Origin of the sequence: Novosphingobium sp. APW14 (assembly GCF_032337075.1) — a bacterium.
In the GTDB taxonomy this organism is placed as follows: domain Bacteria; phylum Pseudomonadota; class Alphaproteobacteria; order Sphingomonadales; family Sphingomonadaceae; genus Novosphingobium.
The window spans coordinates 54,884-163,284 of the sequence record NZ_JAVYAB010000005.1; the positions used below are offsets into that span (position 1 = coordinate 54,884).

121 protein-coding genes and 1 tRNA gene (2 of these 122 running past the window's edge) are annotated in these 108,401 nt (G+C 63.3%); 54 read left to right on the plus strand and 68 right to left on the minus strand.

Annotated elements, in window-relative coordinates; translation table 11 throughout:
• The 3 genes in view from acpS to pyrE are tightly spaced (at most 23 nt apart) and all read right to left on the minus strand, a layout consistent with a single transcriptional unit that may run on beyond the window.
• Positions 1-268, minus strand: partial view of a holo-ACP synthase gene (acpS, locus tag RQP55_RS07900; RefSeq protein WP_315609643.1) — the 5' portion only. 134 nt of this gene lie to the left of the window's left edge; 268 of the gene's 402 nt are visible here — the first part of the coding sequence; its start codon is at positions 266-268; the stop codon falls past the left edge of the window.
• On the minus strand, positions 265-969 hold the full coding sequence (locus RQP55_RS07905; protein WP_315609644.1) for a pyridoxine 5'-phosphate synthase: 705 nt from the start codon (positions 967-969) through the stop codon (positions 265-267). Before RQP55_RS07905 ends, acpS begins: the two co-directional genes overlap by 4 nt.
• Before the next feature lie 23 nt (positions 970-992).
• Positions 993-1,577 carry an orotate phosphoribosyltransferase gene (gene pyrE / locus RQP55_RS07910; RefSeq protein WP_315609645.1) on the minus strand — a complete coding sequence of 195 codons (585 nt, stop codon included), beginning with the start codon at positions 1,575-1,577 and terminating at the stop codon, positions 993-995.
• A 207-nt stretch (positions 1,578-1,784) separates the two neighbouring features.
• Between pyrE and coxB the strand changes: the two genes are divergently transcribed.
• From coxB to RQP55_RS07990, 16 genes are all read left to right on the plus strand, one after another.
• Complete coding sequence (coxB, locus tag RQP55_RS07915) at positions 1,785-2,927, plus strand: cytochrome c oxidase subunit II (RefSeq protein WP_315609646.1); 1,143 nt, start codon at positions 1,785-1,787, stop codon at positions 2,925-2,927.
• 29 nt (positions 2,928-2,956) lie between these two features.
• Positions 2,957-4,639, plus strand: a complete 1,683-nt coding sequence (gene ctaD / locus RQP55_RS07920) for a cytochrome c oxidase subunit I (RefSeq protein WP_315609647.1) — start codon at positions 2,957-2,959, stop codon at positions 4,637-4,639.
• A 183-nt stretch (positions 4,640-4,822) separates the two neighbouring features.
• Positions 4,823-5,794, plus strand: coding sequence for an alpha/beta hydrolase (locus RQP55_RS07925; protein ID WP_315609648.1), 972 nt, complete (start codon positions 4,823-4,825; stop codon positions 5,792-5,794).
• Between the two features lie 25 nt (positions 5,795-5,819).
• Entirely contained in the window at positions 5,820-6,731 is a 912-nt protein-coding gene (locus RQP55_RS07930; RefSeq protein ID WP_315609649.1) for a heme o synthase, read from the plus strand.
• 5 nt (positions 6,732-6,736) lie between these two features.
• Positions 6,737-6,871, plus strand: coding sequence for a hypothetical protein (locus RQP55_RS07935; protein ID WP_315609650.1), 135 nt, complete (start codon positions 6,737-6,739; stop codon positions 6,869-6,871).
• A 4-nt stretch (positions 6,872-6,875) separates the two neighbouring features.
• A complete protein-coding gene (locus RQP55_RS07940) occupies positions 6,876-7,466 on the plus strand; it encodes a cytochrome c oxidase assembly protein (protein WP_315609651.1) in 591 nt (196 codons plus the stop codon).
• Positions 7,467-7,535: 69 nt separating this feature from the next.
• Positions 7,536-8,357: a cytochrome c oxidase subunit 3 gene (locus RQP55_RS07945; protein ID WP_315609652.1), complete on the plus strand. Its 822-nt coding sequence runs from the start codon at positions 7,536-7,538 to the stop codon at positions 8,355-8,357.
• Complete coding sequence (locus tag RQP55_RS07950; protein ID WP_315609653.1) at positions 8,357-8,755, plus strand: DUF983 domain-containing protein; 399 nt, start codon at positions 8,357-8,359, stop codon at positions 8,753-8,755. Before RQP55_RS07945 ends, RQP55_RS07950 begins: the two co-directional genes overlap by 1 nt.
• On the plus strand, positions 8,752-9,345 hold the full coding sequence (locus RQP55_RS07955; RefSeq protein WP_315609654.1) for an SURF1 family protein: 594 nt from the start codon (positions 8,752-8,754) through the stop codon (positions 9,343-9,345). The genes RQP55_RS07950 and RQP55_RS07955 overlap by 4 nt, the downstream gene beginning before the upstream one ends.
• A 13-nt stretch (positions 9,346-9,358) precedes the next feature.
• Positions 9,359-10,759, plus strand: coding sequence for a threonine synthase (gene thrC / locus RQP55_RS07960; RefSeq protein ID WP_315609655.1), 1,401 nt, complete (start codon positions 9,359-9,361; stop codon positions 10,757-10,759).
• 8 nt (positions 10,760-10,767) lie between these two features.
• A complete protein-coding gene (locus RQP55_RS07965) occupies positions 10,768-11,658 on the plus strand; it encodes a class I SAM-dependent methyltransferase (RefSeq protein WP_315609656.1) in 891 nt (296 codons plus the stop codon).
• A gap of 9 nt (positions 11,659-11,667) precedes the next feature.
• Positions 11,668-12,039, plus strand: a complete 372-nt coding sequence (locus RQP55_RS07970; protein ID WP_315609657.1) for a dihydroneopterin aldolase — start codon at positions 11,668-11,670, stop codon at positions 12,037-12,039.
• 8 nt (positions 12,040-12,047) lie between these two features.
• A complete protein-coding gene (locus RQP55_RS07975) occupies positions 12,048-12,371 on the plus strand; it encodes a Rossmann fold domain-containing protein (RefSeq protein ID WP_410000276.1) in 324 nt (107 codons plus the stop codon).
• The gene (gene moaA, locus RQP55_RS07980) at positions 12,368-13,360 is read left to right on the plus strand and encodes a GTP 3',8-cyclase MoaA (protein WP_315609659.1); all 993 of its coding nucleotides are present in this window, start codon (positions 12,368-12,370) and stop codon (positions 13,358-13,360) included. The genes RQP55_RS07975 and moaA overlap by 4 nt, the downstream gene beginning before the upstream one ends.
• Before the next feature lies 1 nt (position 13,361).
• Positions 13,362-13,598 (plus strand): MoaD/ThiS family protein, encoded by a 237-nt coding sequence (locus RQP55_RS07985; RefSeq protein WP_315609660.1) that lies wholly within the window; start codon positions 13,362-13,364, stop codon positions 13,596-13,598.
• 3 nt (positions 13,599-13,601) lie between these two features.
• Positions 13,602-14,045 carry a molybdenum cofactor biosynthesis protein MoaE gene (locus RQP55_RS07990; RefSeq protein ID WP_315609661.1) on the plus strand — a complete coding sequence of 148 codons (444 nt, stop codon included), beginning with the start codon at positions 13,602-13,604 and terminating at the stop codon, positions 14,043-14,045.
• Here the strand turns inward: RQP55_RS07990 and RQP55_RS07995 are convergent.
• Positions 14,042-14,539 (minus strand): hypothetical protein, encoded by a 498-nt coding sequence (locus RQP55_RS07995; protein ID WP_315609662.1) that lies wholly within the window; start codon positions 14,537-14,539, stop codon positions 14,042-14,044. The two genes, RQP55_RS07990 and RQP55_RS07995, sit on opposite strands and share 4 nt — an antisense overlap.
• A 157-nt stretch (positions 14,540-14,696) precedes the next feature.
• Between RQP55_RS07995 and rplU the strand changes: the two genes are divergently transcribed.
• From rplU to RQP55_RS08010, 3 genes are all read left to right on the plus strand, one after another.
• Entirely contained in the window at positions 14,697-15,059 is a 363-nt protein-coding gene (gene rplU, locus RQP55_RS08000) for a 50S ribosomal protein L21 (RefSeq protein WP_315609663.1), read from the plus strand.
• A gap of 19 nt (positions 15,060-15,078) precedes the next feature.
• Positions 15,079-15,345, plus strand: a complete 267-nt coding sequence (rpmA, locus tag RQP55_RS08005) for a 50S ribosomal protein L27 (RefSeq protein WP_147089055.1) — start codon at positions 15,079-15,081, stop codon at positions 15,343-15,345.
• 202 nt (positions 15,346-15,547) lie between these two features.
• Positions 15,548-16,105, plus strand: coding sequence for a GNAT family N-acetyltransferase (locus RQP55_RS08010; RefSeq protein WP_315609664.1), 558 nt, complete (start codon positions 15,548-15,550; stop codon positions 16,103-16,105).
• Positions 16,106-16,168: 63 nt separating this feature from the next.
• On the opposite strand, the gene RQP55_RS08015 is transcribed toward RQP55_RS08010, so the two are convergent.
• A complete protein-coding gene (locus tag RQP55_RS08015; protein WP_315609665.1) occupies positions 16,169-17,062 on the minus strand; it encodes a metal-dependent hydrolase in 894 nt (297 codons plus the stop codon).
• Between the two features lie 28 nt (positions 17,063-17,090).
• On the opposite strand from RQP55_RS08015, the gene RQP55_RS08020 reads away from it, so the two are divergent.
• A complete protein-coding gene (locus RQP55_RS08020) occupies positions 17,091-17,684 on the plus strand; it encodes a helix-turn-helix domain-containing protein (protein ID WP_315609666.1) in 594 nt (197 codons plus the stop codon).
• Here RQP55_RS08020 and RQP55_RS08025 read toward each other — a convergent pair.
• Positions 17,662-18,381 (minus strand): folate-binding protein, encoded by a 720-nt coding sequence (locus RQP55_RS08025; RefSeq protein ID WP_315609667.1) that lies wholly within the window; start codon positions 18,379-18,381, stop codon positions 17,662-17,664. The two genes, RQP55_RS08020 and RQP55_RS08025, sit on opposite strands and share 23 nt — an antisense overlap.
• Before the next feature lie 151 nt (positions 18,382-18,532).
• Here RQP55_RS08025 and pyrC point away from each other — a divergent pair, with 151 nt between their 5' ends.
• Positions 18,533-19,564 (plus strand): dihydroorotase, encoded by a 1,032-nt coding sequence (gene pyrC / locus RQP55_RS08030; RefSeq protein WP_315609668.1) that lies wholly within the window; start codon positions 18,533-18,535, stop codon positions 19,562-19,564.
• Here the strand turns inward: pyrC and rarD are convergent.
• A complete protein-coding gene (gene rarD, locus RQP55_RS08035; RefSeq protein ID WP_315609669.1) occupies positions 19,561-20,454 on the minus strand; it encodes an EamA family transporter RarD in 894 nt (297 codons plus the stop codon). The two genes, pyrC and rarD, sit on opposite strands and share 4 nt — an antisense overlap.
• 104 nt (positions 20,455-20,558) lie before the next feature.
• Between rarD and RQP55_RS08040 the strand changes: the two genes are divergently transcribed.
• A complete protein-coding gene (locus RQP55_RS08040; protein WP_315609670.1) occupies positions 20,559-21,260 on the plus strand; it encodes a hypothetical protein in 702 nt (233 codons plus the stop codon).
• A 3-nt stretch (positions 21,261-21,263) separates the two neighbouring features.
• On the opposite strand, the gene astD is transcribed toward RQP55_RS08040, so the two are convergent.
• Positions 21,264-22,679: a succinylglutamate-semialdehyde dehydrogenase gene (gene astD, locus RQP55_RS08045; RefSeq protein ID WP_315609671.1), complete on the minus strand. Its 1,416-nt coding sequence runs from the start codon at positions 22,677-22,679 to the stop codon at positions 21,264-21,266.
• A 96-nt stretch (positions 22,680-22,775) separates the two neighbouring features.
• Positions 22,776-24,167 carry a protein adenylyltransferase SelO family protein gene (locus RQP55_RS08050; RefSeq protein WP_315609672.1) on the minus strand — a complete coding sequence of 464 codons (1,392 nt, stop codon included), beginning with the start codon at positions 24,165-24,167 and terminating at the stop codon, positions 22,776-22,778.
• Between the two features lie 82 nt (positions 24,168-24,249).
• On the opposite strand from RQP55_RS08050, the gene RQP55_RS08055 reads away from it, so the two are divergent.
• The 5 genes from RQP55_RS08055 to RQP55_RS08075 all read left to right on the plus strand — a co-directional run bounded on the left by RQP55_RS08055 (position 24,250) and on the right by RQP55_RS08075 (position 29,894).
• Positions 24,250-25,107: an alpha/beta hydrolase gene (locus RQP55_RS08055; RefSeq protein ID WP_315609673.1), complete on the plus strand. Its 858-nt coding sequence runs from the start codon at positions 24,250-24,252 to the stop codon at positions 25,105-25,107.
• A complete protein-coding gene (locus RQP55_RS08060; RefSeq protein ID WP_315609674.1) occupies positions 25,104-26,255 on the plus strand; it encodes a glycosyltransferase family 4 protein in 1,152 nt (383 codons plus the stop codon). Before RQP55_RS08055 ends, RQP55_RS08060 begins: the two co-directional genes overlap by 4 nt.
• Positions 26,256-26,358: 103 nt before the next feature.
• Complete coding sequence (locus RQP55_RS08065) at positions 26,359-27,129, plus strand: tetratricopeptide repeat protein (protein ID WP_315609675.1); 771 nt, start codon at positions 26,359-26,361, stop codon at positions 27,127-27,129.
• Between the two features lie 19 nt (positions 27,130-27,148).
• The gene (locus RQP55_RS08070; protein WP_315609676.1) at positions 27,149-28,507 is read left to right on the plus strand and encodes a PQQ-binding-like beta-propeller repeat protein; all 1,359 of its coding nucleotides are present in this window, start codon (positions 27,149-27,151) and stop codon (positions 28,505-28,507) included.
• A gap of 40 nt (positions 28,508-28,547) precedes the next feature.
• Positions 28,548-29,894 carry a methyltransferase family protein gene (locus RQP55_RS08075; protein WP_315609677.1) on the plus strand — a complete coding sequence of 449 codons (1,347 nt, stop codon included), beginning with the start codon at positions 28,548-28,550 and terminating at the stop codon, positions 29,892-29,894.
• Between the two features lies 1 nt (position 29,895).
• On the opposite strand, the gene RQP55_RS08080 is transcribed toward RQP55_RS08075, so the two are convergent.
• Positions 29,896-31,266, minus strand: coding sequence for a glutamate--cysteine ligase (locus RQP55_RS08080; protein WP_315609678.1), 1,371 nt, complete (start codon positions 31,264-31,266; stop codon positions 29,896-29,898).
• Positions 31,267-31,307: 41 nt separating this feature from the next.
• Positions 31,308-32,063 (minus strand): 16S rRNA (uracil(1498)-N(3))-methyltransferase, encoded by a 756-nt coding sequence (locus RQP55_RS08085; RefSeq protein WP_315609679.1) that lies wholly within the window; start codon positions 32,061-32,063, stop codon positions 31,308-31,310.
• A gap of 136 nt (positions 32,064-32,199) precedes the next feature.
• Between RQP55_RS08085 and ubiA the strand changes: the two genes are divergently transcribed.
• From ubiA to soxR, 3 genes are all read left to right on the plus strand, one after another.
• A complete protein-coding gene (ubiA, locus tag RQP55_RS08090) occupies positions 32,200-33,105 on the plus strand; it encodes a 4-hydroxybenzoate octaprenyltransferase (protein WP_315609680.1) in 906 nt (301 codons plus the stop codon).
• A 12-nt stretch (positions 33,106-33,117) separates the two neighbouring features.
• A complete protein-coding gene (locus RQP55_RS08095) occupies positions 33,118-33,750 on the plus strand; it encodes an SOS response-associated peptidase (RefSeq protein ID WP_315609681.1) in 633 nt (210 codons plus the stop codon).
• 101 nt (positions 33,751-33,851) lie between these two features.
• Entirely contained in the window at positions 33,852-34,292 is a 441-nt protein-coding gene (gene soxR, locus RQP55_RS08100; RefSeq protein WP_315609682.1) for a redox-sensitive transcriptional activator SoxR, read from the plus strand.
• Between the two features lie 62 nt (positions 34,293-34,354).
• Here soxR and RQP55_RS08105 read toward each other — a convergent pair whose 3' ends face one another.
• The 5 genes from RQP55_RS08105 to RQP55_RS08125 all read right to left on the minus strand — a co-directional run bounded on the left by RQP55_RS08105 (position 34,355) and on the right by RQP55_RS08125 (position 40,578).
• Positions 34,355-37,783 (minus strand): chromosome segregation SMC family protein, encoded by a 3,429-nt coding sequence (locus tag RQP55_RS08105; protein ID WP_315609683.1) that lies wholly within the window; start codon positions 37,781-37,783, stop codon positions 34,355-34,357.
• 32 nt (positions 37,784-37,815) lie between these two features.
• A complete protein-coding gene (locus RQP55_RS08110; protein ID WP_315609684.1) occupies positions 37,816-38,577 on the minus strand; it encodes a thioredoxin domain-containing protein in 762 nt (253 codons plus the stop codon).
• Between the two features lie 101 nt (positions 38,578-38,678).
• Positions 38,679-39,371 (minus strand): thioredoxin domain-containing protein, encoded by a 693-nt coding sequence (locus RQP55_RS08115; RefSeq protein WP_315609685.1) that lies wholly within the window; start codon positions 39,369-39,371, stop codon positions 38,679-38,681.
• Entirely contained in the window at positions 39,371-40,048 is a 678-nt protein-coding gene (locus tag RQP55_RS08120) for a DsbA family protein (protein WP_315609686.1), read from the minus strand. Before RQP55_RS08120 ends, RQP55_RS08115 begins: the two co-directional genes overlap by 1 nt.
• A 2-nt stretch (positions 40,049-40,050) precedes the next feature.
• Positions 40,051-40,578 (minus strand): DUF721 domain-containing protein, encoded by a 528-nt coding sequence (locus RQP55_RS08125; RefSeq protein WP_315609687.1) that lies wholly within the window; start codon positions 40,576-40,578, stop codon positions 40,051-40,053.
• A 29-nt stretch (positions 40,579-40,607) separates the two neighbouring features.
• On the opposite strand from RQP55_RS08125, the gene mutY reads away from it, so the two are divergent.
• The 4 genes from mutY to RQP55_RS08145 are packed head-to-tail and all read left to right on the plus strand — an operon-like array spanning position 40,608 to position 44,564.
• Positions 40,608-41,651, plus strand: coding sequence for an A/G-specific adenine glycosylase (gene mutY / locus RQP55_RS08130; RefSeq protein WP_315609688.1), 1,044 nt, complete (start codon positions 40,608-40,610; stop codon positions 41,649-41,651).
• Positions 41,652-41,662: 11 nt separating this feature from the next.
• Positions 41,663-42,991 carry a serine hydrolase domain-containing protein gene (locus RQP55_RS08135; RefSeq protein ID WP_315609689.1) on the plus strand — a complete coding sequence of 443 codons (1,329 nt, stop codon included), beginning with the start codon at positions 41,663-41,665 and terminating at the stop codon, positions 42,989-42,991.
• Positions 42,988-43,866, plus strand: a complete 879-nt coding sequence (gene nudC, locus RQP55_RS08140; RefSeq protein WP_315609690.1) for an NAD(+) diphosphatase — start codon at positions 42,988-42,990, stop codon at positions 43,864-43,866. Before RQP55_RS08135 ends, nudC begins: the two co-directional genes overlap by 4 nt.
• Complete coding sequence (locus RQP55_RS08145; protein WP_315609691.1) at positions 43,863-44,564, plus strand: DsbA family oxidoreductase; 702 nt, start codon at positions 43,863-43,865, stop codon at positions 44,562-44,564. The genes nudC and RQP55_RS08145 overlap by 4 nt, the downstream gene beginning before the upstream one ends.
• Before the next feature lie 3 nt (positions 44,565-44,567).
• On the opposite strand, the gene RQP55_RS08150 is transcribed toward RQP55_RS08145, so the two are convergent.
• The 3 genes from RQP55_RS08150 to mgtE are packed head-to-tail and all read right to left on the minus strand — an operon-like array spanning position 44,568 to position 48,094.
• Positions 44,568-46,235 carry a sulfatase-like hydrolase/transferase gene (locus RQP55_RS08150; RefSeq protein WP_315609692.1) on the minus strand — a complete coding sequence of 556 codons (1,668 nt, stop codon included), beginning with the start codon at positions 46,233-46,235 and terminating at the stop codon, positions 44,568-44,570.
• Between the two features lie 23 nt (positions 46,236-46,258).
• Positions 46,259-46,657 carry a DUF1489 domain-containing protein gene (locus RQP55_RS08155; protein WP_315609693.1) on the minus strand — a complete coding sequence of 133 codons (399 nt, stop codon included), beginning with the start codon at positions 46,655-46,657 and terminating at the stop codon, positions 46,259-46,261.
• Between the two features lie 3 nt (positions 46,658-46,660).
• Positions 46,661-48,094 (minus strand): magnesium transporter, encoded by a 1,434-nt coding sequence (gene mgtE, locus RQP55_RS08160; protein ID WP_315609694.1) that lies wholly within the window; start codon positions 48,092-48,094, stop codon positions 46,661-46,663.
• 112 nt (positions 48,095-48,206) lie between these two features.
• Between mgtE and RQP55_RS08165 the strand changes: the two genes are divergently transcribed.
• Complete coding sequence (locus tag RQP55_RS08165) at positions 48,207-48,653, plus strand: peptidylprolyl isomerase (RefSeq protein ID WP_315609695.1); 447 nt, start codon at positions 48,207-48,209, stop codon at positions 48,651-48,653.
• Here the strand turns inward: RQP55_RS08165 and RQP55_RS08170 are convergent.
• From RQP55_RS08170 to RQP55_RS08240, 15 genes are all read right to left on the minus strand, one after another.
• Positions 48,650-49,336 carry a peptidylprolyl isomerase gene (locus tag RQP55_RS08170; protein WP_315609696.1) on the minus strand — a complete coding sequence of 229 codons (687 nt, stop codon included), beginning with the start codon at positions 49,334-49,336 and terminating at the stop codon, positions 48,650-48,652. The genes RQP55_RS08165 and RQP55_RS08170 overlap by 4 nt on opposite strands.
• A gap of 17 nt (positions 49,337-49,353) precedes the next feature.
• Positions 49,354-50,238 (minus strand): LysR substrate-binding domain-containing protein, encoded by an 885-nt coding sequence (locus RQP55_RS08175; protein WP_315609697.1) that lies wholly within the window; start codon positions 50,236-50,238, stop codon positions 49,354-49,356.
• A gap of 6 nt (positions 50,239-50,244) precedes the next feature.
• Positions 50,245-51,144 carry a hemolysin family protein gene (locus RQP55_RS08180; RefSeq protein ID WP_315609698.1) on the minus strand — a complete coding sequence of 300 codons (900 nt, stop codon included), beginning with the start codon at positions 51,142-51,144 and terminating at the stop codon, positions 50,245-50,247.
• A gap of 8 nt (positions 51,145-51,152) precedes the next feature.
• Positions 51,153-51,671, minus strand: coding sequence for an rRNA maturation RNase YbeY (gene ybeY / locus RQP55_RS08185; RefSeq protein ID WP_315609791.1), 519 nt, complete (start codon positions 51,669-51,671; stop codon positions 51,153-51,155).
• Positions 51,672-51,717: 46 nt separating this feature from the next.
• On the minus strand, positions 51,718-52,746 hold the full coding sequence (locus RQP55_RS08190; protein WP_315609699.1) for a PhoH family protein: 1,029 nt from the start codon (positions 52,744-52,746) through the stop codon (positions 51,718-51,720).
• Positions 52,747-52,854: 108 nt separating this feature from the next.
• A complete protein-coding gene (gene miaB, locus RQP55_RS08195) occupies positions 52,855-54,177 on the minus strand; it encodes a tRNA (N6-isopentenyl adenosine(37)-C2)-methylthiotransferase MiaB (RefSeq protein ID WP_315609700.1) in 1,323 nt (440 codons plus the stop codon).
• 40 nt (positions 54,178-54,217) lie between these two features.
• Positions 54,218-54,979 (minus strand): lysophospholipid acyltransferase family protein, encoded by a 762-nt coding sequence (locus tag RQP55_RS08200; protein WP_315609701.1) that lies wholly within the window; start codon positions 54,977-54,979, stop codon positions 54,218-54,220.
• Positions 54,980-54,985: 6 nt separating this feature from the next.
• Positions 54,986-55,411 (minus strand): Fur family transcriptional regulator, encoded by a 426-nt coding sequence (locus RQP55_RS08205; RefSeq protein WP_315609702.1) that lies wholly within the window; start codon positions 55,409-55,411, stop codon positions 54,986-54,988.
• Between the two features lie 84 nt (positions 55,412-55,495).
• A complete protein-coding gene (locus RQP55_RS08210) occupies positions 55,496-55,942 on the minus strand; it encodes a MucR family transcriptional regulator (protein ID WP_315609703.1) in 447 nt (148 codons plus the stop codon).
• 155 nt (positions 55,943-56,097) lie between these two features.
• Complete coding sequence (gene rimI / locus RQP55_RS08215) at positions 56,098-56,541, minus strand: ribosomal protein S18-alanine N-acetyltransferase (RefSeq protein WP_315609704.1); 444 nt, start codon at positions 56,539-56,541, stop codon at positions 56,098-56,100.
• On the minus strand, positions 56,538-57,152 hold the full coding sequence (tsaB, locus tag RQP55_RS08220; protein WP_315609705.1) for a tRNA (adenosine(37)-N6)-threonylcarbamoyltransferase complex dimerization subunit type 1 TsaB: 615 nt from the start codon (positions 57,150-57,152) through the stop codon (positions 56,538-56,540). The genes rimI and tsaB overlap by 4 nt, the downstream gene beginning before the upstream one ends.
• Before the next feature lie 19 nt (positions 57,153-57,171).
• Positions 57,172-57,765 (minus strand): malonic semialdehyde reductase, encoded by a 594-nt coding sequence (locus tag RQP55_RS08225; protein ID WP_315609706.1) that lies wholly within the window; start codon positions 57,763-57,765, stop codon positions 57,172-57,174.
• Positions 57,766-57,796: 31 nt separating this feature from the next.
• A complete protein-coding gene (locus RQP55_RS08230) occupies positions 57,797-58,375 on the minus strand; it encodes a NifU family protein (RefSeq protein WP_315609707.1) in 579 nt (192 codons plus the stop codon).
• 43 nt (positions 58,376-58,418) lie between these two features.
• Positions 58,419-60,944 carry an ABC transporter permease gene (locus tag RQP55_RS08235; RefSeq protein WP_315609708.1) on the minus strand — a complete coding sequence of 842 codons (2,526 nt, stop codon included), beginning with the start codon at positions 60,942-60,944 and terminating at the stop codon, positions 58,419-58,421.
• A complete protein-coding gene (locus RQP55_RS08240) occupies positions 60,941-61,630 on the minus strand; it encodes an ABC transporter ATP-binding protein (RefSeq protein WP_315609709.1) in 690 nt (229 codons plus the stop codon). Before RQP55_RS08240 ends, RQP55_RS08235 begins: the two co-directional genes overlap by 4 nt.
• A gap of 51 nt (positions 61,631-61,681) precedes the next feature.
• Between RQP55_RS08240 and RQP55_RS08245 the strand changes: the two genes are divergently transcribed.
• Entirely contained in the window at positions 61,682-62,413 is a 732-nt protein-coding gene (locus tag RQP55_RS08245; protein WP_315609710.1) for an arylesterase, read from the plus strand.
• Here the strand turns inward: RQP55_RS08245 and recF are convergent.
• Positions 62,382-63,455, minus strand: a complete 1,074-nt coding sequence (recF, locus tag RQP55_RS08250; RefSeq protein WP_315609792.1) for a DNA replication/repair protein RecF — start codon at positions 63,453-63,455, stop codon at positions 62,382-62,384. The genes RQP55_RS08245 and recF overlap by 32 nt on opposite strands.
• Before the next feature lie 223 nt (positions 63,456-63,678).
• Between recF and RQP55_RS08255 the strand changes: the two genes are divergently transcribed.
• Both RQP55_RS08255 and RQP55_RS08260 read left to right on the plus strand, forming a co-directional pair.
• Complete coding sequence (locus RQP55_RS08255) at positions 63,679-63,822, plus strand: hypothetical protein (protein WP_315609711.1); 144 nt, start codon at positions 63,679-63,681, stop codon at positions 63,820-63,822.
• Positions 63,822-64,037, plus strand: a complete 216-nt coding sequence (locus tag RQP55_RS08260; RefSeq protein WP_315609712.1) for a PspC domain-containing protein — start codon at positions 63,822-63,824, stop codon at positions 64,035-64,037. Before RQP55_RS08255 ends, RQP55_RS08260 begins: the two co-directional genes overlap by 1 nt.
• Before the next feature lie 54 nt (positions 64,038-64,091).
• Here the strand turns inward: RQP55_RS08260 and RQP55_RS08265 are convergent, their stop codons facing one another.
• On the minus strand, positions 64,092-64,814 hold the full coding sequence (locus RQP55_RS08265) for a queuosine precursor transporter (protein ID WP_315609713.1): 723 nt from the start codon (positions 64,812-64,814) through the stop codon (positions 64,092-64,094).
• A 59-nt stretch (positions 64,815-64,873) separates the two neighbouring features.
• On the opposite strand from RQP55_RS08265, the gene RQP55_RS08270 reads away from it, so the two are divergent.
• Together RQP55_RS08270 and RQP55_RS08275 are read left to right on the plus strand one after the other, a co-directional pair.
• Positions 64,874-64,950: transfer RNA gene (locus RQP55_RS08270), tRNA-Arg, on the plus strand.
• Positions 64,951-65,068: 118 nt separating this feature from the next.
• Positions 65,069-68,431 (plus strand): PAS-domain containing protein, encoded by a 3,363-nt coding sequence (locus RQP55_RS08275; protein WP_315609714.1) that lies wholly within the window; start codon positions 65,069-65,071, stop codon positions 68,429-68,431.
• Here RQP55_RS08275 and RQP55_RS08280 read toward each other — a convergent pair.
• Together RQP55_RS08280 and acs are read right to left on the minus strand one after the other, a co-directional pair.
• Entirely contained in the window at positions 68,408-69,043 is a 636-nt protein-coding gene (locus tag RQP55_RS08280; RefSeq protein WP_315609715.1) for a response regulator transcription factor, read from the minus strand. The two genes, RQP55_RS08275 and RQP55_RS08280, sit on opposite strands and share 24 nt — an antisense overlap.
• Before the next feature lie 14 nt (positions 69,044-69,057).
• Positions 69,058-71,001: an acetate--CoA ligase gene (gene acs / locus RQP55_RS08285; protein WP_315609716.1), complete on the minus strand. Its 1,944-nt coding sequence runs from the start codon at positions 70,999-71,001 to the stop codon at positions 69,058-69,060.
• 199 nt (positions 71,002-71,200) lie between these two features.
• Between acs and RQP55_RS08290 the strand changes: the two genes are divergently transcribed.
• The 5 genes from RQP55_RS08290 to RQP55_RS08310 all read left to right on the plus strand — a co-directional run bounded on the left by RQP55_RS08290 (position 71,201) and on the right by RQP55_RS08310 (position 77,944).
• Positions 71,201-72,640, plus strand: a complete 1,440-nt coding sequence (locus tag RQP55_RS08290) for a DcaP family trimeric outer membrane transporter (RefSeq protein ID WP_315609717.1) — start codon at positions 71,201-71,203, stop codon at positions 72,638-72,640.
• A 23-nt stretch (positions 72,641-72,663) separates the two neighbouring features.
• Complete coding sequence (locus tag RQP55_RS08295; protein ID WP_315609718.1) at positions 72,664-74,346, plus strand: MFS transporter; 1,683 nt, start codon at positions 72,664-72,666, stop codon at positions 74,344-74,346.
• Positions 74,347-74,442: 96 nt separating this feature from the next.
• Entirely contained in the window at positions 74,443-74,943 is a 501-nt protein-coding gene (locus RQP55_RS08300) for a GNAT family N-acetyltransferase (protein WP_315609719.1), read from the plus strand.
• Between the two features lie 13 nt (positions 74,944-74,956).
• The gene (locus RQP55_RS08305; RefSeq protein WP_315609720.1) at positions 74,957-76,822 is read left to right on the plus strand and encodes an AMP-binding protein; all 1,866 of its coding nucleotides are present in this window, start codon (positions 74,957-74,959) and stop codon (positions 76,820-76,822) included.
• A gap of 291 nt (positions 76,823-77,113) precedes the next feature.
• Positions 77,114-77,944, plus strand: a complete 831-nt coding sequence (locus RQP55_RS08310; RefSeq protein WP_315609721.1) for a 23S rRNA (adenine(2030)-N(6))-methyltransferase RlmJ — start codon at positions 77,114-77,116, stop codon at positions 77,942-77,944.
• Between the two features lie 78 nt (positions 77,945-78,022).
• On the opposite strand, the gene RQP55_RS08315 is transcribed toward RQP55_RS08310, so the two are convergent.
• From RQP55_RS08315 to RQP55_RS08325, 3 genes are all read right to left on the minus strand, one after another.
• Positions 78,023-78,343 carry a hypothetical protein gene (locus RQP55_RS08315; RefSeq protein ID WP_315609722.1) on the minus strand — a complete coding sequence of 107 codons (321 nt, stop codon included), beginning with the start codon at positions 78,341-78,343 and terminating at the stop codon, positions 78,023-78,025.
• Between the two features lie 184 nt (positions 78,344-78,527).
• Positions 78,528-79,232, minus strand: a complete 705-nt coding sequence (locus tag RQP55_RS08320) for a DsbA family protein (protein ID WP_315609723.1) — start codon at positions 79,230-79,232, stop codon at positions 78,528-78,530.
• 164 nt (positions 79,233-79,396) lie between these two features.
• Positions 79,397-79,927 carry a hypothetical protein gene (locus RQP55_RS08325; RefSeq protein WP_315609724.1) on the minus strand — a complete coding sequence of 177 codons (531 nt, stop codon included), beginning with the start codon at positions 79,925-79,927 and terminating at the stop codon, positions 79,397-79,399.
• Positions 79,928-80,273: 346 nt separating this feature from the next.
• Between RQP55_RS08325 and RQP55_RS08330 the strand changes: the two genes are divergently transcribed.
• Together RQP55_RS08330 and RQP55_RS08335 are read left to right on the plus strand one after the other, a co-directional pair.
• Complete coding sequence (locus tag RQP55_RS08330; protein WP_315609725.1) at positions 80,274-80,978, plus strand: response regulator transcription factor; 705 nt, start codon at positions 80,274-80,276, stop codon at positions 80,976-80,978.
• Entirely contained in the window at positions 80,975-82,375 is a 1,401-nt protein-coding gene (locus RQP55_RS08335; protein WP_315609726.1) for a HAMP domain-containing sensor histidine kinase, read from the plus strand. Before RQP55_RS08330 ends, RQP55_RS08335 begins: the two co-directional genes overlap by 4 nt.
• A 51-nt stretch (positions 82,376-82,426) precedes the next feature.
• Here the strand turns inward: RQP55_RS08335 and mmsB are convergent, their stop codons facing one another.
• From mmsB to RQP55_RS08360, 5 genes are read right to left on the minus strand one after another with little or no spacing between them, the layout of a single operon-like run.
• Complete coding sequence (gene mmsB, locus RQP55_RS08340) at positions 82,427-83,371, minus strand: 3-hydroxyisobutyrate dehydrogenase (RefSeq protein WP_315609793.1); 945 nt, start codon at positions 83,369-83,371, stop codon at positions 82,427-82,429.
• Complete coding sequence (locus RQP55_RS08345; protein ID WP_315609727.1) at positions 83,298-84,080, minus strand: enoyl-CoA hydratase-related protein; 783 nt, start codon at positions 84,078-84,080, stop codon at positions 83,298-83,300. The genes mmsB and RQP55_RS08345 overlap by 74 nt, the downstream gene beginning before the upstream one ends.
• On the minus strand, positions 84,077-85,120 hold the full coding sequence (locus RQP55_RS08350; RefSeq protein WP_315609728.1) for an enoyl-CoA hydratase/isomerase family protein: 1,044 nt from the start codon (positions 85,118-85,120) through the stop codon (positions 84,077-84,079). The genes RQP55_RS08345 and RQP55_RS08350 overlap by 4 nt, the downstream gene beginning before the upstream one ends.
• A complete protein-coding gene (locus tag RQP55_RS08355; protein ID WP_315609729.1) occupies positions 85,117-86,262 on the minus strand; it encodes an acyl-CoA dehydrogenase family protein in 1,146 nt (381 codons plus the stop codon). The genes RQP55_RS08350 and RQP55_RS08355 overlap by 4 nt, the downstream gene beginning before the upstream one ends.
• 3 nt (positions 86,263-86,265) lie before the next feature.
• Complete coding sequence (locus tag RQP55_RS08360) at positions 86,266-87,765, minus strand: CoA-acylating methylmalonate-semialdehyde dehydrogenase (protein ID WP_315609730.1); 1,500 nt, start codon at positions 87,763-87,765, stop codon at positions 86,266-86,268.
• Between the two features lie 89 nt (positions 87,766-87,854).
• On the opposite strand from RQP55_RS08360, the gene RQP55_RS08365 reads away from it, so the two are divergent.
• A complete protein-coding gene (locus RQP55_RS08365) occupies positions 87,855-88,757 on the plus strand; it encodes a LysR family transcriptional regulator (RefSeq protein ID WP_315609731.1) in 903 nt (300 codons plus the stop codon).
• Between the two features lie 26 nt (positions 88,758-88,783).
• On the opposite strand, the gene RQP55_RS08370 is transcribed toward RQP55_RS08365, so the two are convergent.
• The 10 genes from RQP55_RS08370 to leuC form a co-directional block, all read right to left on the minus strand.
• Positions 88,784-90,760, minus strand: coding sequence for an HWE histidine kinase domain-containing protein (locus RQP55_RS08370; RefSeq protein ID WP_315609732.1), 1,977 nt, complete (start codon positions 90,758-90,760; stop codon positions 88,784-88,786).
• Positions 90,761-90,884: 124 nt separating this feature from the next.
• A complete protein-coding gene (locus tag RQP55_RS08375; protein WP_315609733.1) occupies positions 90,885-91,685 on the minus strand; it encodes an NUDIX hydrolase in 801 nt (266 codons plus the stop codon).
• Positions 91,686-91,995: 310 nt separating this feature from the next.
• Entirely contained in the window at positions 91,996-92,340 is a 345-nt protein-coding gene (gene grxD, locus RQP55_RS08380; protein WP_315609734.1) for a Grx4 family monothiol glutaredoxin, read from the minus strand.
• Between the two features lie 22 nt (positions 92,341-92,362).
• Positions 92,363-92,596, minus strand: coding sequence for a BolA family transcriptional regulator (locus RQP55_RS08385; protein ID WP_315609735.1), 234 nt, complete (start codon positions 92,594-92,596; stop codon positions 92,363-92,365).
• A gap of 12 nt (positions 92,597-92,608) precedes the next feature.
• On the minus strand, positions 92,609-92,926 hold the full coding sequence (locus RQP55_RS08390; protein WP_315609736.1) for a DUF1476 domain-containing protein: 318 nt from the start codon (positions 92,924-92,926) through the stop codon (positions 92,609-92,611).
• A 31-nt stretch (positions 92,927-92,957) separates the two neighbouring features.
• Positions 92,958-93,452, minus strand: a complete 495-nt coding sequence (locus tag RQP55_RS08395) for a cytochrome c (protein ID WP_315609737.1) — start codon at positions 93,450-93,452, stop codon at positions 92,958-92,960.
• Positions 93,453-93,487: 35 nt separating this feature from the next.
• The gene (locus tag RQP55_RS08400) at positions 93,488-94,486 is read right to left on the minus strand and encodes an NADPH:quinone oxidoreductase family protein (RefSeq protein WP_315609738.1); all 999 of its coding nucleotides are present in this window, start codon (positions 94,484-94,486) and stop codon (positions 93,488-93,490) included.
• Entirely contained in the window at positions 94,483-95,085 is a 603-nt protein-coding gene (gene leuD, locus RQP55_RS08405; RefSeq protein WP_315609739.1) for a 3-isopropylmalate dehydratase small subunit, read from the minus strand. Before leuD ends, RQP55_RS08400 begins: the two co-directional genes overlap by 4 nt.
• Complete coding sequence (locus tag RQP55_RS08410) at positions 95,085-95,258, minus strand: hypothetical protein (RefSeq protein ID WP_315609740.1); 174 nt, start codon at positions 95,256-95,258, stop codon at positions 95,085-95,087. The genes leuD and RQP55_RS08410 overlap by 1 nt, the downstream gene beginning before the upstream one ends.
• Positions 95,259-95,310: 52 nt before the next feature.
• Positions 95,311-96,741 (minus strand): 3-isopropylmalate dehydratase large subunit, encoded by a 1,431-nt coding sequence (gene leuC / locus RQP55_RS08415; RefSeq protein ID WP_315609741.1) that lies wholly within the window; start codon positions 96,739-96,741, stop codon positions 95,311-95,313.
• Between the two features lie 84 nt (positions 96,742-96,825).
• Between leuC and RQP55_RS08420 the strand changes: the two genes are divergently transcribed.
• Positions 96,826-97,344 (plus strand): sterol desaturase family protein, encoded by a 519-nt coding sequence (locus RQP55_RS08420; RefSeq protein WP_315609742.1) that lies wholly within the window; start codon positions 96,826-96,828, stop codon positions 97,342-97,344.
• 58 nt (positions 97,345-97,402) lie between these two features.
• Here the strand turns inward: RQP55_RS08420 and RQP55_RS08425 are convergent, their stop codons facing one another.
• The 12 genes from RQP55_RS08425 to RQP55_RS08480 form a co-directional block, all read right to left on the minus strand.
• Complete coding sequence (locus tag RQP55_RS08425) at positions 97,403-97,756, minus strand: YbaN family protein (RefSeq protein ID WP_315609743.1); 354 nt, start codon at positions 97,754-97,756, stop codon at positions 97,403-97,405.
• Positions 97,756-98,166, minus strand: coding sequence for a SufE family protein (locus tag RQP55_RS08430; RefSeq protein WP_315609744.1), 411 nt, complete (start codon positions 98,164-98,166; stop codon positions 97,756-97,758). The genes RQP55_RS08425 and RQP55_RS08430 overlap by 1 nt, the downstream gene beginning before the upstream one ends.
• Before the next feature lie 182 nt (positions 98,167-98,348).
• Positions 98,349-98,525, minus strand: a complete 177-nt coding sequence (locus tag RQP55_RS08435) for a hypothetical protein (protein ID WP_315609745.1) — start codon at positions 98,523-98,525, stop codon at positions 98,349-98,351.
• On the minus strand, positions 98,522-98,755 hold the full coding sequence (locus tag RQP55_RS08440) for a hypothetical protein (RefSeq protein ID WP_315609746.1): 234 nt from the start codon (positions 98,753-98,755) through the stop codon (positions 98,522-98,524). The genes RQP55_RS08435 and RQP55_RS08440 overlap by 4 nt, the downstream gene beginning before the upstream one ends.
• A 21-nt stretch (positions 98,756-98,776) precedes the next feature.
• A complete protein-coding gene (locus tag RQP55_RS08445; RefSeq protein ID WP_315609747.1) occupies positions 98,777-99,046 on the minus strand; it encodes a hypothetical protein in 270 nt (89 codons plus the stop codon).
• Positions 99,047-99,069: 23 nt separating this feature from the next.
• On the minus strand, positions 99,070-99,408 hold the full coding sequence (locus tag RQP55_RS08450; protein ID WP_315609748.1) for a hypothetical protein: 339 nt from the start codon (positions 99,406-99,408) through the stop codon (positions 99,070-99,072).
• A complete protein-coding gene (locus tag RQP55_RS08455) occupies positions 99,408-99,737 on the minus strand; it encodes a hypothetical protein (RefSeq protein ID WP_315609749.1) in 330 nt (109 codons plus the stop codon). The genes RQP55_RS08450 and RQP55_RS08455 overlap by 1 nt, the downstream gene beginning before the upstream one ends.
• Positions 99,737-100,021, minus strand: a complete 285-nt coding sequence (locus tag RQP55_RS08460) for a hypothetical protein (protein WP_315609750.1) — start codon at positions 100,019-100,021, stop codon at positions 99,737-99,739. The genes RQP55_RS08455 and RQP55_RS08460 overlap by 1 nt, the downstream gene beginning before the upstream one ends.
• Positions 100,022-100,045: 24 nt before the next feature.
• Positions 100,046-100,426 carry an envelope stress response membrane protein PspC gene (pspC, locus tag RQP55_RS08465; protein WP_315609751.1) on the minus strand — a complete coding sequence of 127 codons (381 nt, stop codon included), beginning with the start codon at positions 100,424-100,426 and terminating at the stop codon, positions 100,046-100,048.
• A complete protein-coding gene (gene pspB / locus RQP55_RS08470) occupies positions 100,423-100,740 on the minus strand; it encodes an envelope stress response membrane protein PspB (RefSeq protein WP_315609752.1) in 318 nt (105 codons plus the stop codon). Before pspB ends, pspC begins: the two co-directional genes overlap by 4 nt.
• Before the next feature lie 3 nt (positions 100,741-100,743).
• On the minus strand, positions 100,744-101,694 hold the full coding sequence (gene pspA, locus RQP55_RS08475) for a phage shock protein PspA (RefSeq protein ID WP_410000277.1): 951 nt from the start codon (positions 101,692-101,694) through the stop codon (positions 100,744-100,746).
• A complete protein-coding gene (locus RQP55_RS08480) occupies positions 101,642-101,803 on the minus strand; it encodes a hypothetical protein (RefSeq protein WP_315609754.1) in 162 nt (53 codons plus the stop codon). The genes pspA and RQP55_RS08480 overlap by 53 nt, the downstream gene beginning before the upstream one ends.
• Positions 101,804-101,953: 150 nt before the next feature.
• On the opposite strand from RQP55_RS08480, the gene pspF reads away from it, so the two are divergent.
• The 5 genes from pspF to infB form a co-directional block, all read left to right on the plus strand.
• A complete protein-coding gene (pspF, locus tag RQP55_RS08485) occupies positions 101,954-102,991 on the plus strand; it encodes a phage shock protein operon transcriptional activator (RefSeq protein ID WP_315609755.1) in 1,038 nt (345 codons plus the stop codon).
• Positions 102,992-103,119: 128 nt separating this feature from the next.
• A complete protein-coding gene (rimP, locus tag RQP55_RS08490) occupies positions 103,120-103,680 on the plus strand; it encodes a ribosome maturation protein RimP (protein WP_315609756.1) in 561 nt (186 codons plus the stop codon).
• 2 nt (positions 103,681-103,682) lie between these two features.
• Positions 103,683-105,305, plus strand: a complete 1,623-nt coding sequence (nusA, locus tag RQP55_RS08495; RefSeq protein WP_315609757.1) for a transcription termination factor NusA — start codon at positions 103,683-103,685, stop codon at positions 105,303-105,305.
• Positions 105,286-106,020: a DUF448 domain-containing protein gene (locus RQP55_RS08500; protein ID WP_315609758.1), complete on the plus strand. Its 735-nt coding sequence runs from the start codon at positions 105,286-105,288 to the stop codon at positions 106,018-106,020. Before nusA ends, RQP55_RS08500 begins: the two co-directional genes overlap by 20 nt.
• Before the next feature lie 21 nt (positions 106,021-106,041).
• Positions 106,042-108,401 carry the 5' portion of a translation initiation factor IF-2 gene (infB, locus tag RQP55_RS08505; protein ID WP_315609759.1) on the plus strand. 160 nt of this gene lie beyond the right edge of the window, so 2,360 of the gene's 2,520 nt are visible here — the first part of the coding sequence; the start codon lies at positions 106,042-106,044; the stop codon falls past the right edge of the window.

Here is a 108,401-nt window from a genome sequence, read left to right on the forward strand (position 1 = left end):
CCAGGGTGGGCGCGCCGGAGCAGGCGTTGACCACGCCGATGTCCTTCATGAACACCCCCCGCTTGAACCCGGTGCCAACTGCCTTCGAAAAAGCCTCTTTTGCGGCAAAGCGCTTGGCCAGGGTGCCGGCCTTGGTGAAGGGGCGGCTGGCAGCCTTGGCCCGTTCGATATCCGTGAACACGCGTTGCTCGAACCGCTCGCCAAAGCGGTTGAGCGAGTTCTGGATCCGCTCGATGTTGCAAAGGTCAGAACCGATGGCGATGATCAACGGGCCGCATCCATCAGTTCGCGCATCCGTCGCACACTCGCCTCAAGGCCAACAAAAACGGCCTCACCGATAAGATAGTGGCCGATGTTGAGTTCTGCGATCTGGGGGATCGCGGCGATGGGCTGGACGTTCTCGTACGTCAGGCCGTGGCCGGCATGCGGCTCGATCCCGTTCTTGGCCGCAAGCGCTGCCATGTCAGCCAGCTTTTTGAGTTCGACCGCGCGAGCTTCGCCTTCGGCACGGGCGTAATCGCCGGTGTGCAGCTCCACGACGGGCGCGCCCAGCTTCATGGCTGCCTCGATCTGGCGCTCGTCCGGGCCAATGAACAGGCTCACCCGGATCCCGGCATCGCGCAGGCGGCTTACAATCGGCACCAGGCGATTGTGTTGTCCGGCGGCGTCAAGACCGCCTTCGGTGGTCCGCTCCTCGCGCCGCTCGGGGACGATGCAGGCGGCATGCGGCTTGTGCTGAAGCGCAATCGCCAGCATCTCGTCCGTGGCGGCCATTTCCAGATTGAGGGGAAGACCAGTCGCATCCTGAACCCGCGCCAGGTCCTCATCATGGATATGGCGGCGGTCTTCGCGCAGGTGAACAGTAATGCCATCACCGCCGCAGGCCGCGACGATCTCTGCTGCGCGGACCGGATCGGGATGCTCACCACCGCGGGCGTTGCGAATGGTCGCAACGTGATCGATGTTCACACCCAGTCGCAAGCGATGCGGTATCACGGCTTTGCGCGGCTCCCCGGCTTGCTCGCGGGGGTGGCTGCCAGTTCGGGCGGCAGTTCTTCCGGCGCGTAGGTGGGGAAGTTGATGGCAATCAACGGGAAAAACGGCACGCCCAGATCGACAGACCCGGCGGAACGGTCGACCAGCGCTGCCGCCGCAATTACTTCACCGCCCGCCTCGCGCACGCAATCCATCGCTTCGCGGCTCGAAAGGCCGGTGGTGACGACGTCTTCAACCAGCAGCACCTTTTCGCCCGGTTCGATGGTAAAGCCGCGACGCACTTCGAAGGTCCCCGTTGGGCGCTCGACAAAGATCGCCTCAACTTCAAGCGCACGGCCCATCTCATGCCCGATGATCACGCCACCCATGGCGGGGGAAACGACTTTGGCGATGTCCTTTCGCAGCTCGCGCGGGATTTTTTGAGCAAGGGCGATTGCCAGCCGCGCGGCGCGCGCCGGGTCCATGAGGACGCGTGCGCATTGCAGGTAATGCGCGCTGTGGCGCCCCGATGACAGCAGGAAATGCCCTTCGAGCAATGCCTTGCTGGCGCGGAATTCTGCCAGAACATCTTCATCCTGCATGAAAAAATAGATCCTTTGCCTGATATTGCCGCGGCGGGCACGGTCGAAGTGCCGGGTTGGCTGAGGGGGTGTTCAAAAATATCCCCTAGAGGCGCTTGAGGTGCCCCGCAAGCGCGCGTATAGGCCCCAGCAAATCTGACTCCCATGGGGGCGGGAGATGGGCTTGGCCCTGCTCTTGCCGCAAAGGAAAGCGAAAGTAGCGCTACGATGATACTGGCTCGAACTGCCCGCGCCGCGGGACATGCGATCAAGGCAATCGGTCTTTCCCTGGCACTGGCCGCGCTGCCGCAAGCGGCGCTGGCTGCTCCGGCTGCCGCTGCTGCACCGGCTGTGGAAGCTGCTGCCGCAACTGCCACTCCGGCGGCCGCACCAGCTGCTGCTGCTCCGGCGGCAACTGCCCCTGCAGTGACTGCCGCTCCGGCGCCGGAAGCGCCGAAGGTTGACCCTAACGATCCCCGCTACCAGGTGGCGCCCGGCGGTTACACGCCAATGGCGCCAACCCCGGGCAAGGGCATGCCGGTGGCCAAGGGTATCCACCTGCAGGACCAGTATTCGCCGACCGGTGAATATGCCCGCTGGATGCACGATGCGTTCTTGCTGCCGGTTATCACCGTCATCTCGCTGTTCGTGCTGGGTCTGCTGCTGTGGGTGATCGCCCGCTACAACAAGCGCGCCAACCCGGTTGCTTCGAAGACCAGCCACAACACTGTGCTTGAAGTGATCTGGACCGGCCTGCCGATCCTGATTCTTGTCGCAATCGCTGTGCCTTCGGTCACGCTGATTGCCAAGCAGTACAAGCCGGCACCGGCCAATGCGGTGACGATCAAGGCAACTGGCAACCAGTGGTTCTGGACCTATAGCTATCCGGATAACGGCGGCTTTGAAGTCATTTCGAACATGCTGCCGGAAGAAGAAGCCAAGAAGCGCGGCGAGCCGGGCCACTTGGCTGCTGACTTCCGCATGGTTGTTCCGGCTGGTGAGCCGATCCGCCTGCAGGTGACTGCGGCTGACGTGATTCACTCGTTTGCCGTGCCGTCGCTGTGGTCGAAGCTTGACGCTGTCCCGGGGCGCATCAACGAGAAGGTGCTCTTCATCAAGGAGCCGGGCGTATATTACGGCCAGTGCTCGGAACTCTGCGGTGCCCGCCACGGCTATATGCCGATCGTGGTCGAAGCTCTGCCGCGTCCCAAGTACAATGCATGGGTCATGACCCAGGCCGGTGGCAAGATCGATGGTCTGCCTGAAGCCCCGGCAGCGCCTGCTGCTCCTGCCGCCGCGCCCGCCGCTGCTCCCGCTGCCGCTGCTGCGCCTGCCGCCGCTCCGGCTGCTTCGCCGGCCCCGGCCGCCTAAGCCAGATCTAGAAGGACAAGGGTTCCATCATGGCTACCACCGCCGAACACTTCCAGGCCCACGACGACGGGGCCCATCACGATCATGACCACAAGCCGGGCTTCTTTGCGCGCTGGTTCATGTCGACCAACCACAAGGACATCGGGACGCTTTACCTGATCTTCGCGATCTTCGCGGGGATCGTGGGCGGAGCCTTCTCGGGCATGATGCGCCTTGAGCTGGCCCAGCCCGGGATCCAGTACCTCGATACCTTTGCCCGCTGGTTCGGTGAAGCCAACCCCAGCTTTGACCAGTCGCTCCACATGTGGAACGTGCTGATCACGGCCCACGGTCTGATCATGGTGTTCTTCATGGTCATGCCGGCGATCATCGGCGGCTTCGGCAACTGGTTCGTGCCGATCATGATCGGGGCGCCGGACATGGCCTTCCCGCGCATGAACAACATCTCGTTCTGGCTGACCGTTGCCGGCTTCTGCTCGCTGTTGATGTCGGCCTTCGTGCCTGGTGGTACGGGGATCGGTGCCGGGATCGGCTGGACCGCCTACGCGCCTCTGTCGACCTATGGTTCGACCGGCCCGTCGGTGGACTTTGCGATCTTCGCGCTGCACCTTGCCGGTGCGGCCTCGATCATGGGCGCGATCAACTTCATCACCACCATTTTCAACATGCGCGCGCCGGGCATGACCCTGCACAAGATGCCGCTGTTCGTCTGGTCGGTGCTGGTTACCGCCTTCCTGCTGCTGCTGGCCCTGCCGGTTCTTGCCGCGGCGATCACCATGCTGATCACCGACCGCAACTTTGGCACGACCTTCTTCGATCCGGCCGGCGGCGGTGACCCGGTGCTTTACCAGCACCTGTTCTGGTTCTTCGGCCACCCCGAAGTGTACATCATGATCCTGCCGGGCTTCGGCATCATCAGCCAGATCGTCTCGACCTTCTCGAAGAAGCCGGTGTTCGGCTACCTCGGCATGGCCTACGCCATGGTCGCGATCGGTGTGGTCGGGTTCGTCGTCTGGGCGCACCACATGTACACCACCGGCATGAGCGTGAACACGAAGCTGTACTTCACCCTCGCCACGATGGTGATCGCGGTGCCGACCGGCATCAAGATCTTCAGCTGGATCGCGACGATGTGGGGCGGCAGCCTTGAGTTCAAGTCGCCGCTGGTCTGGGCGATGGGCTTCATCTTCCTGTTCACCGTTGGCGGCGTGACCGGCGTGGTTCTGGCCAATGGCGGCGTGGACGACGTGCTGCACGATACCTACTATGTGGTGGCGCACTTCCACTACGTGTTGTCGCTGGGTGCGGTGACCGCGCTCTTCGCCGGGTTCTATTACTGGTTCCCGAAGATGAGCGGCCGCATGCACTCGGAGTTCCTGTCGCACCTGCACTTCTGGGTGTTCTTCATTGGCGTGAACACCATCTTCTTCCCCCAGCATTTCCTGGGTCTGCAGGGGATGCCGCGCCGCTATCCGGACTACACCGAAGCCTACGCCTATTGGAACTACATCTCCTCGATCGGCTACGTCATCATGGCGAGCTCGCTGGTGATCTGGTTCGTCAACATCCTCTACGCCTATACGCTGGGCAAGAAGGCTGCTGACAACTACTGGGGCGAAGGTGCCACGACGCTGGAATGGACCCTGTCCAGCCCGCCGCCGTTCCACCAGTTCGAAACCCTGCCGGTCATCGAGGACAAGGGTCACCATTGACGGATCGTCCGCCCTCGAGGGGGCGGACACCGCAAGCTCCCCTCCCGCAAGCGGGAGGGGTTGGGGGGAGGGCATGTTCCTTCCCCTTTTGCTTTTTGGAGGATCGATAACAGACCCTCCCCTTTCCCCTCCCGCTAGCGGGAGGGGAGTATTGGCCGCCTGCTGCGCGGCGGGAGGTTTTTGATGCCTGAATTCCGGATGGTCGACTGCGGTGAAGTTCGCCTGCGCTGCGCGCTGGAAGGACCCGCGCCCGGCACCGCGCCGCTGGCGATCATGGTCCACGGCTTTCCCGAAAGCTGGTATTCGTGGCGTCACCAACTGGGGCCGGTCGCGGCGGCCGGCTACACCGCCTGTGCGATCGATGTGCGCGGCTATGGCGGATCGGACAAGCCGCAGCCGGTTGAGGCCTATACACTCCAGAAGATTGCCGGTGACCTTATCGGCTTGGCCGATGCACTCGCTCCCGATCAGCGCGTCGTGCTGATCGGCCACGACTGGGGCGCACCGATTGTCTGGAACACGGCCTTCACCAATCCGCAGCGAGTTAGCGCCGTGGCAGGTATGTCGGTGCCTTTCGCAGGTGCCCCCCTCCGCCCCTTTACCGAGGTATTCCATGAATACTTCACCAGCCAGGGGCGGTTCTTCTATCAAGAGTTCTTCCAGGAACCCGGCGTGGCCGAGGCAGAAGCGGAGGCGGACCCGCGCGATTTCGTGGCGCGGATGATGTATTCAATCTCGGGCGATGTGCCGCCGGGCAATTACTGGGACAAGCCCTACGGGGCTACCTTCCTGGAGGGGCTGCCTGACCCGCAGCAGGTGCCGTGGCTGAGTGAGGCCGACCTTGATTACTACGAAAGTGAGTTCAAAAGTTCCGGCTTCCGCGGCCCGCTCAACCGCTATCGCAACCACGAGCGTGACTATGAATGGCTGAAGGCCTGGCAAGGCCGGCAGCTGGAACAGCCCTGCCTGTTCATCGGCGGCACCCGTGATCCCGCCACCAGCCTGTTTGGCGCCGTAGCTGATCCGGTGGCCATGATGCGGATGTTCGCGCCCGGGGTTGAAGGGCACGTGCTGGACGGGGTCGGACACTGGACCCAGCAAGAGCGGCCCGAAGAAGTTAACGCGCTGCTCATCGATTGGTTGAAGCGACTCTGAGCCGCGACTATAGGCGCAACCAACCATGACTGCTGCCAGCCCTCCTGCGCCCGCGCTCCCGACCGACTGGCGCGATTTCTTCGCGCTGACCAAGCCGCGCGTGATGAGCCTGGTGATCTTCACCGGCCTGTGCGGCCTGCTGGCTGCCCCCGTTCCGGTGAACCCGGTTCTGGGCTTTACCGCCATTCTCTGCATTGCCGTGGGTGCGGGCGGTTCGGCTGCGCTCAACATGTGGTGGGAAGCAGATATCGATGCGCAGATGAAGCGCACCGCCGGGCGGCCGCTGCCAGCCGGGCGGATGCCGCGCGAATCGGCCCGCGATTTCGGATTGGTGCTGTCGTTCTTTTCGGTGCTGATGATGGCGGTTGGCGTGGGGTACCTCGCGGCTGCGGTCCTGGCCTTCTCGATCTTCTACTACGCGGTGATCTACACCATGTGGCTGAAGCCGCGTACGCCGCAGAACATCGTGATCGGTGGCGGGGCAGGGGCCTTTCCGCCAATGATCGGCTGGATCGCGGCGACGGGTGAGATCACCCTGATGCCGATCCTGCTGTTTGCGATCATCTTCTTCTGGACCCCGCCGCATTTCTGGGCGCTCGCGCTGTTTGTTGAAACGGACTACGCGAAAGCAGGCATCCCGATGATGCCGGTGGTGGCTGGTCAACATTCTACCCGGCGGCAAATCCTCGTCTATGCCGTGCTGTTGCTGCCGCTTGCCATGCTGCCTTTCTGGATCGCCGGGGCAGGCGTGGTCTATGGGGCTTCGGCCCTGCTGCTTTCGGCGATCTTCCTGGTGCTGGCGCTGCGTGTTGCAGTGTTCCGGCAGGGGGTGGGGGAATCCGACATGGGCCCCGAAAAGCGCTTGTTCGCCTTTTCGGTGTTCTACCTTTTTGCGCTGTTCGCCGCCCTGGTGGCGGACCGCTGGATCATGGGATAAACCAAATGCCCCAGTTTCCCGAAGACCCTCAGGCCGAACGCAAGCGGATCATCAAGCAGCGCAACCTGATGCTGGGCGGCCTGCTCGGCGCGATGGTCGTGCTGTTCTATTTCATCAGCATCGCCCGCCTGGGAGGGTGAGGCCATGGCTGTCTTGACCCTGCCCAAGGATCCCAACGCCCGCACCGGCATGCTGGCACTGTTGGGTGCCTGTGCGATGCTGGCGCTGGGCTTCGCTTCGGTCCCACTTTACCGCATCTTTTGCCAGGTGACCGGCTTTGGCGGCACCACCATGCGGGTCAGCGAGGCCCAAGCGGCGACTGTGAGAGCCACTGCGAAGACGATCTCGGTTCGCTTTGATGCGAATGTCGATCGCCAGATGCCCTGGAAGTTCGGGGCCGAGCAGACCACCCAGGACCTGCGGATCGGTGCCCGCAAGATGGCATTTTACCATGCGGAAAACCTTGCCAACCAGCCGGTAACCGGGATCGCCTCGTTTAATGTTGAGCCGGAACTGGCGGGCAAGTACTTCAACAAGATCCAGTGTTTTTGCTTCAACGAGCAAACGCTTCAGCCCGGGCAACGCGTGAACATGCCGGTGATCTACTACGTCGACCCCAAGATCCTGGAGGATCCGGAGACGAAGGACATTGAACAGATCACGCTCAGCTACACTTTCCACCTTGCTGCGGATCAGCCGTCAAAGGCACTGGACCAGTCGTCAGCCGCACGATAAGGGCATCGGCAATTCATGCGTCGCGGGTGGCCCGCGGGCGCCTTAGGGGATCAATTGGGGACCACGGACATGGCCGGAACCAAGAACCACGATTACCACATTCTCGAGCCCGATATCCTGCCGTTCCTCGGCTCGGCTTCGGCTGTCACCGCGACCAGCGGCGGCGTGTTGACGATGCATGACATGGCGGCAGGCAAGTATGTCCTGCTGGTCGGCTTCTTCGGCATCCTCTTCACCATGTTCCAGTGGTGGACCAAGGTTGTTCGTGAAGCGAACGAGGGGCACCATACCCCGGTTGTGCAGCTGCACCTGCGTTATGGCATGATCACCTTCATCGCTTCGGAAGTGATGTTCTTCGTCGGCTGGTTCTGGGCCTTCTTCGACTTCTCGCTGTTCCCCAGCGACCTGGCCGAAGTGGTGGGTGGACAGTGGCCGCCCAAGGCGATCGAAGCTGTGCTTGATCCCTTCGATCTGCCGCTGCTGAACACCATGATCCTGCTGTGCTCGGGCACTACCGTGACCTGGGCGCACCATGCGCTGATCCACGGCGATCGCGATGGCCTGAAGAAGGGCCTATGGGCCACGATCGCCCTGGGCGCTCTGTTCACATGCATTCAGGCCTACGAATATGCGCATGCGCCGTTCGCCTTTGGCGAGAATACCTATGGGTCGGCCTTCTACATGGCCACCGGGTTCCACGGCTTCCACGTGCTGGTCGGCACGATCTTCCTGATCGTCTGCCTCAAGCGCGCCTACAACGGTGATTTCACGCCCAAGCAGCACTTCGGCTTCGAAGCTGCCGCCTGGTATTGGCACTTCGTTGACGTGGTGTGGCTGTTCCTGTTCGTCGCCATCTACGTGTGGGGCGGCTGGGGCCACCCGATCCACTGATGGTGGACGGCTCAAGCCAAGAAACGAAAGGGCAGCCCGGGATCCCCGCGGCTGCCCTTTTCGGTCTCTGCCCGCAATGCGGCGCCCGTTCGCTGTTTGACGGCCCGGCGCGGTTTGCCCGGCGCTGCGGCGCCTGCGGGCTGGACTATTCGCAGTTCAACGTTGGCGATGGTCCGGCGGCGTTCCTAACCATGATTGTTGGCGCGCTGGTCGTCGGTCTGGCGGTCTGGCTGGAATTCGCGGTGCATCCGCCGTTCTGGGTCCACATCGTGCTGTGGGTGCCATTGGTCGCGGGTCTGACGCTGTGGGGTCTGCGCGTCAGCAAGGCCGCGCTGCTCGTCGCGGAGTACCGCCGCAAGGCGATTGAGGCGACCAACAACGACCTGCGCCAGCCGTGATCCGCCGCATCCCGATCTTTTCGACCCTGCTGGTCCTTGCCGCTGTGGGCGTGATGATCGCCCTCGGGTTCTGGCAGCTGGATCGCCGGGCCCAGAAGGAAGCGCTGCTGGCACGCTATGCCGCCGCGCAGACGCTCAGCGCTGAACTGGCCTGGCCCAGCGACCCGGCGCGACAGGAGCTGGCGCTGTTCCGCCGCACGACCATCGATTGCCAGGTCGAGGGCAAGGATGCACCGCTTGCTGGCTATGATCGTCAGGGTGCGGTCGGTTGGGCCCATTCGGTAAGCTGTCTTCTCCCGGACGGGGCCCGCGCCGAGGTTGTGCTCGGTTGGTCCAAGGACCTGGCCGAACGCGATTGGAGCGGCGGCAAGGTGCAGGGTGTGATCGCGCCGGGAGCCGGCCAATCGGTTCGCCTGATTGCCGATCCGCCATTGGCTGGCCTTGCCCAAAGTGCGATCCCCGACCCCAAGACCATTCCCAACAATCATTGGTCCTATGCCATTCAATGGTTCCTGTTTGCCGGCGTGGCGGTGGTGATCTATGCGCTTGCCCTGCGCAAGCGCCTTGCCGCGCGGGACGGCGAGGGCTAACGGCCCGGCTTGTATGGACTACATTTCGACCCGTGGCAGCGCACCCGCGCTGGATTTCGCCGGAGCGACGCTTGCGGGCCTGGCCAATGATGGTGGGCTATATGTGCCCCGCCAGTGGCCCCGCTTCACCGAAGCAGAGATCGCGGCGATGGCCGGTCTGCCCTATGCCGAGCTGGCCGCGCGAGTGATGCAGCCTTTCGTTGGCGATTGCCTTACGCCGGAGCGGCTGCTTGAGCTGACCAGGCAGGCCTATGGCCGCTTCGCGCACAAGGCCGTGACGCCGCTCAAGCAGCTGGACGAGCAGCAATGGCTGCTTGAGCTGTTCCATGGCCCGACCCTGGCCTTTAAGGACGTGGCGCTGCAATTGCTGGGGCTGCTGTTCGAGGAGTTCCTGGGTCGCGGCGGCGATCCGCTGACGATTGTGGGCGCCACTTCTGGTGACACCGGTTCGGCGGCGATCGATGCTGTGGCGGGCCGCGCGCGGGTCGAGATTTTCATGCTCCACCCCAAGGGGCGGGTTAGCGAAGTACAGCGCCGGCAGATGACCACGGTGCTGGCGCCCAACGTCCATAACATCGCGATTGAGGGCACTTTTGACGATGCCCAGGCGATGGTGAAGCGGATGTTCAACGATGCGGCGATGACGGATCGGTTTGCGATCGGCGCCGTCAATTCGATCAACTGGGCACGGTTGATGGCGCAGGTGGTCTATTACTTCGCCGCCGGACTGCAGCTTGGTGCGCCACATCGCAAGGTGGCCTTCTCGGTCCCGACCGGCAATTTCGGCGATGTCTTTGCCGGCTATGTCGCGGCGCAGATGGGCCTGCCGATCGAGCGTTTGATCGTTGCCACCAACGTCAACGACATCCTCCACCGGGCGTTGACCACGGGCGACTATTCGGCCGGAACGGTCACGCCAACGGCCGCCCCGTCGATGGACATCCAGGTTTCTTCCAATTTCGAGCGACTGCTGTTCGATCTTGGCGGCCGGAATGGCGCGGCCATCGCGGCGCAGATGGCCGGGTTCGAATCGACCAAGGCGATGCAGCTGACCAATGCCCAGCGTGAAGGCGCCGCAGCGCTGTTTACCAGTGCCCGCGCCGATGCGGATGATATGGCCCGCGCCCTGCGCTGGGCCTGGGACCAGACCGGCGAACTGCTGGATCCCCACACCGCGATTGGTCTCCATGCCGCGCAGCATGCGGGGATCGATCCGGCCGTGCCCGTCGTGACGCTGGCCACGGCGCACCCGGCCAAGTTCGGCGATGCAGTCGAGCGCGCGACCGGTCAACGGCCGGTTCTGCCGGCGCGGGTTGGTGACCTGTTTGAACGCGAAGAACGTCTTGCCGAGCTGCCGGGCGATTACGCGGCCATTGCCGACTACGTCGCCGCCTGCGCGGTGCCCCGTGGCTGAGCTGCCAAATGGCTGAGTTGATCGAAGCGCCGGTCGTGATGACCGGTGCGGGCTGGCCGGACTATGGCCTGCTCGACAGCGGCCATGGCCGCAAGCTTGAAAGCTATGGCCCCTATCGCTTCATTCGGCCTGAACCGCAGGCGCTGTGGCGCCCGCGGCTGGAACGCTGGGCCTCTGACGGTGAGTTCGTTCCCGCTTCTGATGATGATGGCGGCGGACGGTGGTCCTATGCCAATCCGGTCCCGCGTGAGGGCTGGCCGCTGGCCCGCGGCGATGTCACGTTTACGGCCCAGTGCACCCCATTCCGGCACCTCGGCTTCTTCCCCGATATGGCCCCAGTGTGGGACTGGATGGGAGAACAGTTGGCCGGGCGGACCGATGCGCAGACGATGAACCTGTTCGGTTATACCGGGGTGGGGACGCTCTCGCTCTCGCAATATGGCCCGGTGACCCATGTCGATGCCAGCAAGAAGTCAGTGGCCCAGGCGCGCGAAAATGCGGCGCTGTCAGACATGGCCGAACGTCCGATCCGCTGGATCGTCGACGATGCTGCCAAGTTCAGCGCGCGCGAAGTGCGGCGCGGCAAGCGGTATGACGGGATTATCCTTGATCCGCCGAAGTTCGGACGCGGGCCAGAGGGTGAGGTCTGGCGTCTGGAAGAGCATCTGGCACCGCTGGTTGGCGATTGCCGCCGGCTGCTCGATGCCGACAGCAGCTTTCTGTTCCTGACTGTTTATGCCGTGCGGATGAGCAGCCTGGCGCTGGCTGGCCTGCTGGATGAGGTCTTCGCCGACCTGCCCGGCAAGATCGAACATGGCGACCTGGCCGTGCGCGAGCTTGGCGATGATGGCCGCCTGCTGCCGACCGCGATTTTCGCGCGCTGGTCAAATCCCCGCTAAAGGGCGCCGATGACCGATTCGCTGATCCTGGAAGTGGCCGATTTCGAGCATGATGTCCTGACCGGCATCTATTCCGAAGAAACCGGCAAGCCGCAGCCGCTGCGCTTCACCATTCAGGTGCGGCTGAAAGTGGCAGAGCGTTACGCGCCCGAAACGCCGCTCAGCGCCAGCAAGAATTACATGGACCTGAAGTTTGCGGCATCGGAAGCGTTGCCCCAGGGCGTGCACTTTACCCTGATCGAAGCCGTTGCCGACCATATCTGCGATACCCTGTTCGTGCAGGATGACCGGGTAGAGGCAGTAACGGTGAAGATCGTTAAGCTGGCAATCAGCGAGGCGGGTGAGAAGATCGGCATTACCCTGACCCGCGAGCGGCGCTGATGGAGTGCGTGCGGATCGCAGGCCTGCCGGACGATCCGCTTGAAGCCGCGGCTGAATTCCATGCCCGCCATGTGCCGGAATTGCGCGCCGCCACGGAGGATTTGCTGGTGGCCTTCCCGGCTGCCGATCACACCCATCGCGGTTGGCGCCTTGCGGCCGTCCAGATGATCGCGCGGGCCAAGACGCCGCTGCGGATCAATGCTGTTTCAGGCGGAAGCGAGGAAGCCATTGCCGCGGCAGCCGAATACCTTGCGCGAGCGCCGGGTCTGACTGGGCAATTGATTTCATTGGATGACTTTGGGGCCGGGGCAGTGTTACCGCTGCGCTCATGACGCTTGTCGACCAGTTCCAGCGGCGGATTTCCTATCTGCGCCTTTCGGTGACCGATCGCTGTGACCTGCGCTGTGCCTATTGCATGCCCGAGGCCCAGACCTTCCTGCCCCGCAATGAGGTGCTGAGCCTTGAAGAGCTGTACCGGCTGGCCATCGGGTTCATTGACCGGGGGATCACGCGGCTGCGGCTGACCGGCGGTGAGCCGCTGGTTCGGCGTGACATGATCGAGCTGGTCCGGGCCCTGGGGCGCAAGCTTGGCAATGGGCTGGACGAACTGACCCTGACCACCAATGGCACGCAGCTGGCCCGGTTTGCCGATGACCTGTTCGCGGCCGGGGTGCGGCGGGTGAATGTCTCGCTCGATACCCTGGACCGCGCGGGTTTCGCCCGGCTCGCCCGGCGGGATAGCTTGGCGCAGGTGCTGGAAGGCATCGCGGCAGCGCAAGCGGCCGGCCTGACGGTCAAGCTCAACACCGTGGCGCTGAAGCATGCCAATGCTGATGAGATCCCGGTGCTGATCGAATGGGCCCACAGCCAGGGGCTGGAGCTGACGCTGATCGAAGTCATGCCGTTGGGAGAGGTTGAAGAAGACCGCTTTGACCAGCACCTGCCGCTCAGCGAAGTGCGCACCGCGCTGGAACGGCGCTGGACCTTGACCGCCAGCGAGCACCGCACCGGCGGCCCGGCCCGCTATTTCGATATTGCCGAAACCGGCGGCCGGATCGGCTTTATCACCCCGCTCAGCAACAATTTCTGCGACGGGTGCAACCGCGTGCGGGTTACCGCCACGGGTCAGCTCTTTCCCTGCCTGGGTGGCGGAGAGCAAATCGATCTGCGGGCTGCGCTGCGCTCTGCTTCGGCCGATGTGGCACTGGCCGAAGCGCTGGACCTGGCAATGAAGATCAAGCCGCTGCGCCATAGCTTCCGGATCGATGCGCCCGGGTCTGCCCCGGCCCTGTCCCGGCACATGTCGATGACGGGAGGCTGAGATGGCCAAACTGGTCTTTCTTGGCCGTCTGGCTGACCTGGCTGGCGGGGGCGAGCGCGCCGTCGCGCCGGGGGCGCTCGAATCGGTGTTGGCCGAACTGCCTGCCGGGCTGGCGGTGGCCCTGCTGGATGAGAAGGTGCGCATCGCCCGTAATGGTGAGCTGCTGACCAATCCCGGCAGTGTTATGGTTGCCGCTGGTGATGAGATTGCTTTCCTGCCGCCGGTTAGCGGGGGTTAGGCGATGATCGATGTCCGCCTGCTGGCTGAGCCGTTCGATCCGAACGAAGCGATCGACCGATTCGCCGGGCAGATCGACAACACAGGTGCACTGGCGACTTTTGTCGGCAAAGTCCGTGGCGGCAATGATGTCGAGGCGTTGGAGCTATCACACTATGAGCCGCTTACCCTGCCGGGGATGCGGGGCCTGGCTGAAGCGACGGCACGGCGGTTTGCAGTCCAGGGGCTGCTGATCTTGCACCGGACCGGCCTGCTGCATCCCGGCGAGCCGATTGTCTGCGTTACTGCGGCTGCCGAACACCGCCGGGCCGCGTTCGATGCGGTCGATTTTGCGATGGACCACCTGAAGAGCGATTCGTGGTTCTGGAAGCGCGAGCGGCGCGGCGGGGTCTGGACCTGGATTGAGCCGCGTGACCAGGATCACGCTGACCTCAGGCGCTGGGATTAGAGAACCAGCTGCGCCTGCAAGCCGGCGATGACCTTGTCCTGGGCGGCAACGATGGCGTTCGCAGCCTCGCGTGCGGCCTTGGCCTCGCTGGCCGGTTCGCCTTCGATTCGGCTGGCGGCATAGATCGCGTCGATATCGGCCAGCGCCACCATGCCTTCGCTGCGTGCGGCGTCCAGATCTGCCAGTGCGATCATGGCCACTGACCAGGCCTCGCTTGCCCTGGCGGCGCTGGCTGCCGCGCCAATGATCTGGCGGACCCGGCCTTCGCGGGCCTGAAACTTGGCATCCGCGGCGCGGACCCGGGCCAGCAGCGAATCGATCTGGCGGACTACCGCCGGATCGACCGGAATCGCGGCCGGCTGCGGGGGCGGAGGGGTTAACGTGCCGGTCACCCGCTCAATCGGGCGGCGGGCCAGCGAGGGGTAATCACCCGGCGCCGAAGCGCAGGCACCCAGCAGCATTACGGGGATCAGGCTGACAAGCTGTCGATTCATCGCTATCGCCATAGCACGCCCGGCAAAGCGCGCCAGCGCGCAAGATTCCTTGGCTCACTTGGTTGACAGGGCAGGGTGCTTGGACTAGTGGCGCACCTTCTTGTGGCCCCCCGCACCCGCGGGGCGGTTGCTATGCTTTATATACGGAATAGGTCACATGTTCGCTGTAGTGCGCACTGGCGGCAAGCAATACCGGGTTGCCGCCGGAGACAAGATCGCGGTTGAGAAGCTGGCTGGTGAAGCTGGTGAAACCATCACGCTTGGTGATGTCCTGCTGGCTGGTGACGGCGGCGAAGTGAAGGATGCCAAGGGCGTCGTCGTTTCGGCCGAAATCATCGCCCAGGCGAAGAGCGAAAAGGTGATCGTTTTCAAGAAGCGTCGCCGGCACAACTATCGCCGTAAGAACGGCCACCGCCAGCAGATGACCCTGCTGCGCATCGTGGCTGTCGGTGCTGGTGAAGCCCCGGCGAAGAAGGCTGCCAAGAAGGCCGCCCCCAAGGCCGCTGCGGCCGCTGAATAAGAATTCGGAGTAGTTCGAGATGGCACACAAGAAAGCAGGCGGTTCGTCGCGTAACGGTCGTGATTCGGCCGGCCGTCGCCTTGGCGTGAAGAAGTTCGGCGGTCAGGAAGTGATCGGCGGCAACATCATCATCCGTCAGCGCGGTACCCGTGTGTACCCGGGCGCGAACGTTGGCATGGGCAAGGATCATACCCTGTTCGCGCTGACCGAAGGCCGCGTGCGTTTCCACGATGGCAAACTCGGCCGCAAGTACGTGTCGGTAGACATGGCGATTGCCGCCGAATAATCGGACAGTCGATCACGGGCTGTCCTGACGGGCAGCCCCGCCGAAGCCAGACTTCGGCCGAATGAGGGAGAGGGCCCCGCCCGTCTCCCTCTTTTTGCATCTCCCTCTGCCGCTCCGGAAACATCCTGAGCAGCGTGTAACTAAGGCGTCACGGGACCCGACTAGGGCGAACCGCGTGGGGCCGAAGAGTGGAGATTCTGCAATGTTCATGCGCAGCGAACGGCTGTTCCTGCGGCCGGGTTGGCCGGAGGACTGGGAAGAAGTCCTGGCTCGGATCAGCGACGATAGTGTCGCCCGTAACCTGACCCGTACGCCCTGGCCCTATGCCCCGGATGACGCCCGGGCCTTTGCTGCCAAACCGCAGGATAAGCGGCTGCCGCACTTCCTGATTACTTTGCCGACGCTGGCCGAGCCGGCGCGGGTGATCGGCTGCATCGCACTTGGCCAGCATGAGGACGATGTGGTCTTGGGCTATTGGATTGCCCGTGAGCACTGGGGGCAGGGCTATGCCAGCGAAGCTGGCCGGGCGATCCTGCAGCTGGCCAAGGTGCTTGGTCACCGGCGTATCGTTGCCAATCATTTTGCTGACAACCCGGCCTCGGGGCAAGTGCTGCGCAAGCTTGGTTTCTGCCCGACGGGTCGGATTGCGCCGCGCTACAGCATGGCGCGCGGGGAATTGGCTCAGGCGATCGAATACACGGCCATGCTGGGGGAGCCGTGCGATTGCGACGATGACCCGCCGATGAAGCGAGCGGCCTGAGCCGGATAGCAAAAAGCCTCCCCAAGTCCGGCTTGGGGAGGCTTTTTTGTTCTGCCCGATCGATCAGGCCAGGACTGCGTCTTTGAACTCGCTGTCGTGCTTGCCGATCAGCGCCCGGTCATCGTGGTTCCAGGGGTGGAAGCCGGGCAGAAAATAGCTGAGCCAGGCCGGGAAGATCCGGCGTAGCACGCCCGGAGTGCCCAGCAGGTACCAAGCAAGTTTGGCCTTCATCTTCCAGCCAGTCAGGCCATCCTGCGCCAGCAGATCCAGCGTATCGGTCCAGCGGTGGCGCAGGAAGTTGATCGTGACGATGACCATCATGATGCTCTTCAGCTTCCAGCGACGATAGCGGGTCCAGTCCTTGGTGGCGTGCAGATAGGTGTCATAGGCGACACCCTTGTGCTCGATTTCCTCGATCGCATGCCAGCGCCACATCGCGGCGGTTTCCGGTTCGGCCCCGGCGAAGTGCTTCGGGTTGGCCAGGAATTCCTGCGCCATCATCGCGGTGTAGTGTTCCAGCGCCATGGTAACGGCCAGATTGATGATCGCCGGGCGGTCCTTGGTCAGCTCCAGGTTGGCGGCAACGCGCTGGTCGATGAAGTCCAGGTCATAGCCGGCTTCCACCGCCGCGCGGTTGAAGGCGATATGCTCACGCGTGTGGTTGATCTCTTGGCGAACGAAAGCACGGATCTCCGCCTCCAGCTTGGGGCTGGCGCCTTCGCGGTGCGCTTTCACGGCTTCGATGAAGAATGCCTCGCCGCGCGGGAAAGTGGCCGACAGGGCGTTGTGCCAGGCAGTCGCGACCGGATCATTGTTGAGCCACCAGCGGCCCGGCTTCTTGTCTCGGCCAAAACGCTGGTCGCGGACCGTGATGGTCAGGTCTGCGGGGGTAGGACCGGCCTTGCCGTTCGAGGCTGCGGGTTCTACGTCGAGGGGGAATTTGAGGGGGGCGTTCATGCGCTCTGTATGGGGTTAACTTACACTCATGTCAATAAGGAAGCGCCTGAGCCAAGAAGAGAGCCGCACCGTGGCGCTGGAAGCCGCGCGGGCGCTGCTGATCGAGCTGGGCCCGCAAGCGGTGACGTTGAAGGCCGTGGCCGCGCGAATCGGCCGAACCCATGCCAACCTGCTGCACCATTTCGGTTCGGCCGCCGGGCTGCAAAAGGCGCTGGCTGAGCATCTTGCCATAACCATATGCGCCACGATCGAAGATGCGGTGCTGGCCAGCCGCAAGGGCGAAGGCACCGCGCGTGATGTGGTTGACCTGACTTTTGACGCCTTTGACAAGGAGGGCGGCGGCGCCCTGGCCACTTGGATGCTGATGAGCGGCAACGAAGATGCGCTCGATCCGCTGGTCCAGGCTGTCCATGATCTGATCGACGATCTGGGTGATCACGAATCGGGCCAGATGCATCATGTCACCCACGCTCTGTGCATGATGGCGCTGGGTGATGCGCTGATGGGCGGAGCGCTGGCGCAATCGCTGGGCCTGCCGCGCACGGCCAGCCGCGACATTGCCGAAAAGATGCTGATCGAAGAGGCGGTTTCGGTTGGCCTTACGCTGGGTCCGAAAGGTTGAGCCAGGCCGGCAGGCTGGCCGGGGGAATGTCCTCGGCCCGGCGGTGATCAACCGCCAGCCCCAGGTCCGGATAGGCTGCGCGCTGCCGGGCCGGGTCGCTCTCGCCCAGGGGCGCGACCACCAGGCGGCGATTGACCTTTTGCCGCCAGTTCATCCGCGCCGTGTTTTCCTGGCCGACATAGCAACCCTTGGTGAAGGACACGCCGTTCAACTCTGCGGCATTGCATTCCAGCCAGAGCAGGTCCGCCAGCTCCGCTGCCCCTTCGGTCACGCCCAGCGACAGGCGATGCGCCCGCCATTGCGATGAGGCGTCGTCGCCCGACCGCTCGCCGATCCAGCGTTGACCGAGTTCTGCCAGACGCGGGTCGGATGAAGGGCCATCACCGGCCCGCCAATGGACGCCTAGCCCCGGATCGGTCGCAATCGTGATTTTACGGCGCAACCGATAGATCGACAGGCGCTTGGCGAGCGCTTCAGCCTGTTCGGCTTCGCAATCAAGCAGCAGGTCATCGCCATTGGCCCAGACGATGAAGTCTGCGATCACCTTGCCTTGCGGGGTCAGCAGGGCCGCCCACACCGGCAGGGCGCCGGTGACGTCGTTGGTCACCAGGCCATTGAGGAACCCGCGCAGGTCTTCACCCGGTTCGGTTGCAGTCAGGCGGATTACCGCGCGGTCGGCCAACAGAGTTGCAGTCATGCGTGACAAATAGGGCTTTCCCACCGTCAATCCACCCCCTCAACCCGCTCATGCTGAGCTTGCCGAAGCATCGCACTATTTTGCGGCCCATGTTGCGCAGAAAGGGAAAGCGGCCCTTCGACAAGCTCAGGGCGAGCGGTTATGGGGAGGCATGGTACAGACTCTGACGATCCGCCGCCCTGACGATTGGCACGTTCACCTGCGCGATGGTGCCGTGCTGGACGGGGTGGCAAAGCATACCGCGCACCAGTTCGCACGGGCGATTGTCATGCCCAATCTTTCCCCGCCAATCACCACGGTTGCGGCGGCGGTGGCCTATCGTGATCGGATCATCGCTGCTGCTGGTCCGGGCTTTACCCCGCTGATGACGGCCTATCTGACTGACACCATTTCTGCTGACGAAGTGGCGCGCGGCTTTGCTGAAGGCGCCTTCACCGCGGCCAAGCTCTATCCCGCCCATGCCACCACCGGCTCAGCCCACGGGGTGACCGATATTGCCAATATCCGCCCGGTGCTGGAGCGGATGGAGGCCATCGGCATGCCGCTGCTAATCCACGGCGAAGTCACTGATGCCCATGTCGACATCTTCGATCGCGAGGCCGTGTTCATCGAGCGCACGCTGTCAGGACTGGTCCGCGATCTCCCGGGGCTGAAAGTGGTGTTCGAACATATCACCACCGCTGATGCCGCCGCCTTTGTCGAGAGTGCCGGGCCAAACGTGGCGGCAACGATCACGCCGCAGCACCTGCATATCAACCGCAACGCCATGTTCACCGGCGGGATCCGGCCGCATATGTACTGCTTGCCGGTGGCCAAGCGTGAAGTGCACCGGCTGGCGCTGCGCAAGGCGGCTACATCGGGCAGCGCCAAGTTTTTCCTCGGGACGGACAGCGCACCGCATGCAGTGGGCGCAAAGGAGGCCGCCTGTGGTTGTGCGGGGATCTTCAACGCGCCCTATGCGCTGGAAAGCTATCTGGCCGTGTTCGAAGAAGAAGGCGCGATCGAGCAGTTCGAAGGCTTTGCCAGCGAACACGGGCCGCGCTTCTATGGCCTGCCGCTCAACGAAGGGACGGTGACACTGGAACGCTGTGGCACCCAGGTGCCAGACCTGATCGAGGCCAATGGCACCCCGATCGTGCCGTTCCACGCTGGTGAGGAACTGGCCTGGCGCTATCTGGGCTAGGAACGGCGGGTCCGCGCCAGCAGATCGATAACAAACAGGCCAATCGCGGCCCAGATCAGGGCAAAGCTGGCCAGCTGTGCCGTGCCCAACGGCTTGCCGAAGAAAAACAATCCGATCAGGAATACCAGCGATGGCGATGAAAACTGGATCATCCCCATCGTTGAATAAGGCAGGCGCTGGGCAGCGAGGGTGAACAGCAGAAGCGGTGCCGCTGTGACCACCCCCGAAAAGGCGATCAGGGCCGCATCGTGCGGGCTCCACAGCACAGCGCTGCCCGCCGGCCCCTGTGCGAAATGCCAGGCAATGGCGGTGGCCGGAATGAGCAGCACGAAGACTTCAATCGTCAGGCCGGTCAGCGCCGACACTGGAGCCAGCTTGCGGACCAGCCCATAGGCGGTCCATGACAGGGCAAGCGCCAGACTGATACCCAGCGATGCAAGCGCTTCCCATGCCAGCAGCGTAACGCCAAGCGCTGAAATCCCGACAGCAAGCCACTGCCGGCGGCTTAGGCGTTCTCCCAAAAACAGGGTTCCGGCCAGTACACTGAGCAATGGACTGACATAGTAGCCGATGCTGGCGGCATAGACCTCACCCGATTGGATTGCGGCTACGTAAACCAGCCAGTTGATCGCAATCAGCAGTGATGACGCGAGCAACATCCAGCGGACTTTCGGCACCCGGATAACCGCCACCAACTCACCCAATTGTCCGCGCCAGGCGAGGATCGCAAGGCATAGTGGAAACGAGGAGATCACCCGCCACCCGACGAATTCCAGGGCCGGCACTGTCGCCACCAGCCAAAGATAGAGAGGCAGCAGCCCCCAGATGAGGTGCGCTCCAAGCGCAAGCGGCAATCCGCCGATGCGGTGCGAGGCGGAGGGTCTGTGCATGGCAACGGCGACTAGACCTGCGCGCTTCAAATTAAAATCTGAAACTCGCAATCAGGTCGGTGCTAAAGAGAGCTTAACCATCGCAGGGTAAAGGCATCGGTGCGATGGACCGCTTCTTGCCCTTGCTGAGCCTCATTCTGCTTGCTGCCTGCAGCAAGCCGCCCGCCCCCGAAGCGGATACCATGCGCGATCCCGCGATCATGGGCGCTCTGTCTGAGCCCTTGATGAGCGACCTCGACCTTGGGGGGGGCAGCCGCAATGCAACGATCCTGGCGGGTGCCACCTTACTTGACGGGGGCCTCCCTTTGTTTGGCCCTGATGACAAGGAAGCGGAGCGGGCCCGTGCAGAGGCGGCAGCCATGTTTGAAGGGGCAATTCCCCCTGCACCAGCTCCACAGGGCGGGGACAAGACTTCGCCGCTGGCCGGGGCGCTCACGGCCGCCAGCGTCGCTGCCGCTGTGCCCTTTGCGGCAAAATGCGCCGCAAGCCTGAGCTACTCGTTCAATTGGGCCGCGCACTTGCCAGAGGCGGCTCCGGTCTATCCGCGCGCCCAGGTTCAAGAGGCCGGCGGAAGCGATCAACCGGGTTGCCGGTTGCGCGTGGTTAACTTCCAGACGCCAGTCGCCATCCGCGATGTGATTGATTTTTACTATGCCAGCGCTGCCAGCCTGGACCTGCCGGTTACCCGATTAACCGCGGGTGATGATCAGGTGGTCTCTGGCGGGACAAACGGCCTGGCTTTCACGGTTTATGCCCGGCGTATGGCCAATGGCATGACCGAAGTCGATCTTGTCACCAACGGGTGAGGATCAGCCTTCGCTTAGGCCAACGCCGATCATCGCGCGCGGCTGCTCCATTTCGGTGGAGGCGACCGGATAGGCACAATAGTCTGCCGCGTAGTAGGCGCTGGGGCGATGATTACCAGATAGGCCAACCCCGCCAAATGGCGCGGCCGAACTGGCGCCATTGGTTGGCCGGTTCCAATTGATCACGCCAGCACGGACATTGGCCCAGAACCGGTTATATTCTTGGGGCGTTCCACCAACCAGTGACGCGGATAGACCGAAGCGTGTGTTGTTGGCTTCGGCAATTGCCTCGTCGAGTTCGTCTGCCTGGCTGACCTGAAGCAGCGGCCCGAACAACTCGACATCGGGCTTCTCCTTCACGCCGCTGACATCGATGATCGCGGGTGATAGGAATGGCAGGTCATCACGCGGGCGGATCAGGTGCTTGATTGCTTTGCCGCCGTGGCTCAGCAGGTAAAGAAAGCTCTCGGTCAGGCCGTCGGCTGCATAGTTGTCGATCACCGGGCCCATGAATGGGGTCGGCTCGTCAAATGGGCCGCCCACGATGATCCGGTCTGCCAGCCGCTTCACTTCGGTTATCAGCGGTTCGTACATCGAGCGTTTGACGATGAGCCGCCGGGCGGCCGTGCAGCGCTGGCCGGCTGAGGTAAAGGCGGATTGCACGACGATTGCCGCAGCATCGGTGATCATCGGCGTGTCCCAGACCACAAGCGGGTTATTGCCGCCCATTTCCAGCGCGACGATCTTGTCCGGGCGGGTTGCCAGCTTGCGGTTGATCGCAATGCCGGTGTGAGCGGATCCGGTGAACAGAACGCCGTCGATACCCTCGTGCGCGACCAGTGCCTGGCCCTCAGCCGGCCCACCGATCAGCAACTGGACAACCGCCGCCGAGATACCAGCGCGGTGGAAGCATTTGACCAGAAGTTCGGCTGTGGCCGGGGTCTTCTCGCTTGGTTTGAAGACAATCGCATTGCCGGCGATCAGCGCGGGGACGATGTGGCCGTTGGGCAGATGGGCCGGAAAATTGTATGGCCCCAGCACGGCCATCACACCATGCGGCTTGTGCCGCAGCGAGGCGGTGCCCTGCATGGCATTGTCCAGCTTGCGCTGGGCAGTTCGGTCGGCATAGGCGCGGATCGAAATCTCCACCTTGTTGATCACGCTCTCAACTTCGGTGCGCGCTTCCCACATCGGCTTTCCGGTTTCGCGCGCAATCATGGTCGCCAGCGGTTCGGCATCCTTGCGCACTTCGTTGGCGAAGCGGCGCACCAGTTCCATCCGCGTCGACAGCGGCTGGGCAGCCCAGGCCGGCCAGGCACGTCGCGCACGGGCGACGATCTCGTCCACGTTGCCGTGTTTGCCGCGCCAGAGCTCTGCTCCGGTCGCCGGTTCGTAGGAAATCAGTTCACCCGTACCCATTTCACAACCCCTGCCGGCCCGCGCAACCGGTATGTCGCGGCCTTAGCTGACGACTTGTCCTCTGAAAAGTCTTGCCTTTTGTTTAGGTAACCCAACTTAAATCATAACCGCGGGCGGTGGCCCAAGTGCTTCACCCAACCGCCTGATTGCGGCAATTGTTTCTCCCAGCGGGCCCCAGTCATCACGCTGGTCGATCGCCGACCAGACGGTTTCGACTTGGTCGATCACCAGGCTGGGCGGGGTGGCTTCGTGCCACAGGTCATGGTCGGGGCCTTGCGGTTCAAACTCCTTGAGGGCCGCGGCCAGTTCGCCTTGCGCATTGCGGCCAAAGCGGTGGCGGTGGAAGAACGCATCGGGGCTGGCGCTTGTCGCGCGCATCGCCTGCTCAGCCTGGGCGATCAACGCATAGTCCGCGTCAAAGCCGCGCGATTGCAGGCCCATCCGCCACAGGAGCTGGCGCGCCAGCGCTGCCTGATACAACGGACCGAACCGCTCCAGCGCAGCGATCAGCGGGGGCGCCTCGGCAACCAGCCGCAAGGCAACGGCAAGCTGGCCGCAATTCCAGTGCAGCGCTTCCGGCTGACGGCCAAAGGCGTAAAGCCCGCCGTGGTCGAAATAGGCTGCCGTAAATGTCGGGTCCCATCGCGGTAGCCAGCGCCACGGGCCATAGTCAAAGCTCTCACCCGAGATGTTCATGTTATCGGTATTAAGCACGCCGTGAACAAAGCCGGCTGCCATCCATTCGGCGGCCAGCTGCGCCAGTCGCGCAACCACCTGGTGCAGCAGGATCACGGCGGGCTCGTCTCGACCGGGGGCCTCTGCGGGCGGGGGCGGACCGGGGAACTGGGTCAGGCAATAGTCAATCAGCGCGAGCATTTCCTCGCGCGATTCCAGCAGGGCAAGCCGCTGGAAGGTGCCGATGCGGATATGGCCGTGGCTAAGCCGCACCATCACCGCCGAGCGGGTCGGCGATGGTTCGTCCGATCGATAGAGGTCTTCTCCCGTCTCGATCACCGAGAAGGTCTTGCTGGTATTGACCCCCAGCGCCTCTAGCATTTCGGTTGCCAGGATTTCGCGCACCGCGCCCTTCAGCGTCAGGCGGCCATCGCCCTGGCGGCTCCACGGGGTCTGGCCCGAACCCTTGGTGCCCAGGTCCAGCAGCCGCCCCGCGCCATCGCGCATTTGCGCGAAGAGGAAACCGCGTCCGTCGCCCAGGTCCGGATTGTACACGCGAAACTGGTGGCCGTGATACCGCAGCGCCAGCGGCTGGGGCAGGTTATCCGGCAGCGGGGCAAACCGTCCGAAGTGTTGGACCCATTCGCTATCGGTCAGGCCGGCAAGCCCGATCGCGCCATCCCAGCGATGATTGCGAAACCGCAGGGTGGTCTGCGGAAAGTCAGCCGCATTCACCGGGTCCGCCAGCCACGGGGCCAGTTCGGCAATCGGCGTGTCGGCACGATAGGGGGCGGCTTGCGGTTCTGCGCGCATCCGGCAATAGTGGCCCTTCGCACCGGGCGGCACAAGCACCGCCCGCGATATGAGCAGCAATTACCCGGGGTCCGGCCAGAAAATGAATGACTTTACCGACGGCTACTGGACCAGCCGCGATGGCCTGCAACTCCATTACCGCGACTATCCCGGTCGCAAGGATCGGCCGCCAGTGCTGTGCCTGCCGGGGTTGACCCGCAACGCCCGCGACTTTGAAGAGCTGGCCAAGCGGCTGGCGGGTGAATGGCGGGTAATCTGCGTTGAACTGCGCGGCCGGGGCGACAGTGCCTATGCCAAGGATTCTGCCACCTATAATCCGATGCAATACCTTGAGGACCTGGGTGAGCTGTTCGATCAGACCGGGCTCAAACAGGTTGTTGCGATCGGCACGTCGCTTGGCGGGCTGCTGACGATGTTGCTTGCCGCCACGACGCCTGAGCGTCTGGTTGGAGCAGTGCTCAACGATATCGGCCCGGAAGTGAACCCCGAGGGGATTGAGCGAATCCGCAGCTATGTGGGTCAGGCCCGCAATTTTCCAACCTGGATGCACGCCGCCCGCGCCCTTGCGGAGTCGCAGGGCCCGACTTTCCCGCAGGCGTCGGTCATTGACTGGCTGGCCATGGCCAAGCGCTGCATGGTGGTGGGTAGCAACGGGCGCATTCACTTTGACTATGACATGAAGATTGCGGAGCCTTTCGCTCAGGCCGATGGGGCCAGCAATGTCGATATGTGGCCGGCCTTCCAGGCGCTGGCAGGCCGCCCTGTCGCACTGCTGCGCGGGCAATTGTCCGATGTGCTGACCGCCGCCACCTTCAAGAAAATGGCCAAGCTGCTCCCTGATGCCGAGACGGTGACCGTGGGCAAGGTTGGTCACGCGCCAACCCTGAGCGAGCCGGCCGCAGTGGCTGCAATCGACAATTTGCTGGCCAGGGTGAAATGAATCGCCGCGGTCCGGCTCCGCGGCTGCGGTTGCTGCATCTCCATTCCAGCTTCGATCCCGGCGGCAAGGAAATGCGCGCCGTCCAGCTGATGAATGGCTTCGGGCCGGAATTGGCGCACAGCATTGTTTCGGCCGTGCCCGATGCCTTGGGGGCGGCCAGGGCGATCGATCCGGCCGTACCGGTCGATTACCCGGCGTTCCCATCGCTGACCGGTAAGCCTTTTCCCCGCCGCTTGCAGCAATTGGCCCAGGCCATGGTCGGCTATGACCTGGTGCTGACTTACAACTGGGGCGCGATGGATGCCGTGCTGGCGCACACGGCTTTTGCCGAAGTGATGCAACTGCCGCCGCTGGTCCACCACGAAGACGGTTTCAACCAGGACGAAGCGTCACGGTTGAAATGGCGGCGCAATGTCTATCGCCGCGTCGCCCTGTTTCGCGCCCAGAAGCTGGTCGTGCCGTCCCAGCGGCTGGAACATATTGCCCGCACTGCCTGGAAGCAGCCTGCGGCCATGGTGCGCCGCATTCCCAATGGCATCCCGGTCTTTGCCTATGGGCGCAAGCCCAAGCCCGATGTCCTGCCGCGGCTGATCAAGCACGAGGGCGAGTTGTGGCTTGGCACCCTTGCCGGGCTGCGTCCGGTCAAGAACCTCCCGCGGCTGGTTCGTGCCTTTGCGCCGCTGCCGGATCACTGGCAACTGGTGATCCTGGGCGATGGGCCAGAGCGCGATGCGATCCGCGCCGAGGCCGTTCGGCTGGGTATCGGTCATCGTGTCCACTTGCCCGGCCATGTTGCACGCCCAGCCGAAGTAATGGGTCTGTTCGACCTGTTCGCACTCTCGTCCGATAGTGAACAGTTTCCGATCTCAGCGGTGGAGGCCATGGCGAGCGGTCTCGCAATCGCCGCGCCGCGGGTCGGCGATATCGAAGCGATGGTGGCGGGCGAAAACCGTCAGTTCCTGACACCACCCGGAGATGAGGTTGCGCTGTCGCAGGTCTTGGCCGCACTGGCTGAAGATGCCGGATTGCGGGCATCGGTGGGGGCGGCAAACCGCGCCCGAGCCGAGCAAGAATATGATGAGGCGCGCATGATTTCGGCTTATCGTAACCTCTATGCTGGGGCCTTGGGGCGGACCAGCTTTCCCTGAATTGTCGTTCACCCGTGCTTCACGGGGGACAGGGCAGAGAAGGGGCGTTGAAAAGGCCTGCTCATCAGGTAAACAGCGACCAACTTTTTGAACCAATTTCCAAGTGAAAGTAACTGCCTTGGCCCTGCCCCCGTCTGATCGCCCGAATTCGCAGTCCAAGGCCGACGAGCAGGCCGCGGCGCAGCAGGACGTGTTCCTTCGCGAGGTTGATGACGCACTGCGTGAGGCGGAACTCAAGTCGATCCTCAGCCGCTATGGCAAGCCGATTGGCGGGGCGATCGCCGCTGGTCTGGTGATGCTGGCCGGCTACCTGTGGTGGGACAATTCCACCAAGCAAGCAGCCGGCGAACGCAGCGAGCAGGCCACTATCGCGCTGGATAAGCTGGAGGCCGGCAATGCTGCCGCCGCCTTGGCCGACCTTGAGTCGCTGACCAAGGATGGCAGTGATGGCAGCAAGGCGGCCGCTGCTATGACTCGCGCCGCGATCCTTGTTCAGCAGGGTAAGGCCGAGGATGGCGCCAAGGCATTCGCGGCTATTGCCGCCGATGAAGCCGCTCCGCAGGCCTATCGTGATCTGGCAACGATCCGCGAAGTCTCGCTGCGTTTCGAAGCCATGCAGCCGCAGCAGGTGATTGATCGCCTGAAGCCGCTGGCCGTGCCGGGTAATGCCTGGTTTGGCAGTGCTGGCGAGCTGGTTGGCATGGCTTACCTCAAGCTGGGCAAGCCGGATCAGGCCGGCCCCCTGTTCGCCGCAATTGGCAAGAATACCGAAGTTCCCACGACGCTCCGTACGCGGATGCGGCAGGTGGCCGGTCAGCTCGGCCATGATGCCGGGACCGAAGACGTTGCGGCACCCGCCGCCGCGCAGCAATAAGTTCAGTCAAGGATAGCTCATGCAAGCCACACCGATTTCGCGCCGCCCGGTCTCTCGCGGACTAGCTGCTTCGCTGGCGTTGGTGCTGGCTGTCTCGCTTGCCGGGTGTGGGGTCTTTGGGGGCAAGGACAAGCCGAAGACCCCGACGCTGGGTAATCGCATTCCGATCCTTTCGCGGGTTGATACCGGGGCGAAAGTGGATCCCTTGCTGGCCAATGTTTCTGTGATTGTTCCTCCGGCTGCCGCCAATCCTGACTGGCCTCAGGCCGGCGGCACGGCCAGCAAGTCCTATGGCAATTTGGAACTTGCCGCCAATCCAGGCCGTTCGTGGTCCGCGCAGGTTGCCGGTTCGGACAATAAGCAGCGGCTCGCGGCCTCTCCGGTTGTCGGCGGCGGCCAGTTGTTTGTGATGGATACCGCAGGCACGGTCCACGCCTTCGATGCGCAGACCGGGCAGCGCCGCTGGAGCACGCCCTTCTCGATCAAGGGCGATGGCCAATCCTCGATTTACGGTGGCGGAGCCAGCTATGCCGATGGGCGGGTCTACATCACGACCGGGCTGGGTGAAGTCGCTGCGCTCGATGCCAAGGATGGTTCGATCGCTTGGAAGGTCAAGCCGGCTGGCCCACTGCGCGGATCCCCAACCATCGCCTTCAATTCGGTCTTCGTGATGACCATGGATAACCAGGTCTATTCGTTGAATGCCGCGGATGGCGCATCGCTGTGGAATGAGGCCGCATCCAGCGGCCAGACCGGCGTATTCGGGGTGGCTGCCCCGGCAGCCGGGCAAGGTACGATTGTTGCTGGCTTCAGCACCGGCGAACTTGTGGCCTATCGTTATGAAAATGGCCGCCAGCTGTGGTCGGACGCGCTGGCCCGCACTTCGCTTTCCACCACCGTGGGTGTGCTGACCGATATCGATGCAGACCCGATCATTGATCGTGGGCGTGTATTCGCGCTGGGCCAGGGCGGGCGCATGGCCGCCTATGAACTGGTTACCGGGCAGCGCATCTGGGAACTGAACCTTGCCGGCATTTCCACCCCTGCAATCGCCGGGGACTGGATCTTCACGTTGACTGACGACGGCAAGCTGCTGTGCATCCAGCGCGCAACCGGCAAGGTTCGGTGGCTGACCCAGTTGGCGCGCTACGAGAACGAGGAAAAGAAGAAGAACCCGATCTTCTGGACCGGGCCGGTGCTGGCCGGCAATCGCCTGTGGTTCGCAAATTCGATCGGCCAGGTCTATTCGGCGGGGATTGAGGACGGGGCGCCCGTCTCGTTTGCCGATCTGAAGAAGCCAGTGACGCTTGCACCAATCGTGGCCGGTGGCACACTCTACATTCTGGATGACAGCGGCAAGGTCAGCGCTTTCCGCTGACGTTACCGCAACTTAACCCTTCGCCGCTACGGCGAAGGGGATGCGCGCAAATTTTCCCACCCGTCCGCAGCCACCGGCGAGCGACGTTTCTGCTGCCGTTGGGCTGTGGGGCGTCGCCGGGCTGATGGTGTGGGTCCTCATTTGCCATTTCTGGCCAGAGATCACGGCACAATTCCGCGGTGGCGCGCCGGCCGGGCGGCTGTCTGGTCCCTATGCGGCCCTGACCGGGCTGGTCGCAGCAGCAGCACCGATGGTGCTGGTTTCGCTGGTTCGCGACAAGGTCCACCGCCGCGCCTCCACCGGGATCGACTGGAGCAGACCACGCCCGGTGTCAGCGATCATCGATGTCTCGGTGACCAAGCTGGCCGGCCTCTGGGCGACCTGGGCGGTGATTGGCGCGCTCTATTGCATCGCACGGTGGTATTGGAATGGTCCTTACCTGCTGGCGATGGAGGTGCTGGGAACCGTCGCGGTGCCGCTGTTCCTGCTTTCGATCCCCTATGTCATCTGGCTGGACCGCGTGCTGATCGAACCCCGCGATGCGGCCTGGCATTGCGGGGCGCTGCTGATCGGCCGCGAACCGTTCGATCCTGCCGAAGTCTGGCGCCATGCCCGTGCCTGGGCCGTGAAGGGCTTCTTCACCGCTTTCATGATTTCGATCGTCCCCGGCGGCTTTGCCGTGCTGGTTGAGAATGACTGGATGCCAACGCTTACCGATCCGGTCCGGCTGGCTGGCATGCTGACAACGGCCATGTTTGTGATCGACGCGCAGATCGGCACGGTCGGCTATATCCTGACGCTGAAGCCGCTTGATGCCCAGATCCGCAGCGCCAACCCGTTCCTTGCGGGCTGGCTGGCAGCGCTGGTTTGCTATCCGCCGTTCCAGCTGATGCAAAACGGCGGGCCCTTGTTCTATCAGACCAATACCGCCGGGTGGGGGTTCTGGCTGGCTGGGCATAATGGGCTGCTGTGGGCATGGGCCGCATTGCTGGTCGTGCTCACCGCGATCTACGCCTGGGCCACAGTTGCCTTCGGCCTACGCTTCTCGAACCTGACCTATCGCGGCGTCCTTACCAACGGGCCATACCGCTTTACCAAGCACCCGGCCTATTTGGCCAAGAACACCTTCTGGTGGCTGGAAACGCTGCCGTTTTTGGTGGTCAGCCATTCGCTGGCGGACATGGTCCGCAACACCGTCTTCCTGGCCTGCGTCAGCGCGATTTACTTCTGGCGGGCCAAAACCGAGGAAGCCCACCTGCTGGCCGAGGATCCGAAGTACCGCGCCTATGTCGATTGGATGGCGCAGCACGGGCTGATCACGCGGCAGTTCCACCGCGCCGGGCAGGCCTTGCGCGGCCGGCGGGCGGTGCTGCAGCTGGCCGAGTAGCCTAGAAGCTCAGCTCGTAAACGCGGCTGATGTCGCCGCCCCATTCGCCGTGGAACTTGTCGAGCAAGCGCTGCGCCGGAACCTTGCCGCTGGCGACAATCTCGTCGAGCGGGTTAAGGAAGCCGGCTTCTGTATCACCCATCGAGTTAAGCCGGTTACGCGAATTTAGGCCGGCGCGGCTGATCGCCAGCACTTCGGCGGCGATGTCCTTGAGCGTTCCACCGCCGGGCAGCGGCGCGTCCAGCCCCAGCTTCGGCACGGCGGCTCGCAAGGCCTCGCGGCCTTCCATGTCCCAGTCCTTGACCAGGTTCCAGGCCGCATCGAGCGCGCCCTGATCATAAAGCAGGCCCACCCAGAATGCGGGCAGGGCGCAGATCTTGTTCCACGGCCCGCCATCGGCTCCGCGCATTTCGAGGAAGGACTTGAGCCGCACTTCGGGGAAGGCCGTGGAAAGGTGATCCACCCAGTCGCTCTCGCGCGGCAGCTCGCCGGGAAGGACGGAGAGCTTGCCCTGCATGAAGTCGCGGAACGACAAGCCGGCGGCGTCGATGTACTTCCCATCGCGGAACACGAAGTACATCGGCACGTCGAGCATATATTCGACATAGCGATCGTAACCGAACCCGTCCTCGAACACGAAGCTGGCCATGCCGGTGCGGGCCGGATCGGTATCGGTCCAGATGTGGCTGCGATAGGAAAGGAAGCCGTTGGGTTTGCCTTCGGTGAACGGCGAATTGGCGAACAGCGCCGTCGCCAGCGGCTGGAGCGCCAGCGAGGTGCGGAACTTCTGCACCATGTCGGCCTCACTCGAGTAGTCGAGGTTGACCTGGATCGTGCAGGTCCGCAGCATCATGTCGAGGCCCAGGTTGCCCACCCGCGGCATGTGCCGCAGCATGATTTCATAGCGCCCCTTGGGCATGATCGGCAATTCGGCGCGGGTCTTGTCGGGCCACATGCCCAGCCCCAGAAAGCCCTTGCCGGTCTTGCTGCCAATGGCCTTGACCTGATCAAGATGGCGCCCGGTTTCGGCGCAGGTCTGGTGCAGCGTTTCCAGCGGAGCGCCAGACAGCTCCAGCTGGCCGGCGGGTTCCAGGCTGACGGCGCCATCGCTGCCAGTCAGGGCGATAATATTGCCCCCCTCGATCACCGGTTCCCAGCCATAGTCCTGCAAAGCCACCAGCAGATCGCGGATACCGCCGGGTTCTTCATAGGACGGGGCGTGATGATCGCGCGTGCAGTAAACGAGCTTTTCGTGCTCGGTACCAATGCGCCAGCGCTCACGCGGCTTTTCGCCCTTGATCATCGGGGCGACCAGCTGGTCGCGGCTTTCGATCACAGGATCGTTGCGATCTGAAACCTGTCTGGTGCTCATGTGGCGGAGTTAGTGCGAAGAATTGCTAGGCGCCAGCGAATTCATGCAGGTGCTTGCCAATCGCCTACAGTCCCCATCCACAAGGCTGTTGCCCCGATGGCCGCCGTCTCACCCCGCAGTATGCGCGGGCCAAGGGTAATGGCGCGGGCAGCGGGCAGCGCGCGGATGGCGCTGCGCTCGCTATCGTCAAAGCCGCCTTCGGGTCCGGTCAGCAATGCGGCAGCGCCGGCATGGGCGGCAAAGGCAGCGGCAGCGGGATCGCCGCCATTCTCATCAGCAAAGAACAGCGCGCGGTCCGGTTCCCAGCCTTTCAGCAATGCCTCCAGCTTCACCGGCGCAAGCAATTCCGGCAGCGCGGTGCGGGCGCATTGCTCCGCCGCTTCGGTCAATATCGTGGTGGCGCGCGCCGGGTTCAGCTTGTCCGCCACGCAGCGCCGGGTCAGCACAGGCTGGATGCGGGCTACGCCCAGTTCGCAGGCCTTTTCCAGCACCAAATCGAACCGGTCCTTCTTCAGCAGCGCCGCGCAGAGCGTGAAATCGGGTACGGCCTCGCGCGGGCGGAGCAGCGCTTCGACAGACAGGAGCACATCGCGCTTGCCGGCCGCGATCACACGCGCCGCCCATTCGCCGCTCACATTGTCGCACAGCACCACGCCATCGCCCGGGCCAACCCGCATCACCCGGCCAAGGTAATGCGCCTGCGGACCATCAATGCTGACTTGCACGCCAGTACCCAGCACCTGTTGGACAAACAGGCGCGGTGCAGACTTTGGAGGCCAGGCGGGTGTGGCGGGCATTTGGGGCCTCTAGCCCATCCGTCATCCCCGCGAAAGCGGGGACCCATCACCTGCACTCGCCACTGCCGCATTCCTTGCCAACTGCAGAAATGGTTCCCCGCTTTCGCGGGGATGGCGATGGTTGTAGGGGGATTGCGTGTCGAATACCGAAATCGTCCCCGATACCCAGCACCGCGGCCTGATCGCCGCCTTACCGCAGCCGCTGCGCGATCTGGCGCAGCTCGCGCGGTTTGACCGGCCGATCGGCTGGTGGCTGCTGTTCTGGCCGTGCGCCTGGGGCTTGCTGCTGGCGGGCGGCGCGGCGCGGTGGGACCTGCTGCTGTGGTTCCTGATCGGCTCCATCGCCATGCGCGGGGCGGGCTGCGTCTATAACGATATCGTCGATGCCGACCTTGATCGGCAGGTATCGCGCACGGCGGCGCGGCCTGTGGCAAGCGGGCGGGTCAGCAAGGGCGCGGCCTGGGCCTGGCTGCTGGCTTTATGCGGGGTCGGCCTGGTGGTGTTGCTGCAATTGCGGTGGCAGGCACAGTTGGTCGCACTGGGCAGCCTGGCGCTGGTCGCGGCCTATCCCTTCATGAAGCGGATCACCGGCTTTCCGCAGGCCTGGCTCGGGATGGTCTTCACCTGGGGCGTCCCCGTTGGCTGGATTGCGGTGAGTGACGGGAACCTTGGCGCGATGGCCGCGCTCTATGCCGGGGCCGTGCTGTGGTGCATTGGCTACGACACGATCTACGCCTGCCAGGACCGCGAAGATGATGCATTGGTCGGGATCGGTTCAAGCGCGCTCACGCTGGGCAAGCATGTGAAGGCGGGCGTTGCCGCATTCTATGCCGGGGCGGTCCTGCTTTGGGCACTGGCCTTCTGGCTGCTGCGGCCGGACTGGCTGGCGCTGCTAGCCCTTGCTCCCGCTGCGCTGCACCTGACCTGGCAAGTGCTGACGCTGGATGACCGGGACGGCGACAATGCCCTCTCCCGCTTCCGCGCCAACCGCACCGCCGGTTTGCTGGTCGCCTTGGCTTGTTGGGTCGTGGGCAATGCGTGAGTTTCGGGCCTGATGTGCAATCTCTACCGCATGACCAAGGGCACGGCCGAAGTCGCCGCGATGTTCGCGGCGGCGGATGCCGCGGCAGGCGGCAATTACGCCGCAGAACTCTATCCCGGCTATCCGGGTCTGGTGGTTGAAGGCGGCAGGCTGCGTCCGATGAACTGGGGGCTGCCGGTGGTGCTGACCGGCAAGCAGGGACAAAAGCTGAAGCCCAAGCCGGTCACCAATGCCCGCGATGACAAGCTGCTCACCCCCTTCTGGCGCGACAGTTTCGCCCGCCGCCGCTGCCTGATCCCGGTGACGCAATGGGCCGAACCACAAGGGCCAAGTGGGCGCATGACCCGCAGCTGGTATTCGCTGCCCGAAACCGAAGTGATGGCCGTTGCAGGCCTGTGGCGGCCCACGGCGGAGTGGGGCGATTGCTATGCCATGGTCATGGCCGATAGCAGCCCTGCCATGGCCGAAGTGCATGATCGGATGCCGGTGATCCTGGCCCGTGACAGCTGGGAAACCTGGACCGACGGCTCTATCGATCACGCGCTGGACCTGTGCCAAACCTGGCGGGGGCCTTTGCTGGCCGATCATACAGGAGACCGGTGGAGCGATGGTGCGCCCATTGGGCGGCAGGATAGTTTGCTGTAAGTTCAGTTGTATAAGCAGGGTTCTGCAAAAAACACTTTACGATCTAAAAACCTAAACATAACTTGAGGTCATCCCAATTCGGGCCTGTTCGAGGTGCGCCGATGGACAAGAATGACCTGCTGCCGATTGGAGAGCTGGCGCGGCGCACGGGCCTCGCGGTATCGGCGATCCGCTTCTATGAAGACCATGGCCTGATCCAGCCGATGCGGACCCAAGGCAACCAGCGCCGCTTTCTGCGCAGCGATATCCGCAGGCTCAGCTTCATCCTGATTGCGCAGAAGCTGGGGCTGGGGCTGAGCGAGATTGAGGCCGAACTCTCCGCCCTGCCGCAAGGCCGGACCCCCTCCTTGACCGACTGGCAAAAGCTCAGCCGCTCGGTCCGCGTCGCGCTTGATGCAAAGATCCAGTTGCTCAATCGCACCCGGGCCAAGCTGGATGAATGCATCGGCTGCGGCTGCCTTAGCCTTGACCGCTGCCGCCTCGTAAATCGCGACGACCGGGCAGGGGCGGGGGGCACCGGGCCACGGTTCGTGCTGGAGTGAGCACGCCGGGGCTTCGACAAGCTCAGGCTGAGCTTGTCGAAGCCCCGGCCCGGCGGCAGTCTTTACTCCGCTGCCCGCAATTGCTCCGCACCTTCCAGGTCGACGCTGACCAGCCGGCTGACCCCGCGCTCCACCATGGTCACCCCGAACAGGCGGTGCATCCGGCTCATCGTCACCGCGTTGTGGGTGACGATCAGGTATCGGGTATCGGTTTCCTTGGTCATCGCTTCCAACAGGTCGCAGAAGCGTTCGATGTTGGCATCGTCGAGCGGGGCATCGACTTCGTCGAGCACGCAGATCGGGGCGGGGTTGGTCAGGAACAGCGCGAAGATCAGAGCTACCGCGGTCAGCGCCTGTTCCCCACCCGAAAGCAGGGTCAGAGAGGTCAGGCGCTTGCCCGGCGGCTGGGCGTAAATCTCCAGCCCGGCTTCCAGCGGATCGTCGCTGTCAACCAGCGCGAGGTGCGCCTGACCGCCCTCGAACAGTTTGGAGAACAGCCGCTGGAAGTGCGTGTTCACCGCTTCGAAGGCTGCGCGCAACCGCTCGCGGCCTTCGCGGTTGAGATTGCCGATCGAGCCGCGCAGGCGGTTGACCGCTTCGGCCAGTTCGGCCTGTTCGGCGATGCTGGCAGAATGGCGCCCTTCGATCTCGGCCAGTTCATCGGCCGCGACCAGGTTCACCGGCCCCAGCCGCTCACGATCGGCAACCAGCTTGTCATGCTCGGCGCTTTCCTGGCCCGATGGGCCAACTTCGGCAGCGATGAATTCAAACCGTTCGGGCAGCAGCGGCGGCGGGCACTGGAAGCGTTCGCCGGAAATGCCTGCCATCTCGGCGCGCCGGGCCTCTTCATTTTCGGCCCGGGCGGCTGCCCCGGCGCGGGCTTCGCGTGAAGTAGCAAGCGCCTCGTTGGCTTCGGCAAAGCGGCTCTCGACTGCGCGGGCGGCATCGCCCAATTCGTTCACCTTGGTCTCCGCCTTGGCGAGTTCGGCGGTAAGGCGTGTGCGCACTTCGTCACCGGCCTCGATCTCACGGGTCAGGCTGGCCGGCTTGGCCGCGATGACCGCGCGTTCCTCGGCGATCTCTTCCGAGCGGCGGGTCATTTCACTGAGCCGGCTCGCAGCGTCCCCGGCTCGGGCCTGCCAGCCCTTGATGTCGCCGCGCTGAGCGTTGCAGCGCTCCCGCGCGACGGCAAGACCCTGGTCATGCGATGCCAGCGCGGCAGTTGCCGACTGCAAGCCTTGCCGCGCGGCGTCGTGCCGGGCCTGAGCCGCAGCAAGCTGCGCGCGGCCTGATGCGGGATCGGGCAGCTCGGCCCGCCGTGCGTGGGCTGCGGCAAGCTCCGCTTCGGCGGTTTTGCGCTGTTCGGCCAGGTCTCCCGCTGCTTCGGCCAGTTCGGCGCGGCGGGCCTCAAGCCGGGTCTTTGCCGCTTCGGCCTGGTCAACGGCGCGCAGGGCGGCGCGCTCGGCTTCCGATGCCTCGGCTACAGCGCGTTCAGAGGCGATTACCGCCAGTTGCAATTCGGACAGCTCGGCCTGGACCGTGGCCGCATTGGCTTCAGCTTCCTCCACCAGCGCGCGCTTGCCCGGAAGGTCCGCTTCCAGCGCGGTCAGGCGGTTCTCTGCTTCCAGCCGTGCCGCTTCCGCCGCACCTTCGCCCTGGGAGACAAAACCATCCCAGCGGCGGATGCGGCCTGCCCGCGTGACCAGCCATTCCCCTGGACCCAGCGCGCGGCCATCGTCGTCCTCGGCAACGTGGACCAGCGCGAGGCGGGCCTTGAGTTGGTCTGGGCACTGGTTGACGTGGGCGCCCAGGCTGTCCTTCACGGGTTTGGGGGCGGTGGCGCCCGTCCAGAAGCGCCCGTCTTCGCCGATCGGGGCCTGACCGACCGGCGCCTTGGCATCGCGGCCCAGCACGGCGGCAATGGCACGCTCATAACCCGGCGCGGCACGCACCTGGTCAAGCGCGACGGGCAGCCCGTGCTTGCCGCTGGCCTGCCTGGCACGGGCATCACGATCGCGCACCAGCGCCTGCCATTCGCGTTCGATACCAGCCAGTTCTGCCTTGGCTGAAGCGAGGGCCGAGGAAGCAGCATCGCGCGCGGCTTGCAATTCGCCCTTGCGGGCCTGCTGGGTCTCGACAGCAGCGCGGGCCGCGATCAGTGTTTCGGCGGCGGCATCGCGGGCCTGCTCGGCCGCGGCGAGCGCAGCCAGCGGATCGCCTTCGCGGGCAAGCGCAGCCTTCAATTCCTCTTGCCGGCGGGCTTCGGCATCCAGCCGCGAAAGGCGCTGCTGGGCGGCGGCAACTTCGGCTTCGGCCACCCGCCATTCGGCTTCGACCCCGGCCTGGTCGGCAGTTGCCTTGGCCAGCGCCAGCTCGGCCTGGCGGAGGTTTCGGTCGGCATCTTCCAGCGCGGCGGCGACCAGCGGGCGGCGCTTCTCTTCGGCCTCAAGGCGTTCCTCACCCTCGGCCAGTTCGCGTTCCAACTTGGCCAAAGCGGTTGCGGCATCGCGGGTCAGCCGATCGGCATCGCCTTTGTCCGCCTCAAGCCGTGCTTGCTGCCGGTCAAGGTCGTTCAGCCGCTCTTCTGCGGCCTCAAGTTGCGTGGTCAGCGCGGCCATGCGGTGGCCGTGCGCCGTGGCATCGTCGCGCCGGTCTGCCAGTTCATCGCGCGCTTCGGCCAGCGCAGCGGCCGCTTCGTGCTGGGCCTTTTGCGCCTCAGCCATGGCGGTCTGGGCCGCGGAAACCCGGGCCTCTGCAGCCTGGGCTTCGGCCCGGGCAGCTTCGGCAGCAGCGGCGGCATCGCGCCAGCGGGCAAAGACCAGCCGTGCCTCGGCCAGCCGAATCTTGTCAGACAGCGCGGTATAGCGTTCCGCAGCGCGCGCCTGACGGCGCAGCGATCCAATCTGCGTATCGAGCTGGCCCATCAGGTCTTCCAGCCGCGCCAGGTTCGCCTCGGTCGCGCGGAGTTTCTGCTCGGCATCCTTGCGCCGAACATGGAGACCCGCGATCCCCGCTGCCTCTTCCAGCATCATCCGCCGTTCGGCTGGCTTGGCCGCAATCACTGCGGCGATTTTGCCCTGACTGACCAGCGCGGGGGAGTGGGCACCGGTCGCGGCATCGGCGAAGACCAGGGCGACATCCTTGGCGCGGACATCCCGCCCGTTGACGCGGTAGGCCGATCCAGCGCCGCGTTCGATCCGACGGACAACTTCCAGATCGCTGTCGTTGTCACCCGAATCGGCCAGCAACACGACTTCGGCGAAATCGCGCGGCGGGCGCTGGGCCGTGCCAGCGAAGATCACGTCTTCCATCCCGCCGCCGCGCATCGATTTGGGCGAGCTTTCGCCCATGACCCAGCGGATTGCTTCAAGCAGGTTGGACTTGCCGCAGCCGTTGGGGCCGACCACGCCGGTCAGCCCCGGCTCGATATGCAGCTCAGCCGGCTCAACGAAGCTTTTGAAGCCTGAAAGTTTGAGCCGCTTGATCCGCATGGCGCTAAGCTGGTGCCCCTCCTGGCCCCGGTTTAGCGGGCGCCAGCCTTTTCGAGCGCAACCTTGACCGCTTCCCAGGTGTTCCCATCAAGCTTGGTGCCGTTGAGGAAGAAGGTTGGCGTGCCGGTGATGTTCAGTTCCTGCCCAGCCTTGTTGGTCGCTTCGACCAGCTTGGTGGCCTTGGCCGTATCCGCGAGGCAAATCTTGGCCTGATCGGCCGCAATCCCGCGCGAAGCGAAGAAGCTGTCCATTTCGCCGGCCTGGGCGATTGCGGCAAAGCGCTGCTCGGGTGGCAGCTGCCCAGCCGCATTCAGCGCGGCTTCGTTGGATTGCAGGTTGGCGAACATGTTCTTCTGCCAGCCCCAGAACTGCTCTGCCAGCGGCAGTGCCGCTTCGGGTGCTCCGCAGGTGGCAAGGAGGGTGGCCGGGACGTCCAGTGCATTCAGCATGAAGAAGCGAACTTCGTAGCTGACGCGGCCGCTGGCGATGAAGTTGTCGCGCAGTTCGGCAGCGCTCATTTCCGCGAACTCGGCGCAGTGTGAGCAGCTGAGTGCGCCATATTCGACCAGCTTGATCGGCGCATCGGGATTGCCCATGCGATAGCCGCCTTCGGGCGTGACGGCATAGGTATCGGCCCAGCTGGCACCCGCAGGCGGCGCGATCTTGGCAATCGGTTCACCGTTCGTGACAGCCGCAGCGGACCCTTCGTCCTTCTTGCCGCAAGCAGCAAGGGCAATGGCCATGGTGGCAGCGATGAGAGCCTTGGTGGCAAAACGGGTTTTGGCAGCAGTCATGATTCGCAAAAATCCTCTGGATTTGAACCGCTGAGGCTAGCCCAGCGGCTGAAAAGCGGAAAGGCGCGGATGGTTGACCCACAGCCTTACCCACAGGGGTGTCAGACAAAACCTTTCATGGTCGCGGCCAACACTTCGCGCAAGGCCGGCCAGGTGTTGGCCTGGACTGGCAGGCCATTCAGCTGGAAGGCCGGGGTCCCGCGGACCCCATCCTTGTAATACGCATCTTCGGTGGACTTCTCCAGATCGCCTGCCAAGGCCTCGTCAGCCAGACATTTGTCGATCTCGGCTCGCTTGAAGCCCCGCTGTGCCAGCATGGCATAGAGCCCCAGGTCCTCGGTCATCGCCCTGACGCGCTTGTTCCAGTCTGGATCGGACCAGCGCTCCGCCTGGGCCCGGTTCGGGCTGCGAAGCCATTCGTGCTGGCGCTTCAGCAGCAGGGTGGTGTTGCCGAAAAATTTTGCCGGCGGACCGCAATAGGCAATCAAGGAAACGGTCTTGTCGATCTCGTTGAGGAAGAACGGGCGGAATTCATAGGCCACCGATCCCGGCTTGATGAACCGCTCGACCAGTTCATCGCCGCCCTGCATCTCAAAGATGCCGCAGTGGGGGCATGAGAACGAGGCATATTCAACCAGCCGGATCGCCGCGTTGGGGTTGCCGCGGACGTGGAAGCCCTCCTTGCTGAGGGTGACGGTGGCCGACCAGTCCTTTTCCTTCGGCCTGCTTGCGCCGATCAGCAGCACCGCGGCGGCCAGTGCGAGGATGCCCGAAAACAGCCCCCGCCAGCGCATTACATCCGCGCCTCAATCTGCGGCTGCAGCAGCTCCCAACCACTGGTCCCGTAAAGCAGGGCACCGTCCAGCGCGAAGCTGGGAGTGTGATCGATGCCCAGCTTGGTCCCGGCTTCGGTTCCGGCAGCCAGTCGCTGCGCCATGCCGACATCGGCCAGGCAGCGGTCAACCGTCACCCGGTCATAACCGCGGCTTGCCATGATCTGGTAGAACCGGAAATCGCTGGCAATCGCGCGGGCGCGGACGGGCAGGGCGCCCGAGGTCCAGCGGGCCTGTTGCGTCTTGCTGCTGCGCGCCAGGATGCCGATCCAGGTTGGCTGGCTGCGCATGAAGGCGCTGTGGTTCAGCGGAAACCGATCCTTTGGGCCGCAATTGGTCAGCATTGCCACGGTCAGGTCGATCGGATCGCGCACGAAATGCCGGATCTCGACGGAGACCTTGCCGCTGCGGATGTATTTCAGCTTGAGGCCGGCATCTGCTTCGCGTTCAAATTCTGCGCAGTGCGGGCAGGTGTAGCTGACCCAGGTGGTCAGCTTCACCTTGGCGGCCGGGTTGCCAAGCACGGTGCTTTGCTGCGGGGTGCGCGTGACCACGCGGTTCCAGTCCGTCGGCGGGCCCGCCCCAATCGTCAGAGAGGCAGCCGCGAGCAGCAGGGCGGGGCGGAGCAGATGCTTCAAGTTCAGTTGTCCTCGTTCTTGTCACCCAGGCTGCGCGCCAGCGATTCCAGCACTGTGCGCAGTTCCGGATCGCCGATATCGCGCAAGGAATCCCCTAATTCCACTGGAATCGGCTTGAGCGACGGCGGCGCTGCGGGTCGGCGTTCTTGAGCGGGAGGCTTCACCGCGCCCTGGCGCAGCTTGACCCGGGCCACTGCGCTATAGCCAAAGAAGCGGTTCACCCGCTCGATGATCTCGGGCGTCACATGGCTGATCAGCGGGGCGTGAGCCGGGACCACGACCAGCTCAAGGATGCCATTGCTCTTCTCCCCGGGCGGAAAGCGGATCGCTTCAGGGCTGCAAACACGGGCATGCTTTGGTCCGACAATCTCCGGCCAGCGGGTGACAACGCTGGATTGGATGAAGCCGAACCGGCGGAATGCCGTGCGGCCAACTTCGGGCATCAGTTCGGCAACACTGCGCGCCGCACCCCCGCGTGGCCGCTCATAGCGGCGCGGAGTTGTGGCTGGCTTCTTTGGGTCCCGTTCCATTGCGCCTCGCGCAATGCCATAGCGCGGGGATGGACGCTAGCGCCGACACGATCCCAACCGCTTTGCTCGACTGGTACGATAGCCAGGCGCGGGTTCTGCCATGGCGCAGCCCGCCGGGCGCGCCCGCGACAGAACCCTATCGCGTGTGGTTGTCGGAAGTGATGCTGCAGCAGACCACGGTCGCAGCGGTTGGTCCCTACTTCGCCAAGTTCCTGGCGCGCTGGCCCACGGTATCGGACCTGGCTGCGGCAGAGGATGCAGAGGTCATGGCCGCTTGGGCGGGCCTTGGTTATTACGCCCGCGCTCGCAACCTGCTGGCCTGCGCCAGGGCCGTGGCGGCGCGGGGCGGATCTTTTCCCGAAACGGAAGCTGAACTGCGGGCGCTCCCGGGGCTGGGAGCTTACACCGCGGCTGCGGTCGCCGCGATCGCCTTTGGTCAGCCGGCGACAGTAGTCGATGCCAATGTCGAACGGGTAATTGCCCGGCTCTACGCCATTGACGAGCCTCTGCCCGCAGCCCGCAAACCAATTCGTGTGCGAGCGGAACGGTTAACTCCGGCCAAACGCCCGGGGGACTTCGCCCAGGCAATGATGGACCTTGGCGCAACGGTCTGCACCCCGCGCAATCCGCGTTGCCTGCTGTGCCCGCTGGCCGATCACTGCATTGGCCGGCGCGACGGGGCCGAGCGTTTTCCGGTCAAGCCAGCCAAGGCTGCCAAGCCGCAGCGCAAGGGGCGTGCCTTCTGGATCACGCGCGATCATGCGGTCTGGCTGGTGCAGCGCCCCGGGCTGGGCATGCTGGGCGGCATGCGGGCGCTGCCTGACGATGGCTGGTCGGCGCGCAGCGATGGTTCGGCCATCGCGCCGCTGGTTGGCACCTGGTCGGCCGCAGGGCTGGTCCGCCACAGCTTCACCCATTTCGATCTCGATTTGCAATTGATGCTTTATTCGGGCGGCGATTTGGATAGGCTGGAGGGCGACAGTGGCGAATGGTGGCCGCTTGACCGGATCGCAGAAGCCGGCCTGCCCACCCTGTTCGCCAAGGCAGCGCGCCTGGCGCTGGCACAACGATAGAACCTGGGAGAATGACCTTGCACCATCATGACGCCATCGCGCTTTCGCGCCGCAACCTGCTGCGCTCAACCGTGCTGCTGGGTGCCGGGGCGGCCATTGGCACCCTGCCGTTTGGCAGCCAGTTGGCTCATGCTGCATCGTCCGTCGGTTTCGAGGCGCGCTGGCCCAAGGTAACGGCCATGCTCGAAAAGTATGTCAGCAGGCAGAGCGTGGCCGGCATGGTCGCGGCGCTTGGCTGGGGCGACAAGGATCCCGGCTTCATCGTTCGCGGCAAGGAAGCCTTCGACGATCCCGACGACGTGGGCGAAAGCAGCCTGTTCCGCGCCTATTCGCAGACCAAGCCGGTCACCGGTATGGCTGCAATGATGCTGATCGATGATCGCAAGCTGAAGCTTGATCAGCCGGTTGCCGATTTCATTCCCGAATTCGCCAATATGCAGGTGGCGATTGATCCGAAGAACAGCCTGGAATCGCTTCCTGCCAAAAACCAGATCACGATCCGCCACCTGCTGACCCACACGGCCGGCCTCGGCTATTCCGGGGTTGGCAAGGACAAGGTGAGCGCGGAGCTGCTGCGCTTGGGCGTGACCCCGGCAGTGCTCTCGCGCATGAAGATTCCGGGCATGCCGGTCAGCCCGCCGACCCCGGGGCCAGATGAATTCGTCAAGCTGGCGGCAACGGTTCCGCTGGTTTCTGAACCTGGGACCGAATGGCACTATTCGATGAGCCTCGACGTGTTGGGGGTGGTCATCCAGCGCGCGTCAGGTGCGAAAAGCTTTGAAGCCTTCCTGCAAGAGCGGATGTTCGATCCGATCGGCATGAAGAGCAGCTACTTCCAGGTGCCAGCCAGCGAAGTTCATCGGCTTACGGGCAATTATGGCCTGATGGGTGGATTCCCGATCCCGATCGATCCGGGCAAGAGCTCGATCTACCTTGATCGCCCGGCCTTTGCCTTTGGCGGGTCAGGGCTGGTCTGCTCGCCAGCGGACTACGATCGCTTCCTCAAGATGATCGCCAATGCCGGCATGGTCGGCACCAAGCGGGTGATGGGCGCGGCCGCCGTGGCGCTGGGGACCAGCAACCTGCTGCCCGACGGAGTCGAAACCAAGGGCACCTTCATCGAAGGCGCAGGTAATGGTGCCGGTGGCCGGTCGGGCATGGGCCGCGATGCCGGAACCTATGGCTGGGGCGGGGCGGCTGGCACGGTTGGCTTCGTCAACACGCGGCTTGGCCTGCGCGCCGGTGTCTATACCCAGTACATGCCGTCCGAAGCCTTGCCGATCCATGCCGAATTCCCGGTAACGGTGCTGGCCGATCTGGCGGCGATGCGCGGGGCATGAGTACGGCGATTGCCTTTGCCGGATCGCCTATCGATCGGGCTGACCATATCCGCGCCAATCCCGATGCCCTGGCCGGGCTGATGGATTGGCGGGCGCGCCTGCTCAAGCTGGACGGGCTCGATCCGGTGATCTCGGTCGATGGTCGGCTTGAATGGGGCACGCTGGCCGATGCCGCGCCGGACAGTGAGCTGGTCTTTCTCGGGATTGCAGGGGGCAAGGGATGCTTTGCCGAGGTTGCGCCCAATTTGGGCGGGTCGGTGGCTCCGGCCAATCCCCGGCTGTGGGCGGCGATGGCCTCGCTCGATGCCGGCGAACTGGCAACCTACGGCGGCGCGCGCAGCCTGGTTGACTGGCACGCCCGGCACCGCTTCTGCGCGCGCTGCGGTTCATCCACAACATTGACCAAGGGCGGCTGGCAGCGATCCTGCACCAGCGATGGCTGCAAGGCCGAGCATTTCCCCCGGGTCGATCCGGTAACGATCATGCTGGTTGAGCATCAGGGTAACCTGCTGCTGGGGCGTCAGCCGCGCTTTCCGCCGCGGCGCTTTTCGGCGTTGGCCGGGTTCGTCGAGCCGGGTGAGAGCATCGAAGATGCCGTCGCCCGCGAAGTGCATGAGGAAGCGGGATTGGTGGTGCGCGACGTGACCTATGTTGCCAGCCAGCCGTGGCCATTCCCTTCCAGCCTGATGATTGGCTGCCATAGCCATGCCGACAGCGCCGACCTGACGATCGACACGACCGAACTGGAAGAAGCCCGCTGGTTTTCGCGGGCGGAGATTATCGCTGCCATGGCCGGCGATGACGATGCGGCCTTTATCGCCCCTCCGCCGCACGCGGTGGCGCATTACCTGCTCAAATGGTGGCTTGAACAATGACCCAGCCAGCGAAGGTAACCATCGACATTTGGTCCGATGTGATGTGCCCCTGGTGCATCATCGGTTACGCGCAGCTGCAAAAGGGGCTGGCCACGCTGCAGGGCGAGGTTGAGGCGGAAGTGCGCTGGCATGCCTTCCAGCTCAATCCCGATATGCCTGCCGAGGGTGAGGAACAGCAGGCGCACATCGCCCGGAAATATGGCCGGACGCCCGATCAGATGGCCGGGGCACGGTCGCAGATGAAGGAAATTGGCGCTCGGGCCGGTTATTCGTTCGACTACGTGGGCGAGGGGGAGGCACCCGAAGCACGGCTGTGGAACACCGAAAAGGCGCACAAGCTGCTGCTCTGGACCCTCGCCCAATATGGTCCGGAAAAGCAGACCGTGCTCAAGCTTGCGCTGTTTGACGCGCACTTCCAGCAGCGCCGCAATGTTTCCGATCCGGCAGTTCTGGGCGATGTTGCGGAAAGCATCGGCATTGATCGCGTCAGCGCGACTGCGGCAATCGACAATGCTGTGCTGGGGCAGCAAGTGCTGGAGGAACAGCGCATAGCCTATGACATGAATGTCACCGGGGTCCCGGCAATGGTGGTCAATGGCAAATACATGATCCCCGGCGCGCAGGATCCGGAAACCTACGCCAACGCCCTGCGCCGCGTGATCGCGCGCGAGGCTGAACTGGCGGCGCGGGCGGGATGAGGCCTAGTTTGGCCAGTAGACGTATTCGTCGCCTGACTTGAACCGTTGGGCCATGGTCTTGTCGACCATGATCGCGTTGTCGGTGGTTGAGGCATAGAGCGGTGGCTTGCGGCCCTGTTGGTGGCGCGCGAGCAGCGACTTTAGCTCAGCCACCTTGGCAGGCTGCGCCGCGGCAAGGTTGCGGCGCTCTGTCGGATCGGCCTTCAGATCGAACAACCAGACCTTGCCTTGCTTGCCATTGACCTGAAGTTTCCAGTCACCTGCGCGAACGACCTGATAATAGCCGCTGTTCCAATAGAGCGCATCGTCTGGCCGCGTGATTCGGGCCTGCCGCTCTGCTGCCGGTAGCAGGTTCTGCCCGTCAATGGTCACGCCCTGCGGCAGTTTGGCGCCAGCGGCGGCGGCAATCGTCGGCATCAGGTCGATATGGTGGGCGGGCTGGCCAACCTGCGTTCCCGGCTGGATGTGGCCGGGCCAGGCCATGAACAGCGGCACCCGGATGCCGCCTTCGAAAAATGTGATCTTGAAACCCCGGTAAGGCGCGTTGATCCCATCGATGCCGATATAGCCCGGCCCGCCGTTATCGCTGGAAAGCACGATCATGGTGTTCTTAGAAAGGCCCAGCCGATCCAGCTCGCCCTGGATGCGACCAACACTGCGGTCGAGTGCGCGCAGCATCGCGGCATAGACGCGCAGCCGGTGCGGCTTGATGTTGCCAACCGCCTCGTAGTCTGCCTTGGTCGCCTGGAGCGGCGTGTGAACGCCCCAGTGGCCCAGATAAAGGAAAAACGGCCGGTTGCGATTGGCCTGGATCACCTTAATCGACTGGTCGGTCCAGTAATCTGCGAGGTAACCGCCGGGCGCGAACCAGGGGCCATTGTTGTAAGAGGTCGCGTAGCGCATCGAAGCCCAAAGGAAGCGGTCGATTGGATCGAAATCGATCTTGGCGTTGACCGCATTGGGATCGTCCTCGGGCAGATGAAGCCCGCTTTCCATCATCAGGCTTTCGTCAAAGCCCTGGTCATTGGGGTGGAATCCCTTGGCATTGCCGAGGTGCCACTTGCCGATGTGGACCGTGTGATAGCCCCGCGATTGCAGCACTTCGGCCAGAGTGATTTCGCTGCCAGGCAGGCCCTCACCGGAAAAGCCGGGATTGGCGGAATCGGCATCGGCGTCGTAGATCACTGGCGGAAGATCGCCGCGGATGTCGTCTGCCACCATTTTCACGATCCGGCCCATGCGGGGCGGCGTGGGCGTGTATTCAAAGCCGGTGCGCGTGGGATAGCGGCCTGTCATGATCTGGGCACGCGATACGGCGCAGGTTGCGCTCCCGGAATAGGCCTGGTTGAACTGCGCGCCGCTGGCTGCAAGCCGGTCAATGTTGGGGGTCGGCACGACGCCGCCAGCCACGCCTTTGCCGGTTGCGGTAAGGTCATTTATGCCCAGATCATCCAACAGGATGAAAACTACATTGGGCGGGCGCTGATCCAGCGGGGTGGCGGCCTGGGCTGGTCCCTGCTGCCATTCGACTGGCCGATTAGGGGCAATCTCGTGCGACATCTGGCGCGCTGCGAGAGCGAGGATGAGTTCGGTCCGGTTGGCATAGCCGACCGTGGCCAGGGCCGCCGCCGGCAGGGTGAGGCCCAGGGTCCATTTCTGCCACCGCTTCATGCCCCGCTCCCTTGATTTGCTCGTTAAACCAGGCCCAACCGCGCGAGATCAGCCGCAATATGACCGGGCAGGACCTCGCCGCCATCCTCACCACTGCCGAGATCGCGCGGCGCATCTGCGTCCTCTAGATAACGCCAGCCCTGATGCGCTCTTTTTGGCCGTGGCGCGACGTCGATCAGCTTGGCGGCGATGACGATATTGGTTCGGCCACCATCGGTTTCCTCGAAACGCAGGATCGGACTGCGCATCACCAGCTGGTGCTTAAAGATCCAGAACAGCGAACCGCCGGGCACAATCTCTTCATGTCGCTTGGGCAGATAGCGGGTCGTCAACCTCGCTTCGCCACCTCTGCTGGCGAACCAGCTGCGGATTTCGTCAAGTGATTGCGCTCCGTAGGCCACTTTGGTGAGGTGCAGCGGCATGGTTCAGCCAACCAGTCCGGATGCCACGGCGAGTCCGAGGAAGGCGAAGAAGCCCATCGAGTCCGTAATCATCGTTACGAAGACCGAACTCGCTACGGCCGGGTCCTGGCCCAGGCGGTCCAGCGTCACCGGCACGACCACCCCTGCAAGGCCTGCGGTGATGATGTTGACCACAACCGCCGTTCCAATCACCACACCGAGCAGCGGATTGGCAAAGACCATTGCGGTGGCAACGCCGATCAGCACGGCCACGGTGGCACCATTCAGCAAGGCCACGCGAAATTCGCGCAACAGGATGCGCGTCGTATTCGTGCGGGTCAGCTGATTGGTGGCAAGTGCGCGCACTGCGACAGCCATGGTCTGCGTCCCGGCATTGCCCCCGATTGAGGCCACCATTGGCGAGAGCGCCGCCAGCGCCACTAGCTTTTCGATTGCTCCGCCGAAGTTGCTGATGATCGTCGCGCCCAACAATGCCGTCGCAAGATTGGCGATCAGCCATCTTACTCGGGCGACGTAGGAATCCCGGATTGGCTCGTTAATGTCGCCATCACCGGCACCCGACAGCAGCAGCACGTCCTCGCCGGCTTCTTCCTGGATGATGTGGACCACGTCGTCGACGGTGATCTGGCCAACCAAGCGACCATCGGCATCGACCACGGCGGCAGAGATCAGCGCGTATTTCTGGAACCGCAGCGCGACTTCTTCCTGGTCCATCGTCACAGGGATAAGGGTCTGGTCACGTTGCATTACGTCGGTCAGTGCGATCGAACGCGGGGTGCGCAAAATCCAGCTGAGCGCGCAGGTCCCGACCGGGTGAAAGCGAGCGTCGACGATGAAAACTTCCCAGAATTCGTTGGCCAGTTCGCCAGATTCGCGCAGGAAATCGATCAGGTCGCCCACGGTCATGTGTTCCGGCACCGCGACGAAATCGCGGCTCATCAGGCGGCCGGCGGATTCTTCCGGATAGGACAGCGCCGTCTCGATCGCGGCGCGATCCTCGGGCTCCATTTCGGCGAGGACAGCCTGCTGGTCTTCCTCGTCGAGGTCTTCCAACATGGCGACAGCATCGTCAGTGTCGAGCTGTTCGGCGATGTCGGCAACAGTTTCTGCGGGCAGCTGCTCGACGATGTCCTCGCGCACATAGTCGTTAAGCTCGGCATAGACCTCGCTGCCCATCAGATCGCTGATCGCCAGGGCCAGAGCAGGGCGCTCGTCAGAATCGAGCAACTCAAACAGGTCGGCAATGTCGGCCGGGTGCAGGCCTTCGACCATGCCATAGACCGCATCGTTTTCGCCTGCATCCAGGCTGTCACGCACCCGTCGAACGAATTCGGGCTTCAGCGTGTTTTCGGCGTCGAGGCTTTCGCTCTCATGCGCGGCTTCCACCGCATTCGCGGCGGCTTCCTGCAATTCGAGATCGAGCTTGTCTGCTGTCATGATCGGGCCGGTCTAGGCGGGTCACCGGCTTTTGCAAGCCGGGTTCCGGCTTGAGGCGTGACTTTGTCCCAAGCGGCCCTATATCGGCTGCGAAAATCTAGCGGAGACTACCATGGCTGAAACCCTTACCCTCTCTCTCGACAGCGGCGATGTTGTCATTAAGCTGCGCTCTGATCTAGCGCCTGGTCACGTGGCCCGGATCGTCGAGCTGGCTCAGGAAGGCTTTTATGACGGGGTGAAGTTTCACCGGGTGATCCCGGGCTTCATGGCCCAGGGCGGCTGCCCGCAGGGAACCGGCATGGGCGGTTCTGACAAGCCAGATCTGCAGGCCGAATTCAACGCCGAACCGCATGTTCGCGGCGTCTGCTCGATGGCCCGCACCAGCTATCCGCACTCGGCCAACAGCCAGTTCTTTATCTGCTTTGACGATGCCACTTTCCTGGATCGCCAGTACACGGTCTGGGGCCAGGTGATCGAAGGCATGGAACATGTCGATGCCCTGCCCAAGGGCGAACCGCCGGCAAACCCCGGCGTTATCCGCAAGGCGACTGTCGCTTAAGTCGCGGGCTTTGGCGCCGGCGGATCAGCGATCCGCCGTGCGCTCATGATTTTGACAGGCGGCTCTAGCAGCTGACCTTTGAGCGGCCCTTCACCCTTGGTGGGCGATAGCGGCGCATCCCAGATTTTCCGCACCACATCCATCCCGGCAGTGACATGGCCAAAGGCGGCAAAACCGGCCTGGGTCTCAGGCTCGCTCGCTTTGGGATCGGCATCGAGGCTTGGCAGGTCTGAAAGCAGAATCGACCAGTCCGCCGTCGCTGTGCCTGGCGCATGGCGGGCCATCGAAATCGTCCCGGCCTTGTGGCTCAGCCCGGTCACGCTGGTTGGTTCGTGGACGATGGGCTTCAGTACCTTTAGCGGATGTCCCTGCAAGCCGCCTTGGATCAGGCCGTTGGGTTGATTGCCCCAAGGCAGCCGCATCGACCGGTAGAAAGAGATTCCGTCGAACTTCTTCAAATCGACATAGCGCACGAAGTTTTGCGTCGTGACCGGCGCGCGCTTGTTGTCCAGTTCCAGCTCGATCGTGCCGAGCTCGGTCACCAGCACAATCTTGACCGTATCGCCCAGCGGCGGTGCTGGCTTGGTGGCGACCGGGCGCTTGGCCAGCGGCTTCTTCGGCGGCGCGGCGGCGGCCAGGATAAGCAGGGCAGGAATAGCGAGCAGGGCGAATCGACGGTTCATCGGCGAATCCTGCCCGATTACAGCCCGGTTTTCACCACCCAGTCATGGAAGATGCGCACGGCGCGAATGTCCAGCGCATGGGGCTTGCAGACGAACCAATAGGAATAGGGGCTCTCGACCTCGATTTCGAACAGGCTGGCCAGGCGATCGTCCTGGGCACGATCAAAGTGGGCGTCGTGCATGATCGCAATGCCAAGGCCCTGTGCCGCCGCTTCAAGGATCAGCTGGCCTGAATCGTAATGGTCGATGGCTGCCGGTTCAAAATCGTCAAGGCCAATAGCCTGTTTCCAGGCGACAAAGCTGTCCGGTAATTCGGTGTGAATCAAGAAAGTCTGCCGCGACAGCATCTCGCGGTCGGGCGTTGGCCCGATCTCTGCAGCCAGATCTTTCGAGGTGATCGCATAAACCTTGTTATGGTCCAGCCTGACGGCATGGAAGGACGGGTCGGGCTGCGCCGATAGGATGAAGGCAGCATCCAGCGTATCGCCAACCCGGTGATCGAGATGCGGGCTGGTATCGAAATCGATATGCAGGCGCGGCTGGGCCTTGCGCAGTTCGGGCAGGCGCGGGAACAGCCGCTGGCTGCCGAAGAGCGGCAGTACACCCAAGCGTAGGCGCAGCACCCGACTATCCTCAACCTGGCCTTCTACCGCAGCGGCGAGTTCATCAAACTTTGGCGCGACGGCATTGTAAAAGGTGCTGCCGTCATCTGTCAGCTTCATCGACTGGTGCTGACGGGTAAACAGCCGCTTGCCGATAAACTCTTCGAGCGCAGACACTCGGCGTGAAAGGGCCGATGGGCTCAGGCCAAGCTCGTCCGCAGCCGCCCGGGCCGAACCAAGGCGGACAATCCGCACAAACGCTTCGATCGCGCGCAGAGGGGGTAGACGGCGGATGGCCAAGGGGTGTTACTCTTCGGATTCGGCCTGGGGAGAGGGCGGATGCAGTCGCAGACGGGTAACATGCTTTTCGTTGCCTGCAATGACTTCCAGTCGCCAGCCGCTGGAATGATCCAGGATTGCTCCAACTGGCGGCACGGCCTCGGCCAGCAAGAAGGCCAGGCCACCCAGCGTGTCGACATCTTCCTCAACCTCGGCCAGGCGCGGGTCGATTACATCGGCCACGTCATCCAATTCGGCCCGGGCATCGGCTTCCCACATGCCGCTTTCCAGTGGGGTGAGCAGTTCTTCCGGCGCGTCGTCGTGCTCGTCCTCGATCTCGCCGATGATTTCCTCGACCAGGTCCTCGATCGTGATAATCCCGTCAGTGCCGGAATATTCGTCGATCACCACGGCCAGGTGGACCCGGCTGGCGCGCATATCGTTCAGCACGTCCAATGCACCGCGCGCTTGCGGCACATAAAGCGGCTGGCGTAGCAGGCTGGTCCAGTCTTTGGGCGGCTTGCCGCTGGCCAGGTGCTTGAACACATCTTTGATCAGGACCATGCCGACGATCTCGTCCAGGCTGTCGCGATAGACCGGCATGCGCGAATGACCATGCTCGGCAAAGGCGCTGACAACCTCTTCCCAGGTCGCTGTTTCGGGCACGGCAACAATTTCGCCGCGCGGGATCGCCACGTCGTCGGCGTCATGCTCGCTGAAATGAAGGAGATTGCGCAGCATGTCGCGCTCAAGCGCGGACAGATCGCCGTTGCTGGCCGCCCCACGATCGCCTTCGTGATCGTCGATCGCTTCTTCAAGCTGGGCGCGCAGTGATTGCTCTACGCCGTCGACCCGGTCGAACCAGCGTTTGATTGCGCGCCAGGTGGAGCGCCTACTCTCTCCGTCTCCGGAAGGGCCGTCGGCCATGGTACTTGTCAGTCCCCTGTTGGCGATCCGGTGATTGGATCGCGGTCGCCATATGGGTCGGCAATGCCCATTAACGCAAGAGCCTTGATTTCCAGCGCTTCCATCGCGGCCGCTTCCTCATCGGAATCTACATGGTCATGCCCTGCCAGATGGAGCAGGCCGTGAACAACCAGATGGACCGCATGGTGTTCCAGCGAAACACCCTTGTCCGCCGCCTCGCGCGTGCAGGTTTCCAGCGCCAGGGCGATGTCACCCAGCAGTTCGGGTGGCCCCTCTGGTGCAAGCGCAAGCAGGTCCTCGCGCTCCAGCATCGGGAAGGACAGGACGTTGGTCGGCTTGTCCTTCCCGCGCCATTCACGGTTCAGGGCATGAACTTCGGCATCGTCGGAGAACAGCAGGCTGGCCGAAAGCCGGGGGTTGGCGAGTTCGGGCGCGATCGCGGCCAGTGCGCCGACGGCGCGCTCGGCCAGGGATTCCCAGTCGGCAGCATCTGGCCACGGGGCCTCTATCGCGATTTCGAGTTCCACGATGCCCCCATGCCGCGCGATGCCCCGCAAGTCGAGCGTGGAGGCGTTATCCGTGCTGCCCTTCATAGGCATCGACGATCCTCCCGACGATCGGGTGGCGGACTACGTCGGCGCTGGTAAAGCGGGTAACGGCGATGCCCTCGATCCCTTCCAGCCGGGTCACGGCATCGTTCAGACCGCTCATTTGCGGCCCGCCTGGGATATCGACCTGGTTGGGGTCGCCGCAGATTACCATCCGGCTGTTCTGGCCAAAGCGGGTCAGAAACATCTTCATTTGGGCAGGGGTTGTGTTCTGTGCTTCATCCAGAATGACGAAGGCTTCGGCCAGAGTGCGGCCGCGCATGAAGGCGATTGGCGCGATCTCAATTTCACCGCTGGCGATCCGGCGCTCAACCTGTTCGGGTGGCATGCAGTCATAAAGCGCATCGTACAGCGGGCGCAGATAGGGATCGACCTTGTCCTTCATATCGCCGGGCAGGAAGCCTAACCGTTCGCCCGCTTCCACGGCCGGTCGGCTCAGGATCAGGCGTTGAACCGATCCCGTGATCAGCTGGCTGACCGCCTGGGCAACTGCGACATAGGTTTTGCCGGTGCCAGCCGGACCAAGCGCGAAAATGATGTCCCGGCTGGCCAGGGCCTTCATATATTCGATCTGGGTTGCGCTGCGCGGGACAATCGTTTTCTTGCGGGTGCGGATCATCACCGATGGCGCGCCTCCGTCTCCAGAGACGATCCCTTCCAGTGTGGGTTCGGCTGACATCAAGATGATCGATTCAACGGTGCCGGAATCGAGATCCTGCCCGGCCATCAGCCGCTGATGCATGGCGCGCAGCACGTCGCGTGCGCGGGCCACGCTATCTTCTGGCCCTTCGATCTGGATGCGGTTGCCGCGGGCAGAAATGAATACGCCCAACCGGTTTTCAATCTGCACCAGGTTGGCGTCGAATTGCCCAAACAGCGCCCCCAGAATTGTCGCTTCGTCAAAATCCATCTCCGTCCGAGCGCGACGGGGCTGGATGCGGGTTTGCCCAACGATATCATGGTCGTCCCGGGCGCGTGCAGGTTTACGGGCCATAGAGAGGGCAAGGCGCTCCTTTGAGTGTGGCCAAAATGGCTGATTCGAAGCTTAGGCACAGCCGTGCCGTGCGCAAGCGACAAGGTCGTTACAGTCGGTGAAAACCGGTCAGGCCGCAGCCGGTTCCAGCAGCCGGGCGGAGACCGAATTGGGTGCGGCCTCGGTTAGCTCAACCTCTACCAGATCGCCGACTGCGGCATTGCCGGTAAAGTGAACCGATTGCAGCCAGGGCGATTTGCCAACCCATTGGCCTGGATGGCGTCCCTTTCGTTCGACCAGGACGGTACAGCGCCTGCCGATGGTGGCCTGGTTGAAGGCATTCTGGCTGGCATGGAGCGCGGCCTGGAGCCGTTGCAGGCGCTCATCCATTACCGCGGGCGGCACCTGATCGTCCATGGTTGCTGCGGGAGTGCCGGGGCGGGCAGAGTATTTGAAGCTGAAGCACTGGGCATAGCCCACCCGTTCGACCAGTCGCATCGTATCTTCAAATTCGGCATCGGTTTCGCCGGGGAAGCCAACGATAAAATCGCCAGACAAGGCGATGTCCGGCCGGGCCGCGCGGACCCGATCGAGCACGCGCAGGTAACTTTCCGCCGTGTGACTGCGGTTCATGGCTTTCAGCACGCGGTCATTCCCCGCCTGTACGGGCAGATGCAGGAACGGCATCAGCTGCGGCACATCGCGGTGCGCGGCAATCAGCCCGTCAGTCATGTCGTTGGGGTGGCTGGTGGTGTAGCGGATGCGGGCGAGCCCCGGGATCGCGGCCAGTGCTTCGATCAGCTTTTCCAGGCCGCGATTGCTCTCATCCCGCCAGGCGTTGACGTTCTGGCCAAGCAGGGTGAGCTCGCACGCACCGGAATCCACCAGTTTCCTTGCTTCCTCAATGAGGTTTGCAAAAGGTCGAGAAACTTCGGCGCCACGGGTATAAGGAACGACGCAATAGGTGCAGAACTTGTCGCACCCTTCCTGCACGGTCAGGAAAGCACTGGGGCCAACCTTGCGCCGTGCCGGGAGCGAATCGAACTTGGTCTCGGCCGGCATGTCGGTATCGACTGCGCGGCGTCCTTCAACCGCCTCGGCGATCATTCCCGGCAGGCGGTGATAGGCTTGTGGCCCAACCACCATGCTCACCGCCGGTGCGCGCTTCATGATTTCCTCGCCCTCGGCCTGTGCGACACAGCCGGCAACAGCGATCAGCGGGCTGGTGCCATCTTCGCGGCGCAGGCGGCCGATGTCCGAATAAACCTTTTCAGCGGCTTTTTCGCGGATGTGGCAGGTGTTGAGGACCACCAGATCGGCTTCCTCGCCCTCGGGTGCGGGCATGATGCCTTGCTCGCCCAGCAGTTCGGCCATGCGTTCGCCGTCATAGACGTTCATCTGGCAGCCGAAGCTTTTAACCCGGAAGGTTCTGGGGGGCGATGTGGGGTCCATGGCGCGCGCCGATACGCCAAAATACGCGGCTTTTGAAGCGCTATCCGTTAAGTCGGGCCTGGATTGCTTCGCGTGCGGCCTGGGCAATGGCCTTGCGATTGGTCAGCTCCGCACCGCTCAGAATGGGCAGGAAGTGGATGGTCAGCGCAATCGGGCGGCGGCGGGCTAGCAGGCGCAGGAAGTTATCGACCCCGTGCTCTTCCCCCACCCAGGCAATATCCGCAGCTTCCGGGCCAAAGTCGAGCAGCACCGGCTGAACTGCTATACCGTCGGGCAGGGGCTCCAAGGCTGATAGCAGCGAGCTCTTGAACGGTAACAAGCCGGTGCCATCGCTGGTCGTGCCTTCGGGAAAGATCGTCAGCGCCCCAGTATCGCGGATGGCCGTGCGTACGTCTTCAACCTGCCGGGCAACACTTTTGCGATCGTGCCGGGCAACAAAGACCGTGTCGTTCATTTTGCACAGCCACTTCAGCAGCGGCATCGAAGCCAGGCCATCATGGCCGACAAAGGCGCTGCCAGTGGTTGCGGCGATGGCCGGAATATCCAGCCACGAGACGTGGTTGGCGAGCAGGAATGCCCCGCGGTGGACCTTTTCGCCCCGGGTGCGAAGCCGCATTCCGGCGATTGCGCCAACTCCGGCCAGAAAGAACCGCGGGACCGGGTTATGCCGGGTGAAGGGTCTGGCCAGGTAATAGGCGGCGACGCAAACCAGCAATAGCGCGAGCATCACCATCAGTCGCAGCGAAACGCGAATCCAGCCGGCAAGTGAAAGCTGGCGCGGCTGGCTTAGCGCGATTGCCATGAAATCTTACTGCCCCTCGCGGCCAAGCCGCACCCCGTAAAGCTCCATGCGGTGGTCAACCAGGCGATAGCCAAGCTTTTCCGCGATCTGGCGCTGCAGGGCTTCAAGCTCTGGATCGACGAATTCGATGACCTTGCCAGTTTCGACATCGATCAAGTGATCGTGGTGCGCTTCCGGGGCGGCTTCATAGCGGGCGCGGCCATCGCCAAAATCGTGGCGATCGAGAATGCCCGCCTCTTCGAACAACCGCACCGTGCGATAGACAGTCGCGATCGAAATGCGTGGGTCGACTGCAACAGCCCGCTCATGCAACTTCTCGACATCCGGATGGTCGGTGCTTTCGGACAGCACTTTGGCAATTACGCGCCGCTGCTCCGTGATCCGGAGGCCACGTTCCGCACAAAGCGCTTCGATGTCGATCTGCTGGTGCACGAAGGATTCCGTAAATGAAAAGTCCCACCGGGTATGAACCCGGCGGGACGATTCTTCAACCGCGCGTGGCGGACTTATCCGGCCTCAGGCTTTGGCCTTGGGCTTGCGGCCGCGCTTCTGGCCGGGTTTGCGGCCCAGGCCGATCTTCTTGGCGAGTTCGCGGCGCTTTTCGGCATAGTCCGGGGCAACCATCGGATAGTCGGCGGGCAGGTTCCAGCGCGTCCGATACTGATCCGGGGTCATGTTGTAATGGGTCATCAGGTGGCGCTTCAGCATCTTGAGCTTCACGCCGTCTTCCAAGCAGACAATATGGTCAGGCTTGACCGAAGCGCGGATCGAGACAGCAGGCTTGGGTGCTTCCTCGACAACTGGTGCAGCAGTCTGGCCCAGCTCTGCGAGCGCGCCATAGACCTTGGTGATCAGTGTCGGGACGTCATCCACAGAAACAGAATTATTGCTGACATGAGCAGCAACAATATCCGAAGTAAGTGTAATCAGCGTTTCATTCAAATCTGCTTGCGGCATATCCATGACCCGGGTCCTTTCTTTAGGCGACCATCTGTCTTCTGACTGTTGGCTAGCCCCACAGACTGGCCAGCGCGTATGCTACGATGAAAACATCGAAATCTCAAGAAAATTCACGTTTAAAATCTGTTCGATCTGGCGCGCTTACCACAAATTATTAACTAAAGAGGACAAGCAAAGGTAATTGCATCCAGTCGAGCACCCGAAGGCGTGCGATAGTAATTCTTTCGCGCGCCAATTTCGACAAAGCCGCTTTGGCGATAGAGATGGACTGCAAGATTATCGCTGCGCATTTCGAGTAAGAGTTGCCGGGCACCGCGCAGTTTTGCGTCGGCCTTGCAATCACGCAGCAACGTTTCGCCGATCCCGCGGCGGCGAAAATCCGGTGAAACCGCTATCAGCAGCAATTCCTCTTCTTCAAAGCCATAGCGTGACAAGGTAAAGCCAGCGGGCTCTTCTAGAACTTCGGCAATGCGATAATGACAATTGCCGACCAGCAGCGCGTCCTCCACCTGGCGGCGGCTCCAGGCCTCTCCATAGGCGGGGTCGAAGGCGGCTTGCATGACCGCCATGATCCGGTCGATATCGTCAGCCGGCGCCATCATGCAGCAGGCAGGCGGGCATCAGGAGCCCGGCCATAAAGCGGGTGGTCAGCAGGGCGAAGCAGTGCCGGCGGCAGCAAGGCAAAGCGCTGTGCATCCGGATGGAGCGCCAGTGCGCGGCCGGTGCCACGCCGGGCGACGAGCGCTTCGGCCTGGCTTCCTGCGACAAGGGTTGCAAAGGTGCCCGCCGCAGCCGCGTCAGGGCCAAGTGAGGCCAGTTCGCGCAGCGGGAGACCATCGGCGCCGAACGACTGGACGAACCATTCCCCGTGCCCGCCCGTCATCGCAACATCGCAGGGCTGTGCCCCGGCCTGTTCGCGCGCCATGGCAGCGACCAGGGCCAGGGTAGGATAGCCAACCAGATCGCATTGCCAGGCCAGCGCCAGCGCACGCGCCGCCGCCAGGCCAACCCGCACCCCGGTGAAGCTGCCCGGGCCAAGGGCAACGGCAATCCGGTCAGCGCGGCCCTTGCCGGGCAGGGCGGCAATCATCGGCACCAGCGCCTCGGCGTGGCCGCGCCCCAGCAGCCGGCATTCGCCCGCGACTAGGGCTGGGCCGTCCAGTAAGGCAACCGAGCAGGCTTCGGTCGCGCTATCGATGACAAGGGTGCGCATGGCGCCAGAACGTAGCGCGTTAGGCAACCCGATTGAAAGTGTCGAAATCGGGACGCGGGCTGCGATCGAAGATCGAGGCTGGATCGCCATAGCCCAGGGTCGAGATCATCACCGACTTGAAGTTAGGTGTGTCGGCCAAGAACGCGCCATCGACGGCATCGTTTGCGAAGCCGGTCATCGGCCCGGTATCAAGCCCAAGGCTGCGTGCAGCCATGATAAAATAGGCAGCCTGCAGCGAGGTGTTCAGGAAGGCTGAACGTTCGCGGAATTCGGCACTGCCGCTGAACCATGCCTTGGCATCGGCATGTGGGAACAGCCAGGGCAGGTTTTCGTGGAATTCGATGTCCATGGCGATGATGACCGATACCGGGGCCTTCAGGATCTTCTCGCCATTGGCGGGCATGGCGCAGGCGGCCAGCTTGGCTTTGGCATCATCGGTGGTGCACCATACAAAGCGGGCTGGCAGCTGGTTGGCACTGGTCGGGCCCATCTTTAGCAGGTCCCAGATCGCGTGGAGCTGTTCGGTACTGACCGGTTTGTCCAGATAGCCGTTATAGCTGCGCGCCGTGCGGAACAGCTGGTCGAGCGCAGCATCGCTGAGCAGTTGCGACATGGTAGATTTCCCCTGTTGGTAATGGCGCGGATCAGGCCGCGCGGACTTCGCTGACTTCGGGCACGTAGTGCTTGAGCAGTCCTTCGATTCCCTGCTTGAGCGTGGCAGTTGACGATGGGCAGCCCGAGCAGGCCCCCTGCATAGTCAGATAGACCACGCCATCCCGGAATCCACGATAGGCGATGTCCCCACCATCGTTGGCAACGGCCGGGCGAATGCGCGTTTCCAGCAGTTCCTTGATCTGGGCAACCACGTCGGCATCGGCTGGATCATCGCCATAATCGACATCGTCATCAGCCGGAACGGCGATTCCGTTGCCGGAAACGGGGTGAAACAGCGGGGCTTGGCTGACGAAGTGATCGAGCAGGATTGCCACGACTTGCGGCTTGAGTCCCGACCACTCTACCCCCGGTCCGGCGGTAACCGAGACGAAATCGCGGCCAAAGAATACGCCCGTCACATCGCCCAGGCTGAACAGCGCTTCGGCCAGCGGCGATGCCGCGGCATCTTCCTCGTCGCGGAAGTCACGAGTGCCAGTTGCCATCACGTCCTGCCCGGGCAGGAATTTCAGCGTGGCTGGATTCGGGGTGGTTTCGGTCTCGATAAACATGGCTGGGATGTAGGCCTTTGCCGCGCGGGTTCAACCGCCAAAATCACAGTTCGCGCAAGGCTTGCGCCGGCTTGGCCCGCAGCAGCGGCAAAGATCCGGCCAGCGCGAAGGCCACGGTCATGGCCAGGCCCGCGCCCAGCACCGCCAGAACCTGCGGCCACTTGGGCAACCAGGCAAAATCGAACAGCTGCACGATTACCAGCCAGCCGATTACCGAACCCAGCACCAGCGCAACCCCGGCCAACAGCAGGGCGAGCAGGCCATATTCGGCCAGCTGGAGCAGCAGCAATTGCCGCCGGCTGGCCCCCAGCACGCGCAGCACCACGTTATCGTAAAGGCGGCTGGCCCGCGCTGCGGCGATCGCCCCCAGCAGCACGGCGATGCCGGCCAGGACCGCGACCGATGCAGCAGCCAGGATCGCAGTCGAAACCTGATTGAGCAATTCACGCGCCTGCTTCAGCACGCCGCCCACTTCGATCACCGAACTCGCCGGGAAGGCCCTAAGCAGTTGTGGGAGCAATTTGGTCCGGTCTGCCGCAGCCGGCAGGTCGATTGTCGCAGCTAGGTTATGCGGGGCATCGGCCAGGGTATTGGGCGAGAAGACCAGCACATAATTGAAGCCCATCGAATCCCAGTCGATCCGTCGGAGCGAGGCAATCCGGGCGCTACGTTCAACGCCAAGCACGCCAATGGTGATCTTGTCACCGATCTTAAGGTCGATGGCCCTTGCCAGCTCCTCATCAACCGAGACCAAGGGCTCACCGCTGTAGTCCTTCGGCCACCATTCGCCGGCGGTCAGCGAATTGCCCTCTGGCAGGGTGGCGGAATAGGTCAGCCCGCGCTCACCGCGCAGCGGCCATGCGTTCTCTGGGATTTCCTTGAGATCAGCGACGCGGGTCATTGCGCTTTCGGGACCATAGGCCAGGATTGCCCCGCGTAGCGCTGGCACCTGGCGGACCTTGGCCTGGGGGGCGGCCTGCAGCACGATCCGCTCCATTTCTGCGGCACGATCGCGGGGTAGGTCGAGCATGAAATAGTCGGGCGCGCGCTGGGGTACCCGGCTGGCGATATTGGCTTCCAGGCTGGTCTGGACCACCGCCAGCAGCACGAAAGCAGACAGTCCGAAGCCCAGCGCGGTTACCAGTGCGCCGGTTTGTGCGCCGGGGCGGTGCAGGTTCGACAGCGCAAGGCGCAGCAACGGTCGCTGCGGGCGGCGCAGCCGGGCGGCGATCTGGCGCAGGGCCCAGCCCAGCAGGCCAAGCAAGCCCAGAACCACGATCGCCCCGGCCAGGAAGCCGGCGGTCACCGGCAATTGCGCTGCGCTGGCAAGGGTGAGGGCGATGATCGCGGCAAAGCCCAGGCCCACCGGCCACGCGGCCTCCCGCCATTGGCCTGCCAAGGGAGAGACCCGCGCGCGCAGCAGCGCCAGCGCCGGAAATCGGCGTGCAGCCATAAGGGGCGGGGCGGCAAAAACCAGCCCGACCAGCAGGCCATAGGCGGCGGCACGCAAGAGTGCGGCCCAGTCGAACACGAAGCCGGGCGCCACCGGCAGCAAGGCGCCCAGCGCCTTGCCCAGTGCCGGCATGACCAGCACCCCTGCGGCGAGGCCGGCGAGGCTGCCGGCCATGGTGGCGGCGAGCAATTGCAGCAGATAGATCCGGGTAATGTCCTGGCTGGTTGCCCCCAGGACCTTCAAGGTGGCGATGCTGTTGCGGCGCGCTTCGAGATACGAGGAAACCCCGCCGCCAATCCCGATCCCGGCAATCGCCATGGCGGTAAGCCCGACCAGCACCAGGAATTCGCCCATCCGCGACACGAAGCGGTCGGCGCCCGGCGCAGCCTTGTCGCGCTGGCGATAGGTGAAGCCAGAGGTGGGGAATTTGGCCTTGAGCAGATCGATGGTCGCCACCGGATCGCGATCCTGGGGCAGCAGCAGACGATATTTGCTGCGATACATCGCGCCCGGCGCAGTCAGACCGGCAGCTTCGGGAAATCCATCCGCGACGATCACCGTCGGGCCAAGCGCGAAGCCTTCGCTGAGCCGGTCCGGCTCATCGGCGATGACACCAGCGATCTTGAGCGTCTGGCCGGCAAGGGTGAAGGTGCCGCCGTTTTGCTGTTCAAGCCGGGCCAGGGCATCCGGTGAAACCCAGGCGGTGCCCGGTTCTGGTGCCCCTACCTTGCGTCCATCTTGCAATGTCAGGCGCCCGACCAGCGGCCACTGGGCATCGACCGCCTTCAGCTCTATCGGCACGACGGTTTCGCCGCTCGAAGCCATGGCTTGCAGCCGAATGCCGCCTGATACCTGCCCTAGCGCTTCCAATTCGGCACGTTCAGCTGCACTGGCACTACGCTGCCAGACCTCGACCTGCAGATCGCCGCCCAGGATTGTCTGCCCGCGCGACTTCAACTCACCTTCAATCGCTCCGGTAAGCGTGCCAATCGCGGCGAGGGCACCGACACCGAGGAACAGACAGGCCAGCAGCAGCCGCAGGCCGCGGAACCGGGCCGAAAGATCGCGCCGGGCAATTGTCCAGGCGGTGGACCAAGGCAGGGGCGTATCGTTCACGCGGCGGTGTCACTCGCGATCCGGCCATCAGCCAGGGTGACCACGCGTTCGCAGCGCTCGGCCAGGGCCGGATCGTGGGTTATGATCACCAGCGTCGCACCGGCTTCGGCGCGGCGGGCGAAGAGCAGGTCAACTATCCCCGCCCCAGTCGCGGCATCAAGGTTTCCAGTTGGTTCGTCGGCAAAGACAAGTGCGGGGCGCGGGGCAAGCGCGCGGGCAATGGCGACACGCTGTTGCTCGCCGCCCGAAAGCTGCGATGGGTAATGGCTCAGGCGGTGGCCCAGGCCAACGGCGGTCAGTTCAGCCTCAGCGCGGGTGCGGGCGCCTTCTATCCCGGCCAGTTCCATTGGCGTCATGACGTTTTCGAGCGCGGTCATGGTCGGCAACAGGTGGAAGGCCTGCAACACGATACCGATCCGACCGCGGCGCGCGGCGGCCAGCGCATCTTCGTTTAGTGCGGCAAAGTTGGCACCCGCCACGTCCAACGCCCCGGCACTAGCCCGCTCCAGCCCCGAAAGGACCGCCATCAGCGAGCTCTTGCCCGAGCCTGAGGGGCCAAGCAGCGCCAAGGTCTGGCCCTGCGGCAAGGTCAGGTCGATACCGCGCAGGATTTCGACTGCCGCCTCGCCGGATCCGAGGCTGAGAGTAAGGTTAGTGGCGGTGATCGCCGATTGGGGGCTTGTCACTTCAGCGATTGGCCATAGCTAGGGGGAAACGAATTGAAGGAACCTTCCGGCATGAAATGGAAATCCGCAGCGCTAGTTGCAAGCCCTCTCGCGCTAGCCTTTGTGCTGGGTTCCTGCGGCTCTGGTGAGCCGGCCGCGCCGCCGCCCCAGCAGCGCAACAGTCCAGCGCCAGACCTGCCTGTTATGGGCGATGAATTGCGGATCGTTGCTCTGGGAGATAGCCTGTTCGCCGGCTACGGCCTGGAACCCGGCCAATCCTATCCGGCGCGGCTAGAAGCAGCGCTGCGCGCCCGCGGCCTCAATGCTCGGATCACCAACGCCGGAGTTTCTGGCGATACGACTGCGGGCGGGCTGGGCCGGCTCGATTTCACGCTGAACAGCCAGCCCAAGCCTCCGGCCTTGGTGATCATCAGTCTGGGCGGCAATGACATGCTGCGCGGCCTGCCGCCCGAGGCGACCCGCAAGAACCTGGATGAGCTGCTGTCCAAGCTGACGGCGCGCGGCATTCCGGTGGTGCTGATGGGAATGCTTGCGGCGCCCAATCTGGGGGCGGATTATCGCGGCAAGTTCGATCCGATCTATCCGGCGTTGGCAAAGAAACATGGTGCGGCCTTGGTGCCGTTCTTTCTCCAGCCCTTGATCGATCGGCCGGACCTGATCCAGGCCGACCGGATCCACCCGACCCTGCCGGGGATCGATCTGATGGTTGCAGCAACGGTGGACAAGGTAGCCGGGGCGCTGCCCGAACTGGCTAGCCCTGGCGCTCCACCGAGCCGTCCCTGACCCGCCAAACGGACGCTTCGGCTGCAATCGCCTCGAACGGAGCGAGCTCGGTACCGGTGAGCCAGATCTGCGCCCGTCCGGCGCGGAGCCGGTCGAACAATGCGGTGCGGCGCAGCGGATCGAGGTGGGCAGCGACTTCGTCCAGCAGCAGCAGCGCCGGACGGCTGTCCTGCAACAGGTCGGCATGGGCCAGGGTGATCGCGATCAGCAGCGCCTTTTGCTCGCCCGTGGAGCATGCACTTGCCGGCTGCCCCTTGCCGGCCATGGTTACCAACAGCTCATCACGGTGGGGACCGGTCAGGGTGCGCTGCGCTGCGCGGTCACGCCGCCGGGTACTGGCCAGCTCCGCCGCCAATTCCGCTGCATTCAGCGGCCCGCCGGGCTGATAGGCCAGTTCGGGGCGGGCAAAGGGGGCCTCGGGCAGTGTGGCAAGCCGTTCGGACAAAGCCGCAACCAGCCGTACCCGTGCCTGTGCCACCAACGCCCCCGCTTCGGCCAACTGGCTTTCCAGTGCTTCGAGCCAGGCCGGATCAGGCTCGGCCAATTCGCCCAGCAGTCGGTTGCGCTCGCGCAGGGCATTCTCCATTCGCGCGGCATTCTTGGCGTGGCCGGGCTCCAGCGCGAGGACCAGCCGGTCAAGGAACCGTCGCCGCGCCCCTGCGCCTTCGCTGAACAGGCGGTCCATCGCCGGGGTCAGCCATCCAATTGATAACCACTCTGATAGGCCCAATGCCGGGATTTCCGCTCCGCTAGCGCGCGCAATGCGACGGCCAGGGCGGTTGGGGCGAATGCCGGTGCCCAGCTGGACCCCGCCATCCAGCTCGGCGCTGACCGCGCAGCCGCCATCACCGCTCTGGCTTGGTAGATCGGTCAAGGCCGCACGCCGCAATCCGCGCCCCGGGGCAAGCAGCGAGAGCGCCTCCAGTATGTTGGTCTTGCCGGCACCATTCTCGCCTACCAACAGATTGAACTGGGCGGTGCCGGCCAGCCGGGTTTCCGGATGGTTGCGGAAGTTCGTGAGGGTGATCCGGTCAAGCGCCATTGCAGTGGCGATAGTCTGATGGCTGCTTGCTGTCACCCTCGGTGCCGTTCCAGAGAGTTGGTGAATTTCCCCAAAACATGGCATTCATCCTGCGGAAAATTTCTAGTGCGAACTTAATAATCCCGATTTTCCGCCATTTTTCAAAACTGGCACGGGCCCTGCAACCATTGTGGTATCCGCAGGAATGGTCCGGCGGATGGTTTAAATGGAAAGGGAAATGGCAATGTCTGGTCTCTCGCAATTGCCCGCTCGCTTCACTGCCGCCGTGTCGGCCTTTGCGCTCTCACTCGCCCTGATCGGTGCTACTGTCTCGATGCCCAGCCAGGCCCAGGCCCGCACCAGCGCCTATGTCGGAGTTGTTGCCTGATGAGCCCGCTCGATCGTTCGCGCAACGACAGCGCATCCGCCACCGGCTTTCGTCTCAACAAGGCCAATGGCAAGTTCATGGGCGTAAGCGCCGGAATTGCCGACTACTTCAACGTCGATGTCACGCTGGTCCGCTTGGGCTGGGTTGTCGGCACGATCCTGGGTTTCGGCAGCCTGGTGTTGATTTACCTCGCAATCGGCCTCATCGCCGATTGATGATCGCCGGTGAGGCCCCGTCCGCAGCAGGACGGGGCCGACCACCGGAAAAATTCAGACCGATTTGGCCTTGGCAAAGGGCGAGAAGTCGGTCCCCTCGTCGAAGACCTCAACTCCCTCGCGGCGCTTGAGCCAGCCGACCACGCCATAGGTCACCGGGGTGAGCAGTGCTTCCCACAGCACTTTCAGCAACCAGTTGGTGACCATAACTGTCAGCACCTGCTGGGTGGTCCAGATGCCCAGAAATGCGATCGGATAGAAGATCAGGCTATCGACCGCCTGGCCGAAGAAGGTCGAGCCAATCGTGCGGCTCCACAATGCCTTGCCCTTGGTCAGGATCTTCATCTTGGCAAGGACGAAGCTGTTGACGAACTCCCCGGCCCAGAACGCTATCACCGAAGCAGCAACAATCCGCCAAGTGCTGCCGAACACGCTTTCATAAGCGGCTTGGCCCTCCCAACCGGCGGCGGGCGGCATGGCGACAACGACATAGCTCATGAAGGCCATGAACAGCATGGCGGCAAAGCCCATCCACAGGCAGCGGCGGGCATTGGCATAGCCATAAACCTCGGTCAGCACGTCGCCGATCACATAGGAGACCGGGAAGAACAGGATCCCCGCACCAAAAGTGAAGCCGCCCAGCGTGGCCAGCTTGCTTGCCCCGATCAGGTTGGACAGCAGCAGGATCGCGACGAAGGCCGCCATCACGTAATCGAAATAGCGGAAGTGGCGACGGGCGCCGGCCTGTCCGTCCAGCTGAGTGAGATTGATGCTCATTTTCGCTGCCTAACCCGGTTTGCGCCCCGCGCAAACCCCGCCTATGGAATGCACGGCGCGCGCCCGTAGCTCATCTGGATAGAGCGCGAGACTTCTAATCTTGAGGCAGCAGGTTCGAGTCCTGCCGGGCGCGCCATCTGAATCAGCTTGTTAATCGATCAGCTTTCCCATCCATTTTGCCCTTGGCCTGCCATCCGAAATGGCTAGTCTAGGGGACTGCATCGAGGCCTGACGAGCGGCCCGGGCGGAGGGGGATGTCCGGCGTGAGCCTGCGGGTTGCGGCAATTCTGGCCTTGGCGCTGATTGCGGTGCTGTTTGTGCTGGCCAGCCTGGTCGAGCGGCGCGGGGGGCGGCCGCAGAACCGCCCGCGCCTGCGCCATGTTACCTATACCCTTGCACTGGGGGTCTATTGCAGCAGCTGGACCTTTTACGGGGCTGTCGGCAGCGCTGTGCGCGATGGCTGGTCGTACCTGCCGATTTACATCGCTCCGATTGTTCTGCTGCTGGCCGCGCCGCGCTTTCTGCAGCGGCTGTCCGATGCCGTCGCGCAGGAGCAGGCCGGTACCGTATCCGATTTCATCGCCGCCCGCTTCGGCAACGACGTGGTAATCGCACGGCTCGTCACGATGACCGCGCTGCTTGGCTCCATCCCCTATGTCGCACTGCAGCTCCGTTCGATCGGCAGCGCCATGACGATCGTATCAGGGCAGCCTGTCGAAACGGCGGTAATGGTGGTGTCGGCGCTGCTGCTGGCGCTTTTTGCCGCGGCCTTCGGCGCCCGGCGCTATGAGTTGGCCGGGCGGAGCGAGGGGCTGGTCTATGCGATCGGCCTGGAATCGCTGATCAAGGTTGCGGCGCTGGCGGTGGTTGCGCTGGTCGCTGGCGGCATGGTCTTCACTGCGCTGGAGGGACCCGCCCTGCAGCAAGGCGTTGCCCAGCTGGCCGAACGGTTCGCGCCAGGTCGGCTGACAATTGAAGTGGCGGTGATTTTCCTGATTTCGACCATGGCGATCATCGCCTTGCCGCGGCAATTCTACATGGGACTGGCCGAAGCACAGGGGCCGCGGGACCTGGTGCGGGCGCGCTTTGGCCTTGCTGCCTATCTCGCTGCCATGGCATTGCTGGTCCTGCCGATCGCGCTGGCCGGGATCGTGGCGGTGGGGCCATCGGTATCGCCGGACCTTTATGTGCTGGCCCTGCCGGCCGAAACCGCCAGCAGCTTTGCCCTTGCCGCCGCGTTGATTGGCGGTGTCAGCGCGGCGGCATCGATGGCGATTGTCGATTCCACCGCGTTGGCCACGATGGTTTCGAACGACCTGGCATTCCCCAGCGTCCTTCGAAGCCGCGCGGCCGCGCAGGACGGCGCGATCGGACGCCGGATGCTGCAAGTGCGCCGCGCCTCGATCCTGGGGATCATGCTGCTCGCGCTGGCCTGGGCGCTGCTTTTATCGCCTTCCAACTCGCTCGCTTCGATCGGGCTCATCGCCTTTGCCGCAATGGCCCAGTTCACCCCGCACCTGATTATGGCAACTTACCGCGGTAACCGTGATCCGGTGGCGGCACGCGCCAGCCTGGCAACGGGGCTGGCGCTGTGGTTCTATACCCTGGCCCTGCCGCCGGTGCTGCCCAAAGCCGCGCTGAATGCACTGGGCGGCACGCTGATCGATCCGTTGCGTCTGTTCGGCATCGGCGGTGCATCGCCGATCGTCCACGGCGTGCTGTGGAGCCTTGGTGCGAACCTTGCGGTTTACGGCCTGCTTGCCGCGCGGGGCATGGGGGCGCCCGCCTTGCCGGGCTTCCTGCGCGGGCAAAGGCCGGTTGCGGACCTGGCAGAACTGGCCGAACTGACCGCCAGCTTCGTCGGCCGCGAGCGCGTTGCCGAAGTGTTTCCCCATGCCCGCAAGGGCGTGCCGATCGACCGTCGATCGGCCAGCAAGGCGCGCGATCTGATCGCTAGCGTGGTTGGGACCTCTTCCGCCCGGGCGCTTGTCACCTCGGCGCTGGCCGGTGGGACGATGAGCTTGGTCGAGGTCGCCCGCGTGCTCGACAAGGGCGGCCAAAGCCTTAGTTTTTCGCGCCAGCTGCTGGCCGCCACATTCGAGAACATCGATGCCGGGATCAGCGTGGTTGATGCCGAAATGAACCTGGTTGCGTGGAATTCGCGCTATCTTGAACTGTTCGACTATCCGCCCGGCATGGTGCGGGCCGGAGTTCCGGTGGCCACCTTGATCCGGCACAATGCCCGGCGCGGCGATTTCGGCCCCGGCGACGTGGAATTCCACGTCCAGAAGCGGCTTGGCCACCTACGCCGGGGCCTGGAGCATAGTTTCGAGCGCCATCGCAGCGACGGGCGGGTGATCAAGACTGTCGGCGGCCCGATGCCGGGTGGCGGCTATGTCATGAGCTTCATCGACATTACCGAGGAAGCCCGCGTGCGCGAGGAACTGCAGCGCACGCTGGATGAACTGGAACACCGCGTTGCCGAGCGGACCAGTGACCTGTCCGAGGCCAATCGCCGGCTGGCCGAATCCGATTCCGAAAAGACCCGCTTCCTCGCTGCTGCCAGCCATGACCTGCTCCAGCCGCTTCATGCCGCGCGGCTATTTGCTGCCGCATTGGACCGCGAGGTGGACGAACGCCCGCGCCAGCTGGTTCGCCGCGTTGAAAGCGCGATTGTCGCGGCCGAGGACCTGCTGCGGGCCCTGCTCGACATTTCCCGACTTGATGCCGGCGGGGTGACGCCGCGGCCCGAGCCGGTCAACCTCCTGGCCTTCCTGGCCGACCTGGTCGACAGCTTCCGGCCGCTGGCGGAAGAAAAGGGACTGTCCTTGCGCCTAGGGCCGGTGCCTGGAACGGGGACGGTCCACACCGATCCCGCACTGCTGCGCTCTGTCATGCAGAACCTCCTGACCAATGCCGTACGATATACCCAGCGCGGCGGCATTGTGGTGGGTGTGCGGCGGCGCGGACAGAACTGGCGGATTGACGTAGTCGATAGCGGGGTTGGCATTGCCCCGGACCGGGTTGAGACGGCGTTTGGAGAGTTCACCCGCCTGGGCGAGGTGGAAGTGGAAGGGCTGGGCCTGGGTCTGGCGCTGGTTCGCCGGATCGCGCGGCTGCTGGGCGGGCGGATCAGTGTGGCGTCAAAGCCCGGACGTGGCAGCAGGTTCAGCTTCGGTCTGCCCGCTGTGGCGGCGGACCAGGCAGGTAAGGCGCCACTGCCCGAAACTGCCCCTCCGTCGCTGGCGGGCCCAATGACGGTCCTGGTGGTCGATAACGACCCCTTGATTGTCGAGGCGACGAGCGCCCTGCTTCAAGGGATGGGACATAGGCCGATCGGCATGACAGGCGTGGCCGGGGCGCTGGAGCAGTCGGACTCAGTCGATGCCGTGCTGGCGGACTACCAGCTGGACAATGGCGAAGACGGGCTGACCCTGATCGCGGCGCTGCGTGACCGCCGGCCCGGCCTGCCGGTCCGGCTCGTCACGGCTGAATCCGCGCCCGAAATGCGACAGCGGGCGCGGGCCATGGGGGTGGAAATCCTGTCTAAACCTGCCGACCCGGGCCGGATCGCCCGGTTTCTGGCCGAAGCGTCAGTGCTTGAGGTCAAGCCCTAGCGAGCGCGCCACAAGGGCCGCCTGAGTGCGGTTGCTTACATCCAGCTTGCGCATGATCGCAGTCATGTGCGCCTTGACCGTTGCCTCGCTCATCCCGAGCGAATGGGCGATCTGCTTGTTTAGCTGGCCTTCCAGTACAGCCAGCAGAACCTTGAGCTGCGTCGGAGTCAGCCCGGCTATGGTCTGGCGCACACCGTCCTCCGGCTGATCGGGCGCAGGCACTGGCGGTGGCGGCACGGTGCCCGTGTGCAGCGCGCGTGCGATCGCGGCTTCAATTGCCGAAAGGTCGGTATCCTTGCGCAGGAAGCCGATCGCGCCAAATGCCCGCGCCTCTTTCGCCGCGCTTTCGCCTTCGGCGCTGGACACCACGATAATCGGGACTTCGGGGCGTTCGGCGTGCAGCAGGGCAATGCCGGAATAGCCCACCGCACCGGGCATCTTAAGGTCAAGCAAGATCAGCCGCAGGCCTTCTGCCTCGCCAACTGCGCGCGATGCAGTAGCTAGCGTGCCAGCTTCGACAATGCGGGCCTCGGGGGCAACCCGCTGCACCGCCAGCGACAGGGCCTGACGGAACAGCGGGTGATCGTCGGCGATCAGGACCGTGCCGCCCACGCGCGCGTCCTCGCTCAGTTGGCGCCCGGCCGGTTGGCCAGAAGATGATCGACCACCGACGGGTCGGCAAGCGTCGATGTGTCGCCCAGGTTGCCGATGTCGTTCTCGCCGATCTTGCGCAGGATCCGGCGCATGATCTTGCCCGAACGGGTCTTGGGCAGACCAGGTGCGAACTGGATCACGTCGGGCGTGGCAATCGGGCCGATTTCGTGCCGGACCCAGGCGACCAGTTCCTTGCGCAGGGCTTCGTCCGGCTCAACATCGGCATTGGTGGTGACGAAGGCATAGATGCCCTGTCCCTTGATATCGTGCGGCATGCTAACCACGGCGGCCTCGGCCACTTTGGCATGGGCCACCAGCGCGCTTTCGATCTCGGCCGTGCCCATGCGGTGCCCGGACACGTTGATCACGTCGTCGATCCGCCCGGTGATCCAGTAATAGCCGTCCTCGTCGCGGCGACAGCCATCGCCGGTGAAGTACAGCCCCTTGAACGTGCTGAAATAGGTCTGGAAGAAGCGGTCGTGATCGCCCCAAACGGTGCGCATCTGGCCGGGCCAGCTGTCCTTGATCACCAGGCAGCCCTCGCCCGGGCCGTGGATCTCGACGCCATCGTTGTCGACCAGCATCGGCTGAACCCCGAAAAACGGCTTGGTTGCCGAACCGGGCTTCAGGGCGGTGGCGCCGGGCAGCGGGCTGATCAGCACCCCGCCGGTTTCGGTTTGCCACCAGGTGTCAACAATCGGGCAGCGACCATCGCCAACTACGCGGTGATACCATTCCCAGGCTTCGGGATTGATCGGTTCGCCCACCGAGCCCAACAGGCGCAGGCTGGAGCGGCTGGTCCGCTTCACGAAATCATCGCCTTCGCGCATCAGTGCGCGCAGCGCGGTGGGTGCCGTATAGAAGATTTCGACCTGGTGCTTGTCGATCACCTGCCAGAACCGGCTTGGATCGGGATAGTTGGGCACACCTTCGAACATCAGGGTGGTGGCGCCGTTGATCAGCGGGCCATAGACGATGTAGCTGTGGCCGGTGACCCAGCCCACATCGGCCGTGCACCAGTAGACCTGTCCGGGGCGGTAATCGAACACGTACTGGTGCGTCATCGATGCCCAGACGCCGTAACCGCCCGTGGTGTGAAGCACGCCCTTCGGTTTGCCCGTCGAACCCGAGGTATAGAGGATGAACAGCGGGTCTTCCGCGCTCATCTCCTCCGGTTCGCAGTGGTCGCTCTGGACGGCGCAACCTTCGTGCCAGTCGACATCGCGGCCGGCCACCATCGGCACGGCTGCCCCGGTCCGCTTCAGCACGATCACGGTATCGACCGAGCTGACCTTGGTCAGGGCTTCATCGACATTGACCTTGAGCGGCACGGCCTTGCCACCACGCAGCCCTTCGTCTGCGGTCAGCACCACGGTGCTATCGCAGTCCTGAATCCGGCTGGCGAGAGAATCCGGGCTGAAACCGCCGAACACGATCGAATGGATCGCGCCGATCCGGGCGCAGGCCAGCATAGCCACGGCAGCTTCCGGCACCATCGGCAGGTAGATGGTGACTCGGTCGCCCTTCTTGACGCCGCGAGCCTTCAGAAGGTTCGCAAAGCGGCAGGTCTCGGCATGCAGTTCGCGATAGGTGATGTGGCGGGCAGGCTCATCTGGGCTGTCCGGCTCCCAGATGATCGCGGTGGTATCGCTCTGTTCCGCCAGGTGCCGGTCAAGCGCGTTGGCGGACAGGTTGAGGGTCCCGTCGGCAAACCATTTGATGCCAAAATCCGCGGCGTGATAGCTGGTTTCCTTAACCCGCGTGAAGGGCTTGATCCAGTCCAGCCGCTGGGCTTCGGCGCGCCAGAATGCATCCGGCTGTTCGACCGAGGCACGGTACATTTCCTGGTACCGACCATCGTCGACCAGCGCGGTATCGGCCCATTGCTGCGGCACAGGATAGATTGCTTCGCCCATTCCCAAGATTCCTCACTCCTGCCCTGGCTCCCGCCGCGGAGCCGTTTGGACGATTACTAGCCAAAGCTGCTGCGCGATGCGAGCATAGACCATGGTCGTAGAGATCAGACCATGATCGCTCTGCTGCCCGACCGGGATAGCCCGCATTGTTCCAATGACCCGAGGTCCGACCTTGGGCTGCATTGGAGGAGAGGGTGCAATGAAGAAGGGTGGGGGGGCGCTGATCGGCGGATTGCTGGCCGCATCGGCGTTGATTTCACCACAGGCTGCACTGGCCAAGTCGTCCGCCAGGCCGGCGGCATCGGTCGAAGCGCGGCTGGACCGGCTGGAAGGCCTGCTGAACAGCCTGCGCGGCGATCTTGACGCGGCGAAGGCCGAAAACGAACAGTTGAAGCAGCGCGCCGCCGATGCTGAGGCCCGCGCCCGGACCGCAGAAAGCCAGGCCGCCGATGCCACGCGCCGGATCGCTGTGGTCGAAGCTAAGCCGGCACCCGCCCCCGCGCCAGTCGCCGATGGCTTCAAGTCGGGCAACACCCAGGTCCGCCTGGGCGGCTACATCAAGCTGATCGGGTCGAGCACGCGGTTCAGCGATGGCGAGGTGGCAACCAATTCGCTGGGTCGCGATTTCTACCTGCCCCAGGCGATCCCCACTGGCGGCGCCCCGGCAGCGCACGATACCGATTTCACGGCCAAGCAATCGCGCTTCTGGCTCAATCTTGACACCAGCATTTCGGACCACGTGGTCAAGGGCTATCTGGAATTCGACTTCCAGACCGCCCCCGGCACGCAGGGATCGCAGCGCACCACCAATGGCTATAACCCGGCGCTGCGCCGCGGTTACATGCAGGTTGACCGCTGGACCTTCGGCCAGGATTGGTCGACCTTCCAGTACACCGGGGCGCTCCCGGAGAGCACCGACTACGTTGGCGGGGCAGAAGGCACGGTCTTCGTCCGGCAACCGCTGATCCGCTATAGCGCGCCGGTCGGCACGGGCACCACGCTGCACCTGTCGTTGGAGAATCCGGAAAGCGGCACTGCGAACAGCGGCTCGCCTACGTTGACCGAGAACGGCGATGACCGTCTGCCCGATGTCGCCGCCCGCCTGGCATGGGCCGGCAAGCGCGGCGAACTGTCGCTGGCCGGGCTGGTTCGCCAGGTGCGGGTTGAGAATGCCGGACTGGGCGCCAAGACCGGCGGGTTCGGGATCAGCGCGGGGGGCAAGCTGTTCCTCAACGATGCGAAGACCGGCGATGCCCGGATCATGATCACCTATGGCCACAACATCGGCCGCTACGTGGGCCTGAACTTCGCGCCTGACGCGGTCTTTGTGCCCGCAACCAACCGACTTGAATCGGTTGGCCTGCTGGCAGTGATCGGCGCGCTCCGCGTGCCGCTGGCACCGGGCGTGCGGGCCAACCTGATGGGCGCGTTCCAGTCAGTCGACTATTCCGACAACCTGGTTGCAGCGACCATTTCCGGTTTCAACAAGCAAGCCTGGAGCATTGCCGGCAACCTGTTCTACTCGCCGGTCAAGAACATCGATCTGGGGATCGAATACCGCTACGGCCAGCGCGAGCTGGTGAGCGGTGCGAACGGATCGACCGACCGCCTCGATGTGGTCGCCAAGTACAGCTTTTAAAGGATAACGAAGGGAGAGGGATTATGGAGTTCCAGAACAGCGCGGCCGAGGTGGCCGCCCTGCCAAAGCACCATCAAGCAACCCAGGACGAGAAGCTGGTGATTGCCGCCAGTTCGCTCGGCACGGTGTTCGAATGGTACGATTTCTATCTTTACGGCCTGCTCGCCACGATCATTTCCGCCCAGTTCTTTTCTGGCGTTAACGAGACGACCGGCTTCATCTTTGCGCTGGCCGCCTTCGCCGCCGGTTTTGCCGTGCGGCCGTTCGGCGCGCTGGTTTTCGGGCGGATTGGCGACATGGTCGGTCGCAAGAACACCTTCCTGGTCACTATGGGGCTAATGGGCCTTTCGACCTTCGTGGTCGGCGCTCTGCCCAACTACGCCTCGATCGGCGTGACCGCCCCGATCCTGCTGCTTGTCATGCGCCTGATTCAGGGCCTTGCGCTGGGCGGCGAATATGGCGGCGCGGCAACATACGTGGCCGAGCATGCCCCTAACAACAAGCGCGGTCTCTACACCAGCTTCATCCAGACGACGGCCACACTTGGCCTGTTTGCGGCGCTGCTGGTGGTGATCGGCACGCGCTATCTGGTGGGCGAGGAAGCCTTTAAGGACTGGGGCTGGCGCGTGCCGTTCCTGGTTTCGATCATCCTGCTGGCGGTTTCGATGTGGATCCGCCTGCAACTGAACGAAAGCCCGGTCTTCCAGAAGATGAAGGAGGAAGGGACCACTTCGAAGGCACCGTTGACCGAAGCCTTCGGCCAGTGGAAGAACGCCAAGTGGGTGCTGATCGCTCTGCTGGGTGCCGTCGCCGGGCAGGCAGTGGTTTGGTACACGGGCCAGTTCTATGCCCTGTTCTTTCTTGAAAAGACCCTGATGGTCGATGGGGCCACCACCAACATCCTGACCGCGGTTGCACTGGCACTCGGCACGCCATTCTTTGTCTTCTTTGGCTGGTTGTCGGACAAGATTGGGCGCAAGGGGATCATCATGGCTGGCTGCGCGCTGGCGGTGCTGACCTACTTCCCCACCTTCAAGGCCTTGACCTCTGCGGTGAACCCGCAGCTGGCCGCGGCCCAGGTCAGTGCACCGGTCACCGTGGTGACTAACGATGCCGAATGCTCGCTGCAGTTCGATCCGGTCGGGAAGAACAAGTTCGACAGCAAGAGCTGCGACATTGCCAAGGCGCTGCTTGCCAAGTCGGCGGTCAGCTACACTTCGCAAGAGGCTCCGGCCGGCACGGTCGCCCAGATCAAGATTGGCGACAAGACCTTCACCGCGCCCGATCCGGCCCAGGTGACGGGTGATGAGCGCAAGGCTGCGATCAAGGCCTTCACCACCGAGGTCAAGGCTGCGCTGGCTGCCGCCGGCTATCCGGCCAAGGCCAATCCGGACCAGATCAACAAGCCGCTCACCGTTGCGCTGCTGTTCTATCTCGTCCTGCTGGTCACCATGGTCTATGGCCCGATCGCCGCCCTGCTGGTGGAGCTGTTCCCCAGCCGGATCCGCTACACCTCGATGTCGCTGCCCTATCACATCGGCAATGGCTGGTTCGGCGGTTTCCTGCCGACCACTGCCTTCGCGATGGTCGCGGCGACCGGCGATATCTACTACGGCCTGTGGTATCCGATCGTAGTGGCTGGCCTGACCCTGATCGTCGGCCTGCTGTTCCTGCCTGAAACCTTCAGGAAGAACATCGACGACTGATCGATCCCCAGAGAGGCGCCGCGTCTTGACCCCGATCAAGGCGCGGCGCGCTCTGCACAGCCAAGCACGCAGCAACTACTGATAGAGGATCCCATGATGACCCAGCTCAACACCCGGTCCGGCATTCTGCTTGATGTGCGTGCTGCCTGCGAAGCAGACGAAGCCGCACTTGCGGCATTTTTCGATCGGGTCACCGACGAGGACCGCCGGTTCCGCTTCCTGGCAGCGGCCGAACACGTCAGTCACGATCAACTTAGCCCGCTGATTCACGCCGATCACTATCAGTCCGAGAGCTTCCTCGCCTTCGACAAGGCCAATGGGCTGCTTGTCGGGTCTGCGCTGCTCGCCTGCGACAAGGCAATGGATACCGGCGAGGTCGCCGTTTCGATCCGCAGCGATTACAAGGGCAAGGGCGTCGGCTGGGCGCTGCTCGATTTCCTTGGGCGCGAGGCCCAGGCGCGCAATCTGCGCCAGGTGATCGCGATCGAAAGCCGCGACAATCACGCCGCCATCGAACTTGAGCGCGAAAAGGGCTTTACGCCGGAGCCATTTGATGGAGAACCCGGCCTGGTAATCCTTTCCAAAACCTTCAGATAACGGGAGGCGGAGTTTGAGCGAGGCCTATCAGCGCGCCTGGCGCGACAGCATCGACAACCGTGACGCCTTCTGGTCGCGGGCGGCCGAGGCGATCGACTGGATCAAGCCGCCGCAGCGCGTCTGGGACGAAGCGCGTGGATGGTTTGCAGGGGGCACGCTCAACACCGCGTACAATTGCTTGGACCGCCACGTTGCCGCCGGGCGCGGCGACGCACTGGCCCTGGTCTATGACAGCCCGGTCACAGGTTCCCTGCGCCGGTACACCTATGCCGAACTGCAACACGAAGTTGGCCGTGTCGCCGCCATGCTGGTGGCGCAGGGCATTACCACGGGCGACCGGGTGATCATTTACATGCCGATGATCCCCGAAACGGTCTTCGCCATGCTAGCCTGCGCGCGGCTGGGGGCGATCCATTCGGTCGTTTTTGGCGGCTTCGCCCCGCTGGAACTGGCCAAGCGGATCGATGATGCCACGCCCCGCGTCCTGCTGACCGCCAGTTGCGGGATCGAAGGCAGTAGGGTGATCACCTACAAGCCAATGGTCGATGCCGCGCTGGACCTGTCCCAGCACCAGGTGGACAGCGTGATCCTGCTTCAGCGCGAACAGGCCGTGGCAGACCTGGGATCGGCGCACGACTGGGCAGAACTGCTCGCCTCCACCGAAACTGATCCCACTCCGCCGTGCGCCGAACTGGCGGCGGACGATCCGCTTTACATCCTGTACACCTCAGGCACGACCGGCATGCCCAAGGGCGTGGTCCGCGAGAATGGCGGCCATGCGGTCGCGCTGGCCTGGTCAATGGCCAACATCTACGGCATCGGCGCCGGCGATCCGTTTTGGGCGGCCAGCGATGTGGGCTGGGTCGTCGGCCACAGTTACATTGTCTATGGCCCGCTGCTGGCCGGCGCAACGACGATCCTGTTCGAAGGCAAGCCGATTGGTACGCCCGATCCAGGCACCTTCTGGCGGGTGATGAGCCGCCACTGCGTCAAGACGTTCTTCACTGCACCAACGGCTATTCGCGCGGTGCGCAAGGAAGACCCGGAGGCCAGCTTCCTGAAGGAGATTGGCACAGGGGATTGCCGGGTGATCTTCCTGGCGGGCGAACGCGCCGATCCCGACACCATCGCCTGGCTGGAAGAGCAAAGCGACCTGCCCGTGATCGACCACTGGTGGCAGACCGAACTGGGCTGGCCCGGGGTCGCAAGCTGCTTTGGCCTGGGGGACCTGCGCCGCAAACGCGGCAGCGCGGGCTTTCCCGTACCGGGCTACGAATTCGCGATCCTGGGCGAGGATGGGCAGCCCGTCCCTGCAGGGGAGAGCGGCGCCGTGGCAATCCGCGAGCCGCTGGCGCCGGGCGCGTTCCGCAGCCTGTGGAACAATCCCGCCGGCTTTGCGAAGAACTTCGCCTCGTTCCCCGGCCGCTACGAAACCGGCGATGCCGGGTATTTCGATGACGAAGGTTTCCTGCACATCATGGGCCGGACCGACGACATCATCAACGTAGCCGGGCACCGCCTGTCGACCGGTCAGATGGAACAGATCGTCGCCAGCCAGGACGGTGTTGCCGAATGCGCAGTGATTGGCGCGGACGATGCGATCAAGGGCATGGTGCCAGTGGCCTTCGTCGTTGCCAGGGCCGGGATGAACGACCCGGCGGCGCTTCACGATGCGGTTATTGCGGCGGTCCGGGCAGAGCTGGGTGCCGTATCTGCGCTCAAGACGGCTTATGTCGTTCCGCAATTGCCCAAGACGCGCTCAGGCAAGATCCTGCGCAACCTTCTGCGCAAGATCATCAACGGCGAGCGCTTCGATACTCCACCGACCATCGAGGACCCGGCAGTGCCCGAGCTGCTGCTGGCGGCGATCAGGGGTTAGCACGGACCACTCAGTGGGGGCCGGTCACCCGCGCCAAAGGCTGGGCTAGATCAAAATCATTACCTCAAATTTGTTCTGATCTTCATTCTGCATGGCGCGCCAGCCCAGCATCCCAGCCAAGGCTCCCACCGTGTTCGGAAGGCCTCTTGCTCGGCCAACTCTCGCAGAAGTGCTTTGAAGGTTTTTGCCTGACTCTATACGGGCTGTGGTTTGCTTGCTTCGGAAGGCTGGCGCTCGGCTTGCGCGCCCTGCCGCTCATGCAGAGGCAGTTCGCCAGGGTATTGAGTCATAATGAACTATCGTCATTCCTTCCATGCCGGCAACAGCGCCGATGTTGTGAAGCACAGCCTGCTGATCGCACTTGTGCGCGCCTTGCAGCACAAGCAGAGCGCGCTGACCTTGATCGACACCCATGCCGGCTGCGGGCTGTATGATCTTGCTGGCGCTGATGCCCAACGCACTGGCGAGTCCACGCAGGGCGTGGTGCGGGCCTTTGCCGACCAGAGCCCCTTGCTGAACGATTACCGTGCCGCCGTCCGGGCCGTGAATGTCGGGGCTGAACCGCAACTTTACCCTGGCTCGCCGCGGTTCCTGGCGCAGCTGCTGCGTCCGCAAGATTCCCTGATCTTGAACGAAAAGCATCCCGAAGATGTCCGTGCTCTGCGCGGCGCGATGCGCGGCACGACTGCCGCCGTGCATCAGCGCGACGCCTACGAATTCTGGCTGGCGATGCTGCCGACCCGCACGCCTCGCGGCGTGGTTGTGGTCGATCCGCCGTATGAGCAGACCGATGAACGCGCGCGGATTACCGCGACCCTTGGGGCGGCCCACCGCAAATGGGCGCATGGGGTGACGGTGGTCTGGTATCCGCTGAAAGACCGCACCACTCATTCGCGGTGGAAAGAGCAATTGCGCAAGCTCGGCATCCCGAAAATGCTGTGCGTGGAGCATTGGCTGTACGATAGCGATCAGCCCGGCATCTATAACGGCGCCGGTCTTTTTATCGTCAACCCGCCCTATGCCTTCACGCAGTCGCTGCCGCCTCTGCTGGAAGCCCTGCGCGCCGCGCTGGCGCCCGAGGGGCATAGCGGCGAGATTACAGCCGATTGGCTAAACGATTGAAGTAAAATCTAATCGTCGGCTTGTTCAAAGAGGTGAAATGGCTGGGGCGCATACATGTTCCGGCATGGCGGCATGCGCCTAGGTGCCGTCAGCATCGACTTCGAAAACCATCGGCTTTCCGCGGGAAGACGGATCCCAGCCAGCTTGCAACGCTGCCTGAACACCCCTGATTACGATTGCGTCGCCAATCTGGAGGCGGCCCCGCTGCATACCCTTCATCAAGCGTTTCGGCGCGGGGAATTCCAGCAAGGCTCCGCGTTGGGTCTGCTTGCGCAGCAAGGCGACGGTCATGCCTTTCCAGCCTTCACGCTCGCTCCATTGCGGCTCGCTCCGCAGCTCCCACTCATATTGAAATCCGTCGACGTCGACGATGCCGGAAAGCCTGTGGATCTTGGTCATGCGGACACCCCTAGCAGATCTAAGGCTGCAAACCACCAGTCGGCCGGGGCTTGGCCAATTTGGTCTGATTGACCGCTGGCTTTAGGGCGCATCACTTCAATTTTAACTGACAGGTTGGTCAGTGCCCCCTTCGGAACGGCAGCCAGTTCGCCAGGTTGCCTTTGGCGGTTGGCCCAACCTGGTTTTACTTTGGTGCAGCCTTAGCTGCTGCAGCGCGCGCTGCTGCGACTTGTTCTTTGAGGCCATCATAGCCGATCGCCCCGCTTACAAATCGGCCAGCAATGATGAAGGCGGGTGTGCCATTGATTCCCAGTTGCCTTGCCATCCGACGGTTAGCCGACAACTCGGCATCAAGCGCCGTCATGTCCTTGGGCAACTTAATCTTGCCTTTCTTGGCGACCTTTTGAAGGCTCGCCTTGGTTAGCGGACCGGCGGCGAAAATGTCGCGGTGAAACTGGGTATAGCCACCTGATCGAGCCGCCTGGAGGGCTGTCCGTGCCGCCTCAACGCTGCCTGGGCCGAGGATCGGGAACTCACGAAATACGATCTTGACCTTGGAATCTTCCGCAACAAGCCGCTCGATATCGCCAGCCATTCGGCGGCAATAGCCGCACGCATAGTCAAAGAACTCGACCACAACGACATCGGCTTCCGGATTGCCAATCCATGCACCTTCGAAGGGCTTTTCCAATTGAGCCCGCAGCTCAGCAACGCTTTCGTTACGTTGACGTTCTTCCAGCCGCTGCATGGCTTCTGGGATGATTTCGGGATTATCCAGCAGGTATGCCCGGATCAGGCCTTCAATCTGAGCGCGATCAAGCTGAACGGAGGCCGGAGGGGGCGGTGCCGCTGGTGCAGGGGGCGCGGCCATCGCCGAAGCAGCCAGCATGCCCAAGGCGCAGCCAGCCAGGGTCACTTTAATCGGGCGGAGAAGCGCCATTTTTGGGTTCCTGTCTGTCTTGATGAGCGCGGATAGCTGGGAACTGCCCCGCTGTTAAACGCGGCCTAACGGTGCAGGCTGCCCCGATGGGCAGCCTGCACGCGTGCAATCGCTTACTTCTTTTCAGCGCAAACCGCAGCGAGGTGGTGCTCGGTGCTGGTCTTGTCCTTATAGAAGGCCACGAACTGATTGGCCTTGTTGGTGGTGTTCAGCTGGCCAGCAATGGTCGAGAGGCCGTTGCCGGACGACGTGAAGTCGAACCCATTAACATTCTGGTTGCTGTCGTCGCAGCGCAGACCTTGCCATTCCTTGTGCGAGTTGACTGCATCGCTGGCGATCATCAGGCACTCGCCCGGCAGATTGCGCGCTGCGAACTTCACGTTGGTGGTCGAACCGTTGACCACGGCATCGGGGAATGAGAACTTGACATTGCTGTTGTAGCCGCCGGTGTCGTGACCGGTGCTGTTGTCAGTCCAGGTGTCTTGGCAGGTGAAGTTGTTGCCGTCCTTGTTAAGCGCGCCGGTCGCGACGGTCGGTGCGAAATTCGCATCGCACTTGCACGAGAAGCTGGTGGCGTATGCTGCGCTGGGCAGGGCGGCAAGCGAAGCTGCGAGAGCAGCTGCAGTCATCATGATACGGGTCATTTTGAGCCTCATTTGTGAACAGTGGCGGCGCTAGGGCGCCCGGCAGAATGCCGTCGATTTGCCTTGCTTGCGCAACACAGATCACAATCCGGGTATAGACATCATAAAATGATTAAAATACGCATTGATACTTATCATAAAGGAATCGTATTATGATGAGTAGTTTGCGGGAGGTTAAAAGTCGTCACTATCCGAAACTATCGCAGTCTATGAAAGTATAGGTTGCCTCTCGCTTGCCCATCATATTAGGATTCACGAGGCTCCGCCTTGCCATCGCCAATTCAAGCGAAGGACGTTGTTCTGGTGAGTTGGTGCAGGTGCAATGCTTTGATTAAATGGCCAATTTATGAACCCGACATCGCGTCATGATATTGCTGTAATTGACGATGACGAGGAGTTCACTCGCTTCGTTGAGCGCTATCTTGCCGCGGTAGGGCATCGCGTCAGGGGATATATTTCTCCGCAGGAATTCTTGGCAGAGCCAGAGGCACTTTGCTGCGACATCTTCCTCGTTGACCTGATGCTGCCTGGCCTTGATGGGATCGATCTGGTTTCGATGATCCGTGCCAGTGGCGAAGCCGGCATTATCGTGGTCAGCGGACGAATGGGACCGGATGCCTTCACTACGGCGCTGGCCGCCGGTGCTGATATGTTCATCAACAAGCCTGTGCGCGCGGATCAACTGGCGCAGGCGATTGCCTCGTTGAGCCGCAGGCTTGGTGAAAAAGCCCCTCCCGCAGCTGCGGGTTGGATCCTCAATCTGACTGCAGGCGCCCTGATGACTCCGTCCGGCGATGTGATCAAGCTCGGCCAGCTTGAGCAGCGCATCCTGGCCGTGCTCGCGCAGTATGGCGAAAAGGGTTGCAACCGATCGGATTTGGCGAAGACTGCGCAAGTTGCCCCCAGCGCGGATGATCGTAATCTGGATGCAGCAATGTTTCGCCTGCGTCGCAAGATTGAAACCCGTACCGGCAAGATATCTCCGGTCCTGACCTTGCACGGTAAGGGCTATGCGCTCTCCTCCCCGATGAGCGTGGTCGGCATCGCGTGATCGATAGCATCGATATTCAAACCGCGCTGTGGGTGGTTTGCATCGTTAACGTCTCGTTTGCGGTCGGCCTGCTGCTCTTGCGCACCGATAGGGTGTGGGATGGCGCGCGCCTGTGGATCGTCGGGAACCTGTTTGGTTTGGGGGCGGCTACGTTACGTCTGTCCTTCGAGGGAAGCTTGAGCAGCCCGGTGGAGAGCATCTTGCCGGCCACCCTGATGTCGCTGACCAACCTGTTCAAGATTGCCGCACTCGTTCGGCGGCGTGAGCGGCTTCGGGTGGCGCTGGCTGGAGCCGCGCTGATGATGTTCCAGCTGACCTGCGCGCTGCTGGATGACATTTCAGACAATCTCAACCTGGCGTTTGCCAGCGTAGGGCTAAGCCTGTCGTTCCTGTTGGGCTGGCAGGCCTGGATCTGCTTTGCCGAACCGCGCTGGAAGCGCTTGCGTGGACGCAACCTGTTTGTCGCTTCAACTGCGCTGATCGCGGTGTTTTCGGCAATTGCGGCGCTTCGGGGACTTGGCGTCCAAGCTGGCGGCGTCATCTTTTCAGAGCGAGGACCGGCGCAAATCAACCTGATTACCGCTCTGACTTATATTATCATTTCCCACATTTGCCTGATCTCCATGCTGACGGACCGCTTGAACCGGATCATTGCCGTCAGCAATCTGCGCCAGCGCAAGGAATCGCGCCTGGCCAGGCAGGCCGAAGCGCATGCCCGCGAAATGGCAAGCCTGGCGCGCGAGAAGCAATCCTTGCTGGAAGTGCTGATCCATGAAGTGCGGCAACCACTCAACAACGCCCAGGCCGCGCTGCAGCATGCAATGATGACGGTCGAATTGGACAGCAGTGATGGCGCGACCGGACGCCGTTTACAGGCTATCATCGATAAGATCGTGCTAAGCCTGACGAATGCGATTGTCGGCGCCAGCGTGCTGGAACGAAAATCGGAATCGCGTTTGGTGATGACCGATATCGGGTCGATTTGCGAGCTCGCCAGCGGTGATGCCGGCCTCGATTGGGAAGACCAGATCGACTTGGTGAGCCCCTTAGCGCCAGTTTACGCCGAAGCCGATCCAGTGCTGCTGCGCCTGGCGGTTCGGAACTTGATCGACAATGCAATCAAGCATTCGGCTCCAGGCAGGAAGACGGGCGTGACGATCGAACATGCCGCTGCCAGTGGCGAAATCGAGATCCGCGTTGTCAATTGGCCGGCTGAAGCATTTACGCCCGATCGGCAGCTTTTTGAGCGCGGCGTGCGAGGCAGCAACGCCTTGTCAGACGGGCGCGGCCTTGGGCTCTATATTGCGCGAGAAATCGCTCTGCTGCACCATGGTTCGGTTCAAGCGCACACGAACGCGCATGGGCAGACCGAGTTCGTTCTTGCCATTCGGGCCTGAAGCGCAGGGCGCAAGCCGGCTGGCGGGCACCCTGCCAATCCGGCGCTGGGCTCAAAGCGTATTGATGATCCCCGAAAAATCCACGCCGCCGTTGCCGGCAGCTGCAAAGGCCTCATAAAGTTCTTCGGCGCGGGTGCCCATCGGGACATTCGCGCCCACGCTTTGCGCGGCCTCGAGCGCGAGTTTGAGGTCCTTGAGCATCAATGCTGCGGCGAACCCGCCCTGGTAGCCGTTATCGGCAGGACTTTGCGGGCCAACACCGGGGACCGGGCAATAGGAGGTCATCGACCACGATTGGCCCGAGGCCTTTGACGAGATGTCGTAGAAGGTCTGCAGGTCCAGCCCAAGCTTGCCTGCCAGGGCAAAGGCCTCGCAGGTGGCAATCATTGTCGCGCCCAGGATCATGTTGTTGCAGATTTTGGCAGCCTGGCCTGCGCCGCTGGCACCGGCGTGGATCACGGCTTTGGCCATAGCGGCAAGGATCGGTTCGGCGCGCTTGAAGGCATCGTTGGTGCCACCGACCATGAAGGTCAACGTGCCGCCATTGGCCGCAGCGATCCCGCCCGAAACCGGCGCATCGACCATGGAATGGCCAGCGGCCCCGGCGGCAGATGCAACCTTGCGTGCCGTGTCCACATCAATGGTCGAGCAATCGAGCAGCAGCGCGCCGGCCGGAGCCTGACCGATGACGTCGGCGGTATAGACGCTCTCCACGATCTTGCCGTTGGGCAGCATCGAGACCACGGCATCGACGTCCTGCACCGCCTCGGCCACGGTCGGAAAAACGGCGCAGCCATTGCCGGTGGCCCGCGCGGTCGCTTCGGCACTGAGATCGAAGGCATGGACGTTATGCCCCGCCTTCACCAGGTTGGCGGCCATGCCGCCGCCCATGTTGCCCAGGCCGACGAAGGCGATTTTCATCTTACTTGCCCTTCCAGACGCCCGGACGTTTCTCGATGAAGGCGGCCATGCCTTCGGCCTTGTCCTCTGTTGCAGTCAGCACCTGGAAAATCCGTCGTTCGATCAGCAGACCCTGATCGAGCGTGGTTTCGAAGGCGGCGTTGACCATTTCCTTGTTGGCGATGGCGGCCAGCGGCGGCATCGCGGCAATCTCGGCAGCGGTCTTGAGCGCCTCATCGACCAGGCTGGCGAGTGGCACCACGCGGGCGACCAGGCCAGAGCGCTCAGCCTCTTCGGCCCCCATCATCCGTCCGGTCAGGCACATTTCCATGGCCTTGGCCTTGCCGATAGCGCGGGTCAGGCGCTGGCTGCCGCCCATGCCGGGGGCCACGCCCAGCTTGATTTCGGGCTGGCCAAACTTGGCGTTTTCGCTGGCGATGATAAAGTCAGCCATCATCGCCAGTTCGCAGCCGCCGCCCAGGGCAAAGCCATTGACCGCCGCGATCCACGGCTTGCGGGTGGTCTTGACGAGGTGGCTCGTCCAGCGGCTGAAGAAGTCCTGCGCGAAGAATTCGGCGGCCGGCTTGTCGGCCATCTCCTTGATGTCGGCGCCGGCGGCAAAGGCCTTTTCGCCCGCACCGGTCAGCACGGCGCAGCCCTGCGAGGCATCAGCCTCGAACTTGGCGAAGGCGTCGATCAGCTCTTCTAGGACCGACGAGTTCAGCGCATTACGCGCCTGCGGGCGGTTCAGCGTGATCAACGTCACGGCGCCGCGCTGTTCAACCTGGATGCTTTCATAGCTCATAGCGGTTTCCATTCCTCGTCGGCCGATAACGGCGCAAAAATGCTGTCGATTAGTTCGTTTGACACACCTTCGGGCGTGGCCGGGTTCCACCGCGGGCTGTTGTCCTTGTCGACGATCACCGCGCGCACGCCTTCGGCAAAGTCGGGGCGAGTCAGGACTCGGCTGGCGACCCGGTATTCCATCACCATGTTGGCGGCGAAATCCGCGCAAGCCAGACTGTCATGCAGCTGGCGCAGCGCCACCTTGCAGGTTTGAGGCGATTTGGTGCGCAGCGTGGCGAGCTCCTTGGCCGCCCATTCGCTGTCATCACCTTCCAGGCTGGCGAGCACATCCTCGTAGCGGTCCGAGGCGAAGTGCTTGGCAATCGCGGCGGCATTGGCCTCGATCTTCGCCGGGGGAGGGGTGATGGCCAGCGCGGAGAGAACCTGGCCGGGCTCGTGCCCGCAGGCGATCCGCTCCTTGGCCTCGGCCAGCGTATCGTGGGGCAGGTAATGGGTGGCAAGGCCCGCCCACTTGCACTCGGCCCCGTCCAGTCGCGCGCCGGTTAGCGCCAGGAACTGGCCGATCCGGCCCGGCAGGCGCGAAAGGTACCATCCGCCGCCGACATCAGGGAACAGGCCGATCCCGGTTTCGGGCATGGCATAGCGGGTGTTCTCGGTCGCAACGTGGAAGCGCGCGGGTTGAGAGATCCCCACGCCGCCGCCCATGGTGATCCCGTCCATGAAAGCCACGACCGGCTTTTCGTAAGTGAAGATCAGGTGGTTGAGCTGGTATTCGTCATGGAAGAACTTGCGGCCCGAGGTGCCGCCATCGTTCAGTGCCGAATTGCGCAGGAAGGCGATATCCCCGCCGGAGCAGAACCCGCGGCCCTCGGCATGATCGATGATCACCGCCTTGATCTCCGGGTCGTCACGCCATTCGAGCAGCGCCTTGGTCATGGCGTGAACCATCGGCAGCGTCAGCGCATGGATCGCCTGTGGGCGGTTGAGCGAGAGGAACCCGGCGGAGCCCTCGCGGCGGATGATTACCTCGTCGGTCATTGCCGCAGCAGGTCCCGGCCGACGATCATGCGCATCACCTGGTTGGTCCCTTCCAGAATCGAATGGACGCGCAGGTCGCGCCAGAAGCGTTCGATTGGATAGTCCTTTAGATAGCCATAGCCGCCAAACAGCTGCAGCGCGTCGTTGACGATCTTGCTGCCGTTGTCGGTGGCGAGGCGCTTGGCCATGGCCGAGAAGCGGCTTTTGTCCGGCGCATTGGCGTTGACCTTGGCGGCGGCGAGGTAAAGCAGCGCGCGCGCAGCCTCCAGATCGGTCGCCATGTCGGCCAGCATGAACTGGGTGTTCTGGAAATCGGCCACGGGCTGGCCGAATTGCTGGCGCTCTTTGGTGTACGTGATCGCCTCATCCAGGCAGCGCTGCGCTCCGCCTAGCGAGCAGGCACCGATGTTGAGGCGGCCGCCATCCAGGCCCGCCATGGCAAAGCGGAAGCCTTCGCCCTCGGCGCCGACGCGGTTGGCCACCGGCACGCGGCAATCCTCGAAGATCACCTGCGCGGTGGGAGAGGCGTTCCAGCCCAGCTTTTTTTCCGGCGCGCCGAACGAGAGGCCGGGCGTGTCTTTCTCTACCACCAGGCAGGAGATGCCCTTGGCGCCATTTTCGCTGGTGCGGACCATGCAGACGTAGATGTCATTCACCCCGCCGCCCGAAATGAACTGCTTGGTGCCGTTGATCACATAGTGATCCCCGTCGAGCCGCGCCGTGGTCTTGAGCGCCGCCGCGTCCGAGCCGGAGCCCGGTTCGGTCAGGCAGTACGAGGCGATCTGTTCCATCGAGACCAGCCCCGGCAGATAACGCGCCTTCAATTCGGAGCTGCCGAAGCAATCGATCATCCAGGCGGCCATGTTGTGGATCGAGATATAGGCGCTGGTCGCCGGGCAGCCATAGGCCATGGCTTCCATGATCAGCGCCGCTTCGAGCCGGCCAAGGCCGATCCCGCCGCTTTCTTCAGAGACATAGATCGCGCCAAAGCCCAGTTCACCGGCGGCCTTCCACACGTCGACCGGATAGTGATGGTCCTCGTCCCACCCTGCGGCGAAAGGCGTGATCCGGTCAGCCGTGAACTTCTGCGCCATATCCTGGATGGCGAGCTGGTCTTCGGTCAGTGCAAACTGGTCGGTCATCGCTTAACCCATGGTCGGAATGACGAAGGCATTGCCCCCATCGGGCGAGCCATCGGGCCAGCGGGCGGTGACGGTCTTGACCTTGGTCCAGAACTTCACGCCTTCCATGCCGTGCTGGTTGGTATCGCCAAAGGCAGAGCGCTTCCACCCGCCAAATGTGTGGTATGCCACTGGCACCGGGATTGGCACGTTGATGCCGACCATGCCGACATTGACCCGCGCGGCGAATTCACGGGCGGCGTGGCCATTGCGGGTGAAGATGGCGACGCCGTTGCCATACTGGTGCTTGCTCGGCAGGCTCAGCGCTTCCTCGAAGTCCTTGGCGCGGACCATCTGCAGGACCGGACCAAAGATTTCGTTGTGATAGCTGCTCATGCCCGGGGTTACCCGGTCGAACAGCGTCGGTCCGACGAAGAAGCCGTTTTCATGGCCCTGCAGCGTGAAGCCGCGGCCATCGATCACCAGCTCGCCACCTTCATCCACGCAGGTCTGGATCCAGCGCTCGATGTTGGCTTTGTGCTGCGCGGTCACGACGGGTCCGTAATGGGCTTCGGGATCGGTCGAGACGCCCAGCTTCAAGGCTTCGATCGCCGGGATCAGCTTGGCCTTGAGCCGTTCGGCCGTGTCATCGCCCACCGGCACCACCACCGGGAGCGCCATGCAGCGTTCGCCCGCCGAGCCGAAGGCGGCGCCAGCGAGGTCCGTGACCACCTGGTCGAGATCTGCGTCAGGCATGACAATGCCGTGGTTCTTGGCACCGCCCATCGCCTGGACGCGCTTCCCGGCGGCAACGCCGCGGTTATAAACATAGTGGGCGATGTCGGACGAGCCGACGAAGCTGACGGCGCTGATTGCCGGGTGGTCGAGGATCGCATCGACCATTTCCTTGTCACCGTGGACAACCTGGAAGATGCCCTCAGGCAGGCCGGCTTCAAGCCACAGTTCAGCGAGGCGCATCGGCACCGAGGGATCCCGTTCACTCGGCTTCAGGATAAAGGCATTGCCCGTCGCCATGGCGACCGCGCCCATCCACAGCGGGATCATCGCCGGGAAGTTGAACGGGGTAATGCCCGCGCCAATCCCCAGCGGCTGGCGCATCGAGAAGACGTCGATCCCCGGACCTGCGCCCTGCGTATATTCGCCCTTCAGTGCGTGGGGGATGCCGCAGCAGAATTCGACCACTTCCAAGCCGCGCTGGATGTCACCCTTGCTGTCAGCCAGCACCTTGCCGTGTTCGCTCGACAGGATTTCGGCCAGCTCGTCGATATTGGCTTCGACCAGCGACTTGAAGTTGAACATAACGCGGGCGCGGCGCTGCGGGTTGGTGGCGGCCCAGGCGGGCTGCGCGGCCTGCGCGGCGGCCACGGCGCGGTCGAGCGCGTCCTGGCTGCCCAGCACGACTTCGGCCTGCACTTCCCCGCTGTTGGGGTCATAAACCGGGGCCTTGCGGGCGGCGGCGAGGCCGCTGGTGCCACCGGCGATGAAATGGTCAATCTGGCGCATGGCAGGATTCCTCTCGAATCTGTTTGCATTGCCATGCGCCTCGACAGACATGCAGACAATGCCCAAATTTCCAGTTACAACCTGCAAATATGCAGGGCACAGACTGGAGCGATTTGCAGGTATTTCTGGCCATTGCGCGGGCCGGGCAGATGGCCCGTGCCGGTGCTGCGCTGGGCATAGACCCGACCACAACCAGTCGGCGGCTGCGGCGGCTGGAAGCGCGCCTTGGGGCCGCATTGTTTGAGCAAACCCGCGAAGGGCAGGTCATGACCGAGGCGGGCGAAGCGCTGATGGTCAAGGTCGAGGCGATGGCCCAGGCGGCGATGGCGATTGGTGAACCCTCACGGCCGCGCGCTGCCGGCCAGCTGACGGGCACGCTGCGGATCAGCGCCTCAGAAGGTTTCGGGAGCTGGTTTCTGGCCGCACACGTGCCCGGCTTTGTCCGCGCGCATCCCGCGTTGACGCTTGACCTGGTTGCCAGCAGCGGTTTCCTGAGCCTGTCGAAGCGTGAGGCGGACATCGCTGTGATGTTGTCACGGCCAAAGGCAGGGCCCGTCATCGCCCGCAAGCTGAGCGATTACAGCCTGCAGCTTTACGCCAGCCAGACCTACCTGGACGGTGCGGGCACGCCGCTGGGGCCGGCTGACCTGTTGAAGGGGCATGGGCTGATCGGCTACATCCCTGATCTGCTCTATGCACCCGAGCTTCGGTATCTGGACGAAGTCCAGGCCGGTCTTGCCCCGACGGTCCGCTCATCGAGCATCAATGCCCAGCACCACTTGATCGCTGCCGGGGCAGGGATTGGCGTCCTGCCGTGCTTCATGGGCGATGCCGACCCGAGCCTGGTGCCGGTCCTGTCGGATCGCCGGATTATCCGGTCGTTCTGGCTGGTGACGCACAAGGATACCCATCAACTTGCCCGGGTCAGGGCCGGTCGCGACTGGATCCTGGACATCGTGCAGCGGCATCGCACGCTTCTGCTGCCAGACTAGGTCTGGATTATCGGTTCTGATGGTAATCAGGCGAAGGTGGGTGCCTGAAACAGGTCGCCCACGGGGATCGTCAGTCTTACGGTGAGGCCTTCCGGGTTCCACGCGGGTTCGATCGAACCGTAAAGCTGGTCGCGGGCCATGGTTTCAATTAGCGAAAGGCCAAAGCCGGCCGTGCCGGGCGCAGCAATAGTCGGGCCACCGCACTCGATCCAGTGCAGAATAAAGCGTTGTTTTGAAGCAGAAGGTTCGACCTGCCATTCGACCCTAAGTTGCCCCTCTGCCTGCGATAATGAGCCATGCTTGAGGGCGTTGGTGATCAGCTCATGGATGATCAGGGCAATTGATTGGGCCGCCATTGGGTTCAACTTGAGCCGCGGCCCAGCCAGGACAACGCGGCGTGACGCCGCAGCCTGGTGCGGCAGATAAGGGGCCAGCTCTTCCTCGATCAGTTCGCGCAACTCGGCGCCGTCCCAGCGGTTGTCGGCCAGAATGGTATGTGACCGCGCCAGACTGCCAATCCGCCCGCTAATCGCCTTTCGAAAATTCGCGATGCCATCGGCTTCGGTCAATTGTACGATGGCCTGGATAACGGCCATAATGTTTTTGGCTCGGTGATCGACTTCGCGGGCCAGCAGGTGTTCGCGAGATTCCGCTGCTTTGCGCTCTGTAATGTCGATGAATGCGGCAACCGCGCCGCGCAATTGGCCGTCTTTGTTAAACAGCGGTGTTGCGTTGCCAAGCAGGCTTATGGCCGAGCCATCGGCAAAGACGATCCGTTCCTCAAAATCGTTGACCACTTCACCCTGCGCGGCCCGCTGTACCGGCAATTCGTGAGGCGCCAGTTCGTGGCCCATGGCATCAAAAATGGTGAAATGGCCGACTGCCGGATTTTCTCCGACAGACTTGGACATGTTCTCTTCTGGGCCAGGCAGACGCAGCAACCTGGCCGAGGTGGCATTTCCAATGATCTCTTTGCATTCGGAATCCCGGGCGACCCAAATCGCTACGGGTGCAGCCGCAAGGACGACCTCAAGTTCTTCTGCGCGGGCCCTGGCCTCCTCCTCTGCCAGCCGCAGCAAACGGCCCCGATCAGCAAGGGCATTTTTGGCGCGACGCTCATCAGCGACTACAGCGAGTGCCAGAATAGTAAGTGCTGTGATGGCGATGAATTGCTGGACAAGGGAAATCTGGCCAGTCCCGATGAACGCCATTGCCGTCATTGGGCCAAGGCCCTGATCGGCAGCCCATATCGCAGCTACGGCAACGATGGATACGGCAATGGTCGCGCCGCGCAGTTCGAATGCAAGTGCTGCCCAGACCAGCACGGGAAACACGTGCCAGGTTCGTAGAAAGGCTTGATCGGGTGGTAGCAGGAAAAGGCCGGAAAGCGCTGCGGTGAATAGCAGAACGATTACGAGATGGAGTTGGTCAAACGGTGTTAGTCGAGGACCGGGGGTCAGCCATGACAGCAGCATTGGACCGATCAAGATTGCGCCGACAAAGTAAGCTACGATCCAGTTCGAGAAGGTTGCCAGCACGTCTCCCAGTGCCAACCCCGACGAAAGCGCGAGCGCTGCAGTGCCGAGTGTTGCCGCAATCAAAGCCCCTACAAAACAACCCCAAAACAGATAGCTCAGCAGCCCCGGAAGGTCGTGCAAGGCCGGCTTGAGGGCGGCGCGTTGCCGAGCAAGTAGAAGCGGCAGGACAACCGCCAGCGTATTGGCGGCGGCCAATATGAATTCCGCCCACAGTGGCTGCTGACTGCCTGCAAGCCAGCCTGCGGCAAGCCGGCCCACAAGGATCGCGGGCCAAAGCCGTATCCCACCTAATAAGAGCCCGCCCAAGGCCAGGCCTGAAGCCGGCCAGACCGGGCTACCTGCCCCCATCACTGCGGCCCATTGCAGGCCAAGCCAAGCAAGTGCGGTATAGGCAATGCCAAGTATCAGCATTGCAGCCCCGGGGCTGGCGGCAAGGCTTGGAATGATCCCTTGCTTTGACCGCATTCCTGCCCCCTGAAGAGAACCTGTCAGCACTCTAACAGATAGCGGCGTTGGGGGCGAGTGGATCGGGGCTGATCCGGCCTGTCACACAAGCGGCCAAAATTTGCGGTGAGCTTTTGCTTTTGCGTCAACCGCGCGATGCGCTTTCGAGTACTTCGCCAGTCACCGGATAGCCGGCGTCGCCTGGAATGCGCAGCCACTTCGCGCCATTTTCCTCGGTAACGAAGGGGGTGATCATCCGGCTTGGGTATCGTTCGACATGGGCTACCGCCTCGTCAAAGCTGCCAAATTGAGCCAGCCGCTCAAGGTTGCGTCGGGTTGGGAAAATGACACTGATCCGGCCATTGTCGGCATGATCAAGTGCTTCTGCAGCGCCAGTCCAGAACAGCCGCGTGTTTTCCGTCGCATCGACAAGCAGATCGACCGCGCCAGTGCCCAAGTCGGCCATGTAAAAACGGGTGTCGTAAACCCGCAAATGGCGATGTTTTGGCCGCCAACGGGCGAAGGGCACCAGAGCGTCGAGATCAAGTTCCCACCCCATTGCGGTGAGGGCGCGTTCCAGCAAGCCTTCAGCCAGCAGGATTTCTCGGGCACGGCGCGCTTCTTCCAGCGTTGGGCGTTGGCGAATGCCAACAACCAGACCGGTTTCCTCAAGCGTTTCGCGCACGGCGGCGATTCTCGCGGCTAACTCATCGATGGCATCCTCGTCGGAACCGCCTAGCGCGATGGCCAGTTCGCGATCGGCATCATCGACCCGGCCACCAGGGAACACCGCGGCGCCACCTGCAAACTTCATCGCGGTGGAGCGTTCGACCATCAGGATCTGCGGGGCACCGCCGGCAGCGTCGCGACGGAAGATCACCAGCGTGGCAGCGGGGGTGGCGGGCGGGTCTTCACCGCTCTCGTCATATTCAAGTTCCAGACTCATCGATCGGGATCGTGCCTGTCCCGCCCAGCTTTGCCAAGCGGGTTTTATTCAGGGACTGATCACCTGTCGGAAGAGTTTACGGTCCACGCCACGGTTAACGCGCTGTTAGCCGCCAGGACCGGCGGATTTACTGGGCCTGCATTAATTGGCACGGCATCTGCATGGATTATGCTACCCCCAGAGCAGTCTCGAATGAGGCGGGGCCGTGTCAGTCTCCGCGGCTCCGCCTCCCCGAGCCAATCCTGAAAAGCTAGGCCACAAAAAAGGGCGCCCCGCAGGAGCGCCCCTTTTTCTGTAAGGTCATGACCGCTCAGACGGCGGGGGTAATGCCTGCGTCGGCAACAAGCTGTTGCAATTCGCCGGCTTCATACATTTCCATCATGATGTCGCTACCACCGATGAATTCGCCCTTCACATAAAGTTGGGGGATCGTCGGCCAGTCGGAAAAAGCTTTGATGCCCTGGCGGATTTCCATGTCCTGCAGCACATCGACGCCTTCGAAGGGAACGCCGAGACGCTCAAGAATAGCGACGGCGCGGCTTGAAAAACCGCACTGCGGAAACAGCGGCGTGCCCTTCATGAACAGTACGACATCATTGGAATTGACGATTTCGGCGAGACGGGCGCCGGTTGGATCGGTGGGGGTATCGGACATGGTGTGAAAACTCCTCGCCGCGTCAGTTGGGGACGGCGGTGGTCAGTTGCAAGGCGTGAAGCTCGCCGCCCATCCGGCCGCCGAATGCGGCATAGACCAACTTATGCTGGGCCACGCGCGGCTTGCCGGCGAAGGCTGACGAGACGACGTGGGCTGCCCAGTGATCGTTGTCACCGGCCAGGTCGGTCAGCGTGATTTGCGCATCGGGCAGGGCGGCGCGGATAATCGCCTCGATTTCGGCTGCGGGCATGGGCATGGGCGGTTCCAATCAGCCGAGCAGAGCGCGGCGGGCTTCGACCAGCTTGGCCTCCAACGCGGCGCGGATATCGCCTTCCGAAACTTCAACGCCAGCACTGGTCAGATCGCCCAGCAACTTGCGGATCACGTCCTCGTCGCCGGCTTCTTCGAAGTCAGCCTGAACCACGGCCTTGGCATAGGCTTCGGCTTCAACAGCGGAGAGCCCCATCTGTTCGGCTGCCCATTGGCCGAGCAGGCGGTTGCGGCGCGCGGTGACGCGGAACTGGGTGTCCTCATCCATCGCAAACTTGGCTTCTTCGGCGCGCTCGCGGTCTTTGAAATCGGTCATGTTGGCTCCTGTCGGTTCGGCTGGCGCCCGTTCAACCTGCCTTGGCGGCGGGCGGGGGCGCCTGGAAGGAATCGTGGCAGCCCTTGCATGCTGCGTTGGTGCTGGCAAGGGCAGCGGCGAATGCGTCCTTGTCATCGGCCTTTGCTGCAGCAGCCAGCGCTGCGGTTGCATCGGCAAAGTCCTTGGCCTTGGCGGCAAAACCAGCCTGGTCGGTCCAGATTTCCGGCTTGGCGCGGCTCGGCACCTTGGCGGTGCTGGGGGCGAACATCGCCGGCAGCACTGCGCCCCATTTGGCCACGCCATTGGCAACAAAGGCCAGGTTCTTGACCGGGGCGCCATTGGCCGCGGCAGACCGCATGGCACTGGTCGCACCGACGGACATGACCATGGCTGATTGTCGCGCCGCGACAATCTCTTCCGCGGTTGGTGCCGCGACTGCGGCTGGCTTCGCGGGCTTGCTTTCGGCCTGAACGGCAAAGGCTGTGGTGGCAATCGCGGCTAGGGCTATGATCCGGGCTGTCTTCATCGCACGTCTCCCAATCCTGGCCGCAGTGCCGGCCTTCAGTCCATTGTTACCACGACCTTGCCGATGGCCGCACGTGATTCCAGCAAGGCAATCGCCTCGCCCCCGCGCTCCAGCGGGAAAGTGGCGGAAACGCGCGGGTTGATCTTGCCGGCCTTAAGCAGGTCAAACAGCGTGGCGATATGCTTGGCATTGGCCTTGGGATCGCGCGCGGTGAATGCGCCCCAGAACACGCCGCAGATGTCGCAGCTTTTCAGCAGGGTCAGGTTGAGCGGCATCTTGGCGATCCCCGCCGGGAAGCCAACCACGCAGAACCGGCCTTCCCAGGCGATCGAGCGTAGCGCCGGCTCGGAATAGTCACCGCCGACGATATCGTAGATCACGTTGGCGCCTTCTGGGCCGCAAGCGGCCTTGAACGCCTCGGCGAGAGCCTTGGACTGGTCCTTGTCGAACGGCGCGCGGGGATAGATCACGACCTCGTCCGCGCCGTGTTCGCGCGCGACCTGGGCCTTTTCTTCGGTTGAAACGGCGGCAATGACCTTTGCGCCATAGGCCTTGCCCAGTTCGACGGCCGAGAGGCCGACGCCGCCGGCCGCACCCAGCACCAGCAGGGTATCGCCTGCCTTCAGATGGCCGCGATCAAGCAGGCCGTGCATGTTGGTGCCATAGGTCATCAACAACGATGCGCCGGTCTCGAACGAGACGCCATCGGGCAGCGGAAACAGCCGCGCTGCATCGGCCAGAACTTCGGTGGCGAGGCCGCCGTTGCCCATCATGGCAATGACACGGTCGCCAGCTTTCCACTGTGTTACGCCCTCACCAACCGCGTCGACCACGCCGGCCAGCTCGCCGCCCGGGGCAAAGGGGCGCGCCGGCTTGAACTGGTACATGTCCTTGATGATCAGCACGTCGGGATAGTTGATCGAGCAGGCCTTAACCTTGATCCGCACCTGGCCGGGGCCGGGGACCGGGCTTTCCAGCTCGTCAAGGGTCAGGGATTCCGGTCCGCCAATGGCGTGGCTGCGAAGGGCCTTCATGCTGCTACTCCCGTTCCCGCGGCCAGCCAGGGCAGCTGCGCGCGGTGTTCTTGTTCATAGGTGCTGATCGCCGCATCGCGCGCCAGGGTCAGGCCAACCTCATCTAAGCCGTTAAGAAGGCAGTGCTTGCGGAACGGATCGATTTCAAAGCGGAAGCGATCCTGGAAGGGGGTTGTGACTGTTTGGGTTTCCAGATCAATCGCGATTGGATCGGTCTTGGCCACTTCCAGCAGCCGGTCGACCTGATCCTGCGGCAGGACCACGGTGAGGATGCCGTTCTTGAAGGCGTTGCCGGAGAAGATGTCCGAGAAACTGGGCGCGATCACGCAGGTGATGCCCAGGTCGAGCAGGGCCCAGGCAGCATGTTCACGGCTGGAGCCGCAGCCAAAATTGTCGCCAGCGATCAGGATTGGCGAGCCCTTGAATTCGGCGCAGTCAAACAGGTTATCCGGATCCTGGCGCAGTGCTTCAAAAGCGCCCTGGCCCAAGCCTTCGCGCGTGATGGTCTTCAGCCATTTGGCCGGGACGATGATGTCGGTATCGACATTCTTGCGCCCAAACGGGATGGCGCGACCTTCAACCTGCTTGATCGGTTCCATCAGTCCGTCTCCGGCGCCTCGTTCGGCTTGGCATTGCTCGCCGCTTCCTTGCGGCGCGAGGCGTACAGCAGCGCCGCGGCAATTGCGGCGGAGCCGATTGCTGCGCCGGCGAGTGCGGCCTTGCCGGTCCAGCTGGAGCCGTTCTTGTCGGACTTGTCGTTCTTGTCGCTCATGGCTTTCCTATGTGGGCTATGCGGCACTCATGGCAACCCCGTGCGGGGCAGGTCACACCAGTTTGCGGACGTCCGTCAACCGCCCGGTCACGGCCGCAGCGGCAGCCATCGCGGGCGAAACCAGGTGCGTCCGCGCGCCAGGCCCCTGCCGACCGACAAAGTTGCGGTTGGAAGTGGAGGCGCAGCGCTCGCCCGCCGGGACCTTGTCCGGGTTCATCCCGAGGCAGGCCGAACAGCCCGGCTCGCGCCATTCAAGTCCGGCGGCGGTGAAGATCTTGTCCAGCCCCTCGGCTTCGGCCTGGCGCTTGACCAGGCCCGAGCCGGGAACAACGATCGCCCAGCGCACGTTCGGTGCCTTGATCTTGCCCTTTAGAACTTCGGCGGCGGCGCGCAGATCTTCGATCCGGCTGTTGGTGCACGAACCGATGAAGACGTTCTGGATTTCGACCGATGACAGCGGCTGGCCGGGCGTGAGGCCCATATATTCCAGGCTGGCGCGGGCTGCATCCTGCTTGGTCGGGTCAGCGAAGCTTTCTGGGGCAGGGACGAGGCCCGTGATCGGGAGCACGTCCTCGGGGCTGGTGCCCCAGGTCACGCTGGGGGCAATGTCGGCCGCATTGATGACGACGACCTTGTCATAGGTCGCGCCAGGATCGGTGGCGAGACTGCGCCACCAGGCCACGGCCTTGTCCCAGACCTCACCCTTGGGGGCATAGGGGCGGCCTTTGAGGTAGGCAAAAGTCTTGTCGTCCGGGGCAATGAGTCCAGCGCGGGCGCCATGTTCGATCGCCATGTTCGAAACGGTTAGACGGCCCTCGATCGACAGGTCGCGGATTACCTGCCCCGTGTACTCGATAACGTGGCCGGTGCCGCCTGCGGCGCCAAGCACGCCGGTGATGTGAAGAACGACGTCCTTGGCGGTCACGCCCGGTTCAAGCGTGCCTTCAACCCGCACTTCCATTGTCTTCGACTGCTTGAGCAACAGCGTCTGCGTGGCCAGCACGTGCTCCACCTCGCTGGTGCCGATCCCGAAGGCCAGGGCGCCCAGGCCGCCGTGGCAGGCGGTATGGCTATCGCCGCATACGATCGTTGCGCCGGGAAGCGAGAAGCCCTGCTCCGGACCGACGACATGGACAATGCCCTGTTCCGCATCAGCATCGCCAATATAGCGAATGCCAAAGGCCGGAGCGTTCCTTTCCAGCGCCTCGAGCTGCGCGGCGCTTTCCCGGTCGGCAATCGGCACCCGCTGGCCATCGCCGGTGCGGCGGGCGGTGGTGGGCAGATTGTGATCCGGCACCGCCAGGGTCAGGTCCGGCCGGCGCACCTTGCGGCCAGCCACACGCAGCGCTTCAAAGGCCTGTGGGCTGGTCACCTCGTGAACCAGGTGGCGATCGATAAAGATCAGCGCCGTGCCATCTTCACGGGTTTCAACAACGTGGGCGTCCCAGATCTTCTGGTAAAGGGTGCGGGGCTGTTCAGTCATGACAAGCCAAGGTCCTTACGCCGCGAGGCGGCTTTTGCAAGGCAGGGACTGTCAATTCGTCCGGCCAGCGGCTATTTCGGCAGCATGAGTCCGTTTGTTGCCACGCTGATTGTTCTTGCCACGGTGATCGCCATGGAATGCATCGCCTGGGCCAGCCACAAATACATCATGCACGGCTGGGGCTGGGGCTGGCACCGCGACCATCACGAGCCGCACGACAAGCTGTTGGAGAAGAACGATCGCTACGCCATTGTCGGGGCGGCCCTGTCGATCTCGATGTTTGCCATAGGCTCACCTTTGATCATGGGCGCAGGCGCTTGGGAGCCGGGCACCTGGATCGGCCTGGGCGTGTTGTTTTACGGCATTATCTATACGTTGGTGCACGATGGCCTGGTCCACCAGCGCTATTTCCGCTGGGTGCCCAAGCGCGGTTACGCCAAGCGCCTGGTACAGGCGCACAAGCTGCACCACGCGACAATCGGTAAAGAGGGTGGGGTCAGCTTCGGCTTTGTCTTTGCCCGTGATCCGGCGCGACTGAAGCAGGAGCTGAAGGCCCAGCGGGCCGCCGGCATCGCCGTGGTGCGGGAAGCTTTGAGCGAATAGGCTGATTCGGCTATATCCTGCAGATAAATTAACCGAATTGGTTAAATTTGGCGAATATCTATTCGGCCCGCGTCCAGATCCAGGTCCCCGCAGTGACCAGCACGGCCACTGATATCCATACCCATGGGAAGCCTGCGGTGAACCAGGTAAAGGCTGCGCCCACCCCCATCGCGATGATCGCTGAAACCTTGGCCTTTCGGCCAATTGCACGCCGATCGCGCCAGTCGCGCAGGGATTGGCCATAGGTCGGATGGCTATAAAGACGCTGAGCCCATTCGGGATGGCTGCGGGCAAAGCAGAAGGCGGCCAATAGCAAGAACGGCACAGTTGGCATGATTGGCAGCGCAACGCCAATCGCAGCCAGTGTCATAGCGATTAAGCCGCCGGCAAGGTATAGCGGCCGGGCGAGCATCAGCCGTCCGTATAGCGGCTGGCGGTGTCCTGGATCAGCGCGATCATGTTGGGGATCCCTTGCGTGCGGTTGGAACTGAGCTGGCTCTGCAGGGCAAAGGGTTCAAGCGCAGCGGCCACGTCCATTGCGGCAACCGTGGCAGGTGGTTGGTCTTGCACGGCGGACAGCACGAGGGCGATGATTCCCTTGGTTATCGCGGCATTGCTATCGGCCAGGAAATGCAACCGGCCATCCTCGGTGCGCGTGGGATAGACCCAGACCGAGGCTGAACAGCCGCGTACCAGCGTGGCATCGGTCTTCAGTGCATCGGGCATCGGCTCAAGCTCGCGGCCTAGCTCGATCAAGAGGCGATAGCGTTCATCGCCCTCAAGGAATTCGTACTCGTCTCGGATGTCGGTCAGGCTGCGCATTGGTGGGCATTTAAGGGCTGGGTGGCCTGACACAAGCCCGACCTTGTTACCTAGTCCGTCACCCCCGCGAAAGCGGGGCCCCATCACCTGTGATGGCCGATGGCGCGCGGTCCGCAATGTCAGGAGATGGGTCCCCGCTTTTTTGCTCGGCAACTCTTCGATCCGCGGGGATGACTGAGCGCTTACCCGCCAATCCCGCCAGGCCGGGTCAGGGCGTAATAGATCACATAGATCCAGCCGAGTAGGCCATGGACCACCGCCCACAGCAGTGACTTGTGCAGGCTCCACGATACGGCGACGGCAATCGCGCTGCCCAGGCCGATACCGGCACTGGTGGCATGGCCGCGAACTTCACTCACAGGTCAACTCCGGCGGCGATGGCTTCAAGCTTGCGGATCCGTTCCTTCAGATCGGCAATCTCGATCCGGGCCATCCCGGCGGGATTGCCCTGGTCAGGCCCGCCGCGCTGGCTTTCCAGCTCGCGTGCCTTGAGCGTCAGCCAGCCTTGCCAGCCCTTGAGTGTGGCGGCGGTGACTATGGCCGTCGCCACCAGCAGGCTGATCGCAATCATGAGGTTTTCGGTGAACATGGCGGTTCTCCTCGGTCCATCTTAATCCTGCGGCCCGCGCAGGCTTTCGATCTCGTTGGCAAGCGCTGCGGTGGAGCGCCCATCGGTGGCAATGCGTTCCAGCACCCGAACCCGCTCGCGCAGGTCCTCGACCTCGCGCAGCAACTCTGCCTCACGCTGGCTGGATACCATCCGGGCCGGTTCCGGTTGTCGATGGTCGCTGCTCTGTGCGCGATACTTGGTCATCCTGATGTTGGCGAATGCCGTGATCGCCACAATGATCACTAAGGCCGTCCAGAAGTTCATTTCCATGTTCCCCTTCCCTTATCCGCAAGTCAGTTCTTAGCGCCATCGGGCAACTGGCGCAGGGCCTCGATCTGGCTGGTCAGGCCATAACCGCTGTCGGTGACGATCCGTTCGACATTGGCGAGCCGGTCCTTGACCGAGCCCAGTTCGGCGCGGAGCTGGGCGTTTTCCTGGCTGAGCAACTTGATCCGTTCACCATCCTCGCTGGAGGATTTGGGGTAGACACTTTGGCCCCAGGCGCCGCTCAAAGGGTAGCCGGCCTTGATCCGGATGCGGGTAGTATAGACCCAGCCGATGATGCCAGCCATTGCGACAATCAGGCTGCCGCTCAACAGCACCATGACCATCTCGAAGTGTTCGCCATTCATCAATTGGTCCCCTTGTCATGCCTGGTTTCGCCGATGGTTGCGCGTTCATCGCGCAGCGCCTCGATCTGGGCGGCGACGCTCACACTCTTGTCGGTGACGATCCGTTCCAGCACCTTCACCCGGTCGGCAAAGTGGGCGAGCTGTTCACGCAGTTCAGCGTTCTCGGCTTTCAGTGCATCATTGGCCTTGTGGTCAGCGCGGGCAGTCTTTCCGCCCCATTCGTCTTCCAGCGGATAGCCGTGCCTGGCGCGGATCCAGTTGTTGATCAGCCAGCCCCCGGTCGTGATCGCCACGATCAGGACGATGAAGTTGGGACCCTCGACGAACATCAGCTCAGGTCCCTTTCGCGCTTGTCGAGCAGGGCTTCGACCTTGCGCGCATCGCGCAGCGCCTCGATCTGGCTGGCCACATCATAGCCCTTGTCGGTGACGATCCGCTCAAGCACGCGGACGCGCTCTTCGAGGTCGGCATTGTTGGTGGCGTAAAGTGCGGCCTTTTCTGCTGTGGCCTGGGCGGTGATCTCGGCCATCTTGCGCTGGTGCTTGGTCCAGATCGCAATGATCGGAATGCTGCAGCCGAAGATGATGCCGAAGATTGGAATTAGTTCACCCATCCGAATTACCCCTCATCTTGGCGTTCAGCGCAGCCGTTCAATCTCTTCGGACAGGCGCGGGTTGGACGAGACATAGTGCAGTTCGATATCGGCCAGACGGCGGTCCAGCTCGCGGAACTGGGCGCGCACTTCGCGGGCCGTGCGGGTTGGCGATTGGCGCACGCCCTGCCAGAACTGCTGCTCCTGCCGGTCACTGTAATAGAGGTGCTGTGGCTTGCGTTCGGTAAAGATGCCCAGGCCCAGATAGATCAGCGGGATGAAGCCCACGCCCATAAGGGTCAGGGCAACCGTGCCGAGACGCACCCACAGCACGTCAACCCCGGTGTAATCGGCGATCCCGGCGCAGACGCCCATGATCTTGCCATTGATCTTGTCGCGATAGAACTTGGTGCGCGGCGTGTTCACTGGCCGGTCCTCCCCTTGCTGGAAATCATGCGGTCGTATTCGCGCTGGCTGCGTTCGCTCAGCTGGCCGCCGAATTCGCGTTCATCTGCCAGGCGCTGCGGCTGGAAACCCGGGTTATCGGCAGCGACCAGGCGCTCGACCGTTTCAACCCGGTCCTGCAGGCGGCGGGCCAGACTGTAGAGTTCCTCCAGCATGGCTTCATCATCGGAAGTCAGTGTGGCGGCGGTTTTCCAGCGGGTGACATAGTGCAGGATGATCCAGGGCAAGCCGACGAAGATCGATAGCACGGCAACCAGAGGGATAAGATCTTCCACGGCTTAGGCCTCCTTGCTGTCGTCAGCGCTGCCCGAAAGCGCCCGCTTCATGGCTTCCAGTTCCTCGTCGATCTTGTCCTGGCCGGCGAGGGCGGCAATTTCATCGGCCAGGCTCGGTTTGGCCGTGCCATCGGCCAGGCCCAGCGCGTCGGCACGGCCTTCGGCATAGTCGACCCGGCGTTCCAGCTGGTCGAAGCGGGCCATTGCCTCGTCGACGCGCTCGCTGGCCAGCAGGGTGCGCAGCTTGACGCGGTTCTCGGCGCTTTCGAGGCGCGCCGCGATCGCGGTCTGGCGGCTGCGCGCTTCGCGCAGGCGGCTTTGCAGCTTCTCGATGTCCAGTTCATAGGCGCGCAGCGCATCGTCGAGCACGGCGATCTCGGCCTTGAGCTGGTCGGCCATGTCGGCGGCCTTTTTCTTTTCGACCAGCGCGGCGCGGGCCAGGTCTTCGCGGTCCTTCGACAGCGCCAGCTGGGCCTTTTCGCCCCAGTCGGCCTGAAGCCGGTCCAGCTTCACCGTGTGACGGTGCATTTCCTTCTGGTCGGCGATGGTGCGGGCGGCACTGGCGCGCACTTCGACCAGCGTTTCCTCCATCTCGAAGATGATCATCCGGATCATCTTTTCGGGATCGTCCGCCTTGTCGAGCAGGTCGGTAAAATTGGCGGCGATGATATCACGGGTGCGGCTGAAAATGCCCATCCAGGGAACTCCGATGGAAGAGGAAGAGGACGTCGTAGGGGTCGGCGAACGGCGCAGGCGCTCTACTTCGCTGTCAAAGCGAGAGGAGCGCTGGCCGGTGCCAGAAAAGGTCTGGGCCGGAGCTTCGCGGCGGGGGGACTGGGAACCGCCTGCGGGGGGATCGGAAGCTTCCGGCCCAAGGGGGGAAAGGGGATCGTTCACGGCATCAGGCCTGCTGCGCCGCAGCCGGCTGATCGGCGGAAGCCAGAACTGGCGCACGGTCCAGCTGCTGGGCCAGCACAAAGACATTCATCGCCAGCATCGCCGCGACGGACGCAACAATCGCCTTGTCGAGCTTTGAGCGCTGGGAAAGAGGCTTGCTGAACATTGCCGTGGTCCTTCGTTGGTGTTGTGGCCTGTTCAGCAAAGGGCGTGCCAAATCGAGATTGGCCCAGAAAACTGCGGCATTTTCGACAATTCGACGAACGACTTGCCGTGAATATTGCGTGAAGTTGGGAAATTTCGCTATGTGTTGGGAATGGATCGCGATGTGCAGTTCATTGGCCAGTCCGGCGCCTTTCTCGACGCGGTCGAGCGTACCAGCCGCGCTGCGCCGCTGCGCCGCCCGGTGCTGGTCATCGGTGAGCGTGGAACCGGCAAGGAATTGATCGCCGAGCGTCTTCACCAGCTTAGCAAGCGTTGGGCTGAGCCGTTGATCACGCTGAACTGCGCGGCGCTGCCGGAAACATTGATCGAGGCGGAACTGTTCGGTCATGAGGCTGGTGCTTTTACGGGTGCTACCAGAGCGCGCGCCGGGCGGTTTGAGGAAGCCGACCAAGGCACGCTTTTCCTCGACGAACTGGCAACCCTCTCGATGGGTGCGCAGGAGCGCCTGCTGCGCGCAGTCGAATATGGCGAGGTAACGCGGATTGGGGCATCTAAGCCGATCCGGGTCGATGTCCGCATCGTGGCAGCGACCAATGAAGACCTGCCGCGCCTGGCCGAAGAGGGCAAATTTCGATCTGACCTGCTTGACCGGCTGAGCTTCGAGGTGATCACCCTGCCGCCGCTGCGGGTTCGCGAAGGTGATATCCGTGTTCTCACCGAATACTTCGGCCGCCGCATGGCGAGTGAGCTGCGCTGGGAAGACTGGCCCGGCTTTACCGAGGGAGCGATGCGTCAGCTGGAAGAATATCAGTGGCCGGGCAACGTGCGCGAGCTGCGTAACGTGGTGGAACGCGCGGTCTATCGCTGGAGCGATTGGTCTGCACCGGTGGCCCATATCGTTTTCGATCCGTTTGACAGCCCGTGGAAGCCATCGCCGGTGTTCGCGGCAGACAGCGGACGGCCTGCCGGAATCCCGTCAGGCCAGCCATTGGCGCCTGCGCCTTCGGTTCACCTTGATTCGATCAACAACCTCAAGGCGGCGGTGGACGCGCACGAGAAGGCGATTGTCGAGCAAGCGCTCAACCGCCACCGCTACAACCAGCGCCAGACCGCCAAGGCGCTGGGTCTCACCTATGACCAGCTGCGCCATTGTATGAAGAAGCATGGCCTGATGGAGCGTGGCGGATAGTCCTTGCATTTCGCAGGGACTCAGCCTATCTGGCCGCCATCCCGAAATTGTGAAGCAACGGAGGGGCTGGCGCCGCGAGGGGCCGGCACCGAACCGCTTTGCATGACCGGCTACATGGAGAACCCCGCTTGGCGGATATCGCGCGCCTGATCGAGATTGTAGAGCCCGAGGCCCAGGCCCTGGGCTTCGAACTCGTGCGCGTGATCGTTTTCGGCAAGAGCGAAGTGGGTGACGAAGAGGTCACGCTGCAGATCATGGCCGAGCGGCCCGAAACCGGCCAGCTGGTGATCGAGGATTGTGCCGAACTGTCGCGCCGCATCTCCGATGCGCTCGATGCGCTGGAAGAAGCCGGGGAAGTGCTGATCGAAGAGGCTTACCGCCTCGAAGTCAGCTCTCCGGGGATTGATCGCCCGCTGACCCGGGTAAAGGACTTTTCGAACTGGGCCGGACACGAAGCCCGCGTTGCCCTGGTCAATCCGGTTGAAGGTAACCGCAAGAGCCTTCAGGGCGAACTGATCGGCATCGCCGGCGATGTCGTCACGATCGAAGACAAGAAGTCGGGTCGGGTTTCCTTCCCGCTGACCGATATCCATTCCGCCAAGCTGGTCCTGACGGACAAGCTGATTGCTGCCACCCGCCCGCTGGACACCAGTGGTGCCGATGAAATTGTCGAAGAACAGGAAGACTGAACATGGCCAGTCCGATTTCCGCCAACCGCGCAGAACTGCTCGCGATCGCAACCTCGGTCGCGAATGAAAAGCTGATCGACAAGTCCATCGTCATCGAGGCGATGGAAGAGGCGATCCAGAAGTCCGCGCGCAACCGCTATGGTGCCGAGAATGACATCCGCGCCAAGCTCGACCCACGCACCGGCGATCTGCGCCTGTGGCGCGTGGTGGAAGTGGTCGACGTGGTTGAGGACTACTTCAAGCAGGTTGACCTGAAGCAGGCTGAAAAGCTGCAGCCGGGCGCCAAGATCGGTGACTTCATCGTCGATCCGCTGCCGCCGGTGGACCTGGGCCGCATCGATGCCCAGTCGGCCAAGCAGGTGATCTTCCAGAAGGTCCGCGATGCCGAGCGTGAGCGTCAGTATGAGGAATTCAAGGACCGCGCTGGCGAACTGGTGACGGGCGTGATCAAGTCGGTCGAATTCGGCCATGTGATCGTCAACCTGGGCCGCGCCGAAGGCGTGATCCGCCGCGATCAGCAGATCCCGCGCGAAGTCGCCCGCGTTGGCGAGCGTGTCCGCGCCTGGATCATGAAGGTGGAGCGCCAGAACCGTGGTCCGCAGATCTTCCTGAGCCGCGCGCACCCCGAATTCATGAAGAAGCTGTTCGCGCAGGAAGTGCCTGAAATCTACGACAGCATCATCGAGATCAAGGCTGCCGCGCGTGACCCGGGCAGCCGCGCCAAGATTGGTGTCATCAGCCATGACAGTAGCATTGACCCGGTCGGTGCCTGCGTCGGCATGAAGGGCAGCCGCGTTCAGGCCGTCGTGCAGGAAATGCAGGGCGAAAAGATCGACATCATCCCCTGGAGCGAAGATACCGCCACCTTCGTGGTCAATGCGCTGCAGCCGGCCACCGTCAGCCGCGTGGTGATCGACGAGGAAGAGAGCCGGATCGAAGTGGTCGTTCCCGATGACCAGCTTTCGCTCGCGATTGGCCGCCGCGGCCAGAACGTCCGACTCGCCAGCCAGCTGACTGGCAGCCAGATCGACATCATGACCGAGGCCGAAGCTTCGGAGAAGCGCCAGAAGGAATTCGCCGAGCGCTCGAAGATGTTCGAGGAAGAGCTCGACGTCGATGAAACCCTTTCGCAGCTGCTGGTCGCCGAAGGCTTCAGCGAGCTGGAAGAAGTGGCCTATATCGAACTGGCGGAACTCGCCACGATCGAAGGTTTCGACGAGGAACTGGCCGAAGAGCTGCAGAGCCGCGCCACCGAAGCGCTTGAGCGCCGCGAGGAAGCCGCTCGTTCGGCCCGCCGCGAACTGGGTGTCGAAGATGCCCTGGCCGAACTGCCGCACCTGACCGAAGCCATGCTGGTTACCCTCGGCAAGGCCGGTATCAAGACGCTGGACGATCTGGCCGATCTCGCCACTGATGAACTCATCGCCAAGAAGCGTACCGAGCAGCGCCGCCGTGATGGCAGCGCCCCGCGCCGGTCCGCCCGTGACGAGGACAAGGGTGGCGTTCTGGGCGAATATGGCCTGAACGAAGAGCAGGGCAACGAGATCATCATGGCCGCCCGTGCCCACTGGTTCGAAGACGAGCCAGCCGTAGAGGAGGCCGCTGATGCGGATTCCTCACAATGAGCCGCTAGGTTCCGACACCTCTGAGCAGTCGGCGGACGGAAGTCCCGAACGCCGCTGCATCCTCACCGGGGACCACGGTTCTCGCGATGATCTGCTGCGCCTGGCGATCTCACCCGATGGCCTCGTGCTTCCGGATGCTTTGGCGCGTGCGCCGGGGCGCGGGGCGTGGATCGGCGTGAGCCGGGCAGAGCTGGAACAGGCGCTGATCAAGGGCAAGCTCAAGGGGGCTTTGGCCCGCGCCTTCAAGGGGGCGGCGCTGGACATTCCTGCCGACCTGCCGGCCAAGATCGAAGCGGCCCTGCTGCGCGCTTTCACTGATCGGCTGGGGCTGGAATACAAGTCTGGCCGCTTGCTGGTCGGGTCTGAACGGATCGCCGAAAACGCCCGCATGGGCAAGGTTGCCTGGCTGGCCCACGCGGCCGACGCCAGCGATGATGGCTCGCGCAAGCTCGATCAGGCGTGGCGCGTGGGCGAGGAGCGGGAGGGTACCGGGATGACCGGCACCACCTTGCCACTGGACCGGGCGGCGCTGTCTGTGGCATTGGGCCGCGATAACGTCGTCCATCTGGCACTGACCGATCATGCCGCGGCCGAGCGGGTTGGCGCACCTTTGCGTCGCCTGCTCCGATTCCTGGGCCGCGCGGAAATGACTGGTGAACAAGACACGCTGCCGGGAGCAGACCGCAAGGTCCGCCCGCAGTCGACGACGGAATGAACGAAGGGTATTGGTACGATCATGAGCGATAGCGACAACAAACCGACTCTGGGCCGCAAGCCGCTGGGCCTCAAGAAGTCGGTCGAAGCCGGTGAGGTCAAGCAGACCTTCAGTCATGGCCGCACCAACAAGGTTGTGGTCGAGGTGAAGAGCCGCAAGCTCATCCGCAAGCCGGGTGAAGCACCGGTTGCTGCCCCGCCGCCCCCTCCGCCGCCCGCTCCGGCCCCGGCTCCGGTCGCCGCGCCGGCCCCAGCGCCGAAGAAGCCGGCTGCGCCCGCGGGTGAAACCCCGCAGGAACGCGTCGCTCGCCTCCAGCGCGAGGCCGAAGAAGCGCGTCTGGCGATGCTTGAAGAGCAGACCCGCCGCGAAGCTGAGGCCCGCCAGAAGGCGCTTGAAGAAGAGCGCCAGCGTGCCGAGCAAAACCGCAAGGCTGAAGCCGAGGCCGCCGCTGCAGCTGCCGCGCCGCCGGCCCCTGCGCCGGAGCCCGAAGCTGTTGAGGAAGCCCCTGCTGAGGAAGCCCCGCGCAGCACCGGCACGGCCGCCCCTGCGCCGCGCCGCTTTACCCCGGTGGTCGCGCCCAAGCGTCCCGAACCAGCGAAAAAGCCTGCGCACCCGACCCGCGACCGCAAGGGCGGCGATGAACGCCGCAGCGGCAAGCTGACCGTTACCCGCGCGCTGAACGAAGACGAGGGCGCCCGCGCCCGTTCGCTCGCCGCGCTGAAGCGGGCGCGTGAAAAGGAACGCCGGGCCCATTTCGCCGGCCAGTCGCAGCCGCGCGAAAAGCAGGTCCGCGATGTCGTGGTGCCGGAAGCGATCACTGTTCAGGAACTGGCCAACCGCATGGCGGAAAAGGGCGCAGACCTGGTCAAGGCGCTGTTCAAGCTGGGCATGATGGTGACCGTCAACCAGACGATCGACCAGGATACCGCGGAACTGCTGGTCGAGGAATTCGGTCACAACATCCAGCGCGTCTCGGAAAGCGATGTCGATATCGACACCAGCGAAGATGTCGATGCACCCGAAACGCTCAAGGCGCGTCCGCCGGTCGTGGCGATCATGGGCCACGTTGACCACGGCAAGACCAGCCTGCTCGATGCCCTGCGCGGTACCGATGTGGTGAAGGGCGAAGCTGGCGGCATCACGCAGCACATCGGCGCTTACCAGATCAAGACCAAGGGCGGTGATCTGGTCACCTTCCTAGACACCCCGGGCCACGAAGCCTTCACCGAAATGCGCATGCGCGGTGCCAATGTCACCGACATCGTCATCCTGGTGGTTGCCGGTGATGACGGGATCATGCCGCAGACGATCGAAGCCATCAAGCACACCAAGGCAGCCGGCGTGCCGATGATTGTCGCGATCACCAAGGCTGACCGCGCCGAATACAATGCGCAGAAAATTCGCGAGCGCCTGCTTGAGCATGAAGTCATCGTTGAGGCGATGTCGGGTGATGTGCAGGACGTGGAAGTGTCTGCCAAGACCGGCGCTGGCCTCGATCAGTTGATCGAGAAGATCCTGCTTCAGGCAGAACTGCTTGAACTGAAGGCAAACCCGGACCGTGCGGCGGAAGCCACTGTGATCGAAGCCAAGCTCGACAAGGGCAAGGGTCCGCTTGCCACTGTCCTGATCACCCGCGGTACGCTGAAGGTTGGCGATATCCTGGTGGTTGGTACCCATTCGGGCCGCGTCCGCGCGATGCTGGATGACAAGGGGCGCCAGATCAAGGCTGCCCCGCCGGCCCTGCCGGTCGAAGTGCTGGGGATCGGCGGCGTGCCGATGGCCGGTGATACCCTGACCGTGGTCGAGAGCGAGGCCCGCGCCCGCGAAGTCGCCACGTTCCGTCAGGAAAAGGCCACGGCCAAGCGCACCACGACGGCTCCGGCCAGCCTTGAGAACATGTTCTCGGCGCTGTCGGCCAAGCAGACGGTCATCGAATATCCGGTGGTCATCAAGGCCGACGTCCAGGGTTCGACCGAAGCCATCGTCAATGCGCTGAACCGCCTTTCGAACGATGAGATCAAGGTAAAGGTGCTGAGCTCGGGCGTGGGTGCGATCACCGAAAGCGACGTTTCGCTGGCTTCGGCTTCAAACGCGCCGATCATCGGCTTCAATGTTCGTCCGAACGCCAAGGCCCGTGAAATGGTCGATCGTAACAAGACGCGGATGAAGTACTTCGACGTGATCTATCACCTGACCGAAGACGTCGCCAAGGAAATGGCCGGCATCTGGGGTCCGGAGCGGATCGAAAACGTGGTCGGTCGCGCCGAGGTCAAGGAAGTCTTCCCGGCTGGCAAGCGCGACAAGGCCGCTGGTCTGCTGGTGCTCGAAGGCGGTATCCGCAAGGGCCTGTTCGCGCGCCTTACCCGCCAGGACGTTATCGT

Bases quoted from the DNA above. Each gene is read 5' to 3' on its own strand.
- pyrE (WP_315609645.1), bottom strand. From the start codon at position 1,577: ATGCAGGATGAAGATGTTCTGGCAGAATTCCGCGCCAGCAAGGCATTG.
- coxB (WP_315609646.1), top strand. From the start codon at position 1,785: ATGATACTGGCTCGAACTGCCCGCGCCGCGGGACATGCGATCAAGGCA.
- ctaD (WP_315609647.1), top strand. From the start codon at position 2,957: ATGGCTACCACCGCCGAACACTTCCAGGCCCACGACGACGGGGCCCAT.
- RQP55_RS07925 (WP_315609648.1), top strand. From the start codon at position 4,823: ATGCCTGAATTCCGGATGGTCGACTGCGGTGAAGTTCGCCTGCGCTGC.
- RQP55_RS07930 (WP_315609649.1), top strand. From the start codon at position 5,820: ATGACTGCTGCCAGCCCTCCTGCGCCCGCGCTCCCGACCGACTGGCGC.
- RQP55_RS07935 (WP_315609650.1), top strand. From the start codon at position 6,737: ATGCCCCAGTTTCCCGAAGACCCTCAGGCCGAACGCAAGCGGATCATC.
- RQP55_RS07940 (WP_315609651.1), top strand. From the start codon at position 6,876: ATGGCTGTCTTGACCCTGCCCAAGGATCCCAACGCCCGCACCGGCATG.
- RQP55_RS07945 (WP_315609652.1), top strand. From the start codon at position 7,536: ATGGCCGGAACCAAGAACCACGATTACCACATTCTCGAGCCCGATATC.
- RQP55_RS07950 (WP_315609653.1), top strand. From the start codon at position 8,357: ATGGTGGACGGCTCAAGCCAAGAAACGAAAGGGCAGCCCGGGATCCCC.
- thrC (WP_315609655.1), top strand. From the start codon at position 9,359: ATGGACTACATTTCGACCCGTGGCAGCGCACCCGCGCTGGATTTCGCC.
- RQP55_RS07965 (WP_315609656.1), top strand. From the start codon at position 10,768: ATGGCTGAGTTGATCGAAGCGCCGGTCGTGATGACCGGTGCGGGCTGG.
- RQP55_RS07970 (WP_315609657.1), top strand. From the start codon at position 11,668: ATGACCGATTCGCTGATCCTGGAAGTGGCCGATTTCGAGCATGATGTC.
- moaA (WP_315609659.1), top strand. From the start codon at position 12,368: ATGACGCTTGTCGACCAGTTCCAGCGGCGGATTTCCTATCTGCGCCTT.
- RQP55_RS07985 (WP_315609660.1), top strand. From the start codon at position 13,362: ATGGCCAAACTGGTCTTTCTTGGCCGTCTGGCTGACCTGGCTGGCGGG.
- RQP55_RS07990 (WP_315609661.1), top strand. From the start codon at position 13,602: ATGATCGATGTCCGCCTGCTGGCTGAGCCGTTCGATCCGAACGAAGCG.
- RQP55_RS07995 (WP_315609662.1), bottom strand. From the start codon at position 14,539: ATGAATCGACAGCTTGTCAGCCTGATCCCCGTAATGCTGCTGGGTGCC.
- rplU (WP_315609663.1), top strand. From the start codon at position 14,697: ATGTTCGCTGTAGTGCGCACTGGCGGCAAGCAATACCGGGTTGCCGCC.
- rpmA (WP_147089055.1), top strand. From the start codon at position 15,079: ATGGCACACAAGAAAGCAGGCGGTTCGTCGCGTAACGGTCGTGATTCG.
- RQP55_RS08010 (WP_315609664.1), top strand. From the start codon at position 15,548: ATGTTCATGCGCAGCGAACGGCTGTTCCTGCGGCCGGGTTGGCCGGAG.
- RQP55_RS08015 (WP_315609665.1), bottom strand. From the start codon at position 17,062: ATGAACGCCCCCCTCAAATTCCCCCTCGACGTAGAACCCGCAGCCTCG.
- RQP55_RS08020 (WP_315609666.1), top strand. From the start codon at position 17,091: ATGTCAATAAGGAAGCGCCTGAGCCAAGAAGAGAGCCGCACCGTGGCG.
- RQP55_RS08025 (WP_315609667.1), bottom strand. From the start codon at position 18,381: ATGACTGCAACTCTGTTGGCCGACCGCGCGGTAATCCGCCTGACTGCA.
- pyrC (WP_315609668.1), top strand. From the start codon at position 18,533: ATGGTACAGACTCTGACGATCCGCCGCCCTGACGATTGGCACGTTCAC.
- rarD (WP_315609669.1), bottom strand. From the start codon at position 20,454: ATGCACAGACCCTCCGCCTCGCACCGCATCGGCGGATTGCCGCTTGCG.
- RQP55_RS08040 (WP_315609670.1), top strand. From the start codon at position 20,559: ATGGACCGCTTCTTGCCCTTGCTGAGCCTCATTCTGCTTGCTGCCTGC.
- astD (WP_315609671.1), bottom strand. From the start codon at position 22,679: ATGGGTACGGGTGAACTGATTTCCTACGAACCGGCGACCGGAGCAGAG.
- RQP55_RS08050 (WP_315609672.1), bottom strand. From the start codon at position 24,167: ATGCGCGCAGAACCGCAAGCCGCCCCCTATCGTGCCGACACGCCGATT.
- RQP55_RS08055 (WP_315609673.1), top strand. From the start codon at position 24,250: ATGAATGACTTTACCGACGGCTACTGGACCAGCCGCGATGGCCTGCAA.
- RQP55_RS08060 (WP_315609674.1), top strand. From the start codon at position 25,104: ATGAATCGCCGCGGTCCGGCTCCGCGGCTGCGGTTGCTGCATCTCCAT.
- RQP55_RS08070 (WP_315609676.1), top strand. From the start codon at position 27,149: ATGCAAGCCACACCGATTTCGCGCCGCCCGGTCTCTCGCGGACTAGCT.
- RQP55_RS08075 (WP_315609677.1), top strand. From the start codon at position 28,548: ATGCGCGCAAATTTTCCCACCCGTCCGCAGCCACCGGCGAGCGACGTT.
- RQP55_RS08080 (WP_315609678.1), bottom strand. From the start codon at position 31,266: ATGAGCACCAGACAGGTTTCAGATCGCAACGATCCTGTGATCGAAAGC.
- RQP55_RS08085 (WP_315609679.1), bottom strand. From the start codon at position 32,063: ATGCCCGCCACACCCGCCTGGCCTCCAAAGTCTGCACCGCGCCTGTTT.
- RQP55_RS08095 (WP_315609681.1), top strand. From the start codon at position 33,118: ATGTGCAATCTCTACCGCATGACCAAGGGCACGGCCGAAGTCGCCGCG.
- soxR (WP_315609682.1), top strand. From the start codon at position 33,852: ATGGACAAGAATGACCTGCTGCCGATTGGAGAGCTGGCGCGGCGCACG.
- RQP55_RS08105 (WP_315609683.1), bottom strand. From the start codon at position 37,783: ATGCGGATCAAGCGGCTCAAACTTTCAGGCTTCAAAAGCTTCGTTGAG.
- RQP55_RS08110 (WP_315609684.1), bottom strand. From the start codon at position 38,577: ATGACTGCTGCCAAAACCCGTTTTGCCACCAAGGCTCTCATCGCTGCC.
- RQP55_RS08115 (WP_315609685.1), bottom strand. From the start codon at position 39,371: ATGCGCTGGCGGGGGCTGTTTTCGGGCATCCTCGCACTGGCCGCCGCG.
- RQP55_RS08125 (WP_315609687.1), bottom strand. From the start codon at position 40,578: ATGGAACGGGACCCAAAGAAGCCAGCCACAACTCCGCGCCGCTATGAG.
- mutY (WP_315609688.1), top strand. From the start codon at position 40,608: ATGGACGCTAGCGCCGACACGATCCCAACCGCTTTGCTCGACTGGTAC.
- RQP55_RS08135 (WP_315609689.1), top strand. From the start codon at position 41,663: ATGACCTTGCACCATCATGACGCCATCGCGCTTTCGCGCCGCAACCTG.
- nudC (WP_315609690.1), top strand. From the start codon at position 42,988: ATGAGTACGGCGATTGCCTTTGCCGGATCGCCTATCGATCGGGCTGAC.
- RQP55_RS08145 (WP_315609691.1), top strand. From the start codon at position 43,863: ATGACCCAGCCAGCGAAGGTAACCATCGACATTTGGTCCGATGTGATG.
- RQP55_RS08150 (WP_315609692.1), bottom strand. From the start codon at position 46,235: ATGAAGCGGTGGCAGAAATGGACCCTGGGCCTCACCCTGCCGGCGGCG.
- RQP55_RS08155 (WP_315609693.1), bottom strand. From the start codon at position 46,657: ATGCCGCTGCACCTCACCAAAGTGGCCTACGGAGCGCAATCACTTGAC.
- mgtE (WP_315609694.1), bottom strand. From the start codon at position 48,094: ATGACAGCAGACAAGCTCGATCTCGAATTGCAGGAAGCCGCCGCGAAT.
- RQP55_RS08165 (WP_315609695.1), top strand. From the start codon at position 48,207: ATGGCTGAAACCCTTACCCTCTCTCTCGACAGCGGCGATGTTGTCATT.
- RQP55_RS08170 (WP_315609696.1), bottom strand. From the start codon at position 49,336: ATGAACCGTCGATTCGCCCTGCTCGCTATTCCTGCCCTGCTTATCCTG.
- RQP55_RS08180 (WP_315609698.1), bottom strand. From the start codon at position 51,144: ATGGCCGACGGCCCTTCCGGAGACGGAGAGAGTAGGCGCTCCACCTGG.
- RQP55_RS08190 (WP_315609699.1), bottom strand. From the start codon at position 52,746: ATGGCCCGTAAACCTGCACGCGCCCGGGACGACCATGATATCGTTGGG.
- miaB (WP_315609700.1), bottom strand. From the start codon at position 54,177: ATGGACCCCACATCGCCCCCCAGAACCTTCCGGGTTAAAAGCTTCGGC.
- RQP55_RS08200 (WP_315609701.1), bottom strand. From the start codon at position 54,979: ATGGCAATCGCGCTAAGCCAGCCGCGCCAGCTTTCACTTGCCGGCTGG.
- RQP55_RS08210 (WP_315609703.1), bottom strand. From the start codon at position 55,942: ATGGATATGCCGCAAGCAGATTTGAATGAAACGCTGATTACACTTACT.
- rimI (WP_315609704.1), bottom strand. From the start codon at position 56,541: ATGATGGCGCCGGCTGACGATATCGACCGGATCATGGCGGTCATGCAA.
- tsaB (WP_315609705.1), bottom strand. From the start codon at position 57,152: ATGCGCACCCTTGTCATCGATAGCGCGACCGAAGCCTGCTCGGTTGCC.
- RQP55_RS08225 (WP_315609706.1), bottom strand. From the start codon at position 57,765: ATGTCGCAACTGCTCAGCGATGCTGCGCTCGACCAGCTGTTCCGCACG.
- RQP55_RS08230 (WP_315609707.1), bottom strand. From the start codon at position 58,375: ATGTTTATCGAGACCGAAACCACCCCGAATCCAGCCACGCTGAAATTC.
- RQP55_RS08245 (WP_315609710.1), top strand. From the start codon at position 61,682: ATGAAATGGAAATCCGCAGCGCTAGTTGCAAGCCCTCTCGCGCTAGCC.
- recF (WP_315609792.1), bottom strand. From the start codon at position 63,455: ATGGCGCTTGACCGGATCACCCTCACGAACTTCCGCAACCATCCGGAA.
- RQP55_RS08255 (WP_315609711.1), top strand. From the start codon at position 63,679: ATGTCTGGTCTCTCGCAATTGCCCGCTCGCTTCACTGCCGCCGTGTCG.
- RQP55_RS08260 (WP_315609712.1), top strand. From the start codon at position 63,822: ATGAGCCCGCTCGATCGTTCGCGCAACGACAGCGCATCCGCCACCGGC.
- RQP55_RS08265 (WP_315609713.1), bottom strand. From the start codon at position 64,814: ATGAGCATCAATCTCACTCAGCTGGACGGACAGGCCGGCGCCCGTCGC.
- RQP55_RS08275 (WP_315609714.1), top strand. From the start codon at position 65,069: ATGTCCGGCGTGAGCCTGCGGGTTGCGGCAATTCTGGCCTTGGCGCTG.
- acs (WP_315609716.1), bottom strand. From the start codon at position 71,001: ATGGGCGAAGCAATCTATCCTGTGCCGCAGCAATGGGCCGATACCGCG.
- RQP55_RS08290 (WP_315609717.1), top strand. From the start codon at position 71,201: ATGAAGAAGGGTGGGGGGGCGCTGATCGGCGGATTGCTGGCCGCATCG.
- RQP55_RS08295 (WP_315609718.1), top strand. From the start codon at position 72,664: ATGGAGTTCCAGAACAGCGCGGCCGAGGTGGCCGCCCTGCCAAAGCAC.
- RQP55_RS08300 (WP_315609719.1), top strand. From the start codon at position 74,443: ATGACCCAGCTCAACACCCGGTCCGGCATTCTGCTTGATGTGCGTGCT.
- RQP55_RS08310 (WP_315609721.1), top strand. From the start codon at position 77,114: ATGAACTATCGTCATTCCTTCCATGCCGGCAACAGCGCCGATGTTGTG.
- RQP55_RS08315 (WP_315609722.1), bottom strand. From the start codon at position 78,343: ATGACCAAGATCCACAGGCTTTCCGGCATCGTCGACGTCGACGGATTT.
- RQP55_RS08320 (WP_315609723.1), bottom strand. From the start codon at position 79,232: ATGCTGGCTGCTTCGGCGATGGCCGCGCCCCCTGCACCAGCGGCACCG.
- RQP55_RS08325 (WP_315609724.1), bottom strand. From the start codon at position 79,927: ATGACCCGTATCATGATGACTGCAGCTGCTCTCGCAGCTTCGCTTGCC.
- RQP55_RS08330 (WP_315609725.1), top strand. From the start codon at position 80,274: ATGAACCCGACATCGCGTCATGATATTGCTGTAATTGACGATGACGAG.
- RQP55_RS08345 (WP_315609727.1), bottom strand. From the start codon at position 84,080: ATGAGCTATGAAAGCATCCAGGTTGAACAGCGCGGCGCCGTGACGTTG.
- RQP55_RS08350 (WP_315609728.1), bottom strand. From the start codon at position 85,120: ATGACCGACGAGGTAATCATCCGCCGCGAGGGCTCCGCCGGGTTCCTC.
- RQP55_RS08355 (WP_315609729.1), bottom strand. From the start codon at position 86,262: ATGACCGACCAGTTTGCACTGACCGAAGACCAGCTCGCCATCCAGGAT.
- RQP55_RS08360 (WP_315609730.1), bottom strand. From the start codon at position 87,765: ATGCGCCAGATTGACCATTTCATCGCCGGTGGCACCAGCGGCCTCGCC.
- RQP55_RS08365 (WP_315609731.1), top strand. From the start codon at position 87,855: ATGCAGGGCACAGACTGGAGCGATTTGCAGGTATTTCTGGCCATTGCG.
- RQP55_RS08370 (WP_315609732.1), bottom strand. From the start codon at position 90,760: ATGCGGTCAAAGCAAGGGATCATTCCAAGCCTTGCCGCCAGCCCCGGG.
- RQP55_RS08375 (WP_315609733.1), bottom strand. From the start codon at position 91,685: ATGAGTCTGGAACTTGAATATGACGAGAGCGGTGAAGACCCGCCCGCC.
- grxD (WP_315609734.1), bottom strand. From the start codon at position 92,340: ATGTCCGATACCCCCACCGATCCAACCGGCGCCCGTCTCGCCGAAATC.
- RQP55_RS08385 (WP_315609735.1), bottom strand. From the start codon at position 92,596: ATGCCCATGCCCGCAGCCGAAATCGAGGCGATTATCCGCGCCGCCCTG.
- RQP55_RS08390 (WP_315609736.1), bottom strand. From the start codon at position 92,926: ATGACCGATTTCAAAGACCGCGAGCGCGCCGAAGAAGCCAAGTTTGCG.
- RQP55_RS08395 (WP_315609737.1), bottom strand. From the start codon at position 93,452: ATGAAGACAGCCCGGATCATAGCCCTAGCCGCGATTGCCACCACAGCC.
- RQP55_RS08400 (WP_315609738.1), bottom strand. From the start codon at position 94,486: ATGAAGGCCCTTCGCAGCCACGCCATTGGCGGACCGGAATCCCTGACC.
- leuD (WP_315609739.1), bottom strand. From the start codon at position 95,085: ATGGAACCGATCAAGCAGGTTGAAGGTCGCGCCATCCCGTTTGGGCGC.
- RQP55_RS08410 (WP_315609740.1), bottom strand. From the start codon at position 95,258: ATGAGCGACAAGAACGACAAGTCCGACAAGAACGGCTCCAGCTGGACC.
- leuC (WP_315609741.1), bottom strand. From the start codon at position 96,741: ATGACTGAACAGCCCCGCACCCTTTACCAGAAGATCTGGGACGCCCAC.
- RQP55_RS08420 (WP_315609742.1), top strand. From the start codon at position 96,826: ATGAGTCCGTTTGTTGCCACGCTGATTGTTCTTGCCACGGTGATCGCC.
- RQP55_RS08425 (WP_315609743.1), bottom strand. From the start codon at position 97,756: ATGCTCGCCCGGCCGCTATACCTTGCCGGCGGCTTAATCGCTATGACA.
- RQP55_RS08430 (WP_315609744.1), bottom strand. From the start codon at position 98,166: ATGCGCAGCCTGACCGACATCCGAGACGAGTACGAATTCCTTGAGGGC.
- RQP55_RS08440 (WP_315609746.1), bottom strand. From the start codon at position 98,755: ATGTTCACCGAAAACCTCATGATTGCGATCAGCCTGCTGGTGGCGACG.
- RQP55_RS08445 (WP_315609747.1), bottom strand. From the start codon at position 99,046: ATGGAAATGAACTTCTGGACGGCCTTAGTGATCATTGTGGCGATCACG.
- RQP55_RS08450 (WP_315609748.1), bottom strand. From the start codon at position 99,408: ATGAATGGCGAACACTTCGAGATGGTCATGGTGCTGTTGAGCGGCAGC.
- RQP55_RS08455 (WP_315609749.1), bottom strand. From the start codon at position 99,737: ATGTTCGTCGAGGGTCCCAACTTCATCGTCCTGATCGTGGCGATCACG.
- RQP55_RS08460 (WP_315609750.1), bottom strand. From the start codon at position 100,021: ATGGGTGAACTAATTCCAATCTTCGGCATCATCTTCGGCTGCAGCATT.
- RQP55_RS08480 (WP_315609754.1), bottom strand. From the start codon at position 101,803: ATGTTCAGCAAGCCTCTTTCCCAGCGCTCAAAGCTCGACAAGGCGATT.
- pspF (WP_315609755.1), top strand. From the start codon at position 101,954: ATGGATCGCGATGTGCAGTTCATTGGCCAGTCCGGCGCCTTTCTCGAC.
- nusA (WP_315609757.1), top strand. From the start codon at position 103,683: ATGGCCAGTCCGATTTCCGCCAACCGCGCAGAACTGCTCGCGATCGCA.
- RQP55_RS08500 (WP_315609758.1), top strand. From the start codon at position 105,286: ATGCGGATTCCTCACAATGAGCCGCTAGGTTCCGACACCTCTGAGCAG.